Origin of the sequence: Paenibacillus sp. SN-8-1, from assembly GCF_050995535.1 — a bacterium.
GTDB lineage: Bacteria > Bacillota > Bacilli > Paenibacillales > Paenibacillaceae > Fontibacillus.
Window position 1 is genome coordinate 345,396 of sequence record NZ_CP194782.1, and the last position, 115,343, is coordinate 460,738.

Consider the following 115,343-nt stretch of genomic DNA (forward strand, 5'->3'; position numbering starts at 1 on the left):
AGGCCGAGAGCAGAAAGCGGGAGACGGCCGCTTTCTTGCCGCGGTACCTTGCGGGGGAGCTGATGATCAGCTCCTCCTTGGCGCGGGTGATCGCGACGTAGGCAAGCCGCCGCTCCTCTTCCAGGGCGGCGGTGCCTTTGGAAGCACCGCCCGCTTCGGGATAAGCGGTGTCCTTCATGCGGTCGGCCTCGATCGCCGAGCTGTGCGGCAGACTGCCTTCAATGGCGCCGATCAGCATGACGACCGGGAACTCCAGACCCTTGGACCGGTGAATGGTCATCAGAGCAACACGGTCCCCTTGTTCCCGGGATTTGTCGCTGCTCTGCTCCCGGCTCTTCTGGATCACATCACTGATGAATCCAAGGAAGCCTGCCACCGTATCAAAGCGTTCAGCCGAGGCCTCCAGCTCGTCCAGCATTTCCTTAATCATTTCCTTGTGCTGGGTCAGCAGCTTCCGCTCATCCGCCTCGACATAAGCATTGTAGAATTTCTCCCTCATTAGGGAGATGGCCGCCGCAGGCCTCATGGACGATAGGCTGCGGATCAGCTCCAGCCTGTCCTGGATCTTGGCTAACTGGAAGTCCTTCAGCCCGGACAAGGTCAGCAGATGAACTAGCGGGCCTTTCTTGGCACGAATCGATTCCTGCTGGACAATATGGGACATTCCCCGTTCCCGGTTAATATAGAGGGTCGGCAGCACACTCTCCATGGCGGTGAAGTCGCGCCGGTTGAGGCCAAGTCTTAAGTGGTCCACCATCGGAAGAACAAGGGCATTCTCATAGAGAAGTTGTCCATCTCCATACTCAATATAAGGGATTTCACGGATCATAAGCTGTTCCAGAATGGCCCGGTTGTTGCTGGTTGCCCGGTAGAGAACGGCGTAGTCCCCGTAAGTTCGCTTACCGGCCCGGACCTCATGCTCGATACGGTCCAAGGCTAGCCGCGCTTCCTCGTCACTGGAGAGCGGGCGCGTGTACATCGGCCCTGACGCACCTGATCTTACAGCCTCCAGTGTCTTACTTCTGCGGTGCTTATTGTGCCGGATCACTTCATTGCCCAGACCGACAATCCGTGTGCCGGAGCGATAATTGATATTAAGCGTGATGACTTTGGCCTTAGGGTAAGTCTTCTCGAATTCCAAAATATACTCGCTGCGGGCCCCATTAAATGAATAGATCGTCTGATCATCATCGCCAACCACCATGAGGTGATCCTGCGGGGCTGCAATCATTTTGACCAGCTCATACTGGAGATGATTCGTATCCTGAAATTCATCCACCATAATATAACGGAAGCGGTCCTGAATGGTGCGCAGCAGGGCAGGACTTCCCTTCAGCAATCGGTAGGCCAGGATCAGAACATCGTCGAAATCCATCTTCTCGTGATCGAGCTTCCACTGTTCATACTGCATAAGAATCCGCTTGGTCTCCCGCTCGGTCACACTATCTTCGGGTATGTAGGAGATATCAATCAGATTGGTCTTATACGATGAGAGCATAGACAGCAGGGTCTCTGGCTGATAAGCATCCTGGAGGCCCATCTCCCGCATCATCTGCTTGAGCAGGATGTGCTGTCTGCGGGTCTCGCTCCAGATCTCCAGTTCATTGCCCTGCCTGCGTATCAGCTGCAGGAAGTAGGAGTGGAACGTCCGTGCCTGCAGGAGGCGGATATCCTGTGGATGAATGCCGGGCAGAACGGCAATCCGGTCCCGCATCTCCTGAGCGGCTTTGCTGGAGAAGGTGAGCAGCAGGATTTCCCGCGGGTCTACACGTCTTACCGAAAGCAGGTAGCCAGTGCGGCAGATCAAGACTGAAGTTTTGCCGGACCCGGCTCCGGCCAGGGTAAGCAGCGGCCCCTTGAAATGACGTACCGCTGCAATCTGCGAGGTGTTCAGCAGAATACCGCTGGCTTCCAGCGTACGGAAATAACCCGCATCCGGATCGCTTGTGCCGACAATTTCGCGGCTGGTCCTGGCAGCGGCCATTCTGGCTTCGGGAACGCGCTGCTGAGCCGCGCCCGAGGGTATTTTATTGAAAATGGATTCTCCCATCAAATTCACCTTCATTATTCGTTAACGTAATCGAATACATATTTTAATTCAGCTTAATAGCATACCTCTATTCTTCCAAACATACAATAAGTAGAGCACTGGGAAGTGTGGCAAAAACGGAGGTTAGCCGACCAGGGTTCTGGAAAATTCAGCATTTTCGGTATATGATTGTAAATCTAGCATGGTTAAGTTAAGATGGTATATAAGTTGAATTAAGAATTACTTATAGGCAAGAGTGTGAAATGATTCTGGAGAAGCATAGCGTTCGCCTTTGCTCTCGGACTTCTACCTTTATAACCTCTATTAAGAAGTCTGAGAGCAACAGCGATCGTAAGAACATTTCACACGGCTGACTAACATGTAAATCAATAGTTCAACTTCTATACCGACAACTGCATATCAAGCGGGAGCTCAAGGTTTTGGGCTGAGAGGGTAGGAATTCCACTATCGACCGTTATACCTGATCTGGGTAATGCCAGCGGAGGAATTGAAATGGACGAAGTCTGTCTAATTCAAGAGACCTTTTATGTTAATAAAGAGGTCTTGTTATGTCCATTTACACGCTCGGCCTTTCTCGGATAAATCACAGAGGAGGCTTTTTTTGTTATGACCAAAGAGACAATTCAGCTTCAAACTTCTGCCCTGCCGGGCAGCCGCAAGGTGTATGTGGAAGGCTCGCGCCCGGATATCCGCGTGCCTATGCGCGAGATTGCACTCAGCCCCACTTCAGACAGCTATGGCAGTCATGAGAATGCGCCGGTCCGCGTGTATGATACGAGCGGCCTGTATTCCGATGCCGAGGCACAGACGGATATTAAGAAGGGGCTTCCTGAGAACCGCCGGGCCTGGATTAGGGAGCGCGGGGATGTGGAGGAGTATGAAGGAAGACAGATCAAGCCGGAGGATAACGGCTATCTAACCGACGATCCAAGGGCGAATACACAGCAGTTCCCGGATTCAGGCAGACGTCCGCTTCGGGCGAAGCCGGGCCATAATGTAACTCAGATGCACTATGCACGTAAGGGGATCATCACACCGGAGATGGAGTACATTGCGATCCGCGAGAATGTGTCAGCCGAGTTCGTGCGTGACGAAGTAGCGCGCGGCAGGGCTATCATTCCTAACAATATCAATCACCCGGAGAGCGAGCCGATGATTATCGGCCGGAATTTCCTTGTTAAGATTAATGCCAATATCGGGAACTCGGCTGTGGGCTCTTCTATTGAAGAGGAAGTGGAGAAGATGACCTGGGCGACCCGCTGGGGCGCGGACACGATTATGGACCTATCTACGGGCAAGAACATTCATACCACCCGGGAGTGGATTGTCCGCAACTCTCCTGTACCGATTGGAACCGTACCGATTTATCAAGCCTTGGAGAAGGTGAATGGCAAAGCCGAGGACCTGAGCTGGGAAGTATACCGCGATACGCTTATCGAGCAGGCCGAGCAGGGGGTAGATTACTTCACGATTCATGCTGGTGTGCTGCTGCGCTATGTCCCGCTTACGGCGAAGCGCCTGACCGGAATTGTCTCCCGCGGCGGCTCGATTATGGCGGCCTGGTGTCTGGCGCACCATCAGGAGAACTTCCTGTATACGCATTTTGAGGAAATCTGCGAGATTATGAAGGCCTATGATATCGCCTTCTCGCTTGGCGACGGCCTTCGCCCGGGCAGCATTGCGGATGCGAATGATGAAGCGCAATTTGCGGAGCTTGAGACGCTTGGGGAACTCACGAAGATTGCCTGGAAGCATGATGTGCAGGTGATGATTGAAGGACCGGGCCATGTGCCGATGCACCTGATCAAGGAGAACATGGATAAGCAGCTGGAAATTTGTGATGAGGCTCCCTTCTACACGCTCGGCCCGCTGACGACTGATATTGCGCCGGGGTATGATCACATTACTTCAGCCATCGGCGCCGCCATGATCGGGTGGTTCGGAACTGCCATGCTGTGCTATGTAACCCCGAAAGAACACCTCGGTCTGCCGAATAAAGAGGATGTAAGAGAAGGCGTTGTCACTTACAAAATAGCTGCTCACGCCGCTGATCTGGCTAAAGGCCACCCTGGCGCGCAGGACCGGGATAATGCGCTCTCCAAAGCGCGCTTTGAGTTCCGCTGGAGAGATCAGTTCCACCTCTCGCTCGATCCGGAGCGGGCGATGGAATATCATGACGAGACCCTTCCTGCAGAGGGAGCCAAGACGGCTCACTTCTGCTCCATGTGCGGCCCGAAATTCTGCAGTATGCGGATTACGCAGGATATTCGCCAGTATGCGAAGGAGAATGGACTAGATAGCGAAGCGGCAATCCAGGAGGGAATGGAAGCCAAGTCGAAGGAGTTCAAGGAGACAGGCAGCGTAATCTATAAATAAATTCAATTCATAGAAGAGCCCGAGGGGATAGTGATCCCGAGGGCTCTTTTGCTTTTTATCGTGTCGAAATATTTGATAACATCGAAGAATCCTATAAAAAGTGGCTGCAAATTCGATATAATAGATAAATAGGTTAAGAGAATAGGATTTCTGGTTCATTTCGTGACGACGGGATTGAAATAGAGTAAGGAGAGCTTCTAATGCATCCGTCTAGTCGTCTATATAAAACGCAGTTAAGATCTTTACATTTTGGGGTACGCCGTAACTACAGGAAATGCTTGGACTTTCGGCCGCTGTTGTCTCCAGATTTTTTGATTTATACCGCTTTGCGGATAAAATCCGGAGACAAAGGCGATCGCATTCGCTCCTACAGTTCCAAGCTTTCCCTCCATTACGTCTCTCCTGCATGTCACTTTTCTAACTGCGTTTTATATAGATCAATAGTCTACTAAAATATAGCAGGGAACGAGGAGGTAGCGCGGCCTTGAAGAGCAACAAATTCACTAGGATGATCATGGTGATGCTATCCGTAGTCTGCATCTCGAATGGAGCTTGGGGGATAGGCACTGCTCAGGCATCTGCCGGGGATGAGCAGATTGTCTTGCAGAAGAGTACGAATGAAGGGCAGCAGGCTGAGGACAAATCCCGTTTTTACAAAGATATAACATCGCCAAGTCTGTCAAGCGACAGCTCGGTAATGAACTTTTTGAAGGAGAATAAGGAGCTTACGGGATTAACGGATCCGCAGATGAATCTGAAGCTTATTGATAAGAGACAGGATGATGGTACCGACCAGACCCATCTTCTGTATCAGCAGCAGTATCAAGGGATTCCGGTATACGGCAAGTATATGCGGGTTCACCTTGACGAGAACAAGCAGGTCGAGGAGGTTGCGAGCCGTACTGAGCCAGAAGCGGCGGTTATGCCGGACCATCTCACAGCATCCATCAGCGCAAGTCAAGCTGTAGCGATCCTCAAGCAGTGGATTGAAGATCAGGAGGGGACGAAGATTAGCTGGAGTCCTGTGAATCTTGGTCAGAAGGCGCTTAATACCTCGGCACCCACGGCCAAGCTAATTATCTATCCAGCCGAACAAGGATACCGTCTCGCTTACGAGGTAGACGTGAACTACCTTATGCCCCATCCCGGTAAATGGACAGCCTATGTCGATGCCGAGAACGGCACTATTCTTAATGAATACAGCACTTCCTATCAGGCAAGAAGCATGAATCCGTCCAATATGACGACGGGTGTCAGTACAGGATTCAACGGGGATACGAAATCGCTAAATATTTATAAAGAGCCTTCCACGAGCAGATATCAGCTGCTGGATATCACCAAGCCAATGTGGCAGATGTACACGGATACCGATCGTGGTGTATTCACCTTTGCTTATAACGGAACGGATAGCTCTGGCAGCATTTACTATAAGAATGTTGAAAGTTCTACTACGACTTTTACGGATCGTCAGGCTGTAGACGCTCACTTTAACGCGGGCAAGGTCTATGACTATTATTACAACAAGTTTGGGAGAAACAGCATAAGTGCTCAAGGCAATTCTATTATCTCGATTGTCCATATTCCTGATCTATGGAGCACTACCAATCAAGGCGGAGCCTGGGATAATGCCGCGTGGTTCGGGGGGTACATGCTGTACGGGGATGGAAGCGGGTCCTCTAGAGGAGGATTTGACTGCTTGTCCTGCGGACTGGATGTTGTTGCCCATGAAATGACGCATGGCGTGACTGAGAAGACGGCGAATCTGGAATATCAGAATCAATCCGGCGCGCTCAATGAGTCCTTTTCCGATCTGCTGGGCGCATTAATTGAATCAAATTATGATCCCGGCGATACCAAGTGGTGGTTAATCGGCGAAGACTTAAGGCTGGATCACCGGGCACTGCGGAATATGAAGACTCCGGGGGATCCGGCCGTTCTCTCACCCCAGCCGGATCAAATGAGCAAGTATGTGTACCTCCCCAATGACAGTACCCATGATAATGGGGGCGTGCATACGAACAGCGGGATCCCCAATCGTGCCGGTTACCTCATGGTGGCCAATCTGGAGCCGCTTCTGGGTACAGCTGGCGCCAAGGATGCAGTTGCTTCCATGGCTTATGACGTATTAACGAATTATCTTGTGCCTAACTCGAATTTCGTGGATGCGGCGAACGGGTATGAAAGTGCCGCACAGAATTATGTGAAGGCTCATCCTGAATATCAGTATACTAGACAACAGATTATCCAGGCGGTGACAAGCGCCTGGAATTCGGTAGGCATTCAGGCTGCGGATACCGCGGCCCCTGCCTTTGCCCAGGGATATCCGCGTATAGGAACGGTGACCGATGTGTCGGCTGAAGTGGTTCTGAATGTGGATGAAGCGTCCAAGGTATATGCCAAGGTTCAGCCGGCTTCTGATCCCGCACCAACCCTAGTGGATCTCAAGAAGTCCGCTTCCCAGTACATTGCCGCCTACCAGGATCTTACGCTGACCTTCGGCAATCTGAATCCCCAGACGTCCTATGCTGTCTATCTGGCAGCCTACGATACGACGGGGAACGTAAGCAGCGTTCCGGTGAAGGTGTCGTTTGTGACTAAGCAGCAGGTTAAGCCTGTAGATACGACAGCGCCAGTATTTGCGAGTGGTTATCCAAAAGCAGGCGTCGTAACGGACAACTCTCTTCATATGTTGGTGAAGACGGATGAGAACGCGTCTGTATATGCCCTGCCTGTTCCGGCAGGTCAGTCCAAGCCGACCCTTGAAGCACTGCAGCAGCTTGCGCCTTCGAATGTATCAGCGGGTCAGGAGGCGGATCTGTATTTCGATAAGCTCAGTCCGGATCAGGATTACATGATTTATTTCCTGGCCAAGGATACGGCTGGTAATGTTCAGGCAAGTGTTACTGGAGTACCTGTTCATACGGCGGCTCAGTATGCGGGACAGCCCGTCCTCACTGTGCTGAATCCTGTCATTCAGGAGGATTTGAGCAATGACGGTACCGTATCCACAGCACAGTCCCTGTATGTAGACCACGGAACATTTGTTCAGGATATGACAGGAGGGATCGTGCTCCAGGGACTTCCAGCAGGTCTCGGTTATGAAGTTATGAGAAGCAGTGATCAGCTGGTGCTGATTCGCTTCACGGGCAAGGCCCTTCGCCATACGAATGCAGACGATGCTGTAGTTACAGTGAAGGTCAAGCCTGGATACATTACGGGTGTGGCTGCGGAGATGACAGCAGGCGTCTTCACCCTCGACTTCATTGATCCGGTATCTGTTCCAACAGACCCCGCAGGTGGATCTGGCGGGTCAGGCTCTGGTGACGCTGGGAGTGGAGGTTCCGGTGGAGGCAGTACCTCCGGCGGAAGCTCTGGTGGTGGAAGCTCTGGAGGCGGAGATAGCGGCTCAGGCGGAGGATCCTCAGGCAGCAGCGGCGGAAGCTCGGGAGGCAGTTCCGGCGGAGGCGGCGGTGCGCCCGAAGCTCCAGAGCAGCCGGGGACTTCAGCAGGAAACGGTTCTTTCAAGGATACAGCATCAGGTTTTGAATATGTACCTGCTTCGGATGAAGTGAAGAGCACGCAGCAGGGAGGACAGCGGGAAGCGGTGCTGAACGTGACTGCTGATACAGTCAATAGTGCAATGGGGCGGATGTCTTCAGCAGATAAAGTCTGGTTGATTAGGCTTGATAACGAAGCTGACTCATGGAAAGTGACCTATCCTCTTAATGAGCTGAAAAATGCCCCAGCTATACCAGGTGCAGGTATTGAGCTAAGATCAAGTGCGGGAAGCTTTACGCTGCCGTTATCAGTACTTAAGCAGGGCGTGGTAACTGCTCGGACGGGAAGCTCGGCCGAAGGCTGGAGAGTTGAGGTTACAGTCAAGCGGGCCGATTCAGCCGGGAACGCCCAGTGGAGCCAGGCAATCTCCAAATCAGCAGCAGGTAACCTGATTCAGCCGGCCCAATTCGAGGTAGCCCTGACAAACAATGTCCAGAAAGTGATGCTGCAAGATTTTGGCCGGGAGTATGCCGCTCGAACGCTAAGGCTTCCTGCAGGTATTACGCAGAACTGGACCGCGGTTACCCTCGGCGCGGATGGGGAGCTTCTCTTTGTCCCAGCTGTAAAGGTAAAGGAAGACGGCTATGACGCCGTTCAAATTCTAACTACGCATACCAGCCTGTATGGTATTGTTGCAGCCAGCAAAAGCTTCAGTGATCTTACAGGCCACTGGGCAAGAGCGGATGTTGAGCTGCTCGCTTCCAAGCTTCTGGTAAAAGGCGTATCTGCAAGCAAGTTCGAGCCGAACCGTCAGATTACACGGGCAGAATTTGCAACGTTAATGGTACGTGCACTCGGACTGAGCTTGACACAGAATCAGTCGAGCTTCGTGGATGTTAAACCTGGGGCTTGGTACGCAGCTCCAATTGAATCGGCTTATCAAGCTGATCTGATCAAAGGAACAGGTGCTAATCGGTTCAATCCCAATGCCCCGGTTACCCGGCAGGAAATGGCCGCGATGCTCGGATCTGCAATGAATTTGCTGGGCAGGCAGGCGGCAGATGGCGGAAAGGGAATTGAAATCTTTAAGGACCGGGGTACTGTAGCTGCCTGGGCAGTGTCGTCGGTGGATACGGCTGTCCGCGCGGGATTACTTCAGGGAAGCGGTGGTCTGTTCAGACCGGGAGCGGCGTCTACCCGGGCAGAAGCAACGGTGGTTCTGAAGCGCCTGCTGGTGTTTGGACAGCTCATGGAGTGATTTAGAGTAGTCCTTTAATATAAAATAGATACTAAATTTATAAAACGGCAGGTCCCCGGATTATCGGTGGCCTGCCGTTTTGGCGTACTTAGAGGTGGTACTTCAATTTTCGTACGTAAAAGGATGACTTCCTTGAACTACACAAGTAAGATGTCTGTTCATGCTGCATCCCAGCGGAGTGAACGGAACGATTGCGGAAAAGCGCCAGCGGTCGCCTTTGTTTCCAGATTTACACCACCAAATAACTTCCAATAAATCTGGAAACAACAGCGATGAGAGCAACGATCCGTTCGCGGAGCGCCGCGCATAACTCCATAGTGTCATATAAATGAGTCTTAGTTGGAATGAGTTGACATTAATCAAACATAATTATAAAATGTCTATAAATAAGCAAACGATGGGAAGTGATTAAACCGTGGTTGATTCAGAATTGATTTGGAACTCGTCTTTATTGGAGCTTGAACGCGGCTATATGGAGAAGGATGACTTTTATATATGTATTTGCTGCGGCAAAAGCTTTGAGAAGGGGATCATCTACCCCGAAGATGATGTGCTGTATGAGACCGAGAAATATGTTCGTCTGCATATTGAGAAGAAGCATGGCTCCGCCTTTGAATATCTCATTAGTCTGGACAAAAGCTTTAGCGGGTTATCCGAAATTCAAAGCAATTTGCTGAAGCTATTCTACCAAGGCAAGAGTGACAAGGAAGTGCAGCAGGAGCTGGGGGTTGGAAGCACCTCGACCATACGTAACCACAGGTTCGTGCTTAAGGAGAAGGAGCGGCAGGCTAGGGTATTCCTCGCCATTATGGAGCTTCTAAGAACGAAGGATAAGCACGCGCCTGCTGTGCTGAGGGTTCAGGCAGGCGGCAGTAAGGATGATCGCTACCGGATTACAGAGACTGAGAAGGAGAAGGTCCTCGCCAAGTATTTCCCGTCGGGAACGAATGGCCCGCTGAAGAGCTTCGCCATGCGGGAGAAGCAGAAGCTGATCATCCTGAATGAATTGTCCAAGCGGTTTGAACCGGAGCGGATCTATACGGAGAAGGAAGTTAACGAGATTCTGAGTGAAGCTTTTGAGGATTATGCATTACTGCGTCGTTATTTGATTGAGTATGGATTCATGAACAGACAGCCGGACGGAAGTGAGTATTGGCTTGGCGGGCCGGCGACAGAGCAGGAGGAGAATGCGGTGGACCGAAGACAAGAACTGAAGCTGATGGCGAAGGAAATCAAGACTCAAGCAGGCGTGTTCCAGATTAAGAATAAGAAGAACGGTAAGATTTTTGTGGAAAGTACGCCGAATCTCAAATCCATTAATGGCCAGGAGTTCTCACTCAATATGGGTTCTCATATGTGCAAGAAGCTCCAGCAGGAATGGAGCGAGATGGGCAAGGAGAATTTTGTGATCGAGGTGCTTGAGACGGTGAAGGAGAAGGAAGGCGTGCGCCTGGATATGAAGGATACGCTGAAGAAGATGAAGGAGAAGTGGATTAATGAGCTCCAGCCTTTTGGAGACAGAGGTTATCATAATTAAGGAGGGGACCTGAATGAATCAACAACAGAGTGCGCTGCTTATCGTGGATGTGCAGGTAGCTCCTTTCATATGGGCTCAGTATGGGGGAAAAGAGCTGTACCAGGGTGAGGAGCTGCTTCACAAGATTCAGTCACTTATTCAGAAAGCTCGCTTAGCCGCAGCGCCGATTATATATATGCAGCATACTGAAGAGGGAGAGTCTCCCCACGCATTGGGACAACCCTTGTGGCAAATCCATCCCGAGATTGCTCCGAAGGAAGGGGATCTGACTATGGTTAAGTACCATGCGGATCCCTTTATGGGAACTGAGCTTCATGTGAAGTTACAAGAGCTTGGTATCACACGTCTGATCATTACGGGAGTACAAACGGAGTACTGTGTGGAATCCGCGTGCCGATCTGCTTACGGTCTTGGTTACGCTAACGTTCTAGTCTCGGACGGACACAGCACCTTTGATTCCGAGAATCTAACAGCACAGCAGATCATTGAACATCATAATATAGTTCTTGGCAGCCAGTTCGCTGAGCTCAGTTGTGCGAAAGAGGTTGTGTTCTAAATCGTCTTTAACAGTTACACTATAGATACAGAAATTGTCCGGGAGACAGGAGGACAGGCGATGTATCAATATATCGATCAACAGTTTAACGAAGTAGACTTCAGCCGGACGGATCAAAGAGACGGGGAACTGACCCGCTGTACGTTCGTGCGCTGCCGGTTCATCGGAACCTCGCTGGAGGAGATTACCACGGCGGGATGCCGTTTCATAGAATGTGACTTCACTGCCGCGCATCTGAATGCGTCGACCCATACGGAGTCGGCCTTTGAGAACTGCATCTTCCATGATGCCAATCTGTTCGTATCGAAATTCACCGAGTGTAAAATGACGGGCTCCGACTTCACCAAAGCCCAGCTGGATGGAATCACGATCAATAAAGGAGACTGGTCCTATACCAATCTCCGATTCGCGGGTCTGGCCAAGCAGGACCTGCGGGGCATTCGTCTGATCGAAGCCGACCTCACAGGTGCCAATTTGGAGAAAGCGGATCTTAGGAATGCGGAGCTGACACGGACGCAATTCGCCAAGGCGAAGCTGAAGGGAGCCGATCTGCGCGGGGCGGAGATGGATGGGGTCGATTTCCGGTCGTTCTCTGTTGAGGGGACCCGAATGGATGGGAATCAGGCCGTATCCTTCATGCGGGCTTTCGGGGCGAAGGTGGATTAGCGTGATGAATGTCGACTAGAGTAAAGCCGCTGAACTAGACTATGCTTGCTAGAAAGAAGCTTGACAGGGTGAATTCCTCAGTACAACAACGCCTAACACGCACTAGCTATATTCCTGAGAAGTCAGGGCGTCTGGAACGGATCCGGTCTCCTTACCCCGTTAACTTCCAAGGAAATAATGAGTTATGAGTTTTGCTCGTCACAAATAAAGCACCACCTCTCGGGAGTGAAATGACTCCTTAGATGGTGGTGCTTTTGTTTAATTTATCACACATTGCGGCCCGAAATCCGGAGAACAAAACCGGCTTAGATTACAGCTCTATATTTAGAATCTCGCGAATATCCTGCTCGGAGAGGGAAGATAACGATTCCTGTCCCGGCTGAATGACTTCCTCAATCAGATTCTTCTTCCTCTGCTGAAGCTCGTACATCTTATCCTCTACCGTACCTTCGGAGACAAGGCGGATGACCTGCACGACATTCTTCTGTCCGATCCGGTGTGCCCGATCGGCAGCCTGCTGCTCGACCGCGGGATTCCACCAGAGGTCGTACAGAATGACCGTGTCCGCACCGGTCAGGTTCAGACCGGTTCCACCGGCCTTGAGGGAGATCAGGAACAGGTCGCCTTCTCCTTCGTTGAACCGGCTGCATAGCTCAACCCGCTCCGCGCCAGGGGTCTGACCGTCCAGGTAAAAATGCGGTACACCCTGGTATCCGAGTTCCCTCCGGATGAGGCCGAGCATCTGGGTGAACTGCGAGAAGATCAGCATTCGCTTGCCTGCACTGCGGCAGTCATCGATGATCTCCAGCAGCTGTTCGAACTTGGCGGAGCTCCCGTTATACCCTTCGACGAACAGGGCGGGGTGGCAGCAGAGCTGGCGAAGCCGGGTTAACCCGGCCAGGATCTTGATCCGGTGCTTCTGCAGATCATCCTCCTTGAGGTGCTTGAGGGTCTCCGCCTGCAGCTCGGCGAGGTAAGCCGCATACAGCTTCTTCTGTTCAGGCAGCAGTTCAGAGGCCTGTACGGTCTCGATTTTCTCAGGCAGCTCCTTCAGGACATCCGACTTCAGACGTCTCAGCAGAAAAGGGCGAACCCGTCTGGCTATGGTCTCCCGAGGGAAGTCGTTAAATGCCTGACGATTCGGGAACAAGGCCGGGAACACGGCGCTGAAGATGGACCATAGCTCTTCAAGCCCATTCTCGACTGGGGTCCCGGTAAGGGCGAAGCGGTACTTGGCCTCGATCGATTTAACAGACTGCGCGGTCAGCGTACCGTGATTCTTGAATGCTTGGGCCTCGTCCATAATCAAGGTATGGAAAGGCTCAGCCGCATACAGGTCCTTATCCTTCCGAAGAAGCGGATAGGAGGTAATGATGACCTCCGCCCCAGAGCTTCGGCGGAGCAATCGGCTTCGCTCGCTTGGGCTTCCATCGGCAATGACCGCCCGCACCTCGGGTGCGAATCTTCTCAGCTCATTCCGCCAGTTATAGACAAGCGAGGCCGGAGCAACGACCAGGATCGGCAGCTCTTGGCTTCTGGCCTCGGGCAGCACCGAGACGATAAAGGCAATCGCCTGCAGCGTCTTGCCGAGTCCCATATCATCGGCAAGAATTCCGCCGAAATGATAATGGGCGAGCGTCTTCATCCACTGGTAACCATATTTCTGGTAATCCCTAAGAACCTTATCCAGCGTGGCTGGAACAGGGAACTCCAGATTGTCGGGACTACGCATATTCTCTAGTAGGCGCCGGAAGGATTTGCCCAGGATTAGCGAGCTGCGCTGCTCCTGAGCATCCAGCAGATGGAGGCCCCGGACAACAGGCACACGAACCTGGGACCCCTCGACATCGCTAAGACGAATGCCAACTTCATTGATCAGCCTTACAATTTGTTGGAACTCCTCACTTTCGAGCGGCATCAGGGAGCCGTTAGACATCCGGTAATATTTGCGTTTCTCGCCCAGCGTCTTCAGCAGATTCCGTATTTCAGACTCCGGAATTCCTTCCATATCGAAGCGGAACTCCAGCCAATCGGTACGCTCATCGATATCGGCACGAATTTTGGGCGGGGTGGAAGGTGCCATGATTCTGACTTTGACTGCAGAAGTGGCGAATACCTCCACGAGCTTCTCCAGCTGCGGCACAATATGATACAGGAATTCATACTCCCCGTCCTCGTCCTCCATGAAGTAGCCGCTCTCGCTCATCGCGAAGGCACTCTGCTCCATGAGATCAAGAATCTGCCGTTCCTTCTCGCCATCGCGCATAAGAATTCGGCCTTCCCCGCGCTGTGAGCCCCCAGTCTCCAGTGGATTAATGACAATGTCGCCATACTGGAATTCAAGACCTGCGAGCAACTTGTCTCTAATCCGGTCAAGATAGAGCCTCGCTTTGAGTGCGGTCTTCATGATCCGATCCGACACTGCTTCGGCGATATGAACCTCACCGAGCTTCATCAGTCCAGGAACGACCCTCTCCATGAAAGGTTCCATTTGCTGCGCGGAGATCAGAATTCGGGAGTCGCGCGAGGTATCCAGCATCATCTTCAGTTCAAGGAGCCGCTTGCAGCGTCCGGCAGGCAGCTTGAGCAGTCTGCCTTCAGAGAGGACAATGCCATAGGATTCAAGCACAGTAAGCTCTTCCAGACCCTGAATGTCCAATTGATAGCCTTCGCGGACAGCTTGATCGAATTCGAACCGCAGTGGCAGCCCCTCTTCCGACAGATGAATCCCTTCGTATATTCGTTCCTCCTGAATCAGCTTCACTGAAGGAGCTGCCGTAAGCAGGGGATACAAGGCCTCCCAGAAGGAAGGTGGAACGGGCAGCATGCGGTCGCCGCTGGACTTGTTCGTATAGGCCGAGTAGGTGCTTAGAGTCTCTCGGTACATTTTCTCATGCTGGTATATGTTAATGAGCTGCTGGATCACGGCATCATTCTCGGGACCGAAGCTGTGCAGCTCGGGGACGTAGCTGAAATGCTTGGAGAACATCATCGAGTCTCGCCGCTCGATTCGGTCCAGGAAATCCCGGATTTTCTGAACAATATAGAGCCTCTTCGAGCCGACCTTCATCTCGACCCCGAACATAAATTTATTATGGCCATAGGCAAAAGGCCTGCAGATGAACTCCACATCCAGCTGCTCTCTTGGATCGAACAGACGGGTGGCGCTTGGACGCGCAGGCTTATCCCGGAATAATCCAAGCAGCTCCCCGGCAAGTCGGGAATCACCGTTGGAACCCTTGGGCGGTTCAAGATGCTCCGAGCCCTCGAAATGGTACACGCGCAGGGGCTTTCTCTTCCCGGATTCCTCTGCCATGCTGGGATTCATACTTCCGCCGGACAGAATGGGGCGAACCGGGGAGTAACCACCATGCTCGGTCTGATGGATGCTGAGCAGGACAGCCGCAATATGCTTGCAGTACTGGAAGCTGGAATAATAAGCAGGGCAGGTGCATTTAGCATCCACATCACTGTTACTGTCGATTTCGACCTGAACGTTATAGCTGTGTTTACCGCGGACAGCCGCCTCGAAGATTCCGGAACCGGGATCATAATTTTCGAATTTGACCCGTCCCTCCTCGTAATAGGCCTCTCCCCGCTCAAAGGATTTCGGCCCGCATAGCAATTTAATTATTCGCTGTGTCAGCTGAAAATTCATTGTGCTGGTCCTTTCTATTAGGTAAGGAAATGATGCTGCAAAAGCTTATATAGATGATCCACGGACTGCATCGCGTACTCGAACCTGACAGGCTCACCATCTCCAAGCAGAACCAGACAAGGCACACTGGAAATTCTCCATTGTTCGCGCAGCACCGGGGCGTAATTAATGTTGATTTTACTAATCTGGATAGACGGATCAGCAGCCTGCACAATCTCCAGCATCCGTTCGCCTAGCTGGCAGGTGCCGCATAGAGCGGTATAGAAGAAGACAGCTTCCCTGCCGTTTGTAGTATGGGTCCCGCGGACAAGCTCCTGTTCCTTTACTTCTAGAAGTGGCATCGCCGCACTCCCTTTCCTGGCGTTATATAGGCTTAATTACAATACTACCAGTATAGGCCTGAACGGGAGTAATTACGAGTCTTGACTCAGAGGGGGCGCAGAGGCTTGCGGATGTGATGAACGTAGGGGATTAGGCGGATGGTAGATGGTGAACCGGGCCAATCGGGGGTTTATTTGCGATACTTGTTAATCCAGCTCGGTGATTGGTTTTTAGGCTCTGTTGCACAGAACGCAAAGGATCCTAAAAACCAGTCACTCTCGCTAACTTGATTTCAATCTTATATAACACAAGATTGGCTTAAGCCCGTTAACTTGAATTTCTCCACATATACACATCAGTCAGCTTTGTTAAGTAGTTTTCAAGTCTATGAACTCTTTGTTCATATCACTAAGCTCCCTTCGCTTTGCAGGAATTGCAGCCGCATCCTGTTGTTTTGCAAGACGATCCGTTTGTTTTTCGTCTTTGATAAATAACGATCCCTACTATCACGAATATAAGCGCGATACCCGCCAAAATAAGCGGATTCAAGAAGAAAGAGGATACCCCCAAAACTGTCAGTCCCCCAAGCAGCGGCAATGCGCAGCATAAAGCACAAGCTCCTAATAATCCTAGACCAGCCAGCCAACTCCCTTTTTTCATTTACATCACCTTTCAATTGAAGTTATGATATGAATCATTATGAATCCATTGGGCTGCTTCCTGCCCCAGAGCGTGCGAATGGCCAGCGCCGATATGACGAGCGGCTTCTGGATCGCATCCATTTTATTAAAGTTGCACAACAAACAGGGTTTAGTATTCAGGAAATTGCTGTTTTGCTAGAAGGCTTTGAACCAGGCGATGCGCTTTCAGATCGATGGGAGCAGATGGCACGGCAGAAACGCTCTGAGCTAGAAGAACGAAAGAAACAGCTGAATTCGATGATTCAGATTTTAGATAGCGGGTTAAGCTGCAAATGCCTTACTTGGTCGGAATGCAAGGATAAAATAGAAAATGAAGGCTCGTGTTAGAGGCAAGAGTTGAAGGAGAAGGTAACGGAATGACAGCTCGGGAAAAGCTTGAACAAAAGCAGATTTGGCTTTATGTCGCTGTATTGGTGCTGGCAGCCGGGCTTGGCTTATTAGCGCCTACACGAATGACGATATTAGATAATCACATCCTTATTTCTATCGTCATCGCTGGTTTAATGTTTGGAATGTTTACACAGATTCCATTTACATCTATTAAGGAATCACTTGGAAATCGACGGTTTATCCTGGCCATTCTAACCGCCAATTATATTGCGGTACCGATTGTCGTCTGGTTTTTATCTCGGTTTTTGCCGGATCAATCTCCTGTATTATTGGGTGTGTATCTTGTTCTACTTGCACCCTGCATAGACTATGTCATCGTATTTACCCATTTAGGCCGTGGAAATGAAAAGGCAATGCTCTTATCAACACCGATACTTTTTGTGACGCAAATGTTGTTATTACCCTTGTATCTATGGGTTTTCATGGGCAAAAAGACATCTGAAGTTGTGAAGCCAGGCCCCTTTATCGAAGCGTTTCTTATTATCATCGTGTTACCGCTTCTGCTGGCAATAATCATGCAACTGTTCTCTAAAAAAACTCGAAGCGGTGGTCAACTCCTGATAGATGTGTCCGCATGGCTTCCTGTCCCACTGATGGCTCTTACACTGTTTATGGTTGTATCCACGCAAATTAGTAAGCTGTCCATCTACTGGGATCTGATTATCAAGGTGATTCCGATCTATATTGCATTCATGTTCATAATGCCGATCATTACCCGGTTTATCGTAAAATGGTTTCGCCTGGACATCAGATCAGGGCGGGCTGTTATTTTTAGTGCGGGAACCCGTAATTCTCTTGTAGTTCTTCCACTTGCTCTGGCCTTACCTGAAAAATGGAGCACGCTAGTAGCAGCAATTATTGTAACACAGACTATTGTCGAGCTTGCAGGCGAGCTTATCTATGTTCGTGTTGTTCCTAATTTGGTGCTCCGTGATAATGTTGATTGGAATGAAAATGATACCGAGTAACGTGTGTGCTCCAGTTGCATCTTTTACCACCAGAGATTCGTTCTTTCAAATGGCTTAAGGATTACAAAATTAGCAAGGTGGTGAATGGCTTGCCAATATCTGAATATTATTTAAATTTGCGTAAGAAGATAGGATCCGAATTAATCTTTAATCCAAGTGTAGCAGCTATTATTCGCAATCGAAGAGGGGAGATACTGTTTCAACGACCATCGCTTAATAGTGACATTTGGAGTTTGCCGGCAGGTGCTATTGAAATTGGAGAAACACCTGCTGAGGCTGTCGTTCGAGAAGTTTGGGAAGAAACAGGGTTGAAGGTTAGCCCTACGAAAGTGATTGGTATTTTTGGCGGGAAAGACTTTAGATTTACTTATCCTGACGGCAATCAGGTAGAATACATCATTGTCATGTTTGAATGCACTATTAATAGTGGGAATTTAGAAGCAGTTGATGGGGAATCCGCGGAGCTACAATTTTTTAATGTTGACTCAATACCCAAGCTAGCTATCCCTTATCCAAGAGAGGTCTTTTACCCGAGCAGCTCCGAGAGGACACTTTTTTAGGAACGACTTCGAGTACGACAGTTCGTAGACCGAGCAAGACCAGCTATTTGTTGGTTGAGTCTGCTCGGATTTTTAAAATTCAGATAGCAACATTACTTTAGTAAATAGCCTGAAAAATTAAGCCGCCGATCATATCGGCGGCAGAGAGAGCCCGTTCCAATCCTCCAGTCAAAGCAGCGCAGCTGCTCCGGCTGGTATGAATGCTGCCTAATAAGCCTCTAGCAGCGTGCAATCGGCTGCCTTGAATGTAGTCCAGGCTCGTTACGCCTATCACTTACACCAGGAACATGGCCACCACCGTTGTGACAGCCAGGCCGATCAGCACCGGCTTCAAGTTACGCCGGGCCAGCTCGAACGGGCTCACGCCGCAGATCGCCGCGGCTGGAATCAGCGCCCAGGGAATCAGCGTACCGCCGCCGACCCAAATGGCGGCTACCTGCCCGAGGGCGGTCAGGGTTGCAGCACCGGAGCCGATGGCTGTAGCGAACAGGTGGGCGATGGACCCGGCCAGTGAGATCCCGGAGAAGCCGGAGCCATCGAGACCCGTAATGGCTCCCGTGATGGTAAGTGTGACGGAGCCGACCACACCGTTCAGCGGCACCGATGCGGCCAAGGCTACGCCCAGGTCGTTCACAATACCGTGTGAGGCCTCGGGCAGAACTTTGCCGAACAGCTCGGTAAATGCCGCATCTCCCAGATAGAAGAAGGCCGCAATCGGAATGACAGGGCCGAATACTTTGAATCCGAAGACGAAGCCGTCGATAAGATATGACGTGACTTGTTCAAGGCCTTGACTCTTATGGGCAAGCAGAGTAACCGCGATCAGAATGAACACTGCTGTGCCACCCACCAGCGCCGTGGCATCTCCGCCCTGCAGCTTGAGCAGGAACATCACCGTAACGTCCAAGATAAATAATAGCGGGATGAGGATGGCTAGAGTTTTTCTGAGTGTGGGGGAGAGCTTAAGAGATTCCTTATCAATTCCATGTACGGTCTGAGCCCGCTGCTCCTCATTCTCAGCGGTTAGACCCGCAGGGGTGCCTGCTCCGGATACAAGTCCGTCCCTCCAGGTTCCTTTTCTCAGATCCCTACGCATCATCCAGAAAGCGGCCACCGTTGTCACAACACCCATGACAATAACCAGCGGAACGCTGGCCTCCATTACACTTGACACTGGAAGGCCCGCAGCATCTGCGGTCAGCTTGGGCGCTCCTTGAATGATATAATCTCCTGACAAGGCAATTCCGTGACCGAACAAATTCATCGCCATGGCCGCGCCAAGGGCCGGCAATCCGACGCGGAGCGCTACCGGCAGAAGGACTGCTCCGATCAGAGCCACGGCAGGCGAGGGCCAGAAGAAGAACGAGGTTACCAGCATAATGAGGCCGATTCCCCAGTAAGCCATGGCCGGAGTCCGCAGAAAACGGGTCAGAGGGGCCACCATGGTCTCATTGATACCCGTACGAATGAGTACCCGGCTCATCGCCACAATAATGGAGATGATCATGATGGTTCCCATGAGCTCTTTGGTCGCATAAATGAAGGAGCTGAATATCCCCGATACCGAACCATGAAGCGTCTCGGTAGCAAGCAACCCCAGCGCGAAGATTCCCACCACACAAATCATCGTCGTATCGCGCCGCCGGATCAGCAGTCCCATAATAAACACAATAAAAGCCAGATACACCCAGTGAATTGCGGTTAACTGAATGCCCATACCAGCCACGCACCCTTTCTTCGCCTCTAATAACAGGTGCTATACAGTATGCAGGGGCCTGGGCAAATGTTCACCCGACCGGATCGTGCGTGAAATATCGGGTAGCACCGAATTAGACCTGATATTCTGATGCTGAAAGGAGCAAATAGGATGCTTGAACGACTGAATAGCGCACTTGCTTATATTGAGGAACACCTTGCAGGCGAGATCGATATGAAAGAAGCAGCGAGGCGGGCTTGTTGTTCGGAGTACCATTTTACCCGGATGTTCTCATTCCTGGCCGGGATTCCGCTATCCGAGTACATTCGCCGCAGGCGCCTGACTCTGTCCGCATTTGATCTCATTCATAGCAGCATGAAGGTTATCGATGTGGCTGTCAAATATGGATACAGCTCGCCGGACTCTTTTGCCAGAGCTTTTCAGAGCTTACATGGGGTGAGGCCTTCAGAAGCCAGACAGCAAAGCCACTTTCTTAAGTCGTATCCTCCTATGACCTTTCAAATCGTGATCCAAGGAGGCAGCGAAATGAACTACCGTATTGTTGAGAAAGAGGCATTTCGTATTGTAGGAATTAAGAGAAGGGTGCCTATGCAATTTGAGGGAGTGAATCCGGAGATCGCCTCCATGTATGAGAGCCTGGATATGGAGACGATTACCGCCATCAAGGAGCTATCCAATGTGGAGCCTACAGGGATAATTAGCTCATCCACGAACTTTTCCGAGGGACGGATGGAGGAAAGAGGAGAGCTCGATCATTATATTGGTGCCGCAACGACAAAAGATTGCCCAGCCCATCTGGCACAGCTTGAAGTTCGTTCAGGTACGTGGGCCGTATTTGAATCGGTTGGTCCCTTCCCGGCAACTCTGCAAAATATATGGGGGCGTATCTATGCCGAATGGTTCCCGTCCTCAAGCTATGAACTTGCGGAAGGTCCGGAGATCCTGTGGAATGAGCACAAGGATACCAGTTCTCCCACGTACAGAAGCGAAATATGGATTCCTGTCATCGCAAGGGACAGAGGTACCGAATGATCTGTATTTAAATAGGGGAATATAGATCGTACAGGTTGGTATAATCTAGAGTAAGTAACTGTGCCTGTTGATTCTAAAAAAGACGCCACAACACAAAGACACCCCATCGGGTGTCTTTGGTTCGTTGCAATGTATTCCCTCTCTAACGTTTATAGTCTCGAACGAGACTTCGCATCAGAACCTCCGGCTCGCGCCCCCGCCTCCGGAGGAACCGCCTCCGCCGCCGCGGAAGCCGCCGCCTCCACTACCACCACGACCTCCGCCGCCCCATCCACCGCCGCCGCGTCCCATCATGGAGAGCAGAGTCAGGGTGATGGCGCCGCGGAAAAAGATAAAATCCACGGCGAGCAGACCGATAATCACGATGATCCAAACGATGGATATCCCACCACCGGTGTCCTGGCCGGCGGCCGTGCCGGATTCCGGCAGAACGACGGACTCGGGATTCAGCTTGTCCTGGACTCCATATTCCGCGGCCACTTCGTTGTACAGAGCTTTGTAGGTTTGGACGATCGCCTGGTCCGGCTTATTCTCCTTCAGATATGGAATGGCGGTCGTATCGAGGATCCGTCCGGCCTTGCCGTCAGGGATGGCTCCTTCCAGACCGTAGCCGACCTCAATCCTTGCCTGGCGCTCGCCCATGGAGAGCAGCAGCATCACTCCGTTGTTCAGCTCCTTGTTCCCGAGCGCATACTTGCGAAAAGCCTGGTTCCCGTACTGCTCAATATCGGCTCCGCCGAGAGTGGGTACGGTAAGCACAGCCACCTGGGCCTTCGTCGCATCCTCGAGCGCGCGGCCAAGCTTGGTCAGCTCCGCCTTCTGATCGGCGGAGAGCAGCCCCTCAAAGTCCTGGACATAGATATCGCCTACCGGCGCAGGAATGTCCAGAGCTGCAGAGACGGAAGCCGCGCTTCCAAGCAGCAGGAGCAGCAGGAGCAGCAGGAGCAGAGCGGCGGTCAGCGCGGTCGGCAAGCGGAAGCGGCCCCGGGGACCGGGGGCCGCCTGGCGGTTAGCCTGCCGAGCGGCCTGGGGATCAGCCCCCAGCCCATCCCGGCTCCCGGACAATTGCTGGCAGACGGGCCGCTTCACCGGCCCATTCATGCCCGCGTACCTGCAGCCGTCACGCTATACTGGCTGCCCCCAAAGAGGAATGAGGTTGATCCATTAGTACTGAAATCTACCTGCGGGTTCTGTCTGGATTCGGTTGTTGTCTTGAAGTATTCCTTCGCATCAAAGCCCATCACTCCGGCGATTAGACGGCCGGGGAATCGCTTGATCATCGTATTATACTGGGCGACAGAATCGTTGTAGTCTGCCCGTGCCACAGCAATCCGGTTCTCGGTTCCGGCAAGCTCGTCCATCAGCTGAGTGAAATGAGCATCGGATTTGAGGGTTGGATAGTTCTCCACCACAACAAGCAGGCGGCCCAAAGCACCCTGAAGCTGATCATTCGCAGCAGCCTTTTCCTCCGTTGTACGTGCACTGCCGAGCGCGGCCCGGGCATCGGTGACCTGCTTGATCACATCCTTCTCATGCTGGGCAAACCCTTTTACTGTATTCACCAGGTTCGGAATGAGATCATATCTGCGCTGAAGTGCTGATTCGATCCGGCTCCATTTCTGGTCGACATTCTCTTCGGCAGTCACATATTTATTGTAATTGCTGATCATAAAGATCACGATAATCACTAGAACCGCAGCGACCACGATGATCGGTATCAGACACCCTTTTCCTTTGAAATTCATCCTGTAACCTCCTTGATCGTATTCACATATTCATAAGGTAAGCTCTTATGCATTCTTATACCCCGTGGGCTTCGCCGAGAATCTTGTACCTGGTGAGTGTACAAGCGCAGCAAGCTTTGAGATAATATTGTATTAATAACCAAACTCCCTGGGTATTCACAGAATGACCGGGTGATATAGAGGGAATCTATGGACAATTTAATGAAATGGGTCACGCCTGACGGATGGTTGGATGAACGTAACCATCATATCTTTGCACGTGAAGCTTTATATAAAGGAAGGAACGGCAGATTCGTAGAACGGTTCTATGTCTCCCAGCAGCAAAGTTATATCTTCAAGCCGGTAACCCATGCGGGTCAGGCAGGGCGCGAGGGCTGGGTGTATGAGCATATTCTGCCATTAATTCCGGACATTTATCCGAAGATGCTGGCAAGGTCCGATGCAAGCGATGAGACAAGCTGGGCGATCTTCGAAGATTTGGGCAAGCTAAAGCATGCATTTGAATGGGATACGCTCCTCGAGGTTACAAAAGCCATGGCACGATGGCACGCTCTTCCCGGGGATCAGTTACCTGTAGAGACACCGGTTAACGGACACAAACCGCGGATAGAGCTCGCTGCTGCCGAGATTACTCTGCAAGCAGAAGCAGCGGCATCCCTGCTTGCGGAGCTGCATATTTCCGCCAGTGCCGCAGCCCGGCTGCTTGCGGCAATCCGGGATCTGGCGGCCATGGGAGATCGCTCACCTTATGCCGCTTCCCAGGTGCTCACGCACGGGGACCTGCACTTGGGGAACTATGCTATGGCCGGGGAGAAGCTGTATATTTTGGATTGGGAGCATGCCCATCTAAATACGATGCACTGGGACCTGTATCACTTATTAGACATGTCCCATCCGCTGTTTCCGAAGCAGATCACCTCTTCCACTCGGGAGCGTGTTCTTAACGTGTATGCAGCCGAATCGGCTGCCAACGGCAGAATTCTGGACAGAGACCAGTTGGGAGAAGAATATGCCTTCTTCGCGGCAGTATACTCTGTTTGGATGCTGCTGTTGATCCGCAAGGACCTTGAGCAGAAGGAGGCCGTATGGCCAGCCAGCCAATTGCAGGCACAGTGGAGAGAGACAGCGGATAGTCTGATGCAGTGTATGAGCCTGCTTGGGTTCATAGATGGCAGGAGCGATAAGGACATCGGCAATCATATAGAGAAGGCGGTGGGAGAATGAAGAAGGTAGGACTTGTTATGCGCAAAATCCAATTCTCCGAAGCCCAGGGGCCGCGCGTATTTGCGGAACGGCTTCAGAGAATTGGCAGGGAGATCGGTGTGGATATCGTCTTTATCTCTCCAGAGCGTCATGTCAGCGGTCATGATTGGCTGCCGGGTTATGAGCATGAGAAGGGCGATCTGGTTAACTATGATATTGTTCTGGACAAGCTCTATGAACATAACATTGACCATGTGATCTACACGGTGTCGGGATTCACCTTCCTGAAGATGTTCCTCAAGAACAGCGTCCTGTTCCCGCACAGCTTCCCGGACCCGGCCCTAACCGGATATGAAATGATGAAGCCGTTCTACTCCATTGTGGACAAGGCCATCGTTCAGACGGAATTTCTGAAGCGTGAGATGGGACGGAATTTCGGGATTACGGACGTCACGGTGATTCCGATCGGCTTCAACGAAGCCTTGGCCGAGAAGCACTATGACCCTTCCCAGATTGTAAATAACCGAATCATGTGGATCGGAAGGGACGAAGAGAACAGGCGGCCTGATCTTGTAGTTGAATACGCTCGGCGCAATCCGGATAAGGAAGTATTCATGGTGTTCGGCGGGGAGCGGTACCGGGAGAGTATGAAGAAATATGACCTTCCCTCCAACATCAAGCTGCAGTTCGCATTGTCCCAGGACGAGGTTTTCGCCCTGATGAACTCCTCCAAGGTGTATTGGAGCAGTTCCAAATTCGATACGTTCGCAATGCCGCTGACGGAAGCTATGGCCATGGGCAAAATTGTCGTCAAACCGGAGCATCCCTGCTACGGTCACATTAGCTCCCGTCATGCTTTTGCCGGAAATGAGGAGAATTGGTTCGAGCTCGTCAACATGGCGGCGGCCGCGCCTTATCAAGTCTCTGAGGAGAATCGGAGCTACGCTTTCGAGAAGTTCTCGAGCCGGGTAATGAAGCAGGGATATCAGGACTTCTTCGACAAGTGGCTTAGAAGCTAATCTGCCAGAATTACTGGTTAGGCCAAATTAACAGCCGGGAGCACCTTCTAGATGAAGATGCTCCCGGCTGTTGCTGTCTGTGGACATGTTGCACTTTTCCGATCTTGAGTAAGTACGGAGCCTGCGTGCGCAAGCCCGTATTTGCACAGCTCCGCTGCTGTGCATCGTTAGAGAGGCGGCCAATAGCGGCAGCAGCAACCAGTACACCTGAGCAGCACACAGCAGCACAGACAGCATGAAAAAAAACCGCCTCCGGGTAAAATACCGGACAGCGGTGTGCAGGCCAATTCTGTATCGTCTGATGAGTGCTTATCTATTGTTCTCTCTTGGATTCGTATATATATGAAAGCTTGCGGATAATTTCTTTCTGCCATTTCTGATCCCCCAGGCTGGTCGCCAAATTAAGAAGATCCAGGTATTCATCAATCCGCTGGGTGTTCTGTGCTGCCGCTGTTCTCATGGACTTTACCCCTTTGTATGAAAATAGATCAGTAGATAATAATGAGAATCATTATCATGTATTCTTATACTTATATTATGCACGACGGATATGAAAATGCAAGATGAAAAATGCTATTTTTCAAGAAAATCTAACGGGTTTCAAAATCAACAACTTGTGTTATAGTACGGGAAACGGGTGATCTGGAATATTCATCCTTTAGTATGGGAGGTAATCAATCTTGGAAACGGAATCCTTATTGAAAGTGGAAGAGCTGGCGCTCAAAAAGTACAAGATTTTCAAGCAAAGCTGGATTCGTTATATCGCTAGAGCGATGCTGGCCAGCATGTTCATTGGCTTTGGGGTTATAGTGGCCTTTAAGACAGGCAACTTCTTCTACATGGAGAAATCCCCGCTGACTTATCCGATGGCGGCCATTACGTTTCCAGCTGCGATCATCTTAATCGCTTATGGCGGCGGTGATCTGTTCACGGGCAACACGTTCTATTATACATATGGAGCGCTGCGCAAGAAGCTGAGATGGACTCAGGTGCTCAAGCTTTGGGGGTCCAGCTACCTTGGCAATATACTCGGAGCCTGCGCCTTTGCCCTGTTGATCCATCTTACCGGTCTATTCGATAGTTCTTCGGTGAACGGATTTCTATTAAGTGTAGTTGAGCATAAAATGCAGGCTCCGACGATGGAGCTCTTCTTTCGGGCTATTCTGTGTAACTGGCTGGTCTGTCTGGCATTCTTCATTCCGATGTCGCTCAGCAGTGACGGAGCCAAAATGTTCGCCATGGTCCTGTTTGTATTCTGTTTCTTCATCTCAGGGTATGAGCACAGCATTGCCAATATGTGTACGTTCGCAATCGCTCTTGTGCTGAATCACCCTGGAACGATTTCATTTGCGGGAGTGGTCAGCAACCTGATTCCGGTTACGCTGGGTAATCTGGTCGGCGGCGTTCTGCTCATGGGCTTTATGTATTATTTTGTGAACAAGCCGTTTATGGAAGATGGCAGTGGTACTCATTAAAAGCGAATCAAAAAGACATGCCTAAGGAAACTTGAGCATGTCTTCATTGTTTGTGAGGGTTATTTCAGAGCCTTCTCTTTGAGGGCCGCATGTTTAGCGGCATAGAAACCTGTCAAACCGGCTACCAAGCTTGGGGGCAGGCTGAACAGAAGAAATCCCCAGCGATCGGTAATCAGACTAATTATTGCGAAAAAAGCAGGTATACCGAACATGATCCCCAGGGCCAGCTTTTGATACTTGCTCACATTCATCGCTCCAATCGTGGACTGTATTAAATAAATTTTACCAGTTCATGAAACGATTATAAACCGTAGATTGAGGAGAAGGGAAATGACAAACCAAGAACTTGCACCGGAATTGTACGAGCTGCTGAATGGGCAGGACTTAAGCAGCAAGCAGCAGGAGGCCCTTGTGCTGATGACAGTAAGTGAAGACGGCTGGCCTCATACCGCCATGATCAGTGTGGGTGAAATTGTTGCAGTCTCGCGAGGCTTGCTGAGGCTTGGATTATGGCCGGGGACGGTCACAACCGGCAATATTCTGCGCACAGGCAAGGCTACTTTAGTTGCATTTTATGAAGGCAAGGCCTTCTACACCCGGCTGCAGCTCCGCCCGCTGTCTGAGCTGACCGGGGCGAAGCATCCCCGACAGCGCTTTGAGGCGGAGGTTATCTCCTGTAAGGCGGACATTGCGAAATACGCCGATATTGTAAGCGGCGTTCAGATTGTCCTCCATGACCCGGAAGCGGTGGTCACCCGCTGGGAGGAGACGGTGGAGGAGCTGCTGAGGTAGCCGGTGGAGCAGCCGCGGCGTTACACGCACAGAGACACCCGCCTGGCGACAACAGACCGGGGACCATCGCACAGAGGAAACTGACCAGAGATAGTGGACCGGGGACCACGGCAGAGTTAAAGTCGCATAGGGATAACGGCACAGAGACCGCGATACAGTGAAAGCAGCACAGGGCCAGCCGCCCGGGAAAAGTCTCCGGGAAAGGGGCGGCATGAGATGTGATATGCCACTGCTTTAGTTGATGATGTATGTATAATATGCTTGGTATACAAGGCAATGTATAGCGTGCTAGTTATAAACCCGGCATGAACAAATTTATAGGCATAAGGTAATCGCTAGGGCTGGCTCAGACATTGAGCCAGTCTTTTCTGCTTTCCTTTCCCACCCAAACAACCCCGTCCGGATATGTTCTGGATGGGCTTGTTTAGGATGGCAGGGGCTTACTGGTGATTCGAACCAGGCTAGTAGGAGATAGTTGTCCAAAAGGAATTGGACCAAAGCGTGCAGGGAAAGGGTTGCCTAATCGCAAAGAAAGCTACATCGAAAGCATATTCTTTGTCTCCGAATTTCCACTGCATACTGCGGTTAAAATCCAAAAATTTGGAAGCGGGCAGCGACCGAAAGTCCAAGCATTCCCCGGAGTTATGACTTGTACCCATAATGTGTGCTTTCTAACTGGTCTTTATAGTCTAGTCCTCTAGTCCAGCCATAGGAGGGCAAGAAGCGGCCACATATGGACAATCGTTGCCCCTCACTGTTTTGGTGTGCATTCCTGCCCCCTCCCAAGCTGCCCCCTCACACCCATTTCCGGCGGTTTTGTTTCTTCTATATCCTTATAGAAAAACCCTATTATCCGAAGCATTGACGATCTCTATTTACGAGTGTAAAGTAATCCTCAACATAAATCACACTAACTTAATAGGAATTGTGTGAATAGAGAAAAAAACAACATATTCGGAGGGTGAACGATGAAGAAGAAATTAGCTTTTTTGACGGCGTTAGGATTATTGGTTGCTGTGATTGCGGGCTGCGGCACCGCCAAGGAGGACACTACAAGCGGAACAGCTAAAGCCGCGAACGGGACAGCAGTGAAGAAGATTATTGTCGGAACAGGAACACAATTCCCTAACGTGTGCTTCATTGATGAGAACGGGAAGCTGACTGGATATGATGTGGAGCTGGTGAAAGAGCTGGATAAGCGTCTACCGGATTATGAATTTGAGTTCCAGACCATGGATTTCTCCAGTCTGCTGCTGAGTCTTGAGACGAAGAAGATTGACTTTGTTGCCCATCAAATGGAGAAGAATCCAGAGCGTGAGGCGAAATATCTGTTCAACAAGGAGCCTTACAGCATCTTCCTCAATAAAGTCGTTGTTCCGAAGACCAATACAGATATCAATTCCATTGATGACCTGAAAGGCAAAAAAGTCATTACGTCAGCGACAAGCAATGAAGCCTATATTTTGCAGGAATACAACAAGAAGAACAAGGATGCCATCAACATCGTCTACTCCAACTCACCTTCCAATGACAGAACGAATCAGATTCTGACAGGCCGGGTGGACGCCACGATCAGCACGGATTTCGCTCTTAGGTCTTTGCCGAACGGTGACAAGTTGAAGACCGTAGGTGATGCGTTAACTCAATCAGATGTACTCTTCGTGCTTCGTAAGGATGAGCAGGATCTGGCGGATAAGCTGGATGAGGCGATCAAAGAGGTGAAGGCGGACGGAACGTTAGCCAAACTGAGTATTAAATGGCTGGGACAAGATTTTACGAAGGATAAATAGCTAGGAAAAAGTGATATGCAGGAGGGCATAACGGAGGGGAAGCTTGGAACTGTAGGAGCTAAAAGCTTTCTGAAAGAAAGCTGCTTCGAAAGCATACGCTCAAGCTTTCTGAAAGAAAGCTGCATCGAAAGCATACGCTTAAGCTTTCTGAAAGAAAGCTGCATCGAAAGCATATTCTTTGTCTCCGGATTTCTACCGCGCAGGTGCGGTAATTAATCGAGAAATCTGGTAACAACAGCGACCGAAAGTCCAAGCATTTCCCGAGAGTTATGACCGCTCCCAAATATGAACATTTAAATTGCGCCAAATATACTTGAAAAATGAATAGATAAGTTGAACTTAAGAATTGCTCATGGGCAAGAGTGTGAAATGATTCTGGAGAAGCGAAGCGTTCGCCTTTGTGACCGGATTTCTACCTAATAAATCAAACAAGAAATCTGGAAGCAACAGCGATCGGAGGAACATTTCACACGGCTGCCTGGCAGTAAATCAATAGTTCAACTTATATAGAAAGGGGCGGTCGTACACTTGGAGACCACGTTCGATATTTCATATGTCTTTGATTTTCTTCCCAAGCTTGCGGCGTACATTCAGATTACCTTGTTCATCGTGATCTGTTCTGTAGTTCTGGGGCTTGCCGTAGGTCTCCTATGGGCCCTGCCCCGCATGTACAACGTACCGGTATTGAAGAATCTGTCGGCGATACTGGTTTCTTTTTTTCGCGGGACCCCGGTACTTATTCTGTTATTCCTGATTTACTACGGCGTGCCTGAGGTACTCAAGCTGGTATCCATTGATGTGACGAGGACTTCCGTTCTCGTCTTCGTCATTCTGACGTATACGCTGAACAGTGGAGCCTATATGTGTGAGATCATCCGGGCTGCCGTAGCCGCGGTAGACCGGGGTCAGGTAGAGGCCGCCTACTCGATAGGCATGACGAAATACCAGGCTTTCACCCGGATCATGCTGCCTCAGGCGCTCGCCGTATCCATGCCGAACTTCGCGAACAAGGTGCTTGCCAATCTGAAAGAGACTTCCCTGGCTTACACACTGGGGACGATGGATATCAGCGGCAAAGCACAGACACTTGGCAGCTCGACCATGCATTTCTTTGAGACATATATAGCTTTATCGCTGATCTATTTCGTCATTTCCATGATCCTGGAGCAGCTGTTCCTCCTCGCAGAGAGAAGGCTCCATAGACATGAAAGACATTATAAGGTCCGAACAGGCTCCAAGCGGAGCCTTCGTTCCAGACAGACAGGTAAGGAGGATGAGGGCTTATTCAGCTCGACCCGCAGTTTATCCTGACAGCATTCTTGGACCTGTTCAAGGCCCTGCCCATGACCCTGCTCATCACCGTAGTGTCTCTGATAGGGGGATTCATTATCGCTGTTCCTGCAGCCCTCGTCCGGATCAACCGGGTGCCGGTACTGAGTCAGATCGCTTCGGTCTATGTCACTGTCATCCGTGGGACACCCATGCTGATGCATCTGTTCCTGATCTATTACGGTCTGCCGATCCTGATTGACAGTGTGTCCCACAAGCTGAATCTTGGCTTCACCTCCGTGTCCATTCCCATTGTGTATTTCGTCTTTATTGCCTTCTCGCTTACGGCAGGGGCTTACATGACAGAAGTGATCCGGGCGGGCATTCAGGCGGTTGACCGGGGCCAGGTTGAAGCGGCTTATTCGGTGGGCATGACGCCTGTACAGACGTTCAAACGTATCGTTCTGCCGCAGGCGCTTGCGGTGAGCCTGCTCAACCTCTCCAGTGAGGTGATCGGCATGCTGCACGGAACGACACTGGCCTTCACCGTATCGATTACGGAGATTAATGGCAGAGCCAATATTGTGGCGTCGACCAACTGGAAGTTTTTTGAGGCGTATATTGCAGCTGCCCTGATGTTCTGGGGCTTAACGGTATTGATCGAACGGGTTACGGCCCGCATTGAGAAGAAGATAAATACGTTCAACCGAGGCGGTGTCGCATGATTGAGATCCGAAACATTACGAAGACATTTGGCAGACAGGAAGTGCTAAAGGGAATCGACCTGACTGTGCATAAAGGCGAAGTTGTGGTCATTCTGGGGCCCAGCGGCTCCGGCAAAACAACACTGCTGCGCTGCCTCAATTTTCTGGAGAAGCCAGATAGCGGCACCGTGGCCATCTCCGGGGATCAGGTCAACTGCAAGCGTCCCACTAAGCAAGAGGTCCATTCCCTGCGCAAAAAAACGGCGATGGTGTTCCAGCACTACAACCTGTTCAAGCATAAGACGGTTCTGGAGAACGTGATGGAGGGACTTGTCATCGTACGCAAGCTGGACAGAGTGGAAGCCAGGGTGAAAAGTATTGAGGTTCTGGAGAAAGTCGGTCTCAGAGACAAGCTGGATATGTATCCGAGCCAGCTCTCAGGGGGACAGCAGCAGCGGGTGGGCATCGCCAGGGCTCTTGCCCTTGAACCTGAAGTTATTCTGTTCGACGAGCCGACCTCCGCGCTGGATCCCGAACTGGTTGGGGAAGTGCTGTCGGTGATTCGCAAAATCGCGGCTGAGGGCATCACCATGATCGTGGTGACCCATGAAATGGGGTTCGCTAGGGATGTATCGAATCATGTAGTCTTCATGGATGACGGGGTAATCGTTGAAGAGGGAAAGCCAAACGAGATCTTCCGATCACCGAAGGAGGAGCGCACGAAACAGTTCCTGAAGCGGATCACGCCGGAACTCACTTATGATATCTAGGACAAAGGGGGAGATTCCTCATGGGAATCCAATTAAGCATTCTGGATCAAAGTCCTATCTTCGGAGATGAGACTCCGGAAGAGGCATTCCAGCATACGGTGGAACTGGCTCAGATCGCTGAGCGGCTGGGGTATTCGAGGTTCTGGGTGTCTGAGCATCATGACGGAGATCGGGTTGCGGGATCATCACCCGAGGTGCTGATCGCTTATTTGCTGGCCAAGACGAACCGGATTCGAATCGGTTCCGGCGGGGTGATGCTGCAGCATTACAGTCCGTATAAAGTCGCGGAGAACTTCAATGTGCTGTCCTCTCTGGCACCCGGCAGAGTGGACCTTGGAATCGGGCGGGCTCCTGGCGGACTGCCAAGGTCAACCCGTGCGCTTCAGCAGGGAGCGGCGGATGGAGGGGACCTAACCGGCAAGCTCAAGGAGCTTAGCGAGTATGTGCACAACCGCCTCAATGAGGATCACCCGCTTGCCGGCCTGCGGGCTACGCCTCTGCCGGGGCAGCCGGCTGAGATCTATCTGCTTGGCGCAAGTTTATCCAGTGCGGAGCTAGCCGCCGAGCTTGGCCTGCCTTATGTGTTTGCCCTGTTCATCAACAGCGATCCTGTGGTGGCTGAGGACGCTTTTGCCGCGTATCATCAGTCCTTCAACTATGCGAACGGCACCAAGCCGCAGCCTATTCTCGCCCTCTCTGTCCTTGTGGCCGAGACAGATGCTGAGGCAGATGAACTGGCCAGCCAGCAGAAGCTGTACCGGGTGTATCTGGACAGCGGCAAGAAGGTTACCGTGGGAAGCCTGGAGCAGGCGGAGGAATTCGGCAGGCAGGCGAATGAGAATTACAGAATAGAAGAACAGCAGGCCGAGATCACCAAGGGCTCGAAAGAGACTGTCCGCCGGAAACTACTAGAGGTAGGAGAACGGTACGGTGTGGTAGAATACATCGTAATTACGGCATTGCAGGATTTCGGCAAGCGGGTGCGCTCATATGAGCTGCTGAAAGAAGCTTTTACCGAGGCTGCGGTCGTACATACGGAGGGTTCTTTCAAGGAGGAGTAAGCATGTCACTAACAGATCAGCTTGTTGCGATACGCCGTGAGCTTCATCAATACCCGGAAGTCGCTCATGAGGAATTCAAGACTACAGAGTCGATCCGCAGATGGCTGACGGAAGCGGGTATCCGAATTCTGGATTTTGGCCTGAAGACCGGGGTGGTTGCCGAGGTAGGTGAAGCTGAAGGGGGGCCGATTATTGCGCTGCGGGCGGATATCGATGCTCTTCCGATCGAGGAGGAGACCGGGCTTGAGTTCGCCTCCAAGATCCCTGGCCGGATGCATGCCTGCGGACATGATTTCCATACAGCTTCGGTACTCGGCGCCGCATACCTGCTCAAGCAGCAGGAGGCTGAGCTTACCGGCCGGGTCCGCTTCATCTTCCAGCCCGCGGAGGAGAAGGCCGAAGGGGCTGAAATTGTGCTGCAGAGCGGTGCGCTTGATGGGGTCAGCGCGATCTTTGGCATGCATAACAAGCCGGATCTGCCGGTGGGCACAGTAGGGATACGTCCAGGGCCGCTGATGGCTGGCGCAGATGGATTCATCATCGAAGTGGAGGGGCTCGGAACACATGCCGCGGTGCCGGAGAACGGGAACGATCCGATTCTGGCCGCTTCCCATATCGTTACAGCACTCCAGTCCATCGTCAGCCGTAATGTAAGCTCCCTGCAAAGTGCGGTAGTTAGCGTAACTCGCTTCCACAGCGGCACGGCTTGGAATGTCGTTCCGGACAAAGCTGTGCTGGACGGCACGATCCGTACGTTTGAACAGGGTGTTCGGACTCGGGTTTTGGCCCGCTTTGAGGAAGTGGTTCACGGTGTGGCGGCCGCCTTTGGCGCCAAGGCAGAGCTGACGTGGGTAAAAGGACCGCCAGCGGTTCACAATGATCCTGCGCTTGAGGAGCTTACCGTGCAGGCTGCGAAGAACGCAGGGCTTCAGGTTGTTCTGACCGATCCGTCTTCAGCTGGAGAGGATTTCGCCTATTATCAGAAGCAGATTCCGGGCTTCTTCGTATTTATGGGGACTTCCGGCAGCCGGGAGTGGCATCATCCGGCCTTTGACCTCGATGAAGCGGCACTGCCGCTGAGCGCCAAGCTTTTCGCGGAGTGGGCGAAGCTCGCTGTCAGCCGCTTCAGCCATACCGCCGTAGGGGAGGGCTAGGCGATTCGCACTTCATACGATGTCATTGTCGTAGGGGCGGGATCCATGGGGATGAGCGCAGGGGCCCATTTGGCCAAACGAGGCGTGAATACTCTCCTTATTGATGCCTTCGATCCTCCTCATCAGGAGGGAAGTCATCACGGGGATACCCGCCTGATCCGGCATGCTTACCATGGAGGCCCTGCTTATATTAACATGGCGATCCGGGCCCATCAGCTGTGGAATGAGCTGGAGGAGGAGACGGATGAGACGCTGCTCGTCCAATCGGGCGTGCTGAACATGTCCTCCCCGGCTGTCTATTCTTATAAGACACGGCTGGAAGAGTCCATAAGTTTAGGGCTGCCGGTTGAGTATCTGGATGCGGATGAAATTCGTAAGCGGTGGCCAGGGATCGTTGTTCCCGAGGACTACATGGCTCTGTATGAACCTCAGGCAGGCTATTTGTATAGTGAGCGCTGTATATCCGCTTATCGCAGATCAGCGGCGGAGGCTGGAGCAGAGCTGCTTGCGAATACCCGGGTAGAGCGATTGGAGGCGAGCCCGCAAGGTGTAACGGTGTATACGTCCAAGGGAATCTTCCATGCGGGTCAGGTCATCCTCAGCGCGGGGGCGTGGTTCAAGACGCTGGAGCCATTTTTGTCCTTGAAAATAAAGCCAGTGCGCAAGGTGGTCGGCTGGTTTCAGCCTTCTAATGCCCAGTTTGATGCGGGCAGATTCCCGGGATTCACGTTGAATACACCGGAAGGGGGATTCTACGGCTTCCCTAGCCTGGATGGAGCTGGTCTCAAGATTGGCCGGCATGACGGAGGATTACCGTGGAATCCGGGTGAGCCGATTGCCCCGTTCGGCAGCTGTGAAGAGGACGAGAGGGATCTGCGCAGAGCACTGGAGAATTATATGCCTGAGGCGGCAGGCGCGCTGAACCGCGGCTTGGTCTGTAAATATGAATTAACTCCGGATGAGGATTTTATTATCGATCGTCATCCTGTTCATTCCAATGTGCTGATCGCCGGAGGCTTCTCGGGGCATGGCTTCAAATTCGCAAGTGTAGTCGGCGAAATTCTCGCTGATCTTGTGACTAGGGGAGCTGCGTCGTTGGATATCGGGCTATTCTCTATTAGCAGATTCGAATAGGAACCGTTTAGCGGATTTATTAGAAGCATGTAGCGGATTCAATAGAAAATACAAAAGACGTGAAGCAGCGAGCCGTGAGGCTCGTTTTTTTGTTGTGCTAAGGCTTGGTGGCGCGAAACAGAGGACTTTTGATCCGATTATCTGGATATGTGCTAAAAATTAGCATTTTTGAGCCGATATTAAATAATAGACTGTGCTTTGTGTCAGACCTTCTTATGACAATAAGCTCGTAGGAAAACAGACTTAGAATGCCATGGAAGAAGGAACAGGAATGGACAGGATCAATCTCATTGTATTATTTAATATTGTATTTGTGCTGGTTACAGCATCAGGTTTTCTAGTACTGAGATATCATATTAAGCGGCTTCGTATGAGTGAAGAACGTTTTCAGGTCTCTACGAAGGGCTCTGGTGCCGTGATCTGGGATACGGTTTTTCCAGGCGGAGTGTATTATGTCTCCGAGAGATGGTACGAGATTATGGGGTATGGCTTCGGAGAAGTGGACGGGAGACTGGAGGTCTGGGAGCAGCTTGTTCATCCGGACGATATAGCTGTGGTTCGGCGTGCCAGGCAGGAGCATCTGGAAGGCAAGACCCCTGTCTATAATACGGAATACCGGATGCGGAAGAAGGATGGGGGCTACCTGTGGTTCTCTGTGCGCGGTCAAGCGACATGGAGGGCCAATGGACGTCAGATCCGGTTCGCAGGCTCAATGATTGATGTTACGGAGAAAAAGCTCTATGAACTGCGTCTCCAGCAAAGCTATAACGAGCTCAAAACCAGTGAGGAGAATTATCGCCTTCTTGTCGACGCGGTGAACGACGGGATCTGGGAGATGGACTATGAGAAGAAGGAGCTGCACTTGTCTCCCCGGCTTATAGACATGCTTGGATGTGCGGATCAGCCGAATTTCAACATGCGCCGTCTGTTCCAGCGGATTCATCCAGATGACCGGGGAAGGCTTAAATTGGCTGCGTTAAGACACATCAAGCAGAAGACGGATTACTTCCAGGCTGAATACCGTTTAAGACAGGACAGCGGCAGATACAACTGGTACATGGGACGGGGGAAGGCGCTGTTCAATGAACGAGGTGAGGTATATAGGCTTGCCGGCTCTAATACGGATATTCACAAAATGAAGCAGGTGCAGGAGGAGCTGCACAAGCTGGCGTATTATGATTCGCTCAGTGGACTGCCGAACCGGCTGTATATGCTTGAGGACCTGGACCTTTTCTTCAGAGAACCGGAAGGTCTGGCCGCTATATTCTTCATTGATATGGATAACTTTAAGTTCATCAATGATACACTGGGGCACAAGTCCGGAGACATGCTGATTCGCCAGGTGAGTCAGAAGCTGGCTACGCTGCTGCCCCTTGAAGGAATGCTGTACCGCCTGGCCGGGGACGAATTCGTCTACTTTATCAAGAATATGGAGAACAAGGAAGCTGTACTGTCGATTGCAGATAAGCTGATCGACAAATTCAAGCAGCCTATCCGGATTAACTCAAGCAATATATACGCCACCATAAGTATCGGGGTCGCCTGTTACCCTGAAGACGGCGAAGACACGGAAGAGCTGCTTAAGAATGCCGATGTGGCTATGTACAGATCGAAGAAGGCAGGGAAAGGCGTCTTCACAATGTATAACAAGACGATGCACTCGGCCCTCGCCGAGCGGATGATTATAGACAAGCATCTCAGGAACGCGCTTGCCCAGGACGAATTCCAGCTGCAATATCAGCCGCAGATGAATGTACAGACAGGCCGGATTGTTGGCTTTGAAGCTCTGCTGCGCTGGCATAATCCAGAGCTTGGAATGGTCTCCCCTATGCTGTTCATCCCGGTGGCAGAGGATAGCCGTACCATCATTTCCATTGGACAATGGGTGATGATGACAGCGTGTACATTCATGCGCCGAATCCATGAGATGGGACACCCGGATTGCAGGATTTCCGTCAATATTTCCGTGATTCAGATGGTTCAAGAGGATTTCGTAACGATGGTGCTTGATATTCTGGAAGATACGGGACTTACTCCGCAGTATCTGGAGCTGGAGATTACCGAATCCATCTTCATGGAATCCTATGAGCCGATTATTCATAAGCTGGAAATTCTGCGCTCACTTGGAGTTCGCATTGCACTGGATGATTTCGGGACCGGATACTCTTCCCTAAGCTATCTGAAGCAGCTGCCGATCTCCACACTCAAGATTGATAAGGGATTTATAGACAACCTGCCCGAAGAGGACAAGAATCGTTCCCTGACTGAGGCAATGATTGAGATTGGACACAAGATGGGTCTGGAAGTCGTTGCCGAAGGCGTAGAGAGTCACGAGCAGCTCGCTTACCTGAAGGAGCACGGATGTGATCTCATTCAGGGGTATTTCCTAAGTAAGCCTGTTGATGAGGATAAGGTTGAGGGACTGCTTGTGCGGTATTAGCGGTAATGTAGTAAACGTTACAGCAGTATTATTAAAAGGTAGTTCTAGAAGACTACTATTCTTCGAAGAGCGACTTTGTTCGTTAAGGATATACAGTATAAGCTCAGAGAAAGAGACTGCTCCAGTTGGTAAGCTTCCCATATAGCCAGGTGAATAATAGAAGCCTGTTGCTGTGTGGCGAACATATCAAACTACTGGGGTCAGTCTCTTTTGCTTGGTCTTATTGTCACGAGATCAGAAGAAAGAGATATAATAAAGTGGCAGTTGACTCTACTCCGCCTGAGGCAAAGGAGGGGACACTTCATGCAACAACGCAATGAAGCGGCCATGGAATACTTGAAGACAGCTGCTGTCTCTGAAAGAAATGTACAGTTCAGAGAAGCAATAAACGCTCTGGATTATCGCTATATAAAAGCCGGGGATGTTCATGTTCTGGCAGACATCTACTTTAAGCTAAAAGACATGGCTCTACGAAATAAACTACTTGGCTGTTTCATGCATTTATCGTATCCTGAGCTGGGGCTTAAGCCATTTTTCCAGGATGCCTATAAAAAAGAACGATATCTCGACATGAAGCCCAAAGCTGTTCGTGGTCTCGCGAATTATGCCACAGAGCCTGAAATTGAGCGGACTATGAAGCACTTCATGAAGCTGTTGATGAAAAGACCGGAACATACCCCCTACAACTATCAGGAATATGAATTTTTGCATTCTGCCAGCGGACTTCCGTATCTGATCAAGAAGTACGGTTATGCATGCTTTGAGCAGGCTCTTAGGCAGGAGGAGCAGCAGTATAATGAAATGCCCGACGCATTCAAGGGACATCATACCTATGATGAAGATGGCAATTTCATAGTTCTGAGAAGTGCAGATGAAGTTCAGACAATGCTGAATAAGTTCTCTTCATCAAATACGATCTGATGGATTAGTTCTTTACATATGAGATTGTGTGCATGTAATAAGGGTCATCCTCTTCGTCTGAGTTCAGATTCGTCAAGTTGATTGAAACTGAGAATGAGGTGGACTTATACGTGGCCTCGAGGTTGAGGTCGCCATTAGTAAGCGAGGTTGCCAGTAAATCATAGTCGTACTTGGAGAACTCCTCAGCATGTTGCGTTTGAACATCCTCTTCAGAATACCAGACAACGTCATTGGCCTCGGAGCCTTTATTGTATACCTTATCGAGGTAGACTTTATCCTGCTTATAAGCAGCCAAAGCTGCATCGAAATCAGAGGAGTAGTTATCGAACATGAACATAACATCGTTCAGCTTCCCGTTCTTGAAGCCATAGCTGATGCTGCCTCTCGTACCGTTCGGGAGTGTGACGTCATAATAGGTCAGATTGTCATTGCCGTCCCCGTCTTTGCCTGCTTCTGACAGCTTATTCTTCTCAAGCTTTTTCACTTGATCGGGTGTCAATCCAAAGTTCAGCTGGAAAAAGTGATCCACTACAGCAGCTTTACCTATTTGAACAATATTGTTCACCTTGTCGTCAACCGTGGGCATCTTAATCGTTTCGGTCATAAATATCAACGGTATGTACACTGTGCTGCCGATCAATTTTGGAGAAAGGGTCAAGACCTTTTTCTGCCCGTTCACGATGGCGCTTTTACCGCCGACTGTGAATTTGATCGTGGTACTTGCTCTCTTGAGAATATGCATCTTTGCCTTAGCGTCGTAAGAGGCCGTGTATCCCAGGGCTCCGAATACTGCTTTGTAAGGCACATAAACGCCGGTTTTGTCCACGGCAGGGGTAATGTCTGCCATCATACGCTGACCGTTGACAAACAAAACAGGCTTTGCATTTCCAGTTCCAGTGGCGGCTGCCGGAAGTACGAAGGTGACCAATAGAATTAGGGATAGCATGTAGGATACAACTTTCTTCATTAACTAAACGACCTCCCAAAGAGAAAAACGGATCTTTTAAAAGATGATAACGAGCAGGTACTATTATCGTCACTCATCATACTATGTAAATCTAAGGTGAGTCATCAGCTTTATGGGCTGATAACATCATTCATCGATTAAGAGGAATATTTTTTGTATCATCCACAATAACATTTACATACTCGCCAAATTTCTGTTTGATGTCAGCAGCTTGCTTGTCTGACAACTGACCCCTGACCATGATCTGCTCTCTTGACATGTCTAAAGATATGGTATATGAAGAGTTCTTGTTTGAAATAGAGCTAACATAGTTAGCCACTTTTGGATACTAGGTTTGGTTTATTAGCATATTCCTGCTTAATTGCTGACTCTACTATGGGATGACTTCCTTTTGGAAATTAACTATCTTCTGAGCCTCATTTATTACGTGATTTTTAACGGCTCTATCGTTTTGGGCGAAGCGTCAACCAGGCAATACCGAGTAGTAGGGCAATGAAGGTGGATTTAGCAGCGTTGTTATAATTCTTATACTTCATTGATGAGGGTTCGGTATCCCTTGTAGGATAGTCCGCATAGAGTTATTCATCGTTTCATCGCATGATGGATACATCCTCATCATCGGAGATGGTTTTCTCCTGAGGTGGACAAGCGGTACACGTTGCTTCGGTTAATGCTGAGCAGATCCGTCTGCCGGGTCATTCTGAAAATTAGATCTTGCAAGCCAACTTGGCATGTTCTTCTTCCGAGTCCAAGGATATTTGTAGATTTTGGTTCATTTTTTACTATTTGTGGTAATTGTGGTAAGTTATATAAATTAAAATTCTTTTTCTGGATATGAATTGAGAGGTGATTGACTAGAGACTTGTGTACTATCTCTTTATAGTTGAAATGATCTTAATACTCTAATTATCTAAATTTGAGGAGGAAGACAACAAATGAAACGAATCCTTACTTTGCTAACAACTTCAGTTCTAGTACTATCTTTTAATACGGCTACTATATTTGCTGCTGAAAACTTATCAAGTAAACCAAGCGACAACATTACTCAAGAAAGCATGCAACTTACTTCAGATACTGAAGTAAGCCAACTGTTTTTGAACTACATCAATAGTGCACTTGAGAATCAAAGTGAATTAGTCGTAACAGATCCAAGCGGATTAGATATAACAAGAGGGTTTATTGAAATTGCTAATGAAGACATTAAAAATAATGATTATAAGCATATTAGAAAAGTCATTCAAGAACAAAATTTGTCTATTGCATATAGTGAAACTAGTAAGAATGAGCAACTTAATATTCAAAATAAGAGTTCCCTGGCTAGCGTGAGTGGTGAGAGCGTGTCAAAGAAATTTTATCATATAGCAACAGATACCTCAGGGAAGTGGAGAAAAGAATGGGTCACCACAGTTTCAGGGACTTTTTCATATGGGAGTACATTTAAGATTAACTCTACAAGTAATGCAGCTATTAATCTAACTACTGCAAACTTTGGTGCTGGATTTTCTGCATCTCTTAACAATGTTAGTACTTCAAGTTCTTATTCTGGATACGTAGCAACATTTAAAGCTAGTTATAAAATGAAAGCAAGCTTGAGCATACCTATTGGAAATGTCAATGGAATCGTAACTTATGATTTTGGGGACTATATAGATGCCTTTAACGCTTCTCCTTCAGCAATGCAAAATTGAACCTCTGTATGCTAAAATATAGTAGAAAGTATATTTTAGCTATAAGGAGTGAATTACTTATTTTCAAGCCAACGATTAATAGAACGTTTAAAACGGTAAAACTCGCATATATTAATTTAATGCTCTTATTGTATTACAGTTATGTACTTTTGGACCATCAAAGAATAAACAAGTCTCAATATTGGTCTTCAAAAAGTAATATAACTGAAGAAGATATTTATAACATTAGCCAAATGGGTGAATGGGTGTCTAATTTTGAAATGGTATTTTTAGCTTTGTTTATCATCTCCTTTATTGCTGTCTATATTTTCACGCGAAAAAACAAAAAAGCAATAACCAACTTTGCAATACTAAACACTGTACTATTTATTGGGATTGCAATTATAAATATTGTTGTTTATTTTATGGATTTATTACCAATTGGTAACCTCATGCAACCATTAATAATCCCATCTATAATACTTTCACTTCTGTTTGTGTACATTTTTTGGATTAGTTTCCAAGGATGGAGAAAACATGGATAAGCGGAAACCGGCCGATCCCATTCATTTTAAAATGACAGGGTCGGCCTCTTTCCTTGGTCTTCTTTTAGCCAGTAAATCACCCGGCCTATCGCTCGAAATGGATCTATTAAGATTTCAATTTACATCAAACCTCGTTCCAGATCCGCGTCACATTTTCAAAAGCAATCCGGGTTCCTGTCCGGCAATCCTCCATGCCTTCGTATTCTATCGAAATGTAGCCGTCGTAGCCGGAGCTCTTAACGATCCGAAGTATCTCGTACAGATCCAGATCCCCTTGACCGGCAATCGCCCCGCGCAGGTAAGCTCCCCCGGCGCTTTGGAACCAGCCTTCGCCCGGGTTCCGGGAACCGGGGCGAATATAGAAGTCCTTCACGTGAACCATAGAGGCGTAAGGGATGTTGCTGCGAACCGCTGTAACCGGATTCTCGTCCACACACACGAAATTGCCCACATCCAGCGTAGTCTTGAAGTTCAAACGATCCACGGCGTGAATGAGCGCCTGTATACGGTCACTGGCCTGCACGTAATATCCATGGTTCTCGGCACTGGTGGTAATGTCATACTGCTTCGCGTAATCCGCAATCCGCTGGCAGGCACGGGAGATCCGCTCCAGGTCTTCATTAAATCTAGCAATTGACGTGTCCGTCCTTGAAGCCACATCGTGGCGCATTAACTTGGCACCCAGTCGATGGGCACGGTCCACTTCGGAGATAACCCGCTGAATCTCTGCCTCATACTCTTCCTCGGTAGCTGTGATGAAGTTGGCTCCAATGGCATAGTTGGAAATGTCCAGCTTCAGAGCCGAAGCCTTCTCACGGATCTGATCTTCCAGCTCAGGATTCTCGTTAAAGTCATACCCAATCGGAACAATCTCGAAGTGCTCCGCGCCAATACCACGGGTCCACTCCATAACTTCAAGGATGTCCATCTCCCCCGCGGCAAGTGCCTGATACAAGCTGTACGAACTAATCCCCAGTTTCATGACAGTTGCTCCTTATATGACTTGATAAAAGCTACCGCCTGACGGATATCTTCCTCAGGATTCGCTCCAACTTCCCGTTCAATCGTCAGATATCCGGTATAGCCAATCTCCTGTAGTGCCGCGAAATAAGCGGGAAAGTCCACTTGGCCCTGACCAAGCGGAACCTCTTCAAAGGCCGCACCGGAGGCCGCCATTTCGGCGATTCGCTCATGATCCATCGCTCCGTAGCCCAGATAGCCGTACACATCTCTGGGGTCCACCGGACGCAGACGCTTCCCGTCCTTCACATGGGTGTGAACGAGATAATCTCCAAGCAGCTTCACGCCTGCTACTGGATCGTCTCCGGTAACCATGACCATGTTCGCCGGGTCGAAATTCACGGACACGCCGTTGGTGCTGAGCGTATCCAGGAAGCTTTTCAGGTGGGCCGCCCGCTCAGGTCCGGTCTCGATTGCAAAATAAGCGTTCATGCTCTTGGCATACACCCCAAGCTCCTCACAAGCCCGCTGCATCGAGTCATAGATACGGCTGCTTGTATCGTCAGGGACGATGCCGATGTGTGTCGTCACTACATTGGTTCCCAGCTCAGCGGCAAGATCCAGAATCCGCTTGGACTTCTCGATCTTCGCGGGGTTCGCCTCGGCATCCTGGAAGCCGTGACCCGCCAGGTCCCCGCATAGAGCGGAGACTTCAAGTCCGAGGCCCTCAATATAGCTGCGCAGCTCTCTGCGCTGCGCTCCGGTTAAGCGGGCAGGGTCCATCTCGCCGGATACGGCATAGATCTGGACGCCGTCAGCGCCCACTTCCTTGGCTTTTACCAAGCCTTCTCTAACCCCTACGCCAAAGCTGTCAACAATCACGCCGATTTTATTGGTAAGCTTCATCTCTACAGAGCCTCCTTGTTATTCGAAATGAATCTCCCGGCCTTCCTCTGCCGATTGATAGATTGCGTTCAGGATTTTGATCATCTGAACCCCATCTTCCACAGGGCTGTTCGTCTGGATGAGGCCAAGGCAGGCATCGACAAAATGATTGATCTCGTTATCGAAGGCCTCCTGGAAGTTAAAGCCGGGCTCGCTGATCTGCGGCTCAATATTGATGATGGTGTTATGCTTCTCCGTCACAATGGACAGCGCAGGTTCTATTTCCGCCCCGCCTTTATCTCCGTAAATATTCACTTGGGCTGAGTTCTGCTTGGCATGCAGCGAGAAGCTGACATCCACGAGCAGGGAGGCGCCGTTCTCGAACCTGACAAGGGCGTTCGCCATATCCTCAACCGTGTTCAAGGAAGCGTCGTAGTCCGCCGCCTGATAGAAGTTGTAGTTCTCAATGTGGGAGCGGTTGCCCAGCTTGCTGTACGTATTTCCACTGACGGACTTTACTTTGGGTCTACCCATAAGGTACCAGCATAGATCAATGACATGGACGCCGATATCGATCAGAGGCCCGCCGCCAGAGCGGTCCTTGTCCGCGAACCATCCGCCTGGATTACCAAGCCGCCGGATGATGCTCGCTTTGGCAAAGTAAATCTCACCGAGATCGCCGGCATCCATGAACTTCTTGAGTACCCCGATGTTGGAAGCATGACGGCGGACATAGCCGACCTGGAGCAGTCTTCCAGTACGCTGAACCGCTTCTTCGATCTTGAGAGCTTCGTCCACTGTCTTGCACAGCGGCTTCTCGCAGAGCACATCCTTGCCGGCTTCCAGAGCGGCGATGCTGATCTCTGCATGGGTGTTGTTCCAGGTGCAGATGCTGACGGCATTAATCTCCGTGTTCGCAAGCAGGTCATTGTAATTCGTATATACATGAGGGATGCCGTACTTCTTCGCTGTCTCCTGGGCTCTGGCTTGATTCAGATCGCTGATTGCCCACAGCTTGACTTTCGGATTGGCCTGATAAGCTGACAGATGACTCTCGGAAATGGACCCGTTACCGATAAGACCGATCTTGAGTTCGCTCATTGTGTGCGCTTCCATCCTTTCATGATCCGTGGGATGTTTGATACAATACGGTTATAATCAGCTGCACGGATATGTTATATATGTTCATTAATTTAAATTTATCATAGCCGTCATACAGGGGTGAATGTGCAGGGTGACAAAATACCTGGATTATATGATCAGTTCTGATCCGATACGGATCTTCAATCCGGCTGTTGAAGCAAGCAAACGGAAGCTGAAGTCCATTGCTGTAGTCAATGCCGGACATCTTCCCGGCAGAACGCTCCAGCGGAGGGAGGCGGGGTTCAATTATTGGGCCTTCGCCATGATTACGAAAGGTCGTGGATTTTATCAGGTGGATGGCGGCCCAATACAGCAGGTTGAGGCTGGAAGCTGGTTCTGTCTGTACCCGGGAGTCGTGTTTAATTATGGTCCTGATCAGGATGGGTTCTGGGATGAGTATTATTTTACGGTGGAGGGCAGCCGGGTTGCGGAGTGGCTTGAAAGTTGGCTTCCTGATCCATCCCTGGTGAAGAAAGCGGTCATGGATGAGAAGTTCATTCACAAGATGGAAATGACGTTCATGCTCATTGACAGCGGAGTTCCGAGCAATCTCGACCGCGCCGCGATGATGATCGAGGCGTTCATGTATGAGCTCGTCACCCAGCCGGATCGTATTCAGGAGAGCGGCCGGGGAGGGCTGGTGCTCAAGGTGATTGAGGACCTGACGGGGATGCTGCACACTACACCAGAGCCGGCGGAACTGGCTGCCCGGCACCACATTTCCGTTTCGACCCTGCGTAGAATCATCCATGAATACACAGGCTTTCCCTTTAATGAATACATACACCAGCTCAAGGTTGGGGAAGCAAAGAATATCCTGCTCAATACAGACCTCTCAGTCAAGGAGATTGGCGAAGCACTCGGTTACAAAGATACGTTCTACTTCTCCCGAGTATTCAAAAGAATTACCGGCATCTCGCCGAGAAGTTACCGCAGCAGGGGTGGGCAGTGACCCGCTGGAAGATTTATTCAAATTAGGCGTTCAACCAGACTTGCTGCCACGCATAACCTAGAGTGTAAGCATTTTCTTCTGACATTCAAAGGAGCGTGTTAACGATCATGGCGGAACGGGAAAAGCACTATTTTGCGCGCGGCAATACGGCTGCTGGATTATATACGTTGTTCGACTCGGTACTGGCCGGGCTTGATACGGTATTCGTGCTGGGTGGACGTGCGGGGGCTGGGAATGCAAGGGTGCTGCAGGAGCTGGCGGCTGCCTGGAGCAACAGGGGCTGGAGCGTGCATTATATCCATCAGCCCCTGGACAGCCGGCTGCTGGAGGCCGTTATTCTGGAAGATGCGCGAATCGGAGTCGTGGACGGAAATGCATGGGGAGCCGATCCGGTGCTGGAGGGGACGGAGATTCGGTATGTCGATATGGAGAAGGCGCTGGATAAGGAAATCCTGGAGGCTTCCGCTGACGAGCTTGAACAGTTGGATCATCAGATCAGTGCTATCTATAACGAGGCCTACGCTACTTTCCATAAGACCCTGCTGATTCACGATGAATGGGAGAAGTTCTATATCGACAATTTGGACCGGGCAGCTGCGGATCAGATCGCAGCTCAGCTCACCGAAGAATATCTTATTCCAAGTGTGCGGAGTGATGGCGATACGCATCAGGTACAGGTGGTTCATCGATTCCTGGGCGCGGCGACCTGGCAGGGAGCTATCGATTATGTCCCGAACCTGACGAAGGACTTGAATACCCGTATCTTTGTAAAAGGACGCCCGGGCTCCGGCAAATCCACTCTGTTCAAAAAGCTTGCCGCAGAGGCCCAAAGCTGCGGTATCCGGGTTGAAATTTATCACTGCGGCTTCGATCCGAACAGCCTGGATATGCTGATCTTCCCGGACCTCAGCTTAGGCTTATTCGACAGTACCGCGCCCCATGAGCATTTCCCTACCCGCAAGGGGGATTCTATCCTCGATGTCTACAAGCTTGCCATAGCAGACGGAACGGATGAGAAGTACGCGGACGAAATTGCCGGGATCAAGAACCGGTACACAAGCTCGATGAAAGAGGGCATCGCTCTCCTGGAGAGCGCTAAGGACACCCGGGACCTGATTACCGCGATCTATAATGACGCGCTGGATATTCATGCCCTTCATGAATTATCCGCGGAGCTGCTGCGGGAAGTGGATCAGCTGCTCGATCCGTCAGTTCTTCATTGAGATATAACAAGCGGCCTCCTATATGGGGGTCGCTTTTAAGTTTGGTGAAATTACCAATTTGTTCTATAGTAGATTTAGATATGTATGGGGAGGAGTTCTTCTAAATGATGCCCAAGCTTTTTAGGAATAATATGAGTTATTTTATTGGTGTTAGCTTATTTATCATCCTTTTTGACCTCGTTGTTGTTAAGTCTCTATTAGCTAAAAAAGATGACCAACTGCTGTCTATCGCGGTTACGTTAGATTTTGTAGTTGTAATTCCCTTATTACTTTACTTCCTTGTCTATCGAAAACGAAATAAAAAATTCATAGCGGTTCTTCCCTACGCTCTTATAGGTTATATCGCTTTGGCGCTGACGCTGCCGGGCACAAGTCAAGGAACACTTGAGATTGTAAAGTATACCCTCATACCCATAGAGCTTATGTTTCTTTGTTATGAGATATATAAAGTCTACCAAATCGCAGTTAATTTCAGACGAAATTTTACCGCGGGTTCCCATCCGATAGAAACGTTGCGGAGAAGTCTTGAAGCCACATTCAAGGGCCCCAAAATAACATCCTTGCTGGTTCATGATGCCTCTGTCTTTTACTACGCTCTTTTGTCTTGGAGAAAAAAGCCGTATTTACGAAATGGTTCATCTTCATTCAGTTACCATACAAAGTCAAGCTGGCTTATAACTATATTGATGTTATCCAAGGTCTTGATAATTGAAGGCGTTTGTGTTCATCTACTCCTTATGCAGTGGTCACATATCGCCGCATGGGTGCTTTCACTAGGAAATATATATATCATTGTCTTATTCATTGCGGATTACCGGGCTATGCGTTTAAATCCGATTTTAGTTTCACAACAAGACATAAGAATTCAGTACGGCATTCAAATGTCATCGTATATGGATATAGATAATATTGAATCTGTCTCCGTGATTAAATCTGGGGAATTGGCGCAAAAAGACCTGAAAGCATCCATCATGCCCCTTATCATAGAACCCAATGTACTTATACGTTTGAAAAGCAAGATTACGGTTATCCATTTATTTGGAAAAAGGCAAATTGTTGATCAGGTATATCTATTCTTGGATAACCCCCATGAATTCCAAGTGGAATGCCAGAAATTAATGGATCAATCACATCATATTTAATTGCAATGCCAAAAGGACAGCCAACTAAAGGCTGTCCTTTTGGTTAAGTTGTCTACTTTCCTGCAAGGACCCAAGGTCTTACTTCAAGACATAAGGAAGTTCAAAGGTCCATAAGTCCGTCCCGTTCTCCTTGGAATCCGGACGGTCAACACCGAAGTCATTGTCGTTGACGATCACCAGGGTATGACCATTTACCAAGGTGATGCCTTCGATCTTCTCGTTCGGATACTTCAGCTCCACCACGTCCAAAATGGTCCTTTTGCTTGGAGGGACAATACCTGCCTTATCGAGCTCCGCAATGCTGAGCTGCTCCAGCGTTTTCCCGGCCTTGGCGGTATCGTCATACTGCCCGAGGATATTCGTTGCCTTGGACAGGTCGATCTGGTAAATACGCTTAAGCTGGGCTTTGTCGCCCGCGTTCTTGTCACGCTCGTCAATCAGCAGCGTGTTCTCATTAATCACGTTCAGGTCGGAGATGACAATGTCCGACTGCTTCAAATCCTTGAACTGCTTGGCGTCTTCAGCCATGTAAGCATATTCGGCAACTGGCTGCAGCGTAGCCAGGTCGAGCTTGAGAATTCGAAGCGCGCGTGAATTATCAACATTCTTGTCTGGATTCCGAAGCGGGCTCTGCATCGCCATGAACAGCCATTTTCCGTCAGGGGTGATGCCTACGGCTTCCGCTCCCCGGTTTTGGCGGCGGGTGAGGTAAGCGGCTGGAAGCACATCCTTCAGCGGGAGTTCAGGCGTATTCAGCTCGGAGCTGATGCCTTTGGGAGCCAGGCGCTGCAGCAGGGTGCCATCCCTTTTGACCTGTACGAGATAAGGGCCGTACTCATCGGAGATCCAGAATGTATCATCCTTCGGATTGTAGGCGAGACCTTCCACATCAAGTCCATAAGGATCGTAAGAAATGACATTTGCTGCGGCTTTGTCGTAAGGAACTTCATCCCGTGACTTGAGGTTTGGCAGCCCTGTAATGAGGTTCGATCCGGTCACCGGATCTTTGCCGTTAATCTTCAGCGGGATGGTCTCCAGAACCTTGATCTGGCCTTGAACGAGCTGGATTTTGTAAATGGTAGGCGTGTAGTTCGGCAGCGGGAAAGTGCGGCGTGTCGTGCCGTTCACATCAACTTCCCCATTAGGGCCGCGGTCTGCCGTTGTGTAGAAAATATCGTCCGGATCACCCGGAATATGGGCAAGAGAGGAGCCGATCCCGAATTTGATTCCTGGAGCAAGGTCTGGCTGGTTCAGCGTGTATTTGCCAGTAAGCTTGGGCTTAATGGTCAAGGTAACGCTCGTGTGAGCGGTATTCCAGTCTTCATATGTACTGATTGTTGTGTTCTGTCCATTCAGCATATACGAAAGCTCCGCAGCCTGAGCTGTGGAGGACAGAACGGAGGCGCCTCCGACCGAGAGGGCGGCTATTGCGGCGATGATCCATTTTTTTGACGAAGACATAAGTGAAGAAACCCCTTCCAGAATAAAGTAATCGGCATCAGCCGACTGATCAGGTCTATTCTAGTTTTGATTTATTAGTGGAATGTATGTAGATCGTCTAAGTTATGTAAAAACGTAAAAAGAGTATGAAGAGACACGTCTCTTCGTGCTCTCCGAATCTAGAAGTTAAGCGGGCTCTTGGCTGACTCCGCATGCTTCCAGGATGTATTTACTTGCAATGTGCAAATAAATAAGCTATAACTATATCCAAGAGGTGACATACTTTGGAGAACGCGCGCGAACTGTTTCAAATTATGACTCGTCGCTTCGGATTGCTCAATAAGAATTGCTGCAGTGTAGGGGGTTGTGATATCTCCCCTGTTCAAAGCCATATTTTGTATGAGGTTGATCGCCAGCATCATCCTTCTATGCAGCAAGTCGCTGACATTCTTGGGGCGGATATTACAACATTTAGCCGCCAGGTTCAGTCTTTAGTTCGAATGAACTTGATTAAGAAAACAATGGAACCATCCGATCGTCGTGTATATACCTTATCCCTAACAACTGAAGGGAAATATGTAGCAACCACCATTGATCAGCAAATGCAAGCTTACTTGGATGAAGTCTTCTCTTATATGAGTGAAGAGGAACATCAAATGGTCCTTAAGTCCATTAGGCTGATGAATGAAGCGATGGCGAAGTCAGGTAACTGCTGCCGCCCCATCAAGGGGTGATAGCTTTTGTCCAATACTTGCAAAATGCAACTAAATCTAAAATTTGGAGGGGATCAAATATGAACAGACAATTACCTGTAGCCATTGTTGGTGGTGGACCTTTAGCCCTTGCTGCTGCAGCACAGCTTGTAAGAAGAAAGTTGCCTTTTGTTTTATTTGAAAAGGGATCGGACGTTGGAGCCTCTGTCTTAAGCTGGAAGCATGTTCGCATGTTCTCCGCCTGGGAGTTTAATATAGATTCAGCTGCCAGGGAACTGCTTCTACAAAGCGGCTGGCTGGAACCTAATCCAACCGATTTACCGAAGGGATATGATTTGGTGGAGCTCTATTTGAAGCCCCTATCTCAATTAGACTCCATTAAGCCTAATCTATATTTGAACGCTGAAGTCACGGCCGTGTACCGGAAAGACATGGATAGAATGAAGACACTCGGCAGAGAAAAGGCTCCTTTTATTCTGGAATATAATCAAGATGGCCTCACTGGAAAAGTTGAAGCTTCAGCGGTCATTGACGCCACCGGCACCTGGTTATCTCCAAATCCCATGACAGCGAGCGGGAGGATTTCCGTCGGGGAACTTAAATATTCGGAACATATTCGCTATGGCATACCGGATATCTTGGATACGGATTCTAGGAAATATGCCGGCAAAAATGTGGCTGTCATCGGCAGTGGTCATTCCGCAATCCAATCCCTTACTCTTCTTCACCAGTTGCAGCAGCGTGAGGAACAAACCCAAATCCATTGGGTCTTAAGAAAGCAGCAAGTGAGTGAAGCCTTTGGAGGAGGCGAAAATGACGGTCTGCTGGCACGCGGAGAACTCGGATTGAAGGCCAATAGGTTTGTTCAAGAGGGAAAGGTGAAAGTGCATACCCCTTTTCTTGTTCAGGAAGTTAGAGAAGATCATGGCACCCGGAAGCTCACTCTTATAGGACGACAAAGCGGAGAGCAATCTGAGATTCCTCACCTGGACGAAATTATTGTGGCTACCGGCTCGCGGCCAGACTTCTCCTTCCTAAGTGAGCTTAGATATACCACGGATTCAGCGATTGAATGTGTTGCACAGTTAGCGAATCTCATTGACCCTAACATTCATAGCTGTGGGACGGTTCGGCCACATGGTGAAGCAGAATTGCGGCAACCTGAGAAGAATCTGTACATTGTAGGCGCTAAAAGTTATGGGCGTGCTCCAACCTTTCTGCTTGCCACGGGTTATGAACAGGTTAGAAGCGTTGTAGCTGCTCTTGCTGGAGACTTCGTGGCTGCCCGCAAGGTCAAGCTGAAGCTTCCTCAGACTGGGGTTTGTTCGGTCTCCAAGCGAAATATTTCAGTTCAAGCAGAAACAGGGTGCTGTGGTTCAATAGTACCGGATTCTGAATGTGGGCCGAAGAGCTGCTAGTTATTTCCCGAATTCAACAAACTGGGCAATCCGGTTCTTAATGGCATCACGAACTTGATTAAATTGAGCCGTAATTTCTTCATCGGTTCCCGTGGCTTTGGCCGGATCATCAAAACCCCAATGCCATTTGGTGACGTTAGGATTGGAAATCACAGGGCAATGTTCATCCGCGTGGCCGCAAAGCGTAATCACATAATCCGCACGATTCAGAATTTCCGGATCGATAACATCCGAGGTATGGCTGCTGATATCAATGCCCGCCTCTTTCATAGCTTGCACGGCCCGTGGATTTAATCCGTGGGCTTCCAGACCAGCACTTTTCACCTCATATTTATCTCCACCAAGTGCTTTCAGGAAGCCGTCTGCGATCTGACTCCGGCAAGAATTACCCGTGCACAAGAAATATACAAGTTGTTTTTCTTTCATGATTTAAATCTCCTTTAATTGTTTTTGGATGGGTGGGTATAGGATTTGCTGGTACCCCGTTGGCTTTTTCTATCCAGAAGCTTCTTTATCCCCCACCAGACGGCTAAGAGACAAACAAAAATTCCCGCGATGGCAATCCATAGATTGACCGAAGTGGCTTGGATAAAAGACAGCCATAAGTAAAGACCGGTCAAAGTGATGACAAGTGTTGGAACGGTTAAAATGAAGCCAATTTTGAAATAGGTTCCCCAACCAATTTTAACGCCTTTCTGTGCCAAAACATGCAGCCACAGCAATGTAGCTAATGAACCAATCGGGGTGATTTTAGGTCCTAAATCTGATCCGATCACATTAGCATAGATAAGTGATTCGCGAATAAGGCCCTCCGCTGAGGTTGCTTTGATCGCAAGCGCGTCAATCATAACCGTAGGCATGTTGTTCATAATGGACGACAAAATGGCTGCAATAAATCCTGAGCCCACCGTGGAGATAAATAACCCCTGGTGGCTAACCGCTTCAAATAGTCTGCCTAATTCATCTGTCAGGCCCACATTTCGCAATCCATACACGACAATATACATGCCGATGGAGAAGACTACGACAGCCCAAGGAGCTCCTTTAATAAGTGTCCAAGTGTGGATCCGAGGACTCCTCTTAGCACAAAGGATAAAGACGATAGCGGCAATTCCAGCGATTGCGGAAACAGGAATATTTATAAACTGACTGCACATGTATGCGGCCAGCAAAACACCAAGAATTATCCAAGCTAAGCGAAACAAACGCCGATCCTTGATTGCTTTTGAAGGAATCTTTAGCTGCTGGACTTCATAGTGGACGGGTATACTTCTTCTGAACATTAGCAACAGCATGATCAGGCTTCCTGCGATCGAGAACAAGGTGGGTATAATCATCCTGCTGGCGTATTCCATAAAGGAAATGCCGAAAAAGTCGGACGAAACAATGTTCACCAAATTACTGATTACGAGCGGCAAGGAGGCTGTGTCTGAGATGAAACCGCTTGCCATGATAAAAGGCAGGATCATCCGCTCATTAAAATTAAGTCCTCGCACCATTGCCAGTACAATAGGAGTCAGAATCAAGGCAGCCCCATCGTTGGCAAATAGCGCGGATACGGCAGCTCCGAGCAAGATGACATAGACAAACATTAGCCGCCCATTTCCCCTGGCGAATCTGGCCACATGTAAAGCTGCCCATTCAAAGAAACCAATTTCATCTAGAATGAGAGAAATCAAAATAATAGCCACGAAGGTTAGAGTTGCGTTCCACACAATAAGGGTTACATCCCAAGCGTCAGAAAACTGAACAACTCCGCAGCATAGAGCCAGAACGGCTCCCCCTGCGGCGGACCACCCAATGCTTAAGCCTTTTGGCTGCCAAATAACGAAGGTTAATGTAACAAGAAAAATAGCAACAGCGATGATTAACATAAGACCTCCGTAGATTAGTTACATGATAAGCCGGTATGGCCCTCGAGCTTAGATTTCATACAGGGCAGCTGGTTAATCACACTTTCCAGATATGGTTTATCCTCTACATTCAAGGAATAATAAACCCACTGGCTTCGTTTAGTCTCATTAACCAAACCACCTAATTTTAATTTTTTTAAATGCTGACTTACGTTAGGCTGGCTTGTCTCCAATATATCCACGATGTCACAGACGCACATCTCTCGTTCCTTTAATAGAGCCATAATGGTCAGTCTTGTTTTATCAGCGAGCAATTTCATATGATCTGACATTTCATCAATGGTGCTCACTACCATTAACATCTCTCCTTAATGGGAATCTTAATCTAGTCCATATATACGGACTGAATTATATAATCATTAAAGAATATAATCAACCAGTTATATTGTTTATATTAAGATTAGCTTCTGATGCCAGAAGTAGAGTATAGTAGGAGTATCTGAGAATATATTCCAGGGGGGGCTATAGCTATGTCACAGGAGATCTGGATTAACCTGCCGGTCAAAGATGTTGAGCGGTCAACCGCTTTTTTCAATGAGATTGGATTCCAAGCGGAGAGTGTGGGTAACGAGAGAGCCAAGCTTGCCATAGGCGGGACAACGATTCTGCTGTTCCCGGATGCGGCGTTTGAGAAATTCACAGGTTCAAAAATCGCGGATACTTCCCACAGCGCTGAGGTGATATTCTCCATTGGCGCTGACAGCAGAGAAGATGTAGATGCCTTTATTCAAAAAGTAGAGTTAGCCGGAGGGCACATCTTTGGCAAGCCGAGTGAAATTGACGGCTGGATGTACGGCACGGGATTTGCCGACCTGGACGGTCACCGCTGGAACCTGCTGTACATGGATGAGAGCAAAATGCCGAAACGCTAAAATGGAAACACCGGTCACCTGCTTAAGGTGACCGGTGTTTTTTACACCCCTATAATCTCATATTTATAAGTCGGCGATTCGGATAAAATGGCGCAGCAGATCCGTTGTGTCGATCAGGGAGAGGAGGCTACCGATTGATCGCCGCGGCAGCCTCATGGTTGTTTTGCTGAGCATTTGTATCCGCTCAAAAATTAAAATATTGTCGGTACCATTCCTCCATCCATGCGGATCGGGGAGCCTTTGAAGGCGGAGGCCATCGGACTGCAGATGAAAGCAGTCAATCGGCCGATCTCCGCAGGTCTGATAAACCTTTGGATTTCTGATTGAGGCAGGTTCTTCGTCATAAAGTCCTTCTCTTTAGCCTCGAAGGTCATCTCTTCGTCCGAATAAATGCTCTCGATGATCTGCTGCACGTTCTCGGAGAGGGTCGGTCCAGGCAGGATTGTATTCACAGTAACCTCGGTGCAGCGGGTCAGCTTGGACAAGCTCTTGGACAATGACAACAGCATGGATTTGGTCACGCCATATTGAGGCATCTGTCCCGAAGGCATGACGGCTTCCTCGCTCGCGATGAAGAGGATGCGGCCGTATTCGCGGCTCAGCATGGAGGGTAAATAAAACTTGGTTAAGTCGTTGGCTGCGAGAAAGTTCGTACGGAAGTATTTCTCCCATACGTCATCGTCTACATCGTCATAGGACATGATCTCATAGATGCCCATGCTGTTGACGAGAATATCAACGTGGGGGAAATTTGCGAGTAAAGCATCTCTTTGCCTTGAATCGACGAGGTCGGCCGCTGCATTTCGAGGTTCCGTCTCCGGAACGCCGCTTGGATCTCCGCGACCGTGCGCTCTACGTCATCGTTGTTCCGACCATTTATGAGAACATGAACGCCTTCCCTGGCAAGTTCGAGGGCAATCGCTTTTCCTATGCCTCTGGTTGATCCCGTTACTAAAGCCGTCTTATTCTTCAATCCCATATCCATCTGCCTGCACTCCCTATGTCTAGTATAGGGATAATGGTACTTCATTTCGCCTACTCGGTAACTAGCGCCGAACGCCATTGCTCTTGCGCAATGCGCCAATTGGCGGGAGTCTCCCCTTCCCATGACCGGAATGCGCGATAGAACGAATTCTGGTCCTCGTAGCCGACGAGAAAAGCGACCTCTTTGATGTCCAGCGACGGGTCTGCCAAGTAAGCGACAGCTTTCTCGCGCCTGGTTTGCGACAGCAGCTGCTTGAAGCTTGTGCCTTCGTCCGTCAGCCTGCGCTGCAAGGTGCGATCGCTCATCCCCAGTTCGAAGGCTACGGTCTGAATGTCGATCCGCCCTCGAGTTAGGGATCGCGACAAGATCCACTTCACTTTAGCGCTCACAGTGAGCTGGCTCTGTCGTTCGTCCAGCGAACGATCCAAGGCGGGGGTCAGAATCTCGAGAAGCTCTTCGTTGTACGACGCGAAGGGACGGTCCAGATCATCGCGATTCAGCATTAGCCGATTGCGGTCCATCCCTATCTGAACGCGGCAGCCGAAATAACCTTCAAGGGCTTGAACGTCGCCCATAGGGTGTATGAATTCGACGGAACGAGCCGTCAGATGACGGCCGGTTCCCCGGCGCCCGAGCTCAAGCAGATAGGCTAGCGTGATGCCGACAAGCACCGGCGGTCCGGGTTGCTCGGCATCCTGCCACTCCAATTCAATCGAGCATTGCTCGCCTTCTTCCTGGATGCGCAAATTTTCCGGAGGGCACATTTGCTTATAGCGCGCCATTCGGTTCAACGCGTCCCTGTAGTCTTGAGCGTGGAAGGTCGCCAAAGCGGCTGGCGGATACTGAGCCGTCTCGTAGGCGGTCGCAAGCTTAACGATTCCCATAGCGGTGTCTCCGACTAGTTCGGAATAGGCTTGCCAAATTGAATAATATTGTGCTGTCGTGACTAACGGCTCGTTGATAATGGTTAGCGGTAGACGGGCTTGACGCGCTACGTCAATAGGTTCTACCCCTATTCCTCTCAGGTTAGTCCAGAAGCCTGGCGTGATCTTGATACGGTCTGCGGAAGAAGAGTTCATGGCTGTCGGCCTCCAAGGTTAAAATCCAATTGCAAATGGTCCACGGAGCCCGTGGACCATTGATTTATTTGATTATAGCCTATCCGGACGAGGTAAGGCCACCGGTTAATTAGTTCGCGGTGCCCTCTGGAGTTTTCTAGCCTAGCGTTGCCGTTTTAATCGAATTAAACTCATCACAAAGAATATGACGACTAAGAGTAAGATGAATATTCTATCTAGATTCGGAAGAACCCGCTCATATGCGATTATTCTTTGCTCATTAAAAAAAGTGAATTTCTCATAAAAAAGATGATATCGAACATAGTGATCTCTGCCGGAAGCATCTAGAATAGCGATATCCTTTACTTCGTTTGTAATCCAGCAAGAAAAAAGGTACAGGAGTAGAAGAACAAATATTGTTGTGAATTTTCTCATGCTAACCTACCTTGGCTTGTCATATATTGTGTGAGGGTTCTTTTCATGGGTGTTCCTCCTTTGGTTCGGGATCTACTAATTTAAACAGCTAGAAATCAATATAGTTTTTTGCAAATCAGTAAAAGCAGGCGGAACGGGTTATCATAACATGAATCGCATTCATTTTTTTGCTACAATAGAGTTCGAGTGATTAATATCACACTGCAGGCTAAGACATAACAAGATAAAGATGATTACATATCAGAAATGGGAGGATTTAAGCATGAACGTATCAGAAGCGATTCGGAATAGAAGAAGTATCGGGAAAGTGAAGCAGAATGAAATCCCTGCCCAGTCCATAGAACGCATTCTGGAAGCAGGGACATGGGCGCCGAACCACCGCCTGACTGAGCCATGGCGTTTCTTCGTACTTAGAGGTGAGGGCCGCGGATTGCTTGGAAACGCCCTGGCGGAAATTGCGCTGGAGAAGTTCGAAGACTCGAATTCACCAGAAGCCCTGAAGGCCGTAGAATCAGCCAAGAACCAGCCGCTTCGCGCGCCAGTCATCATAACCGTGGCTGTAGCACCGGTGGATAAGGCAGGAGTCATTGAGCTTGAGGAATATGGCGCCGTCTTCGCCGCCATTCAGAACATGCTGCTTGAGATTCACAGTCTAGGTCTAGGAGCCGTGTGGAGAACCGGGGCTCCATGCTTTAGTCCGAAGATGAACGAGCACTTCGGTCTTCGTCCGCAGGATAAAATGCTTGGGTTCATCTACCTTGGAGAGCCCGATGTGACGGACCTGCAGGGTAAGCGCACTCCATTCCAGGAGAAGACGGTGTGGGTCGATACTCCAGAGAAGCTTGAGGCTCAGGAGTAGACAAGAATACATCCAGAGGATCACCTGATAATGAGAAGGGGGTATCCCATAAGCCATGCACATGGCTACGGGATGCCCCCTTCAATCATTAACATGCACTTACTCGTCCCTGCATCTGGGCCTGATCAGCATTCATTGCTGTATGCCCGATATATTCTGAATGGATCGCCGTTCTGGCGATCTATTACCATGACTTAAGTTCTGTTCTTTTCCAAGTGTCCTTGGCGACACAAATGTAAATATAATTGTCATCCCATACAATATCTCCAACATTCCCTGAGGCGTGTGCGGATTCTGGTGTGCTGGATTTCCGAATACGAATGCGATCACCGTTGACATCAAGCTTACTTTCCGGCTGGGTAGTTCCAATTCCAACATCGCCTTTTTGTCTGCTTATGGTCACAGCACTATCCATGGCTTTGCCTTGATCATCATAGCGGATAATGTTGAAGTCCGCTCCGGCATTCCCGCCCTTTTCTCCGCTGCTTGCCCGAAGTGTCCAGAGCGGAGTCGTTACGTTGTTCGTATCATTTTTGGCGAATTGGATATCTTTATCTTCTTTTGAAGCTACCCGGAGAATGCCGTCCATCACGTTAAAATTGGAGGAATGGGTTCGAATATCCGCCACGTCGGTGTCATAAGGAATCTCGAATCGGGTGAACAACTCATCCTTATGCTGGCCTGTAGGCGACATCGTTGTCTCAATTGAAATGTGCTTGTGATCGTGCTGCTCAGGATTATTCGCTTTATCGTGAGATATGATGGCCGTCTTGTCAACGCCCTTCTCGTCAGCCCAGGAAATTGCGGGTTTAGCTTGAGCTGCGGTCCATTGCAACCGGATCAAATCCGACAAATGCCCATCAGCAGCGATCCATTGTTTATTTGTAGACAGGTGAATCCGTTCATTCTCTGGCAAAGCTAATCCTCCCCCAGGCAAGGAGGACTCCGTAAAAGAGGAACTTGCTGAGGAGCTCTGAGCCGCGCCAAATAATTGGCAGCCTCCCAGGATACTAAGGCTTGCCGCTAGAAGGGTCAGGGAAATCCATTTTACTAGCTTCATTTCATAATTCTCCTTTTTCTAACATTTTTGGGCTTTACAATAGAAATGATTCTATTATTCTACATAAAAGGCAATAGGGAATAGGGATCAGTTATGTATTTATCCATATTATGTAAGCGTTAGCAGCAAGAATATTTTTAGGGAATAAGCCTTATAAGAAATCATTAAATTGATAGCTGGCGGGCGGCTACTCGCTCACAATCAATGGAAGCCGGGTGCATGGATTGTAAAAGACAAACAGCAAGTCTCGGGGGTAACCGGGAGACTTGCTGTTTGTCTTGGTTTCTATTGTTGGATCAGGGATTACAGGCTGTCTCCATTTCAGAGAAAGACGCTTGTGGAACAGCTCCGTTAGGCTTCGTTCCGGTCCGTTACCCTGCCCTCAAGCAGCAGAAATCCTACTCCTCCACCAACGTTACTTCAAATACTGGCAGAGATAGGGCCGTCTGACCTACAACAACTTCTTCATTTTGGCTGGCAAGAGTACCGGATACCGTTACTTGGCCTACCGACAGCAGGCTGCCTGACTTAAGCAGAACGTAGCTGTCGCCCAGCTGGGCAAGCGGCCCGCTATCCGTGATGCTCACGATGCTGCAGGTGAACCTCACCTTCTCACCCTGATGCTGGAGCAGATCATCTATAGCAATATCAGCATATTCGGGTGCAGTCTTAATCTCCTGATATTCATATCCGCTGCCCGTCCATACATATCTGGCACTTTGACCAGCTCCGGCCCCTTCGGGGTTCTGGACGAGAAGATTCCCCTCCTTATCCACCTGATAGCCATCCGCTTCCAGCTCAAACAGCTTGTTCAGGCTTCCCGCCTCGACCGCATAAGCCGCATATGTCGCTGATCGGGTCTGAGAATCACCCTCCACCAGCACAACAGGTCTGCTGCTTGTACTAAGCTTGTTCTCCATGGAGATGTGAAGAATCTTCCGGCCCTGCGGGAAATCAGCAGTAGATACCAGCTTGATCTGGCCCGTGGCATCCATCGCCGCGTAGTAGATGTGATTGGTGTCGTCTGAAGCGGCCGCATAAATCTTGGCCCCGTACAGGTTGCCTCCGCCAACTACATTGGTATAGTTCTTGCTGCTGTCCGCGGCCTGAAGCAGGCGGATCGGATCAGCCTTGGTCCAGGCCAGCTTGGCAGCGGCAACTTCTTTGGACGTGTCCCGGTACACGGCGACTGCTTCATACAGGGCAATCGCCTGCTGAAATTCCCCGCGTGCGACCATCCGCTTCGCTTTCTTGATCAGTCTGCTGTATTGCGTAGAAATATAGCCTGTTAGCGGCGATCTCATCTTGGCGGACTGTACGAAGTTAACAAAGTCGCGGGCATGGGAGGCGAAGGCCGTATAATTCTCTGTCTTTAGGTCTGAACGCAGCATTTGATCGGCCAGGGACTCGGCTGTCTTTTTGATCCAGGGTGCCTCGATGCCTGCTTCCTTATAGATATTCTTCATGGACAACGCCTCGTTCAGCATGCTCGTGAACATGCCGCTAGCAGATAGTTGCGTAAGCTTTCTGTTATCGTACTTCTTGAATGCTGCTGACAGGCTGGTCAGACGCTTATCCTTGCTCCCGTAGTAAGCCACAGGAATCTGCAGGAGCTGTCCCCTGAAAGACTCGTCCTGGTAGGTACGCTTCTCCAGATTATCGTTCATCTGGGTGAAGAAGCGCTGCTCATATTGCTTGAATTTATCCAGAAAATGATCCGTAACCTTGTAGGCTGAGGAGATTTGCTTGTAATAACTGCTATATTGCCCGCCTGTCTTCATATACTTATCACGTAGGGCAGACAGGTCCGCATAGGACTGAACCAGCATCGCAAAGTCATGATCGGAGCTCGGATTGGCGGACTGGGCGGCTTCATCGAGTCCGGCAAGCCGGCTTTTAATGTCGGTGATTGGCGCGAGTATGCCTAAGCGTGCGTGGATCTCATCCTCTTTGTACTCGATCCAGCGGTTGTTCCGGGCTTTCTGGTACCACGTCTCCGCCTGGATAAGGTCTTTCTTCGTGTAGGCACGCTCTGCTTCGGTGATCCAGGTCATCTTCTGCTGGATGTAATAACACTTGATAGCAATAAGTACGAGTAGGGCGGAGCATAGCACTATGAAAAGATTACGCAGGGTTAACCAATTTTTGATCGTCATTAAATATAGCCTCATAGCTGTTGACCATTTGTTTGGGTAGATTTGTGAAATTCAGGGTCCCACTGATACTTCGCATTATAAATCTCAGCCACTTCCGTGGCGAGATTACTGAACTGCAGATGTGGAACCCCCGTAACAATTCGGAACAGACGCAGGAACCGGTCTCTTGGCAAAAAGCGGGCGTATCTGCGAATGAACTCGGGATAAAGAGTTACGTATCTCTTCATCCGTACGATGGCGCCTACCGTTGCCGCAAGAATATCTCGTCCGTTCTCCATACTGAGGAACTCAGGCTCGTGGTCGAGGACATACAGCAGGGTTCGCTCCTTGATGAGCTCGGGCTTAATCCTCGCAATCTCGCCGATATATTCAGCCAGTCCCTCATCGAAGTCGAAGAGCAGAAGAGACTCGAGCTGCAGATCCATATCTCTGCGGAGAACAAAAGAACGAAGCAGCGAAATTTGCTGCAGGCGGTTACGGTCACTGTTCACAAGGGTTCCAATTTCACGCAGCATCTCGTATGCAAGCCGCTCATCCTGCTGCCGTATGCCGATTGCGGCTTCGATGTTCAGGCGCAGGCCGTCAATCAGCCGCTGCTGCTCCTGCCCGAACCACTTATGCAGCCTGCGCGGAGCTTCGGTGAGCGTCATCTGTCTCTGTACGAGCCACAGCAGCAGGGTTAACACGATTCCAGAACCGAGGCAGATCGCAATCTCCTCAAAAGTTGAGCTGAATAAAACCCCTGCCAGCGTCAGGAAAAGCGCGATTAACCGCTCGGTCTGCATAGAGCGTTTGGCCAGCCGAAGGGCCATTTTATCCACAGGCATGAAGGACGACTTCCCGCAATGCAGACACTCCTTCTCCCATAGAACTGTAAAGTTGTGACAGCTGCGGCACACCCTAAGCCGCTGATAGGCATAACGCGTTCGCCTTAAGGGAGTTATTTGTACAGGGATCTTCTTCATGAACGTTCCCGCCTGTCATTGATGATAGACAGCACCTGCCGGTCAATTTCCTCCTGAGGAAAGGGATGCTTGCGGTGATAATAATAGAGAATCGTGCGAATGAGTACAAAAAGAAACAAAATTCCAATACATCCGTATGCAATCATAATAAGGATCCTTTCTATCCTGGATGAGAGCTGTTTCTCGTCATTATAAAAGGGTTGGAGCGCGACTTCAAATAAGTAGCATCATAAGCTTTAGCGCCGCGTAACCGTGACATCCCGGTTTGAACTTTGCGGTGGTTAATTATATCATAATGTCATAGAGATGGTAGAATTAGTAAGAGATGTGTCGTATTATAGTAGGTTTCCGTCATTTTAACGCTATCTTAATATCTTCTTAATAAAAACTTAAGACCTGTTCCATAGAGTAGTATTATTCCGATTTTAAGTGAAGGGGTATCCTTATGCTTCCAAGAAAAAAAATAACGCTAACGCTGCTGCTCGCGCTCTCCCTGCTGCTTCCTTTCACAGGCAATCTTCAGGTCGCTGAAGCCGCACAGCAGTCTTCACAGATCGATGCCGTTCTGGTCGTGGACGACAGCAACTCGATGAATAAGAGTGACCGGAACAAAATCAGTAATGAAGCAATGAAGATGTTCATCGATATGCTCTCTGCCAAGGGAGATAAAGTAGGGGTTGTCGCCTATACGGACCGGATTCAGCGGGAGAAGGCGCTGCTGGAAATCCAGTCCGCTTCGGATAAAGAGGATTTGAAGCAATTCATTGATGGGCTTGACCGGGGCTCCTATACGGACATTGCTGTTGGTGTCAAAGAGGCCGTCAAGGTGCTGCAAAATGGCGCCGATCCGTCCCACGAACCGATGATTGTTCTGCTGGCCGACGGAAATAACGATTTCAACAAGGCTTCTGGAAGAACCCAGCAGCAATCTGATCAGGAGCTGAATCAGGCCCTTACTGAAGCGAAGAAAGACGGAGTTCCCGTCTATACCATCGGTCTTAACGCGGACGGCAAGCTGAACAAGGCTGCGCTTGGGGAGATTGCCCAGAAGACCGGCGGGAAATCTTTTGTTACCGATACAGCGGATGATCTGCCTCAGATTCTGAGTGAAATCTTCGCCAGCCACCTAAAGCTGAAGATCGTTCCGATCCAGTCGATTACGGCGAATGGGAGCTACCAGGATGTAACGGTGAACGTGCCAAACGCGAGTGTGCTGGAAGCCAATATTTCGATTATGTCTAGTAAGCCAGTCGAGGCGAAGCTGTATGATCCATCAGGGAAGGAAGTAGCTATTCCATCGAGTGATGTGCTGGTATCGAAGTCAAAGACCTATTCCCTGATCAAGCTGCTGAAGCCGGCTCAAGGGGACTGGAAGCTGAAGGTCAAAGGCGTAGCGAAGGACAAGATCGATATCAACCTGGTCTTCAACTATGATATGGAGCTGGCCATGGATCAAATCCCGGCCAAGACCTACAGCAAGGGCGATAAGATCGACATTAACTCGTACCTGATCAGCAATGGGAAGAAAATTCAGAATACAAGTCTGTATCAAGATATGAACGCGGTGCTGGTTGCGAAGGACCTGGACACTGGCAAGACCACAGAGACGAAGCTGGGGAATACCGGGGACCATTTCAAGGGCACTTTCGAAATCCCGGATAAACACGCTTATGAGATTAAAGTAAGAGCGGAGGAGAAGAGCTTCTACCGTGAGACTCCTCCCGTGAAGATCAGCGCCAAGCCGGGCGGGGCGGGCACAGGTGCCGCAGCAAGTGCGAATGATGCGGACAAGAAACCTTTTCCTACCCTAGCCGTTATTCTAGGTGTAATCGGTCTTGCTGCGGTCCTGGCTGCGCTCTACTTCCTGCTTCGGATGTGGAAGAAAGCGAACCAAGGCTTTGTCGGCCAGATCGTCATCGAGATTCGGGACGAGAACACGGGCGAGAAGACTTATCCGCAGTATAAGAAGCTTGCAGCCTTCAAAGGCAAGTTCAATCTCCACCAGCTGCTGCAGCTGGCTCCGGAGCTTCGGGAGACGGAGAAGATCATCTTCACGCCCGGTGCGAACGACCGGATCGTGCTGAAGAATACCAGCCCGAGCACCCTCGAGAAATCGGGCCGTGCGATCGACGCCACCAAAGGCCTCGAACTCAAAGGCGGCGACCGCCTGACCATCCCGTTGATCGGGGTGGATAAGACGATCTTCCTCGAGTATTTGGTGTGAAGGGTTAAGTTGGGCTGTTGAAGGATTCCTGCATTGGAGCCCGCTGCGCGGCCGGATCGTTCTTCCGATCGTTGTTGTCTCCCGATTTCCTGATTTTATTATCCCGCAAGGGGTAGAAATCGGGAGACAAAGACGAACGCTGTCGCTTCTACAGAACGATTCCGGCCACTCCGCTGGTTGCGTGGTGGCAGCTCCTTCAAAGGCTCGATTTAACATATGGAGAATGTGAAATTAGATCTGTTGAAGGTGCTGTAATGGAGCCCGCTGCGCGGCCGGATCGTTCTTCCGATCGTTGTTGTCTCCCGATTTCTTGATTTTATTATCCCGCAAGGGGTAGAAATCGGGAGACAAAGACGAACGCTGGCGCTTCTACAGAACGATTCCGGCCACTCCGCTGGGTGCGTGGTAGTAGCTCCTTCAAAGGCTCGATTTAACATATGGGGAATGTGAAATTAGATCTGTTGAAGGTGCTGCAATGGAGCCCGCTGCGCGGCCGGATCGTTCTTCCGATCGTTGTTGTCTCCCGATTTCTTGATTTTATTATCCCGCAAGGGGTAGAAATCGGGAGACAAAGACGAACGCTGGCGCTTCTATAGAACGATTCCGGCCACTCCGCTGGGTGCGTGGTAGTAGCTCCTTCAAAGGCTCAATTTAACAATTTTGTTGTTGGGCAGGGGGTGGTGCTGTAGGGAACGAGCCCTACAGCACGTAGTAGAAGGGCGAAGCATACATTAAAGACTTTATTGGTCTATGGTGATGCTCAGCTGGAGCAATTACTTCCCTCCGTACCTATAGTGCAATTTCGGTCTATGATTAAGATTTTGAGAGGAACGCAGGTGGCTTCTACAATTTCGGGTCACTTTGAAGAGTCAATGGGAGAAGGACGACGATCAGCTTCCTTTCAGGTTCGTTTGGTAGTCTTAGGGATAACCAAGCCCCATGTGAAAGGAGAGCTGGGTTATCAGTTGAGATCTCATAACTCGATTTAAATAAGTCTGTCGCTATATAAATTGGATTTAGAAGTGTAATTACGATTTTAGTACAGTTCCTTGTCAAATAAGCACTTCCGATATACAGTCTTAAGTTCGTTTTAATTTAGTTGCTATGCAATGTATCCTGCTCCAGCATGAACATAAATCGCACAAGCCCAGCGGAGCGGATGGAATCGTTCTGAAGAAGCGAAGCGGTCGCCTTTGTCTCTTGATTTCTACCCTATGGTTAGTCAAATCAGGAAATCGGGGGACAACAGCGATCGTAAGAATGATCCATCCGCGCAGCGGTCTTAGCACGAAATGGCTAGTTATATCAGAAAATCGCTGAAAACAGATCGTAAGAATGATCCATCCGCGGAGCGGTCTTTACCACACGAAGAAAGATTTTTACCAAACTAGATGCTTAAACAGCACATTTCAATATCGCTACTTAACGAACTCAATTTCGGAGCAAGCAGAAGAACAGATGAGCCTGCTCCGACCACTTAGGGGGTCAACATATGAAACCGGTAGTAAGAGAACATATTCAGCAGCTCGACGTATCACTGGGCGGAGGTATCGTCAGTGAGAAGATTCGCGTAGATACCATCGACAATCCGATCCTCATCATCGGCCTTGGCGGAACGGGGATTGATGCCCTGCTGCGTCTGAAATATCAGATTAACCGCAGATTCAAGCTGCCGGAGGACCCGATCTCAAAGAAAAGACAGGAGAAGCCGAACAATGTCGAGTTCCTTGCTTTTGAGACGAACGAGCAAGACCGCGGCAAGCGGTACAAAGGCATCGGCCTCGATCCGATTAACGAGTTCGTCCTTCTGTCCAATGCCGAGATCGGCGGGTTGCTGCAGAACCGCAGCATTCTTGAGCCTTACATTACAGACTGGCTGTCGCCAGAGCTGAGCATCACCGACGGCATGAACGGTGCCGCAGGGGTGCGTCAGGCGGGGAGACTGCTGCTTTTTACGAAGATTAATCAGGTGGTTCAGGCGATTGACAAGAAGATCAAGACGCTGTCCGTCGGCACCAACAAGAAGCTGATGGTGTTCCTGCTCACGGGATTGTCCGGGGGTACAGGCAGCGGGACGTTCCTGGACATTGCCTACATCGTCCGCGGCATTATCGAGAGGGATCACGGCTCGGCGGGGATTGACCGCGTCAATACGCTCGGTTACTTGTTCACGCCCGATATTAATCTGGCGAGCAAGTCCTTAAGTGAGCATACACGTGAATATATTAAAAAGAACGGTTATGCCGCGCTCAAAGAACTTGATTACTGGATGAACGTGGACAGCCGCGGCGAGCGGTTCCGTCAGCAGTACGGGAATATTCTGAACGTGAATTCCCCGCTGCCGCCGTTCAATCTGTGCCATCTGATCTCGGCCACGAATACCGAAGGCAAGCTGCTGGAGAACGCCTATGACTACTGCATGAACGTAACGGCTGAGAATATTACGAACTTTATGGCCAGCGAGGAGAAGCAGTCCGGCGAGGAATTCGCCATCCATGACTACATCAGCAACATCCGCACGAATATTGCGCAGATGAACAAGCTGTATCCGGCCAACTATGAATACAACATCATCGGGGCCTCTTCCGCAGTCCTGCCGATTGAGGAGATGACCACTTACCTGGCTTTCCGCCTGTTCGGCAAAATGGAGAAAATGTTCGAGAAGGCACCGACCCAAGACGACGTGGAAAAGTTCGCGCGCAAGCTTGGCATCGACCTGGATACGATGGTTAAGACGTTTGAGTCCCGCGTACCTGAGCCGCTTCCCGGCTACCAGAACAGCGAACGCCTGAGCTATAACAACGTGGTCAAGCAGCAGGTTGTCAACATGGATACCGAGCTGGAGCAGAATTTCCTTACCCGGGCCCGCGAGGAATACATTAAGGCGAAGAAACAGCTGCCGGGTGAAATTGTCGGACAGTTTACAGATCAGATACGCAGATTGTTCCTGCATCCGGAACAGGGTCCGTTCTATGTCTCCCGTCTGATTTATACGGAAAAGGGCTTCAGCCTGCTCAAGATGCTGCTGTCCTACATCGAGACGCTTCGTGAGAACCTTACTCGGATTCCGCGCGACATTGAAGCGGCCAGAGACCAGTCGGACGAGAAGCTTGGCGATGCCAAGAGCGCCTTCGTGTCCAAGGATAAGAAGAAGAACGCTTATATTGAAGCGAAGATCAATGAATATTGGCTGCATGCCGATGTGGAACGCACGGAGCAGATGATTGAATTTTACGAAGACCTGTACGACCTGCTGAACAAGGAAAATACCCGGATTTACAATGTGTTCACGGAAATTCTGAACGCGCTGAATTCGATTTTTGCCAAGAATGGGGACATTCTTCTGAACGGGGAAGAGCAGGAGGACCACAAAGGGAACAAGACGTATTACTGGAATATCGTCAGTGTTCCTGACATCTCTCAAGTGGTAGGCAGCCTCATGGAATCCAAGGACGTGGATGATCTGATCCGCGACTTCTCGCAGGAGCTGTTGGATCACTCCAATCAGTGGATCAAGGAGCAGGAGATTGACATTGTCAGCTCGATCAGCGAGTTCCTGACGGATAAATTCGGTGATCTGATCACGAAGTCGATGGAGGATTTCCTGCTGATGAAATACGGCCAGGATGAATCGATTGAGAAGTTCGTAGAGCGCAATATCGCCAGTAAGCTGGATGACGAGGCGGTTCCAGTCTTCCATTTGAGCAATAGCGCGGGCAATTTGTACTTCCCATCCTGGGGCTTCGTGTCGGTGCCGGTTCAGGCGCCAAGCATCCTCAAGGGGATTAAGAATTACCAGAACAATGCAGTGGGCAAGTCCCATTTCACCGTAAAAGAAAGCGAAGTCAAGAACCGCATCTTCTGGCTGAATACGAAGAACGGGGTACCGCTCTTCGTCTACACGCCGCTGAAGGTATATGAAGAGAGTTATGAACGCACGATTCTTGACAAGGAAGGCATCGGTCGTCACCTGGTGCAGACCGACAAGACGAACTGGACGTACCTGCCATCTCCGATTCCGGAGAAATCCTGGGGCGATGTGTATGCCAATCCGCGGGTTCAGGCCTACAACGCCCGGGTACGCCACGAATTTGATGAGGCGCTTGAGCTGAAGGTCATTGCGGAGAAAGGGATTGACCAGAACACCAGCAACCGGTATGAGGTTGTTCTAACCAAGCCGTTCAACCTGTCTGATGTGCTGCGGGCGTATGACATGCAGGTCTCTTCCAACAAGCCGAATCTCGGTGAGGTGAAGCGGGCGCTGAGTGAACTGAAGCGGCTGCTGTCACAGGGGCTGGAGCGCGAGGGCAACAGAGATATTTTTGGCAGCATTAATGAGGAAATGGCCAAGGAGAACCTGATCCGCTCACCGGAGCTCATCACCCGCGTCCGCGAGGAGCTTGCGAAGTACAAGGCTATTCAGGAGCAGGCGGCTGCTCTGGAAGCCTTGCTCGGACAGCATCAGGATGAAGAAAAGTGGCTGGATCAATTCATTGAAGCCTTATATACAAGCACGATTACGAAGAAGGGCGCGTTATACGTGTATGATCGTGACGAGGAGGAAGAAGCCTGGGAGCCGTTCGCGAATCTGATGAAAAGCCGGAATTTTGCCGAGTTCGAAGTGTATGGCAGCTTCCGCGCTCTGGATGAGAAAAGCCGCAGTACCCTGCTGCGCAAGGCGTCCCGCAGAGATGCGGAGCTGACAGCTTCCGAGGATATTACTCCGCTCTTGTCCAAGCTGGATGAGCTGTATGAAGCGTTCCTGGATGCAAGAGACCGGCTGGAATATGAGCGGGTGGAGCTGGCGAACGGAGAGGAAGCTTACCAGTTTTACAAGCAGATGACCACCAAGCTCAGCGATATTCGCAGAAGGTTGAAATAGCCTATGAGACAGCTACTGGAGCAGTATGCGGCGGATTACGCGGCGGCTGAGGAAGGTCTGACCGGCAAGCAGGATGACCAGAGCAGCATTCATTATCCTGCAGTCTATCTGTTCATTGGCGATAAGGTGGCGGAAGCCATTGAACCGATCATTCGGATTCACGATAAAAAATGGGATAACAGTGCAGGAGTCATGTATTTCCATCTGACTTCACAGGAGGGAGCGGCGGCAGGGGTTACGGCCGCCTTTTCCCCTTCTTATGGGGAGCAGAGGCCAGCGAGCGGGGAACGCGATAGAGATGGCGAACGAGATGGAGTAAGAGAGCGAGATAGAGTAAGAGAACTAGGTGGATTAAGAGGAGTAGATGGTGTAAGAGGGCTAGATGATGTAAGAGGGCTAGATGATGTAAGGGAACGAGAAGGAGCGCGGAAGCGGGAACGGGAGCATCCCCGGGTTGTCCGTTACTGCGTACCTCGGATCAAGACCGGGGATCCAGAGATGAAGGTGAAGACCCTTCGGCCGGATACGTACCGGGCATTTTATCAGGAGCCGGGCTCCGTGCTGGAACTGAACAGGGCGCTGCGCCGGGTCAGTCAGCGGATTGCTGACTATGGGCGCTTGTACTCTTCATTCGATCGTATTCATCTGTCTGTCATTACGCAGGCGGGAGATCCACTGAACGTGTTCGTGCCAGAGGTTACAGTGCTGGCGAATACGATCTTCGGCCAGTCCTTCAAGTCGGTGCAGACCGACTTGTTCACTCTGATTAGCGAACGCGAGGATGCGGAGGCATTCGGATACAGCGGAGCTGCGGGGATTGCTTTTCTGCGGGAGCTGGATATGATGCAGCAGTCCGATTATACCTTCTCGGCGCCGCTGCTCATGACGGAGGATGGACTTTCCATCCCGGTTACACATCCGGCTTCTCCGCTATTTGATCTGGTCTACGTGCTGTCTGACAAGAATGAGCGCGGGGTCAGCTCGCCCGGCGGGCTGCGGGATAATGACGAGATCATCTCCCAGATCAGCCTGCTGAAGAACCGTCAGAAGAAAGACTCGCTGTATGACTCGGTCTCGGGCGCATCCTACAATAACATGAGCTTCAAAAATAACATCATGACCGAATCCGGCCGCCAAGGCTACGTCTCCGCCGGCTTCTCCAAGGTGAAGCGTCCGAATGAGTCCATTGCCCTGACTGTGCTATACCACTTCTACCGGCAGCTTATCCAACGGATGAACGGCCCGCTGGAGTGGAAGAACAGTGACAAGCTGAGCTTCTTCGGTCTGGACCCGGATTCGCTCGCCGAGCAGGCGCGGCGGATCGTCCCGGACGAGACGCGGCTGGCCGATATGAATGGCATGATGACCCATGGGGTCAGCTATTCTTCGTTGAAGTCGATGACGCTGCGGGAAGCGGAAGCTGCGCTGTTCGGGGATGGCGGCGAGCTGTATTTCCAGGGCAACTATGTTCGTGAATCGGATAGAGCGCTCGCCGCGCTCCGGCTGGATGAGGAACTGGAAGTCACGGTCCGCAGGCGCCGTGCTCTTCACCCGCAGGTGGGTCTGTTCCACCTGGCGGAGTGGACAGATGAAGCAGGCGGTTCAGGCAGTCTGCGCGAGGCTTACCGCTCACGGATTCGTGAGCTGGCGGGGCAAGTGGAATCCGCGAAGGCGGAGCTGAGCCAGACCTATCAGGGTCTGGTGCAGGATCAGCCCTTTCAGCGGCTGCCGATGATGGATAAGCACAATGTGCGCAGCTTCATCAGGTATTTTATCGACCATGTCTATGCGCTTAAACTGTATATACTTCGCCTTGAAATAGAGCTCAAGCTAGCCCGTCAATATGAAGCCGTGCTCGATCTTCTTCATGAACGCTTGAGGAAGATGACACAGCAGCTTGAGGAACTCGAAGATACACTGCGCAGCAGCGCGCTTCAGAGCATTCGGCTGGCTGACGACTACATTGGCCAGAACATCATGGAGTATTACGAGCGAGTCACCGCAGAAGTCCTGGCTGAGCTGGAGGCGCGCCGGGGAGCGGACATTCTGTTCCAGGACCGTTATATGGGCAGTCCCGCCGAGATGCTGAGCGGGGGTATTCAGGGCTTAACGGAGCGGATGATCGCGGTATGCCGTAGAGATATCCTTACCAGTGAGCCGTTCTCGCAGACGTTCGAAGAGGAGCTGCTGCGGCGGGCCAATGTGACGATAGAGTACAACAATAAGCAGGTGCTCTCCAAGGATGAACTGTTCAAAAAGCTGTATCGTACCCTTGAAGAGCATGCCGTGATTCATGTGCGGCTGTTCGATTACACGCATGAGCACCGCTATGAGGAGAAATATTTCTTCGGGGATGCGGGCAGTGAATTCATGCGGTACGCACTGGGCGCGGATGAGACTTCCCGGATCTACAAGCTCGGCATGGTGCACGAGAACCGGAGCAGCGGGGTCGAGAAGCTGTGCCTGATGGGCGGCTTTCACCTAGAGGATCTGATGTTCTACAGGAACGGAAAAGTCTACTACGAGACCTATCTCCAGAACGGATATGAGTTCCATAGCACCGATCCAGAGCTGCTGCCGGAGCTGCGGTGAAACTACTAGTTATCCAAGGATGAAAAACAGCGGAGATAACGCTTGGTTATTCATCCAGGGATGGATACGCATCGGGAGACAACGTTGATTATTCATCTAGGATGAACAAGAGGTGAAGGTAGTTACTATGTTTTCATCCAGGAATGAAAAACAGCAGAAGGGGATCGCTAGACTTTCAGGGATGGAAAATAGCGGAGGGCAGTGCTATATAATTTGGGCTTAAGAATTGCTCCTGGGCAAGAGTGTGAAATGATTCTGGAGAAGCGGAGCGCTCGCCTACAAGCTTTCTGAAAGAAAGCTGCATCGGAAGCGTATTCTGTGTGCCCGGATTCTTACCTTTTATAAATTTAATAAAGGAATCTGGGCGCAACAGCGATCGGAAGAACATTTTACACGGCTCCCTGACGGCTGCCTGACAAGTGCATTCACGGGTTTTTCCCGATTAGCCGCTAAGTTTTTCACGAACCGGATGTTATATAGAAAGGGTGCATGCCTACAATGCAGCGTAAATTCAATCTGCTCTTAACGTTGTTCAGTCTGATCGGAGGGGTAATCGGCTTCGCCATCGGGGAGTGGCTGCTCGCTGAATTGGGCGGGAAGTGGCCTAATCTGCTGATCATAGGTCTATATTTCGGGGTCCTTGCCCTGTCGGTGGGGCTTTCTTGCCTGATTGCTGAGATGATCCTGCCGCGGCTGAACGGAACCTCATGGCGCCAGCGCTATGTAGATGCCTCATGGAAGCTGCTGGCGCCTGCCACACTGGTGATGCTGTTCGTGGTCTCCCTTGCGCTGGAGTTCGTCTATGAACTGAACGGGGGAGGCGTAAAACAGGTCAAGGACATCGCGATAGTGATCGACAGCTCCGGAAGCATGAACCAGAACGATCCGAAGAATGACCGTTATGAGGCAGCCAAGAAGCTCGTGGACAAGATGGACGGGGACAAAAGAGTCGCTATCATCACGTTCAACGATGGAGCTAATATCATACAGCCTTTCGTTCGCCTGAGTGATCTGGCTGCGAGAACAGGGGTCAAGTCCGCCATTGATTCCATCCCTTCAACGAACGGGGGAACCAACATCGGGCTGGCCTTGACTGAGACGATGAAGCATATCACAGATCAGAGCCAGGGCGGTCAAGGCACGATGGTTATTTTGCTGTCTGACGGTGTAAGCAACGTGGATCTGGACAGTACCTTGGCTGAATATAAGAGCCGTCATATTGCGGTGAATACGGTAGGGCTGAATCTGGTGGATTCCAGCGGCTCCAATCTGCTCCAGGCGATTGCTTCACAGACAGGGGGAAGCTACAGCAATGTGTCCAATGCGGGGAATCTCTCCTTCGTATTCCAGCAGATTTACGATACCCTTGGCGATCGCACTTTGGTCACCGAGCGTACAGGTCCTGCCGCGGATAGTGCCTATTATTCCATTGTGCGAATTGCAGCCCTGCTGATTATAGGCGTGGCGCTGGGGATTGCGCTGGGCCTCATGTTCGACAACCGGTATCTGGCGCGCAGCTTTGGAATTGGCGGCGCAGTCTCCGGACTGCTGGCCGGGCTTATCCTTGAGCTGGGCCTCAGCGGCCACGAGCATGCCGATGTACTCTGCCGTCTGACAGCGGATGTGGTGCTTGCCGCTGTCATCACGCTGTTCGCCTGGATCGTGCCGATCAAGGAGCATTACCGCTCTTCCGGAGGGAGTGCGCATGCCGGACGGAACCGGGGCGCAGGAAGCTTCGCCGGGAGGCCGAACGATACGCGCAGCAAGGGATTTTAATCAACCTGAGTAAGAACATTGTACGGCATAATTATTTATCTTGAGTTCACTCCAATATGAAAAAACAAGACAGAAGGCAAGAGCCACAGGAGGCGAAGAGCATGCGGTTTATCGATGGGGATGAACCATCCGCCCCGGTAATCACCGAACTGACCCACCGGGTTGATGAAGACAGGTGCACCCTGCGCTGGCGCTGGCCTGAAGGTCTTCAGTCCGTCTATATTCACAAGACACCCGTGGGGTCTGACGCAGGACTTTCCGAAGAGCTTCCGCCGCTAAGCGCACTACGGCTGTACACTCGCGACGAGTACAAGGCCAACAATGGTTACCATGACCGGATCCAGGAGATCGGTCAGCTTGAATATACGGTTTTTGCCGGATGGTCCGAGCAGGGAGAAGCTGTCTTGGTCAGACAGCGTGAAGGCAATAACCGGACTATAGCCAGCACGGGCAAGGCAAGAATCTACTATTCGGTCCGCGAGAAGAGCGGGCTGTTCAGCAAATACAAGACGGTACAAATTACGGTGACTTCCGAGGTCCCGATTGCTAAGGATGTGCTCTGTTATGTGAAGAAGCAGGGCGGCTACCCGGCCAGCAAGGAGGATGGAACGGTCTACCCGTTCGTCACTGCGTTTGCCGCAGGCAGAAATGTACTGCCTGTTATTGAAGTCGGCAAGCAGGATCATGTCCGGCTGTTCTTCACGGATGGACCCAGATACGGCCATACGTATGTACTGATTCCGGAATAACAGGCATGGAAGGAGGAACGAAGCTATGAGTTTTTTCAATATGTTCAAAAAGAAACCCCAGCCGGCTCCGCGCCCGCTCTACTACGATATCGTCTGCCCTTACTGCTTTAGTAAATTTTCGCCGGAGGAAGTGGTGTTCCGGGCGGCCCATCACCGGGAGGATGATGAGGATTACGCCCTTGGCGAGGATTACGAGCTGAACAAATACCGCGAGCGATTCGGGCTGGATACGGTCTATGATATTGAAGCGATTCTGCACCCCCGGGATATCCACGAGGAGCACCACATGTATTCGGACAATGTGCTGATTGGCCTCAGCGACCGGTACGGCGTGGTCACCCGCCGCAGGCTCTGCCCGAGGTGCCATAACGAGCTGCCGGTGACGGCAGGGAAGGTGCCAAGCAATATTATCTCGATTATCGGAGCCTCGCAGGCAGGTAAATCCGTGTATATGACCTCGCTCATTCATACGCTCCAGCATGAGACCGCCGATCACTTTGGCGCGGCTTGTATGCCGCTGAATGCCGAGATCAGCCGGAAGTTCCGCTCCTCCTATGAGGAGCCGCTGTTCGAGCGGGGAGACCTGCTCGCTTCCACGCAGAAGGAGAAGATGCAGGAGCCGTTTATTTTCCAATTCGTATTTAAGGATGAGTCCAAGCCGCCGCTGACGCTGGTGTTCTTCGATGTGGCGGGCGAGGGCATGGTGGATCAGGATTACCTCGGTCTGCACGGCCAGCATATCAAGAATTCCGCTGGCATTCTGTTCATGGTCGACCCCCTCCAGATCCGCTCAATCCGCGAGAAGATTCGCATCAAGCATGGCGACAAGCCGGGCGAGTGGGTGTCACAGTATGACGAACCGCGCGATGTGGTGCTGACTTTATTCGGGGATTTTATCGCCTATGAGGATAAAGGGAAGACCGACATTCCAACAGCAGTCGTGCTGACAAAAAGTGATATGCTGCATGCCCTGGCGGATGAGGAAGGCGAGTATATCAAGAAGAACAGCAATATCTTCAACAATGCCGTCCACCGCCGGACGCTGAATTTGACGGAGTTCGAGAACATTGACGGTGAGGTTCGCCACTTGATCGAGAAGGTCGATCGTCCATTCAAAGGGACGATGGATGTGTATTTCAAAGACACCGCCTATTTCGCGGTATCCGCACTGGGCAGCAACCCTGTCGACCAGAAGCTGCAGGGGGTCGTCAGCCCGATCCGGGTCGATGAGCCGTTCATCTGGCTCCTGTACAAGCTGAATTACATCGAGGGGAGTGAAGCGTAGTGAATCCCTTCGCTCCGATCCAGCAGCAGATCTATACACGCGCACGGCGCGGGATCTTTCGTCAGACCGAAGGATTCGACACGGTCGCAAGGTCTGCGGGTCTTGAGACGTCTTTTATCAAAAAGGTGCTGCATCCATTCTGTGTCTACGATGCACCCGCAGAGCTTACCTCACGCGGTGAGAAGGATAGCTCGGCTTATCCCGGCGCTATTCACCTGTTCCACGCGGAGAATGGGGACACGGTACTGGGCCGCAGCATCTATCAATCTGCCGATTTTACGGGTCTGCGCAGCGCCTTCTTCAGTCATAATTATGTCATTCCTTTTTCCAGATCAGAGGAGCTTGTCCAGAACTATTCATCCTATCTCCATGCCGATTTCTTAGAACGTTATGATATTGAGCAGGGCGAGCAGGTTCCTGCCTTGGACCAGATCCCTGTCGACCAAGCAGCCTTAAAAGCTGGCAGGGTGAACCCTGTACAGCTGCTGGAGGAGCTGCGCATCCCGGAGGCTATGTTCAAACAGCTGTTATCCGCGGTCATGTCCTCGGCAGTCAGTGGGCGCAAAGTCTATGTAGCGCTGGACGTTCCGGCTTCCTATGTATCGGATGCGGCAGTCCCCCTGCTTGAGCTGCTGTATGCGGTCCTCCCGCATACGTATCGCAGGAAGCTCGGCTTCCTTACGTATGCCAAAGAGCCGCAGAGCCGGAAGGGTATCCATATTTCTTTTGTTGAACGCGGCAGTCTGCGTCATGGGGACCGTAGTATCGAGAAGGACTATACCTTTGATCTCGCCTCTGGGCGGGTGACAAATATGGAGCTGGACTGGGCGAAGCAGCCGTATCTGGATCTGGTCTGGTCCCGGATTGGAAGGCTGGATCAGCTGGAGGATTTCCACCGGTTCGCGGATATTATGCTGAAGGATATGGGTTCTGAGAAGGCGCTGTCGATCTCCGCCTATCATGAGCTCAGTGTGCTGTACCAGATTGAAGGGGGCGATGAAGCCCTCTATGAAAAACATAAAATTGCCGCCCTCAGCGGGATGCTGGAGTATCTGCGCCCAGCCGGTGCGCTCCCGGCCAAGGAGCGTCTGAATGATCTGTTCCTGGCACGGTTTGATCGGGAATTTGATCATGTCAAATCCGGTAAGATTCCTGATCCCGCGGTGGCAGAATGCATCAAGGATTATTACCGGATCGATCCGAGGAGCAATGAACGTAAGATTGTGGAGTATTTCATTCGGGCGGCGGTCAACGCTATCAAGGATAAGACCGCATTTGCGAGAATCTATGCCCTAATCGAGAATCACCCTTCTCTGCGCAAAGCCTACTTCGACCAAGTGCTGAAGGATGATCAGCTGTCAGCGCTTCTTCTCGAGCCCTACCTTCAGGGCAGGCTCCAAGCTGCCGAAAGGGCCCGCGAAGTGGTGAGTTTTGTACAGGAATGGGACCGGCTTTATCCGGGGATATGGGATAGGCCTGCTCTGAAGGAACTCGCCCGGTCGGAGATGACTGGGAAGCTTAAGGCAGAACAGGATCTTGTTGCGGCCGTAAATGAGGTGCTTCTCATGCTCGGCGCGCACCGGGAGCTGTCCGAAGAGAGAGGCCAGTACGATGAATGGCAGGAGCAGAAGAGACAGTTGAAGATGAGGCAGCAAGGGGGAGAGCATGCGGCCTCGGGAAGACAGGATAGTGACCCCTGGAGTATGCTGTCCAAGCCTGCGAGGGGGCTGGCCCAAGAAGGCTTGGGATCCAGGGAGTCCCGCAAGTCGCAGGAAGCCAAAGGCCTGTTCGGCCTTGGAGGAACGGGGATCTATGCCGTCCTTGCTGAGACGGCCCGGCGTGTGCTGCTGATCGAGCTGGATCTGGATAAACTCACCAAAGAGAAGCTCTTGAGCCTGAACTGGGTGGTGGATACAGGCAGGGATTATGGCTCGCAGCGCCTCGATGGGCGTCTAAGATCCAAGCTGGCTAAGCTGCAATCCTTATATGCCTGGTTCAGTGAGGTTGAACCGGATGTGCCTGTGTTCGACGGATTAAAGCCAGCCGAGATGGATGAGGTCCAGCAGGTTGGCCGTAGATGGCTGAGGGATGAAGTGAAGGCTGAACGGTTCGACCGGCTTACCTTGGCGTACTACCGGGGAGGAGCTGACGACTCCCTGGATTATGCCCCGCTGGTAGATGCACTGCGGAATTATGCTGGGAGCCCGGGTACGGTGTACCGGTTCTTCCACTGGTCGGCAGGGCAGCCGTTGTATTTGCGGGGAAGCAAGCTTGCTCCGGCTTATGAGGCCGCCATCCTGGCGTATTTCCGGAGGCATGACCGGGATGCGTTCAAGAAGCGGGCCAACTGGAAAGAGCACTTCGATAAGGCAGGTAGGGCGCTGAAGCCGGTATATGAGAAAGCAAGGCAGGAGCTGGCCTCTCCTTTGGCGAGAATGTTCGGCAGAGGCAGGAAGCCGATCCTGTTCAGTGTAATAATCCTGCTGCTTCTCGCTGCAGGAACCTTAGGTATACTCCAGCTGTCAGGTGCCTTCGATAAGAAGGAGCCTGTGGCTGTAGTTCCTCCGGCCGCGGACAAGCCGGATGTAACAGAGCCGGAGCCTACTGTCCCAATCCCAGACCGGGCCGTTTATACCGAACAGGTTAAGGACAAAAGCGGCAAGGATGTTACAAGACTGGTGTTTCTATTTAAGACGAGCTCGGAGTGCAAGGCTTTCAATCCCAAGTTGGTTACTGTAACCACGCCAGGGACCGAGGCGAAGAGTCAGGACTTGAAGATCTCCAATCTGACTCACGATTGCGCCAGCGGAAATGCTGATACGTCAGCCGGGGGGAGTGGCGGTTCATCCTCGCGGGATGGAACCTCAAGCGCCGGGACCCAAGCGGGTGGATCATCTGCGAAGACAGATACACAGAGCGCGGGTGCTTCGTCGGAGGGGAATGCATCTGTTAATCCGGACGCTTACCCTAACAGGGTGACGGCAACGCTTGGCAAAGCGTACAGCATTCCGGAAGGCAGCGAGATTAACGCTGCCAGTCTGGCTTTTGTACGAATCAGCAAGTCTGCAACTGATCGGGAGCAGTAATCGCAGCGCGTTAAAGGTCTAAATCCATACAGGGTTTGTCATTGCTCCTTGTAATCCGTTCAAATAATAAATTACACGAAGGAGACCGTTCATTGTGAACGGTCTCCTTCGTTAATTTATATTAAAAGAATAATGGGAATGTAAGAATGAGTAATAAGCTTAAAATTAAAGAAATAATCGCCCAAATATTTTTAGTTTGCATATTCCTGCTTCTTACAAACAAAAATGATGATATCAAAAACGCTACTATCCAATAATACATAAGAATAACTCCGAATCCGGGAAAGTCGATAACATTATAATGTACTGAAATCCCAACTATAACAGAAACTAGTGACAGAATAATTAGAACCTTTTCAATAATAAAAGATTTATTTCTCAAAAAATCACCCTCATTTTTAATCCATTTTTAAATTCACCAACCTACTATCTAATTAATTTTAAAAAGGTATATTTTTACACATACCCATATTTCTGGGATTCAAGCATGCATTTACTTTTGTTTCACCATATTCACTTTGTTAATAAAATAATCTGCTCTTGCTGCCTTGGTTTGTAGCTTATGAAATTAGTTTCTTTTCAGTACATAGCTTATTTTACGTACTGAAAAAACCGTCTCCTGAATTAAGACGGGAATTAAGGTTTAAGCAATTTAATCTTAATAAATCTAAACAAAAAATTGATAAGTATCGGAAGAGAAAGAAAAACCAAAGCAAATATTTTAACATCCCACTCCTTAATTGTACCCGAAAAAATTACATAGCCTATCGCTCCATAAATTGAAACCCTAACGATCAGCCCTAACAAATTTCTCATTGAATATAAAAAGCTGGTAACGACCACAACAATTAAAAAGTCCTGTAAATTATTATTCAATAAAAATCCTCCCTTCAGAACGATCCTACAACATAATTTATCCCTAATTATAACAGTAATTACTAAATAACCCCATATAATACAAAAAAAAGTTGTTGCTCCTCAGGTGCGGTACAGCAAGTTACAGATAGGTCTTCTTGATGAAACGAGTCTTTTTATAATCACCAATCAATCGTTCGTGTTTATCGGATTAACAATCAAACTTGGCCTCTGCTGAATAAAGTAAATGCAATAAATACGAACATTATCTAAATATATTGTTGACACATTCGTATTTGTTCGTTATGATTCTACATGTCATCTGACTTTGGTGGCACTTACAACATTAAATTAGACCATTCGTATATCCTCAATAATATGGGTTGAGGGTTTCTACAAGGGACCATAAATTCCTGGCTACGAATAGGGTGCCGCTGCATACCTATTCACATATATGGATTGAACTACAGAGCGTGGTGCTCATTAGTCCATGACATATCGCCAGGAATTTTTTTGCGTCTTGATCAGGAGACTCATAACACTAAACCGTATACTTCAGGAGGAACTATGAGTAAATATGATGTAATTGTCGTTGGTGCCGGTCCGGCAGGGATATTCGCATGTTATGAACTGAGCCTCAAGGCACCGCATTGGAAGGTGCTGCTGGTAGACAAGGGTCATGATATCTATAAGCGGCGCTGTCCGATCCTCGAAGAGAAGATCAAGCTGTGTCCACCAGCTGCCGGCAAGAAGGAATTCGCAGGCTGTCTGCCTGCCTGCTCTATAACTGCAGGCTTCGGGGGAGCAGGCGCATATAGTGATGGAAAGTTCAACATTACCACTGAGTTTGGCGGATGGATGACCGATTATATTGCTCCATCCAAGGTACTTGAACTAATTAAATATGTAGACAGCATCAATCTGGGGCACGGTGCTACAACGAACGTGACCGATCCGATGACGGATGTGATTAAGGGGATTGAGCAGCGCGGCTATGCCGCCGGACTCAAGCTGCTGCGGGCACAGGTAAGGCATCTGGGTACGGAGCAGAATCTGGAGATTCTGAAGTCCATTTATGAGTATTTGAGAACACGTATTGATATGTCTTTCAAGACCGAAGTTGAAGATATTATTACGACCAAAAATGAAGCAGGCGAGCTGCGTATTGGTGGAATTACTCTAAGGGGCGGCGAGACTCATGAAGCCGACCTGGTTATGATTGCTCCGGGCCGCGATGGATCAGCCTGGCTCACCGAGATTTTGAAGAAACGCCGCCTCAAAATGTATAACAATCAGGTCGATGTAGGGGTTCGTGTAGAGACGTCTGACGTGGTCATGAGAGAGATTAACGAACACTTGTATGAAGGCAAGTTCATCTATAACACGTCGGTGGGTACGCAGGTCCGGACGTTCTGCAGCAATCCTTCAGGTCACGTGGTGGTCGAGAACCATAGCGGCGTAATGGCCGCCAACGGCCATTCCTACAAAGACCCGGCATTGGGTTCTTCCAATACCAACTTTGCACTGCTTGTATCACATAAATTCACGGAGCCCTTCGACAAGCCAAATGAATATGCACGGGAAATCTGTCAGCGGGCGAACGACTTGTCGAACGGAGGCGTTATTGTACAAAAGTACGGTGACATTATTCGCGGACGCCGCTCCACCGAGAGTCGAATCTCGGAAGGATTTCTTGAGCCGACCTTGAAAGAAGCGGTACCGGGCGATCTTGGCCTTGTGCTTCCGTATAATACAATGAAGAGTCTGATTGAAATGGTCGAAGCGCTGGATAAAGTAACACCTGGTATCGCCTCGGAGCACACCCTGTTCTATGGGGTAGAAGCCAAATTCTACTCTGCCCGTCCGAAGCTGGACGCTGCGCTTGAGACCGAGATCAAAGGTCTGTACTGCGGCGGAGACGGCGCGGGAATTACTCGCGGGCTGGCCCAGGCTGGGGCGGCAGGAGTCTGGATTGCACGAGGTATGATGGAGAAGGTCGGAATATAGAATATATCTAGAATAGTATATAGAGTATAAGAGAGCACTGCCTTACAGCTGCGTGATGCAGCGGGGCTGTGCTTTTTTCTTATGGATTACATGCTGGGTGCAAGGTCTGAATGTACTTCGGGCGCGAAGACTACAGAGTCTGCCCGTCATTTTACCCCAGGGGATACAAAAAGGAACCTTCAATACTGTGTAAAGTGAACACAGTATCGAAGGTTCCTATTCCAGTTGTGTCAAACAGAGCTGCCGAGACAGTACTGCTGAATTGGATGAGCCTTATCTAATTCTCACTAATCGAGAATTTATTCGTTCAGAATGTACTCGAATCTGTACAGACCCAAACAGATTAAGTCAGATCAAACGCAGATTTTAATTCAAATTAACTTAGTTGATCTGATTAGAACATTATAAACTCGCCCAATTCTTTTCTTTCATTAGGCCTGCTGAAGGGTAAATACCGGCTCGATTCGGCCAACAGCTTCCCCAAGATGATTTTTAATGACCGGAGTTCGGTAGGCTTCGAGCTGGCCCAGCTCTTCCGAAGACAGAACTCCAAGCTGGCGCAGCACTTCAAGTGCCGCGGGATAAGCCGCGCGGCTGTTGCCGTCATCAATCTTCAGTGCAATGCCGATGCCTTTGCCAAGGAGCGCTGTACAGTGTACCCCCTCAGCTCCAACCTTGGTGATCACCTTGCCGCCAAGGACCCGGATAACCTCGGTGTCATACTCATCGGTCCCGCTAATCATCTCCGGGTGCGATATCATAGCACCAGTAATCCGGCGGATCGCTGAGGCTGTTCCCGAAGGAAGCCCCGAGAGGTCTGCAAGCTTGGCATAGGCGGCGGCCAGCTTGTCCAGCGGAAGCATAACCGTGGGTATCCCGCATCCATCAACAGCCCACTTGAGCTCATGATCATCTGTTCCGGCCAGCTGCTTCAGCATGTCCTTCACCTGAGCCTGAACAGGATGGTCTGGTTCACGATAGTGATGCGGGTCACTGCCCAGATGCTTCGCCAGGGCCAGCAGGCCGGCATGATTGCCCGAGCAGTTGTTGTGAACAGGGGAGTAATGTCCCCCGCTCCGAAGCAGCTCCTCATAAGCGGGCTTGTAATATGGAGGATGGGCTCCGCAGGTGAGAGCCTCCTCGGTGAAGCCCAGCTTATTCAGCACACTGAGGACGGCTTCGGTATGCATGCTCTCTCCATTATGCGAGCCACAGCAGACAGCGAGTTCCTTGTCATTCAGTCCATAACGGTCAGCAGCCCCGGATTCCACGAGCGGAATCGCCTGTATCGGCTTGAACGCGGAACGGGAGAATGCAGGTCTGAAGGGCTCACCTATGTGATACATCCGCTTTCCATCCGGGCCTACTACGACTATGGAGCCGCTGTGCATGCTTTCAATCTGATCTCCACGTGTAACTTTAACCAGTATCTCTCCCATGATTAGACCCCCCGCTTGGTTGGAGAGTAGGTACTCTCCCCATGAACGGGACGGAACCGCTGATTCTTATTCCGGAATCTGGGGGATGTTCTAACCTTTCCGCCTGAGGGCTGCCGGCTAATCCCCGACAGGAATTGCTCCACATGATCGAAATTATCATGTAGGAGAAGCAGAAGATCGCCGGGCTGGGTTAACTGCCAAGCCGCATGATAGGCTTCCTTCTCATCCAGGACGATATGGACATCCGCCGGGTCAAGTCCGCTCTTCAGTGCCGAATCCTTCAGCAGCTGCGCGGCCTCCATCGGTTCTCTGCCTCGAAGGTTCTCATCCTCCTTAACTACAAAGAGATCGGAATGCGAGGCGATAATCGAGCCCATCTCACGGATAGCCTCATCTGGACGGTCACCTGCTGCGGAAGCGGCGGTAATCAGACGGTTCATGCGCATCTGTGACAAAGTATCGTAAATGGCACGAACTCCCGCCGGATTATGGGCATAATCCGCAATGATGCAGCGATCTGCGATACGGGTAAGATTGAAGCGGCCGCGGTTCTGCTTCATATCCGGGAAGAAGGTGATAATGCTGCTGCGCAGCTCCGTGATGGACTTCCCAAGCGAATGAGCTGCCGCCAAGGCAGCCAGAGCATTGGCAATATTATGGCGGGCGAATCCGTTAATGGTTATTGGGATATCCCGGATCGGAAGGAATCTCCATGTATGTCCCTCTGAGGCGCATACGATCCAATCATGATCGGCGTACCATGCGGTTCCGCCCCGCTTGACCGCCTGCTGAACAACAGGATTGTTGGCTTGCAAAGAGAAGTAGACAATTTGCCCATCGGTATATTCCGCCATAGCAACACAGCCCTCATCATCTGCATTAAGTATGCAGGTTCCCTCAGGCAGTACGACTTCAGGAATAAGCCGCTTCACCTTGCGCAGATCGTCCAGCGTCTCAATGCCATCAAGTCCGAGATGGTCCTCTGTAACATTCGTTACGATCCCGACATCACAGTACCGGAAGGCCAGGCCTTCACGCAGAATTCCGCCGCGGGCGGTCTCAAGGACGGCCAGATCCACCTCAGGATCAGATAGCCCTTTCGGGCGCTTCCGGGGCCACTGCAATCTCCGGTATCAATGCAGGTATCGTCAATCCAGACACCATCTGAATGGGTGAGACCGATTCGGCGGTTCTCCTGCTTAAGCAGGTGGGCTGTTAGGCGTGCCGTTGTCGTCTTCCCGTTGGTGCCGGTCACCGCCACAATAGGAATGGCCGATTCCTCCCGTGTAGGAAAGAGGTAGTCGACGATAGCACCGCCGGCATCCCGGCTGACTCCTTCGGATGGATACAGGTGCATACGGATGCCCGGAGCGGCATTTACCTCCAAGATAACCGCTGCTCCTTCCTGATAGGGAACGGAGACATCCGGACTGATGATGTCGATCCCGGCAATATCCAGTCCAATAGTCTGAGCGGCAAGCACTGCCAGATGAGTGTATGACGGATGAACCTGATCGGTCACATCGATAGCCGATCCTCCTGTGGATAGATTAGCATTGCCTATAACCCGAATGACTTCGCCATTAGCGGGGATTTCATCCAGGCTGCGTTCCCGCTTCGCAAGGCAGCATTCAGCAAGCTCCATAGGAATTTTGCTCATCGGTTTCTCGTGATCTTCCCCGCGGAGCGGGTTCTCGTTCTCGGCTTCAATCAGCTGGCGGATGGTCAGCACTCCGTCCCCGATAACGCTGGGCGGCAGGCGCAGACTGGCGGCAACGAGCTTTCCATCCACGATAAGCATCCGGTAATCTTCTCCGGCATAATAACGTTCGATAATAAACTCTGAGTACCCGCTATGCTCCTGGGTCACATAATCATAGGCCGCCTCCAGATGCTCGAGGTTCTGCAGGTTGGTGACAACCCCTTTACCTTGTCTACCGTCTACGGGCTTGATCACAACCGGGTAGCCGATCTGTTCTCCGGCCATCTTAAGCTCTTCACGCTTCTCAATCACGATACCGCTTGGAACGGGCAGCCTTGCGCCTTCAAGGAGACTCTTCGTCATTTCTTTATCACACGCATTCTCCACAGCTAAATAAGAAGTCTGACTGGATACGGTTGCTTGAACCGACTTCTGTTTTCTTCCCGTGCCAAGGCGCAGGAAGCTGTCTTTGCCCACGCGTTCTACAGGAATCTTGCGGGCGAGAGCTGCTTGATAGATCGATTCTGTGCTCGGGCCCAGCTTATTGTCGTAATACAGCTCTGCGGTTCGAGCGATGAGCGGTTCAGCATCTATATGCTTATTGCCGCTTAGAATCCCTTCAACAATTTGCATTGCAGAGTGAAAGGCATGTATACCGGATTCCTTCTCTCTATAATCATAGGTGACATAGTAGATGCCCGGACGAGTCTCGCTGGTAATGGTCTTGCCCCGCTTCACCTGGATACCCGCCAGGTACTGAATCTCAAGAGCAATATGCTCCAGAATATGCCCCATCCAAGTACCTTCCTCCAGACGTTCCACAAATCCGCCGGCATAGCCCTTGGAGCATGTATGCGTTTTCAAACTTGGGATAATAGATAGCAGCTGTTCTGTGAAGCCCGGAATCAGATTGGAAGGCTTATGTTCAAGATCCTCAAGATCAAGTTCAATCCAGATTGTCGGTTTGAAGCTGTGGAGGTTGGGACCTGAGAGAAATTTGATTTTATTGATCTTCATGATGTTCTCCTCCTGGAGCTTTGATAAGCTCACGTGTAATCAAGTCAAAGGTATAACCTCTAGCCAGAGAGTGAAGTCTTACACCCGATATGGTGATATCGTGATTGTCGCCATGTGAGGTGGTATCCACAAAGGTCAGCTTCTTGCCATCAAATAGAGTGACGGAGTGTTCACCCAGTACCTCGAATAGCCTGCCTTCTTCCTTGACCCAAATCGCGGTATTCTCGTCAATGCCGATCCCCATGATTTGCGGGTTGTGGGCAATCGCATTCATCAGCCTTCCGAATCTGGCACGCTGGGAGAAATGCTGGTCAATAATGGCGTCATCCATAAAGTCGAATCCCGCACCCATCTCCACAATGGTCTCATCCTCGATGTCTACCGAAGACATAATCATATGGCGGCTCATGACCGAGGCCCCCGCACTGGTTCCGGCAATAATGAAATCCTCATTCAGCCATAGCTCCTTCAGTGCCGTATAGAACATGGTTCCTCCAAGAATACTTGTCAGTCTAACCTGGTCTCCACCTGTGATGAATAAGGCATTACAACTTTGGAGCTGCTTGATTTTCTTGGGGTCCTCAGCCTTCTCGCGGGTATCTATATGAAAAAGTATCGTTTCAGATGAACCCAATTTTTCAAAAATGGAACGATACGTCTCCCCGAGTTCTTCCGGATATTCAGTAGCTGTTGTAAGGATGCCGATGTGGCCATTCTTTTCCCGGGAAATATCGACAAACTTCCTCAGAATTTCACGGTCATTCTCCTTATCCTCATTACCGCCAATGATCAATAGATCTCCCTTGGACATCCAGTACACCAACCTTTATATGATAGTAATAATCGCTCAGCATAATCTTCATTACCCCCGGTCAATTTTAAATGAACCAAATCTGTCATTTCATGTCTAGTTTACAAAGATAGCCCCTTCACATCTTAGTTATCTATTACAATAGAGTAGTTTCGTATTTTCCATATTAAGGGAGGAATTAATAACGTATGAGCACGACATGGAGACAGAGGCTGCTGGGGACGATCTTGGCCGGGACACTTGCTTTGGGTGGCTTGACTGGTCTGCTGCCGCAGACCGTAAGCGCAGAGCAGATAGCTGGCAGTAGTGTTCAACAGGCGCAGCAGTTGCAAGAGGCCGGGCAGAGCCAGCAAGCAGAGGAGGCATTACTGCCCCAACTGAACCAACAGGCACAGCAGGCCCAACCGGTTCAACGATCCAATCAAAAGCAGCTTATACAGCAGGAACAACAGACCTCACGGACTCAGCAGACCGCACAGACCCAGCAGACTCAAGAGGTACAAACCCCGCAGCAGGCATTGGCATCCTCCGCTGCGCTCCCGAATGGCCAAGGCAAGAAGGTGCTGTTCGATAACGCACATGCCCAGACAGCCGGGGCGGCAGATTGGGTGATTGACGGGGCATTCTCCGATTTCGCGAATGGGCTTAAGAATGACGGATTCACCGTAGACTCTCTGGAACGGCAAATTCCTTATACTTTTGGGGAACAGGCAGTGACCTATGATAAATTGAAGAATTATGATGTTTTCGTAATTGGGGAGGCGAATATTCCTTACAAAAAGTCTGAGCAGGATGCCTTGATCCAGTTCGTGCGCGGGGGCGGGGGTGTATTCTTCATCGCCGATCATTATAACGCGGACCGGAATAAGAACCGCTGGGATTCCTCCGAGGTGTTCAACGGCTACCGCCGCGGCGCGTGGGATAATCCGGCCAAAGGCATGAGTGCCGAAGAAGCAGCTTCACCTGCGATGCAGGGGCTTGCCAGCTCCGACTGGCTGGCAGATAATTTCGGGCTCCGCTTCCGCTACAATGCGCTGGGTGATGTTAATGCCAACGATATTGTAAGTTCCGAGCAGTCGTTCGGGATTACAGCCGGAGTCAGCAGTGTCGCGGTCCATGCAGGTTCCACGCTTGCGATCCTTGATCCGCAGAGGGCAAAGGGCCTGGTCTATGTGCCAACCGGCGTTCCCGCTTGGGGGAATGCGGTAGACAGCGGCGTATATAACGGGGGCGGACGTGCTGAGGGACCTTTTGCGGCAATCTCGAAGTTGGGTCTTGGCAAGGCCGCATTCATCGGGGACTCCTCGCCGGTAGAGGATGCCACGCCGAAGTACGTACGCGAAGAGAATGGCAAATCCAAGACTACTTATGATGGATTCAAAGAAGTGAATGACGCGGCTTTCCTTATTCAAACCGTGGAATGGCTGGCGAATAAGGAAAGTTACACCCGCCTGAGCGAGGTGCCGGGCCTTACGCTCGATTCACCGACAGCATTGCTGCCATCCGAGCAGCCGGCGAACTCGGTAGAACCGCAGGCTGAACCGTGGGCGGCTCCGGAAGCAGGCTACAAATGGTATGATCCGACAACCTTTAAGCCGGGCTCGTATGGATCAAGCAAGCTTCCCGATGCCAAGCCGGTCTACGGATTCGTCAAGCAGCAGCAGCTGCCAAGTGAGCAGGAGTTCCAGATTCGTCTCACTGCGGATGGTTTGACTCCAGGACAGACGCTGTCTGATCTGAAGGTAGGGATCTATCTTGCCGGAGGCACGCAGATTGCCAGATTCAAGAGTGGGGATGGAACCTGGTCCGATTATGGATACAGCCCAGCGTTCAGCGTGACGGCGAATGCGGCCGGACATGCCGCTGCGGACCTTACCGTACAGCTGAAGCCAGGCTCCTCCGGTGCAGCGAGTCTTAGACTTAAGCAGGGCAGCAGCAATGTAATTACAGAGAGTGTTACGATTGCGAATGTTCCGGCCGAGCCGCTACCTACGGATGGACCGGCCGTGCCGGCGGTGACATCGATTGCGGCCGCAAGACAGGCGGCTGACGGTACCGCGGTTACCGTTCAGGGCACAATTACGACAGAGCCCGGCCTATTCGGCGGCCAGGGGTTCTATCTGCAGGACAACAGCGCCGGTATTTACGTATTTCAAAATGCGGCCGGATACCATGCCGGTGATCAGATCATGATCAGCGCGGCCAAGATGACCTATAATGGCGAGATCGAACTGGAAAGTCCGGTCAAAATCGAGAAGAAGGGGACTGCCGATTTGCCGGCTCCGGTCATCCAGTCCTCCCTGACGGACAGCAGCCAAGGACAGCGGGTGACTCTACAGAACGTAAGCATTCAGAATTATAAGACGGCCGCCCCGGCCGGATCATTCGAGTTCGATGCAGTTCCAGCGTCCGGTGATGCGGCCGCCACACACGTGCGTGTGGACGGCAGAACCGGGGTGGACGCTGCGGTATTTCAGCAGCGTTATCCAGCGGGAACCACGGTGAATATTACAGGCATTGCTTCTATATTCAAGGGTACTTATCAGCTGAAAGCCATCTCCGAAGCTGATGTTCAGCTGGCAGATACGGCTGCGCCTGTGACTCAAGTTGAGGTGGACGGCAAGATTGGTGAAGCCGAGTACAATGTAAAGGCTGTAACGCTGACGTTCTCGGCAACCGATGAAGGTACTGGAGTCGCACGCAGTGAATACCGCGTTAACAACGGAGATTGGATGGCTGCTTCCTCGCCTGTAACCCTATCGGATGAGGGGAGATTTGTAGTGGAATACCGCTCTGTCGACAAGGCGGGGAATATGGAGGCGCCCCAGACAATTGTGGTCCGTATCGATACGCAGGGCCCAGTCATTGCCCTCCCGGCTGGGGCCAAGTTCTATCAGACCGATGCAGCCCTTCCTGCGGTAAAGGTAGAAGACATCGGTAGTTCAGTGAAGAAGACGGTGTATACCCTGGATGGCAGAGCGATTGAAAGCACTGGCGCCGTTGCTATCTGGACCCTAAGCCTTGGCAAGCATACGCTGAAGGTGACGGCAACCGATGCGGCAGGCAACAGCACATCAGCTCTTTTTACCCTAGAAGAGACGATGGACATCGAGCATTTGGATGAGCTGGTGAGTCTGGGTGAAGCCAAGCAGTGGATCACGAAGCCAGCCGAAGTGAAGAAGCTTCAGAGCACGGTCTCGGCCATTCAATCGGCAAAAAGCAAGCAGGAGCAGCTTGTTCGGCTTACGGCACTCGGTACACAGGTGGCCGCTCAGACAGGCAAGTCCATTACGATCCCTTACTCAGCCATGTTCCTGGCCGATTTGATCTATATTGGCAAGCAGGCTATTTAGATAAGAGATACTCCAGGAGGCGGCTCCCGAATTAAGTAGATTAGAGCATAGAGGGAGATTTTTCTCCAAGAACTAAGTAAAAGTGGCAGGTAAGGGGATCCCCGGCCTGCCACTTTTGCTGTTCGGCAACTATGGCTGAGTGGCAGGCTTGGTGGGAAGCTAGTAGAACTGAACCATGAGTGAAGGGCTATCTTCAAATGGGGCAATCCAATCCTCTTCTGTAATTGATCAACTGAAAGTCCTGCTCTGCTGGAATAGAGCTGCTTCATTCTTCTGCGCGAACGCTATTCCTTAATTGTAATGCCGGACGGCGTGGGATAAGGCCTGTAAACGGTTTGGGATGCTTTTTAATTTACACAGCAAGCAAAACGAATGTTTCTGGTACTTACGTACCAAAATTTACCATATTTAGCGAGCAAGCAGATGCTGGCGAATGAATTAAGGGCAATCCCGCGCGGGGCGCGGGTGTGTCTAGATTTATGTGCAATATGTAAATTAGGACATAAGCTGCAAGATAGGGTTTTTAAAAATGGAATTTAAATGGAAACTGGGACGATGTAAGCATTTACATAGATTTATTCTATAAGCTAGTATGGCCTTAAGATACGAATTAGAAAAATTTGTATCTAAAAAACAATGAAAGCAGGGATTATTTATGAAAATGGCCATGCTTAAAAACCCGGTTCTGAGAAACAAAGTTGGGTATGAAGGTGAGAATCCTTCAGGTAACGTACTGGAAGAAATCAAGGATCATGACGTTGTAGGTGCGATTAGCTGGGGAACTGTTCTGACTTCCTTGGCATGTCTGGGCGCGAGCTATGCTCTGGGTGACAAAGGTCAAGTATGTACGGCTACTGTGGAGTGCATCAATAACTGCCGGAAATAATCATTAATCTTACTTACGTATAAGTCGTTGGCATAGGGCAGTGAACTGCTGAACTGCCTTATGCCAGCGGCACAATATAGGGGTGAAAAGGGAGGCGTTAGCATGGAACTCGCAGCTGAATCCGTACAGATTACCGGTAAAGACATTGTGGATTATTGGCTTCACCTGTTTCCCGAAATCGAGAATGAAGAGAAGTTATATGAGTTATTACATACGATTCAGGCTCTCACTCCGGAAGGCCTGATTGAACGAAGCTTGGATAGAATGTACCGGTCAGAGATGACCGTAAGCGCGGAGAATGCCGAGCTTGCTGAGCTTTTACACCTGGAACTTAGCCCCTATCTGAGAGAAAATACAGCCTTAACGCATTACGTCCCTTTTGCCCACTTTGTGCTTCCGGTTGTGAATGCGGGTCTGGACTCTTTTATCGCTGAACTTGGCAAGATGGATGTGACCCAGGATCAGAATTCTTTCATAGAGAATACAGTGAAGCACATGTTGGACAGTCTGTTCGAGCTGTCGTACAGGGTGATTGTCCTTGAAGTGAACGCCGCCCGCATGAACGGGCAGCTTAAGGGAGGGAGCTCGCAGGAGCGTCTATCTTATTTCTCGGAACAGCTGTTAACAGATAAGGAGTATCTATTAAGTCTATATAAGGAATACCCGGCACTCATTGAGGTCTTAAATATAACCAAGAACAACTATTACAATTTCACACTAGAAATTATACGGAATACGGCAGAACATCTGCCTGATCTCGCGGACAGGCTGAATCATGGGGAGCCGCTGGGAAGCTTGACGAAGATGGAGACCGGAGCCGGTGACGGCCATAAAGGCGGTAAGGCTGTATCCATCCTGGAATTTTCGTGCGGCCGGAAGCTGGTATACAAGCCGCGGAGCTTGGAACTTGAGCGCGGGTTCAACGAACTGCTGGATTGGCTGAACGAGCAGGACATCGATCAGGTACTGGATTTTCGGACAAGCAAGGTATTCACGGTGGACGATTATGGCTGGATGGAATTCATCGAGAATGAGGAATGCGAAGACCGACTCGCTCTGGAGAGATTCTATCACAGATCAGGGCAAATCTTGTGTCTGCTGTACGTCCTGAATTCGGTGGACTTCCATTTCGAGAACCTGATTGCTTCTGGAGAATACCCGATGCTGATTGATATGGAGTCAATCTTCCATGCTGTGGTCAAGGGTGAGAAGAAGGAAGTGAACAGCGGTTATATCAAGGCAAGGGAAGTGATTAATGCTTCCGTGAATATGATCAGCCTGCTGCCTACCCAGCTCAGCAAGCGCAGCGGTGCGGATGAAATCAGCTTTGATCTGGGTGGACTCAGTGTCAAAGAAGAGCAGATCATACCGATTAAGTCCTTGTTCATTGATGGAATTGAGACAGATTCAGTCAAGGTGCTGCGCAAGGACAGTGTCATTACCCCGAAATCGAACAATCCGGTATTCGAAGGACAGATCGCCAGCTCTGAAGATTACGTCCCGTATTTGAAGTACGGTTTTGAACAGCTGTACCGATGGATAATGAGTCGTAAGGCTATGGTCTCCGGCACAGTGGAGAGGATCTTCTCCTCCATGCGAAGCCGCTTGATCGTGAAGGCTACCGCCTCTTATGGCCAGCTGCTGAAGATCGCGTCACATCCGGACTTCATGCGAAGCCAGGATGACCGGAAGATGATTCTGCACCGCGTTGCCATTAAGGCTCCTGAAGTGCAGCGCTGGATTGTGCAGTCTGAATATGAGGATTTGTATCAGAATGACATTCCCTATTTCACCGTATGGATTAACGATACCAAGATTATCAATTCCCGCAACGAGGAATGCAGCGATCTGCTGGAGACAAGCTCCATGACCGCAGTTCAGAAGAAGCTAGCCGGGCTCTCCGAGGATGATCTGAACAGGCAGCTGGAATTTATCGAGATGTCCTACTTCAATAAACGCACGGATGAAGCGGATCTGACCGGCGTGGAGATTGGGGTACAAGTGAACAAGCTCACCCCGGAGCGGTGGCTGAAGACAGCCGAAGAGATCGGGGAGCACATCCTGAAGAGCAGCCTCAGCGGGATTAACGATGCCGGGAACCGGGATAAGTTCTGGATCAGCACGAGTCTGCAGGGCTTTGAGGAGAATATTTGGAAGCCGGACGTGCTGGGCTTCGATATGTATAACGGCAACGCAGGGATTGCCCTGTTCCTCGGCTATCTCGGGAAGATCACAGGCCGGGAGGATTTCAAGGAAGCTTCCTTCGAGGCTATGGAGATGCCGCGCAGTATTATGCAGAATCTGGAGAAGGACCAGCCTTATTCGATGGGGGCTTTTACCGGGCTGCCCGGCATTATGTACACCCTGCACAAGCTTGCCGAGCTGTACAAGGATGAAGACAGCATTGATTTCATCAATGCTCATATGGATACACTTCTCGCCATGCTCGCTACAGACGAGATTCATGATGTGATTGGAGGCGCAGCCGGAGCCTTGGGAGTAGCGCTATCCCTTTCGCAATCCTCAAATACGAGACTCAGGGAATCTTCCCTGCGTCTGGCCAAGGCCAGCTATGAGCAGCTCATGAAATCCCGCAGGGAAGAGGAAGGTATGATCTACTGGCCGTCGGTTGGAGATAAATCCTACTCTGGCTTCTCCCATGGCAATGCCGGAATTATCGCCTATATGCATAAGCTGTACACCCTTACTGGTGACCAGGATATCCTGTCCAATATAAGCAAGGCTCTCAGGTTTGAGCGCAATCTCTACTCCGCCAAAGACCATAACTGGTTCGTCTCGGACCGGCGGGACAAGGTGAGCAACGGCTGGTGTCACGGTGCCCCCGGGATGCTGCTCAGCAAACTGATGCTGAAGGAGCAAGGATATATAGATGCGCTTCTGGAGCTGGAGATGGATACAGCGATCCGAACTACCGCACAGCATGGAATTGGCAATAATCCAACTTATTGCCACGGGGATCTTGGCAATCTGGCTGTTCTCCGCTATGCCGCTCAGATGAGAGGCGATAACCAGCTGCTGGACAGGGCGGTCAGCGCTTATCAGTATCTTTTTGACGAGGTGCTGTCCAGAGAGTGGAACCAGAAGAACATGAAGAGTGGATGGTCCCTCAGCCTGATGATCGGCATTACGGGGTTCGGCTACTCGATGCTGAAGAATTATGCGCCTGACGAGGTTCCCGAGTTTCTCTGGCTCCAGTGAAGAAGGATATATCGGCGGTTCACCCCGCCTTTATATAAAATTAAAAGAACTGAGAGGAGAATGAATGATGAAAGCAGAACTGAATCAAATTTCCGGTATGATCGAGGAGAACGAGCTTGAACTGTTGGCAGGCAATGAGGATGTAAAAGGCGGCTGGACGCCTGTAGCTACCGTCGTTATTTCCGTTATCGGTATCACTTTGAATGCAACTCCTTGCCCTACATCAGCTTGCACTAAATCATGTTAATTCCGTAAACATACATTAGGCAGGGGATGCGCGCTTCCCCTGCCTAATACCCTATTCAAGCACCTATCCATTACCCCTGAGGAGGATCTGTATGTCTATTGAGATGAAGGACAATGAGTGGATTAGAGAGATGAGGGACTTCGAAGATCTTGAATATTATCTTTCAGATCAGAATAAGGACACACATGCCTTCCATTTATTTTTCGTCAGATTTCTGGATGGTTTCAGAGCGGAGCTTGAGCGGCTGCTGAGCGGCTTTGAGCAGGAAAGTCAGCTGAAGGTACATAAGGAGCACATCATAGCCGATATTGCGGAAGCCATGCTTAATGAGCTGTCTTCATTCAGTATCCGGACTTTAATCTATGAGATTAATGAGAAGCGGATTCTAGGTCTGCTGCAGGGACAGACACCCGAAGAGCGGTACACCTATTATAATGAACAGTTCAAGAAGAGAGAGCCTTTCTATGAACTGCTGAACAAATATCCGGTCCTGTATACCCTGATGCAGCACATGATCCAAGCCAGACTTGGATTAATTAAGGAAGCGCTCGAACATCTATCCCGCGATGCCGCGCAGATTGCAAGTGAATTTGATCAGCCTTTTAGGGAAATAACCGAGATCCGGGTTACCTCCGGAGATACGCATAACAATGGCAAAAAAGTCCTCGGGATCACCACAGATACGGGGAAATTTATATATAAACCGCACAGTCTCTCTACAGACAGTCTGTATAACCATCTGGTCGATTTCATGAATCAGCAGGGGACGCTAAAGATGAAGATCGAATACGTCCCAAGTATCGATAAAGCGGATTACGGCTGGCAGAAATATGTGGAGCCGGGAACATGCACCTCGGAAGAGGAAGTCTGCAGCTATTATTACCGGTTAGGGGCCAATCTGTCCCTGCTTCATATGATTGGAGCGACAGATATTCACTTCGAGAATCTGATTAGTGCGGGAGAGCATCCATATATTATCGATCTTGAGACTCTGGTCGAGAACAAGACGATGGAGATGGAGCGCAGCGGGGGGCTGGTGGAAGAATTCAACCGCAGCATTAATGATTCCGTGCTCGGCACGGCGGTGCTGCCGCTTAATTTCAAGAACAGCATCTTCGACTTCGATATGAGCGCGATGTCCAATTTCGAGGAACAGAAATCTGATTTCTGGAAAATGTTCGTCGTGCTTAATAATTACACCGATGAAATCAAGCTCGAACGCATGCCGGGCAGCATAGGGAAGGCTTCCAACTTTGTCATTCTGAATGGCGAGAAGATCGAGCCGTATCTGTATATCGAGGACCTGCTCGAAGGCTTCGAACAGGGTTACCGCCTGATCTGTGAACATAAGCAGCAGTTCATGGACACGCTGTCCAGCTACTGCGATCGTTTTGAGGTTGTCGTCAGACAAGTGCTGAAGCCTACCAGCATCTATGCCAAGTTTCTGGAAGCTTCTACGCATCCGAATTATCTAAAATCCCAGGCTGACCGGCTGACGCTGCTGTCCAAGCTCAAGACGAAGAAGGATCTGGCGAGTGACAAGATTATGGCCCAAAGGGATTTTGAAATCGCGGCTCTGTTCCAGTGTGATATTCCGTACTTTACCACCACGATGAATTCGAAGGATATTATCTGCAACAACAATGGGGTCATCCCAGATTACTTTCAGTTAACGCTGATGGATATCATCCTGAAGCGGGTAAGCCGCATTACGCTTGAACAGCTGGAGCACCAGCTGTATCTGATCCGGCTGTCCATCTCGACCTCAGTGAACAACAACTGGCTTAAGGAAGCGGGTCGAAGCTTTCCGAGGCTGAACGGGCAGATTCCGTATTTCAAGAGCAGCCAGGACTATGTCGGCGGCGCGCGAGAGATCGGGGATTTCATGGACCGGACAGCCGTCTGGAATGAGGAGCATACCGCCTGCACCTGGCTGACACAGCTCATTGATGGGGAACGGCTGAAGCTGGGCGCCCTGAATTATATGCTTTATGAGGGCGGAGGCGCCATTCTATTCTTGTATACCCTCGCGAAAGAGACGGGTGAGGACAAGTATTACCGTCTGGCCGAGGCGGGGCTAAGAGGAATTGAGGAGCAGATGAGCGGAGCGGACATGAAGCCGGCGCTGTCTTCTTTTAATGGAGTAGGGTCCCTGATCTATATCTATTACACCTTGTATAAAATGTACGGGGATGACTCCGCATACGCCAAATATGAGAGCTATCTCGGTCAGCTCCGCGAAGCCGAAGTAGAAGGAGATCACGAGATTGACTACGTGTCCGGGATCGCAGGATTGATCACGCTGCTATTAAATATTTATGAAGCGGAACAGGACCCAAGGCTGCTCGAAATCAGTAGTAAACTTGGAGAATACGTATATAGCGGGATTAACGGCAACCCAGAGACGGTCCTTACAGGGATGTCGCACGGCTTCTCGGGCATAGCCCTTGCGCTGGTGAAGCTCGGAGCACACCTGAAGGAAGACCGTTATCTCTCACTGTCCCGTCATCTGCTGGAGCAGGAAAATAAAAACTACAGCAGTGAGAGGATGAATTGGCTTGATCTTAGGGACGGGGAGCAGCAGGCCGATCCGGTGTATTGGTGTCATGGGGCTCCCGGCATTACGCTTGCCAGAACTCAGCTCCTTCCATACATTCATGAGCTTAATTCGTTCCCGCTGGAATCGGATATTTATCGGGGCGTTGGCAAGCTGATGCAGGATGGCTTCTCGGAGAAGCTTGATCACAGTCTGTGCCACGGCGTATTCGGCAATATCGATATCCTGCTTACGGCGGGGAGCGTGATGAACGAGGGCGGATGGCTGGATCAGGCACATGCCGAGGCGCGGCAGGTCCTTCAGCGAATCCGGGATACCCGGGTGATCTGCGGCTTGAACAATGCCTTTGACCTGATGTCCTTCATGGTGGGATTAACCGGTATGGGTTACGCTCTCCTGCGATTGAACAATCCTGATCTTCCTTCTGTGTTAGCTATGGAGATCTATCACTAACTCTATCAGATTGGTAAGAAAGGAAGATACTATGCGAATCGCTAGGAGAAGGCATGTCCCTTATATTAGCCAAATGGTTCAAACGGAGTGCGGGCTCTGCTGCTGCGCGATGATCCTGAGATATTACAAGAGCAATGAAAGTCTGCTGGATCTCAGGGAATACATCGAGGTTGGCCGCGATGGGCTGTCCATGAAGCAGCTTCAGAGCCTGCTCGTGGAGCGCGGCTTCGACTCCAAGATGTACCGGGCGAGCGTGGAGCAGCTGAAGAAATTCAAGATGCCGGTGATCGTGCACTGGAATAACGAGCATTTTCTCATTGTTGAGAAATTCACGAGCTCAGGCGTCCTGATTGTCGATCCTGCGACGGGCAGCCGGAAGATTACCGAAGCGGAGTTCGCGGAGAAATTCAGCAATTATGTGCTGACCGCGATTCCGACTGAGCAGTATACACCGCGCAAGAAGACGAGAAGAAGCCCGTGGTTCCACGTCATGAAGATGATTTGGGAGAAAAAACGGCTGATGTTCCTCGCCCTGGTCGTCTCGGTAGTCAGTTATCTCATCATGCTGCAGATTCCGAATCTGGTGGAGTCGGTTATCGATCAAGCGGCCAAGTCATCGGATGTAGGATGGCTGAACAAGTATTTGATCGGCATCGCCGCGATCACCCTGCTGTATTTGTTCGTCCTGCTGGCCAGGGGACTGAGCTATATTGTCCTGAATGTAGCGGTAAGCCGGGAGCTGGTCTCGAAGACGTTCCTGCATCTACTTAAGCTGCCTTTCAAATTCTTCGATGTCCGCACTTCAGGAGACCTGATCTACAGGCTGGGCAGCATTAATGGGCTCAGGGAACTCTTGACTACACAGTTGATCGGCGGGTTCGTTGACCTCGGCGCCATGGCCTTCATTCTGTATTACATGCTCAGCAAGTCGGTGCTGCTGACTCTTACTGCGATTGGAATTTGTGCACTCAACGTGCTGTTCATGGCACTCACAAGAAAGTCTATTGCCGATTCGATTAATAATGAAATTGTGATGCAGACGAAGTCCCAGTCTATCCAGGTGGAATCGCTGTTCTCCATCTCCTCGATCAAGATGTCGGGAATGGAGGATCAGGTCTATAACAACTGGGATGACAGCTTTGAGCAGGTGCTGGATAAGTACAAGAAGAGATCGGTGATCCAGAATATCTATAACTCGGTCAACGGCACGTTCCAGACGATTGGGCCCATTATCATTCTGATCATCGGGATGTACCTGACGTTCAGCAAGCAGCTGACGATTGGGGAAGTGATCGCTTTTCAGGCCTTGTCCGTGACCTTTTTTGGCCTAAGCACCTCCCTCTTCGGGGTATATACACAGTATTTGCTCGCTACGACCTATCTGGACCGGGCTCACGATATTTGGGAGCAGACACCGGAAGAAACTCCCGAGAATCCGATCTCGCATGATTTGAAGGGACAAGTGGAACTGAAGAATGTCAGCTTCTCCTATACGGCTCATTCCGATAAAGTGCTGAAGGACATCAATCTGCGCATCGAAGCTGGTCAGAAAGTCGCGATTGTGGGCTCCTCCGGTTCAGGCAAAAGCACCCTGGGGAAAGTATTGGTAGGGCTCTATTCACCGACAAGCGGTGAGGTCTTCTATGATGACATTCCGATGAAATCGCTTGACCGCAAAGAGCTGTGCAGACAGATGGGGATTGTTCCCCAGGATATTACGTTATTCAACAAGACGATCTATGAGAACATTGTCATGAACAAGCCGGTTGAGCTTGAAGAGGTGATGGAAGCGGCCAAGATTGCCCAGATTCACGATGAAATTATGGCGATGCCGATGGGCTACAGAACCGTGATTTCGGAAATGGGGATGAACCTGTCCGGGGGACAGCGGCAAAGAGTCGCCTTGGCGAAAGCCCTGCTTAACCAGCCCAAGCTGATCATTCTTGACGAAGCTACAAGCTCCCTGGATGTAATAAACGAATCCCGCATTTCATATTATCTGAAATCGGCGGGCTGTACACGAATTGTCATTGCCCACCGTCTTTCAACGATCAAGGATTCGGATGTCATCATCGTGATGAAGCATGGCGAGATTGTCGAGCAGGGGACTCATGAAGAGTTGATTGAACTAGGAAAAGTCTACAGTGAGCTGTATAGTGCTCAGGTCGGTTCGGAGGATCAAGCCTTGATGCTAACTTAGATGGAGTGACCGAAGTCCGGTTCATTCCATACAGAACTGGAGGAATTGTGATGAGAACCAAAAAAGGCATGTATATGGCGGTATGTGTTGCGCTTGGACTCGTAATAGGGATTATGATGAACCAGCTGTTATGGGGTCTGCTTGGAGGACTTGTGATTGGTGTGATTCTAGAATTCGGAACGAATAAGAAAGCATAACATTATTTCAAAGCTGAATAGGGGTGTGATAACGAATGCCCGAGTATATTTTGAGAACCCGGCAGCTCAGCAAATTTTACAAACAAGACAAGGTTCTGGATAACGTCAATATGGGTATCCGCAAGGGAGATATATACGGCCTCATCGGAATGAACGGGGCAGGCAAAACCACCTTAATCCGCATTCTAGCCGGCCTCACCCCGAGCTCGGGGGGATCAATCGAGCTGTTTGGCAGTACGGAGGAAAGTCAGATTGAGCAGCTTCGCAGGAAGGTGGGCTGGTTGATCGAGACGCCAGCGCTGTATCTGAATCATACGGCCTATGAGAACCTGGAGCTGGAGAGAATCCACAAGGGTATTGAGGATAAGCAGGCCATTGAGAGAGTACTTCAGATTGTGGGGCTTGAAGATGCCGGAGACAAGAAGACCGCGAATTTCTCTCTGGGGATGAAGCAGCGTCTCGGCATCGCGATGGCTTTACTCGGAGAGCCTGAGTTATTGGTACTGGATGAGCCGATTAACGGACTTGATCCGGTGGGGATTGTCGATATGAGAGAGCTCCTGATGGAGCTTAACCAGAAGTACGGAATCACCATTCTGATCTCCAGCCATATTCTCACGGAGCTGGCACAGATCGCAACCCGTTACGGCATCATCAATCATCATACCTTGGTTCGGGAGATCTCGGCCGATGAGTTAAGCCAGAGAAGTAAGCCTTACATTTCCATTAAGTCGAAGCCTGTGGAAAATACGATTCAAGTCCTTGCCTCCAAGCTGAACACGGATCGGTTCGAGGTGGTGGGAAATACCGTCCGGTTGTACGATTACTATACAGAATCCGGCCGCGTAGCCTCGCTTCTCCATGAGAATGGAGTTGCCGTCGAGGAGATCTCTTGTAAAGGACAAGATCTGGAGCAATATTATATGACGCTGCTCGAAAGGAACTAACGCAATGGGAAACCTAATTAGAGCCGAAGTATATAAGCTGAAGTCTTCCAAAGTCATTTACATCCTGGCCGTCCTGCTTATCATGTTATCCTTGTTCATCTCTTTCTGGTTCAGAACTTATTCCGGTCAGCGGATCATGCTGCTGGTGTTTGAAATCCAGCTGATGTTCCCGTTAATTATCGTCATTGGCCTGCTCGGAGCCAGCTTTATCTCGAATGAATACAAGTCGGGCGGGTTCAAAAAGTACATTTATTACGGGCATAACCGGCGCCGAATTCTGTTATCCAAAGGCATTGTGTTCACAATCGTCATCTCGCTCCTAAGCTTAATTATGCCTACTGTAACGACACTTGTTAATTCGGTGATGAACGGGTTCGGCGAGAGCGGCGGGGGGAGTCCGGGGGCGTTAGTCTTTAGAGCCTTTGCCCTGAATCTGCTTGTGTATGTGGGGATCGCCTCAGCGGCTTTCTTCATCTCCATGCTGTTCAAGAACAGCCTGGCTACACTAGGCATCTTCTTTGGGCTGTACAACCTGTACGTCATTCTTCAGGCCCTGGCCATGAATAATGAGACGTTCCGGTTCATATATCAGAAGACGATTCTGGGACAGATTGCAATTGCCTCCGCTCTGCATATTACAGCGCCGCAAATCTGGCAGCTAATTACTGTGGCATTGGTGACAACAGGGATATTCATGTATTTAAGTGTGTTTTCATTCCGGCGTATGGAGATCAAATGAAATTAATTGCGCTTTGGGAACTGAGTTAGGCAGCTGGGTACGGATCACACACGAATCTGGCATGTACAGTAGATAAACTATAAAATAGACCTCCAATCCTTCCTGTTGCTATGGAGAGGTTGGGGGTCTACTCTATTTGATAGAGAACAGGGACAATATGCAGGCTATGACAAAAAACATTATAGAGCAGTATTGTTAGGGGAATTGGCGTGAATAGAACTGGTAAAACGACAATGATTAAGGGACCCGAATTACTGGAAATAACCAACTCGAATACCGATCTTTTGGTTATTGAAATACGTTGAGCATGTGTCATATCTTCGGAATCTCAAATCTTCAATGTATAGGAAGATTGAGATTTTTTTTGTTCTTTCGTTTAGTTCGGAGGGGGGCTCATCATACCATGTAGTCTGTAAAATGAATTTTGTTATTATAGTACTTATAACTTTGTTAGTTTTTTAGTTGCGATAGGAGGCTAATTTTGTGATAATAGGAAAAGTAATTTGGGTGTGAAGCGAAAACACAAGAATAGGTGATCGGATGAAGGGCAAAGTTACTGTTCAAGAGATTGCGGACTTTGTAGGTGTATCCAAATTCGCGGTCTCCCGTGCGCTTGCCGGGAAGTCGGGAGTCAGTGAGAAGACAAGAGAGAAGATACTAAAGGCAGCCAGCGACCTTGGATATTTAAAAAATGGATCTAAGCGTGTCCTGCCTGAGCCCGCGTTAGAAGCCGCAAATAAGTGGAAGGGGAACATTGTGGTTCTGTTCCCGAATATTAGATACCAGAATCGGGACTCCTTGTATTGGGGGCCAATCTTTGATGGTGTCTCTGCGAGGCTGAATGAGAAAGGAATCGATATTATTACGCTGACTGAGCCTTCGACCGAAGATATTTTCTCGCTGATCAATCCAGATGCGGTAAGTGGAATTATTACAGTTGGAACCGTCTCCTCTTCCATTCTGGCCGAGATCGACCGCTTGAGAATTCCAGCGGTTATGATCGACCACATGGACCCGGCTCTGACTTGTGATACGGTCTTCACGGATAACTTTATGTCCATCAACGAGATTATGAACTTTCTTCTAAATAGAGGATACAAGAGCTTTCAGTTCGTGGGATACCCTGGTTACGCGCCGAGCTTTCGGGAGAGATGGACAGCCTACCGGGCATTCCTTGAAGAGAAGGGAATTGAGGGCAATCAGGCCCAAGGCTTGATATCTCCAGCAAGAGAGGATCTTGCGAAGACCATTATGGAGATGAATGCCCGGGATCTTCCTGAGGTGTTCCTGTGTGCGAATGACAAAATGGCTTCATTTACCGTTGAGGCTCTTACGGCTAAAGGAATTAAAATTCCTGGGCGCTGCGCCGTAACCGGCTTTGACAATCTCAATGTGGAGCTTCCGCTACTCGCCACAGCCGAGGTGAACAAGGAGCAGCTGGGAATGCGTGCCGTTGACCAGATTCTGTGGCGGATTCAGAATCCTGACTATGCGTATGAGCGCAAAATGGTCTCAACAGATATTATCATTCGTGAAGAGAATGGTATGAAGCATTAGGGGTATCAAAATAGGACAAAGACAGCAGATCCTAACGGAAAAGCTGTCTTTTTTTGTTATTGTTATGTAATTTGTTAGCTAAATGCATAACAAAATAGATAACAACTTTTAAAGCATGTGATGAGCAGCAATGGCTTCCAGCAGTAGTGCCTGGATGTGTGCATACAGATTTATTACGCAACGGATTAATTCCTGATCCATTCTATGGAACGAATGAGCATAATCTGCAGTGGATTGATAAGAAGGACTGGGAGTACCGGTCAGAATTTGAAGTTGGGCCTGAGATGGCGCAGTTATCCCGTATTGACCTGGTATTTGAAGGTCTTGATACTTATGCGGATGTCTATCTGAACGAGCAGCCTATTCTGGCGGCAGATAATATGTTCAGGATCTGGAAGGTCGACGTTAAGGAGCAGCTTAAGCCAGGAATCAATACGCTACGGATTCGCTTCCGTTCGCCGATTCATGAGGATCTTCCGAAGCTTGAGAAGCTGGGGTATGCCTTGCCAGCTCCAAATGATCAGTCTGAGCTTGGCGGGCTTGAGGACAAGAGGGTGAGTGTTTTTGCGAGAAAGGCGCCTTACCATTATGGATGGGACTGGGGACCTCGCTTTGTAACTAGTGGAATCTGGCGTGAGGCTCGGCTTGAAGGGTGGTCACAGCTTCAAATTAGCGATTTGTATATCCGTCAGGACGAAGTTACTCCGAATGCGGCCAAGCTGACGGTCGTGGCGGAAGTGAACTCCGAGGCCAACTGGGCCGGGACGCTTCGCATTGCAGCTGACGGTAAGCAGTGGGAACAACAGGTTCAAGTGACAGCGGGGCAATCTACGGTGTCTATAAATGTAGAGATTGCGAACCCGGACCTGTGGCGGTGCCAAGGCCTGGGCGAAGCGAATCTGTATACGTTCCAGGCGGAGCTGCTGTTCGAAGAGGAGTCTATTGCGAAGAGGTCCGTTCGGACAGGTCTGAGAGACCTGAAGCTTATTCGTGAGAAGGATGAGGCGGGCGTGTCCTTCCACTTTCAGCTGAATGGGGTACCTGTCTATATGAAGGGTGCGAACCATATACCAAATGACAGCTTTATAACAGAGGTCACTCGTGAGCGATATCTGCATGAAATTGTGACTGCGGTGGAGTCGAACATGAATATGCTTCGTGTATGGGGCGGCGGATTCTATGAAGAGGATGTCTTCTATGAATTATGTGATGAGCACGGCATTTTGGTATGGCAGGACTTCATGTTCGCCTGCAGCATGTATCCAGGAGATGAAGCATTCTTAAGCAGTGTTCGCGCAGAGGCTGTAGACAATGTAAAACGACTTCGTAACCATCCTTCCATTGCGCTGTGGTGCGGAAATAATGAGATTGACTCGGCTTGGGCGCACTTTGTTGAGGATGCGGGCTGGGGCTGGAAGAAGGACTACAGTCCGGAGATTCGGGAGAAGCTGTGGGCGGATTATGAAGCGATCTTCCACAAGCTGCTGCCTGAGGTCATCTCTGAGCTGTCCCAGAACATCGCATACTGGCCTTCTTCTCCACTTCGTAATCTGACCGGAGATCAGGAGCAGCACGCATATAAGACAACGGGGGATGGAGACATTCACTATTGGGGCGTGTGGCATGCGATCGAACCCTTTGAAAACTACAATAAGAATGTAGGGCGCTTCATGAGCGAGTATGGATTCCAGTCCTTCCCTGAGCTGAAGTCGGTTCTTGAATATGCGCCGGAGGAAGCTCTAGAGCTCGAGTCCGAGATTATGCTGGCCCACCAGAAGAACGGCCGGGGGAACCAGCTGATCAAGGAATACATGGATATGTACCTTCCTGAGCCCAAAGACTTTAAGTCATTTCTCTACATGAGCCAGGTTCTGCAGGCCGAGGCGATTACCATGGCTATTGAGGCGCACCGACGCAGCAAGCCTTACTGTATGGGGACTCTGTACTGGCAGATGAATGACTGCTGGCCGGTAGCTTCATGGGCGGGAATGGATTATCAAGGGCGCTGGAAGGCGCTGCAGTATGCGGTGAAGAGAAGCTTCGCCCCTGCGGTGCTCATTATACAATCAACCGAGGATAACATTACCTTCCATGCCGTATCGGATCTGGAAACGGCAATTCAGGCCGAGTTTGTTACTGAGCTTCGCATGATTTCCGGAGAATTGGTTGCACAGAAGTCACATTCAGTGACTCTGAGTGCGAACGAGTCGGCAGAAGTGTTCCAAATTTCCAGAGATGAGCTCCTTGGGGACCATGATCCACATGGCGTGATTCTGATGGCAGCTCTGAAGCAGGGAAGGGACGTAATTGCGGCAAGAGAGCATTACCTGGCACCGGAGAAGGAGCTCAAGCTCGTTAAGCCAAATATCAAGGTGACCGAAGCTCAAGGTAAAAACGGCGCTACAGTCTATACGCTGAAGACGGATACCTTGGCCAGACAGGTCTGGCTGTCCACGCCGGAGGAAGGGATTTTCACTGACAACTTCTTCGATTTGATTCCGGGTCAGCCAAGAACCGTGGAGTTCAAGCTTCGATCCGGAGCAGGCTCATTTGTACCGGCTGCGGCATCAGCGCTGGAAGTTAGATCAATGGCGGACTTTGTAGGCGTTGAATCACTGATCCAGCTAAAGTGAAGTGGATTCTCCAGGCAGCTGCCCGACAAGGTATTCGCTGATAGATTTATTAACTCATTCCCCGGATATTCGGGGGATGAGTTTTTGCTTTGGCGCCTCTTTTTCGCGGCTAACTCCTGAACAAGATATGAGTCATCATGTATTATCCCAGTTTCCAAACATATACATAAATAAATACTTAAATTAATCCTATAAATTTAGTAGACATTGTGTTACAATAGTCGAGCACATCATCTTTCCGGTACGCTACGGGTTCTTCCTGTACCAGATCAGGGTAATAATTCATACTTAGTGCGATTAGAGGGGGATATTTATTATGACTACATTTTGGGTAGTACTCAACGTAGTTGTTATGCTGGTTCTTGTGGGCTTCTTGCTGTGGCTGCAGAAGAAGCATATATCATTTACCAAGCGTGTATTTGCCGGACTCGGCCTGGGAATCGTGTTCGGGGTTATTCTGCAGCTTGTATCCAAGCCGGATTCGGATGTGGTCACCAAATCAACAGACTGGTTCAACCTGATCGGTTACGGTTATGTGGGGCTTCTTCAGATGATTGTTGTGCCGCTGATTATGGTGTCGATCATTTCGGCTATTATGAACTTGAAGGGTAGGCAGAACCTCGGTAAGATCAGTGCTTCGATCATTGCCGTGCTGCTGATTACCACCGCAATTGCGGCATCTGTGAGTATTGTAACCAGCCTTAGCTTTAACTTGAAGGCTATTGAGATTCAGAGCGGGGATAAAGAGCAGCAGCAAGGAGCGAAGCTGGAAGAACGCCTTGGTGATGTGAAGGATCAGACGATCCCGCAGCAAATCCTTGAATTTATTCCTACCAATCCGTTCGCGGATATGACCGGAGCCCGTCGTTCTTCTACGCTGGCTGTCGTTATTTTCTCCGCATTTATCGGGATTGCTGTATTGGGTCTGGATAAGAAGAAGCCGGAACAAGCAGATACTTTCCGCAAAATGATAGATGCCGTATACGCGGTAGTTATGCGTATCGTAACACTGGTGCTCAGGCTGACCCCTTACGGGATTCTCGCCCTGATGGCCAAGACGATTGCCACGACGAATGCGGATTCAATCGTGAAGCTGATCAAGTTCGTAGGTGCTTCTTATGTAGCACTTATCGTAATGTTTATTATCCACCTGATTCTGCTGGCATTGTTCGGCTACAATCCAGCCAAATATGTACGCAAAGTGCTGCCTACGCTCGTGTTCGCATTCACTTCACGTTCAAGTGCGGCAACCATTCCGCTCAATGTGGAGACACAGACGAAAAAGCTTGGCGTTCCAACAGGTATCGCCAACCTGGCAGCGACCTTTGGCGCTACGATTGGTCAGAACGGGTGTGCAGGGATCTATCCTGCGATGCTGGCTGTCATGATCGCGCCAACTGTCGGAATAGATCCTTTTAGCTGGGATTTCATTCTGACCTTGATTCTTGTTGTAACCATCAGCTCATTCGGTGTGGCCGGAGTCGGCGGCGGAGCTACCTTCGCTTCCCTGATCGTACTCTCCACCATGAACTTGCCGGTTGCGCTGGCGGGTCTGCTGATCTCGGTTGAGCCGTTGATTGATATGGGTCGTACTGCCCTGAACGTTAACGATTCGATTACGGCTGGTGTGATTACAGGTAAGATCCTTGGTGAGAATGACAAAGAAGTGTTCAACAAGGATGTAGATCTTGACGTGGCTACGGCTTAAGATGAAGTCGTGCTGAGTTTGACTGAGTAATATGGAAATCCCGGACTGCTGAGGCGGTCCGGGATTTTTGTGTTATATCATAGGAACGCTGGGGCACTGGGAGACTGCGCCTGCAGCTCGGCAGGCCGCTCCAAGGCATCAAGCGCAGGCAGCTCTACACGGCGCAGCGACATTTGTCTTGCCAGCAGAGCCCGGTTCAGGGCGCGGGGACTGAGGATGGAGTTTTTCATTTGGCTAGAGATGCCCGGCGGGGCTGTATAATCAGAACTCATTTTCCAGTACCTCCTGTTAATTTATTTGCTGGAGGCCAGCCAATGTTCGGGATGAACGAGTAAGGAGGGCAGCTTTGTGGCTGCATCGCCTTTGGCTGCGTTAACTTGGGCTTGCGTAAGGAAAATACTGTCCATTAGATTAGCTCCCCTGAGATCGGTATCCCGGAGGTCAGCCCCGATCAGATCCGCTCCTCTCAGGTCGGCCCCTCTCAGATCCGCGGCAATAAGGTAGGCACCCCTCAGGTTGGCTCCCCTCAGATCGGCTCCTTTGAGCTTGGCTGCGATGAGGTCCGCTCCTCGGTCAAAGCTCTTTGTCTTACGTCCTTGAGGAGTCTGAATCTTGCGCCGGGCATCTTCTCGTACGAGCTCACTTGTCCTGAGCAGCAGAATATTAACCTTGGCCCGGTGTGCTGCCACATCCAGCTGAATAATAGAATCCGGGGTGAGCTGAGTTAGGTGTTCCGTCTCGGCGAGGGCGGATTCGAGATCACCCCATATTTCGCGGGCAGGCTCCAGGGTTAACGCTTCGTTCAGATACCAGAGCAGCTCATGAATCTGCCACATTACAGGGAATACCTCGTACATCATCTTGGCCGATTCTGGATATGCACGCCAGTCACGTCCTTCAAAGGTAATCTGGGATACCTGTTGTCCTGCTCCAAAGCAGTCATATACTGTGCACCCCCGAAAGCCTAACGGTCTGAGCTTATTATGAACGCCGCACCGGAAATCCGGCTGCAGATGCTGACAGGGCTGCCCGGCATTCTTGTCCACGGCGAAGTCCACGGATGCCGCGAAGGGCAGGGACACACAGCAGAGGCCGAAGCAGTTCTCGCAGTCTGCTTGCAGATGGCGGCGGCTTCTGACTGGTGAAGAATCTGAGTGATGATGACTCTCTAACATGAAATACTTAATCTCCTTTTTACGGCATTGTATTCGAACTTATGAATATTTTAATTTTAAGGCAAGAATTGGGAAGATCATAGAGGGATTTTTAAATATAATGGAAATTTACAGATTATGGGTTATCATTAGGTTATGTATTCTGTGTGTTCCCACTGGATATGGAATTACAATAGAAGAACCGCCCTAGTATAAGGGCGATTCTCCAAGCTTATAGCCTTAAAAAACGATAAATCTTCCTGGCAGATGTCCAGTACGCCGAATTCGTCTTATCTCTTCTAACGTTAACCGGGTGCTTGACATGATAATGGAGTTAACCTCGAAGCCTATTGTTTTCTCTAAATCAGCAATATTTCTGCTTATCCGTATGACGCGAAATCTGCCTTTGAAATTGCTGCGTGAGAACAGTACCAAGGTAGCGCCTCTGCTGTTGGACCGAAATCTTAAACTTTCAGGCTCGCCAAAGATTCTCTCAATATTACGAACAGCTATGTTGCCTCTAAAGACTAATCTTCTTCCGAAAAAATTTTCTTCACTGAAAAGTTCTAACCTTGGCAGCACACACCGCCCTTGACTTATTATACCCATAAATACACTCCCTTTCATTTCGAAGCTTCTACAATATATGCTAGAAATGAAAGGTTGCTTGTGTATTGTGGAATATACTATGAATCAGGAGGAATTTTGGATGAGTAGCCCTATCTTGCTTTCATTTCCCGAAGAGTTCGAGACAGAGCGCCTGACTATACGGGCACCCCGGTTTGGGGAGGGCGCATTAATCAATGAAGCTATATGCGAGAGTGTAAATGAGCTGAAGCCGTGGCTGCCTTTTGCCAGAGTTCTTCCTACTGTGGATGAATCTGAGGCTTATGTACGCCGGGCGAGGCTTAACTTTCTGGAACGGACGGATTTGGTTCTTCATCTGTTTGATAAGCATACGAACCAGTTCGTTGGCAGCAGCGGACTGCATCGGTTCGATTGGGATATTCGCAATTTCGAGATTGGATATTGGCTCAGAACCTCGCGTACAGGCCAGGGTCTGGCGTTGGAAGCCGTACATGGAATAACTGCCTTTGCGGTTAATTACTTGGATGCGAAGCGGCTGGAGATCCGATGCAGTCCGGCCAATCAGCCGAGCCGCCGGGTTGCCGAGCGGGCGGGATTCACACAGGAAGGCATACTGCGGAATGCCAATCTGGATGAACGTGGCGCGCAAGCAGACATCATGATTTTTGCAAAAGCCAAAGGATATGAGTACTAATTGGGATTTCTTGCTGTATACCACATTACGGTTGAAATCCAGAGATAAAGAATATGCGGCATTGTTATCTAGCAGCATGTATACACTCGCTTATGACCCTCTTCACAAGCTCCGGCTCGGAGAACTGGGGGAAATGTCCGCTGCTAGCCGCGAGAATATGTCTCCCTTGATGGCTTAACCTTACTAAATCCAGCTGGTTCTTTTGGCGAATTTCAAAGACGCTCGCGGGCATCATCGGCGGCTTTTTGCCCCCGGAGACCACGAATAATGGAATCTTAGGAAAAGGACCCGCCTCCGCGATCTGCCGCGCTGTCTCCTCTACATAATTGACCTCATTCCATTTACGGTGTGCCGAGAAAGAGTCGAAGATTCCGAGCAGCCGGTTTAGGCCTCTAATGAACGGCCCCTGGGTCTGGTTGATGGCCAGATCCAGCTCGTGGCTGGATTCAAGCAGTACGACCCCGGCAACCTCCTCCGCATACTGCCGGGCGAACAGATTGGCATACAATCCTCCCAGAGAATGCCCAACCAGAATGTAGGGAGGGCACACCCCGATCTCTTGAAGCAGCTGTCTGAGTGAGGCCACAATAGCTTGCCCGTGCTGGGGAGTGGACGGCTTGTCGCTGCCGCCTATCCCGAACCGGTTATAGGCCACCACACGGGTCTGATCGGCAAGGTCATGGAACACTTTCAGCCATCCCTCGATAGGTCCACCTCCTCCATTAATGAGAATGACAGAAGGTGTTCCTTCGCCAGATTGGGCATATTCCATAGTTCCATAGGAGGTTTGAAGCTTGTCTTTGGAAATAGATTTCATAAGTCCACCTCGTTATTTATTTGGGCTCGTTCCAGTCACAACATCAGCGCGAATCGGCTTCCTGCCATCCTTGAAGGAGATCGGTATCGTGGTCATGGCCTTATTCATTTGTGCAGATACTTGAAAATGGATATGCGGCTCTGAAGAGTTCCCCGAGTTGCCACATTTGCCCAGGAGCTGGCCTGCAGTTACCACGTCGCCTTTCTTCACTTGAATCGAGCCCTTCTTGAAATGAGCGAGGGTACTGTATTCCCCATTGTTATGCTGAATGGTAACCACATTGCCTGCGGGCTGTTCTTCATTCATTTTCCCTACAGGCTCATTATCCGGAATGCCATCAGTAGCTGCAACCACAACCCCGTCTGCCGGAGCCAGAACAGGCTGATCGAAGGCGAAATAGCTCTGGTTAAGCTTTGGATCGCCCTCATAGGAGTAACCGTCCTTCACTTTCAGGAAATCGTAGGCATAGCGCTCTTGTTCATATTCGTAGTGATAGTTGAGAAATCGATTGTTGCCTCCCCAATATACCAGCCAATCCCCCTGAAAAGGATAGTTGAATGTCGTTTTGGAATAGGCATGATCGGTCGCGGGATATGAGGGATGATCCAGAATCTGAATTCCAGTTATCGTTCCTTTCCCATCCGTAGATGCGGTCAGGCCCTTGCTGCCAGAAGGCTCGTTCCATACCAGAGATTCGTAGCCGTTTAACCGCAGGCTGGACAACAACTTGAATGAGGGAATACCTGAGGTAAAAGATTGACCCATTGCACGGAAATCCTTGAGGGTAACAATGGACTTCATAGAGTCGCTAAACTGGGCGTATAGACGCTCGTATTTACCAGCAAGCAATTGATCCGCAATTTCTTTTCCTCCGATTCTGCCCGTAGTATGGTTGTCTGCCTCATTGTGCTGGTTCACAGTCTGTACCTCCTTATCTCCTCCCTTATCCGTACCGCAGCCGCCCAGAGCCAGAACAGCTATAAGCAGGGGAGCAGCAAGGATTCTTGTACGCATGAACTTCTCTGCAAGGTTCCTCTTCATGGACTGATCCTCCTAATCTTCTTAATTAGGCTCAGTATAGCGCACCAGACTTACAGCAGCTCGAACGGGGCATAAATTGTTCCTTAACAATTGTCCTAACTAAGCTTGATAATTAAGGTTCCGTTAAGATTCCCGTACCCAGCAAGTAAGATGAGCATGATACAATGAAGACATCTTCCGGATAAGGTGATGAAGAATGAATGATGCCAAGATTCTGATCGTGGATGATGAACGGTCAATTGCAGAAATGATGGCTACCGTGCTTCGCAAGGAAGGCTTCTCTTATATTGATCTAGTATTTGATGGGGAAGCCGCACTAGCCGCTTGCGAGCAGCAGCGGTATGAGATGATCCTGCTCGATGTCATGATGCCGGGCCTGAGCGGGCTTGAAGTCTGCCCTTTTATTCGCCGAACAACAGACGCGCCGATCCTGTTCCTGACGGCGAGAACCTCTGACTTCGATAAACTATCAGGATTTGCCGTCGGCGGAGATGATTACATAACCAAGCCTTTCAACCCGCTTGAAGTCGTGGCCCGAATCCGGGCACAGCTGCGGAGATACTTACAGACGAAGCCGCAGAGTAGTCCGCCGGCTTGCATCTATGATTTTGGCCGCTTTCAGGTAGATGAATCGGAAGCGACGCTGACCGTGGAGGGGAATATCTCGCCATGTCCGGCTCTTGTGTTCCAGCTTCTGCTGTTCTTTTGTAAGAACCCCAATCGGTTATTCAGTAAAAGCGAACTGTACCGGCGTGTATGGGGAGAGGAGGTATATCATGATGACAACACCGTTATGGTCCATATTCACCGTATTCGCGAGAAGATTGAGAAGGATCCATCGAAGCCTGAATACTTGGTGAATATCAGAGGCATGGGATATAAGCTGATTCTTCCAAAAGGAGTAACCTAGCATGATACGCAGACGATTGACCATTCGGTTCGCTGTTCAGCTTGTTGTGGCTGGCTCTCTGTTGGCGATTCTGGCGATCCTTATCGTAATCTGGATGCTGGCCCGATTCCAAGACATTGAATTCAATCGGAACTTCGCGCCCATGGGGATATCTAAGCTAATTGAGGAATCCAGGGTAGATTCGAAGGGGCTCATCGCAGATCCTGCTTTATTGCAGAGACTGCGAAAAGATGGGGGGTGGCTGCAGAGTCTGGATGCAGCGGGAAATGTAATACAGTCCTTTAATGCTCCCGATGATCTGCCCGCGCGCTATGTTCCCGGACAGCTGATAGACTACTGGATCGGGGGCGAGCCGTTTCCTTATAAGCTGGGATTATGGATTCAAGAAAAGGATGGGCACTTATATACTCTGTTATATGGCGCGCGATCCCCAACTGAGGATTTGCTAGTGCGTCTAATCGATGATGGGGAACTCAAGGATCATAGTCTATCTTTCTCCGAAAGCAGCAGCTCGCTGTTAACTCAAAGAAAGGCCTGGGTTCAGGTGCTGAGCCGCGAAGGTGAAGAGATAGCAGCCTGGAGAAAGCCGAAAGATACACCAGCTTCTTATACCGTACAGGAATTGGCTATGAGATCAGTTAATCAAGCCTTGTACGGTACAGTCATGGATTCAAGATATGATAAGAGGACTGGCCTTACCTGGGTGATCCAATATCCGATGGAGAGCTCTGAAGTACAATCCCTTCCAATTCTGAACATACAGCCGGAAGCGCAGGTTATGCTTATCGGGATTGCGGCATTTCTGGTATCTTCCCTACTTGTCTTTTTTCTTCTGTCCGTGTGGTATGCCAGGTGGTTCGGAGCACCGATACTTCATATTCTAGGGTCGATTGAGCGGCTAGGTACGGGTGACTATACTGATCCCGCTCGATTGAAAGAGGGTGAAGGCAGACGTAAAGGCAAGCGGCTCCGGAGCCGCGGATACCGTGTCTTTAGTGAAGTGATGGAATCGATCGGTCAACTTACCGCCGCACTCCGTACTGGGCGGGATGCAGCAGAACAGACCCAGCTGCACAGAGAAGAGTGGATCGCCGGGGTTACACATGATCTGAAGACGCCGCTGTCCTCCGTTCAAGGCTACGCTCATATGCTGGCCGCCGAGCAGTACAGCTGGTCTGAGGAAGAAATGCGGAAGTTCGCAGCCATCATTCTGGAGAAGACGTCCTATATGGACAAGCTCATCAATGACCTTGGTTTGACCTATCGGCTTAGGAACGGGGATATACCTGTAGCATTCGAGGAGAAGGATATAGGTATTCTGTTAACGAACTGTGTATCTCGCGCTTCGGAGCATCCGGTCTATGACCACAGCCGGGTTCGCTGCACCGTACCTGCCGAGCCGATTGTGAGGGCTGTCCACCCGCCGTGGCTGGAGCGCATAATCGAGAATATTGTAGCGAACTCGCTTAATCATAATCCTCTTGATACAACCATGCATATTGAGCTGTCCGGTAATAGTGCGCAAGAAGGTGTACGCATTGATTTTACGGACAATGGACAAGGAATGGATCAGCAGACCATGGAGCGTTTGTTTGAACGTTATTACCGGGGATTGAATACGGATAGCGAGACGGAAGGCAGCGGACTGGGTATGGCTGTGACGAAGGAATTGGTTCAAGCTATGGGCGGGCGGATCGAGGTGCATTCAAGACCAGGGCAGGGCACGAAGGTAAGTCTGATTTGGGATAGATGAATTCCCAGTATGAACAATAAGAAGCGGTCAACCTAAAGGTTGACCGCTTTATTTAAGTAGGGGAACCCGCCACGATTGTCCGGTTCTTGCCGGACTTCTTCGCTTCGTACAGGGCCATATCTGCCTGGTGGAAAAGGTTCTCCTTATCCATACCTGGCAGAAGCTGCTGAACTCCAATACTTATCGTGACGGATAATCCGTCCATCTTATCAAAATGCTTCTTAGAGATGGCCAGGCGGATGGCCTCCAGCTGCTCTACGAACTGGGCCGTGTCCTTATCGACACTCAGGATAGCGAATTACTCGCCTCCGTATCTTGAGGCAAAATCATTCTGATCCAGAATTTCGTTCAATTGAGTGGCCACATAGCTAATGACAGAGTCACCCACGGCGTGGCCGAAGGTATCATTCACCTTCTTGAAATTATCGATGTCCAGAATGGCCAGATGAACATGAAGTGAATAAGCCTCCGACACATCTATAACATTAACCAAATGCTCATGAAAAGAACGGTGGTTATACAGACCTGTAGCCGAGTCAACCCGATTGAGTCTTTCCATAAGGGTGTTTCGAGTCTGCAGATCCTGCTTCTCCTGGGTCACCTTTACCAGCTCCTGGGTCAGAGCAAAGGCGTGCTTTCGGAGGCTGTTAATAATTAAGGCAGTCGCGGTGAACATCGAGAACAGCAAAATGAGCTCTGAAGCTCCCAACGAATTCCTGATCGCAGGCGAAAATGTACAGATGATGATGACGGTTAGAATGGCTTGAACTAAGGCGAATACAATCAAGCGCTTGTTATAGATTAACCCCGGCTATTAGCAAGTATTCGGTCCAGCGGGTTACTTTTCGAAATATAACTCCCATGATCAGGTTCATTAGGGACATTTCAAGTGTAGGAACAAATACGGTATGCCAGAAAAAGTCGTTATGATTATGAATGGTGAAGAAGAGCTGCACCAGGGTGCCAACTGCGTATATACAAATAATCAGCCAACAGCTATGTAGAATATCTTTATATAAGTTTCTTGTATTCACACGGAGGTCATTCAAATTCATCGGTTCAGCCTGCTTTCTATGTCTCTTCATGCTATAAGGCCGCTTCTCTATAGATTTTATCATAATATTTGTGGGCCCACACTTAAT

The 115,343-nt window shown here is 50.1% G+C and carries 88 protein-coding genes, 2 pseudogenes and 2 riboswitches (1 of these 92 only partly in view); of the genes and pseudogenes, 54 read left to right on the forward strand and 36 right to left on the reverse strand.

Going from position 1 to position 115,343, the window contains the following annotated elements:
* Positions 1–2,050: the 5' portion of a UvrD-helicase domain-containing protein gene (locus ACRRNK_RS01795; RefSeq protein ID WP_433945121.1), read on the reverse strand. Its footprint begins 299 nt before the window's first position; the window shows 2,050 of its 2,349 coding nt (coding positions 1–2,050); it begins with the start codon at positions 2,048–2,050; the stop codon falls past the left edge of the window.
* A 393-nt stretch (positions 2,051–2,443) separates the two neighbouring features.
* A riboswitch (TPP riboswitch) is annotated at positions 2,444–2,554 on the forward strand.
* Positions 2,555–2,656: 102 nt separating this feature from the next.
* Between ACRRNK_RS01795 and thiC the strand changes: the two genes are divergently transcribed.
* Entirely contained in the window at positions 2,657–4,426 is a 1,770-nt protein-coding gene (gene thiC, locus ACRRNK_RS01800) for a phosphomethylpyrimidine synthase ThiC (protein WP_433945122.1), read from the forward strand.
* 242 nt (positions 4,427–4,668) lie between these two features.
* On the opposite strand, the gene ACRRNK_RS01805 is transcribed toward thiC, so the two are convergent.
* Positions 4,669–4,818: a hypothetical protein gene (locus tag ACRRNK_RS01805; protein WP_433945123.1), complete on the reverse strand. Its 150-nt coding sequence runs from the start codon at positions 4,816–4,818 to the stop codon at positions 4,669–4,671.
* 92 nt (positions 4,819–4,910) lie between these two features.
* Between ACRRNK_RS01805 and ACRRNK_RS01810 the strand changes: the two genes are divergently transcribed.
* From ACRRNK_RS01810 to ACRRNK_RS01825, 4 genes are all read left to right on the forward strand, one after another.
* Positions 4,911–9,182: a M4 family metallopeptidase gene (locus ACRRNK_RS01810; RefSeq protein WP_433945124.1), complete on the forward strand. Its 4,272-nt coding sequence runs from the start codon at positions 4,911–4,913 to the stop codon at positions 9,180–9,182.
* Positions 9,183–9,597: 415 nt separating this feature from the next.
* Complete coding sequence (locus ACRRNK_RS01815; RefSeq protein ID WP_433945125.1) at positions 9,598–10,719, forward strand: DUF2087 domain-containing protein; 1,122 nt, start codon at positions 9,598–9,600, stop codon at positions 10,717–10,719.
* 13 nt (positions 10,720–10,732) lie between these two features.
* Positions 10,733–11,275 carry a cysteine hydrolase family protein gene (locus ACRRNK_RS01820; protein ID WP_433945126.1) on the forward strand — a complete coding sequence of 181 codons (543 nt, stop codon included), beginning with the start codon at positions 10,733–10,735 and terminating at the stop codon, positions 11,273–11,275.
* A 60-nt stretch (positions 11,276–11,335) separates the two neighbouring features.
* Positions 11,336–11,941 (forward strand): pentapeptide repeat-containing protein, encoded by a 606-nt coding sequence (locus ACRRNK_RS01825; protein ID WP_433945127.1) that lies wholly within the window; start codon positions 11,336–11,338, stop codon positions 11,939–11,941.
* A 310-nt stretch (positions 11,942–12,251) separates the two neighbouring features.
* On the opposite strand, the gene ACRRNK_RS01830 is transcribed toward ACRRNK_RS01825, so the two are convergent.
* The 3 genes from ACRRNK_RS01830 to ACRRNK_RS01840 all read right to left on the reverse strand — a co-directional run bounded on the left by ACRRNK_RS01830 (position 12,252) and on the right by ACRRNK_RS01840 (position 16,527).
* On the reverse strand, positions 12,252–15,599 hold the full coding sequence (locus ACRRNK_RS01830) for an SNF2 helicase associated domain-containing protein (protein WP_433945128.1): 3,348 nt from the start codon (positions 15,597–15,599) through the stop codon (positions 12,252–12,254).
* 17 nt (positions 15,600–15,616) lie between these two features.
* Positions 15,617–15,940 carry a thioredoxin family protein gene (locus ACRRNK_RS01835; RefSeq protein WP_433945129.1) on the reverse strand — a complete coding sequence of 108 codons (324 nt, stop codon included), beginning with the start codon at positions 15,938–15,940 and terminating at the stop codon, positions 15,617–15,619.
* Between the two features lie 380 nt (positions 15,941–16,320).
* Positions 16,321–16,527 (reverse strand): hypothetical protein, encoded by a 207-nt coding sequence (locus ACRRNK_RS01840; protein WP_433945130.1) that lies wholly within the window; start codon positions 16,525–16,527, stop codon positions 16,321–16,323.
* 82 nt (positions 16,528–16,609) lie between these two features.
* On the opposite strand from ACRRNK_RS01840, the gene ACRRNK_RS01845 reads away from it, so the two are divergent.
* From ACRRNK_RS01845 to ACRRNK_RS01855, 3 genes are all read left to right on the forward strand, one after another.
* Positions 16,610–16,948 carry a MerR family DNA-binding protein gene (locus ACRRNK_RS01845; RefSeq protein WP_433945131.1) on the forward strand — a complete coding sequence of 113 codons (339 nt, stop codon included), beginning with the start codon at positions 16,610–16,612 and terminating at the stop codon, positions 16,946–16,948.
* Between the two features lie 29 nt (positions 16,949–16,977).
* Entirely contained in the window at positions 16,978–17,979 is a 1,002-nt protein-coding gene (locus tag ACRRNK_RS01850) for an arsenic resistance protein (protein WP_433946773.1), read from the forward strand.
* A gap of 89 nt (positions 17,980–18,068) precedes the next feature.
* A complete protein-coding gene (locus tag ACRRNK_RS01855; RefSeq protein WP_433945132.1) occupies positions 18,069–18,539 on the forward strand; it encodes an NUDIX domain-containing protein in 471 nt (156 codons plus the stop codon).
* Positions 18,540–18,636: 97 nt separating this feature from the next.
* Here ACRRNK_RS01855 and ACRRNK_RS01860 read toward each other — a convergent pair whose 3' ends face one another.
* Positions 18,637–18,813: a hypothetical protein gene (locus tag ACRRNK_RS01860; protein ID WP_433945133.1), complete on the reverse strand. Its 177-nt coding sequence runs from the start codon at positions 18,811–18,813 to the stop codon at positions 18,637–18,639.
* Entirely contained in the window at positions 18,814–20,256 is a 1,443-nt protein-coding gene (locus ACRRNK_RS01865; RefSeq protein WP_433945134.1) for a hypothetical protein, read from the reverse strand.
* A gap of 150 nt (positions 20,257–20,406) precedes the next feature.
* Here ACRRNK_RS01865 and ACRRNK_RS01870 point away from each other — a divergent pair, with 150 nt between their 5' ends.
* On the forward strand, positions 20,407–21,288 hold the full coding sequence (locus ACRRNK_RS01870; protein ID WP_433945135.1) for an AraC family transcriptional regulator: 882 nt from the start codon (positions 20,407–20,409) through the stop codon (positions 21,286–21,288).
* A 174-nt stretch (positions 21,289–21,462) separates the two neighbouring features.
* On the opposite strand, the gene ACRRNK_RS01875 is transcribed toward ACRRNK_RS01870, so the two are convergent.
* The gene (locus tag ACRRNK_RS01875) at positions 21,463–22,260 is read right to left on the reverse strand and encodes a TPM domain-containing protein (RefSeq protein ID WP_433945136.1); all 798 of its coding nucleotides are present in this window, start codon (positions 22,258–22,260) and stop codon (positions 21,463–21,465) included.
* 125 nt (positions 22,261–22,385) lie between these two features.
* A complete protein-coding gene (locus tag ACRRNK_RS01880) occupies positions 22,386–23,033 on the reverse strand; it encodes a LemA family protein (RefSeq protein ID WP_433945137.1) in 648 nt (215 codons plus the stop codon).
* A 189-nt stretch (positions 23,034–23,222) separates the two neighbouring features.
* On the opposite strand from ACRRNK_RS01880, the gene ACRRNK_RS01885 reads away from it, so the two are divergent.
* On the forward strand, positions 23,223–24,257 hold the full coding sequence (locus ACRRNK_RS01885) for a phosphotransferase (protein WP_433945138.1): 1,035 nt from the start codon (positions 23,223–23,225) through the stop codon (positions 24,255–24,257).
* Positions 24,254–25,255 carry a glycosyltransferase gene (locus ACRRNK_RS01890; RefSeq protein WP_433945139.1) on the forward strand — a complete coding sequence of 334 codons (1,002 nt, stop codon included), beginning with the start codon at positions 24,254–24,256 and terminating at the stop codon, positions 25,253–25,255. Before ACRRNK_RS01885 ends, ACRRNK_RS01890 begins: the two co-directional genes overlap by 4 nt.
* A gap of 27 nt (positions 25,256–25,282) precedes the next feature.
* Here ACRRNK_RS01890 and ACRRNK_RS01895 read toward each other — a convergent pair whose 3' ends face one another.
* Positions 25,283–25,492 (reverse strand): hypothetical protein, encoded by a 210-nt coding sequence (locus ACRRNK_RS01895; RefSeq protein WP_433945140.1) that lies wholly within the window; start codon positions 25,490–25,492, stop codon positions 25,283–25,285.
* A gap of 76 nt (positions 25,493–25,568) precedes the next feature.
* The gene (locus tag ACRRNK_RS01900; protein WP_433945141.1) at positions 25,569–25,715 is read right to left on the reverse strand and encodes a hypothetical protein; all 147 of its coding nucleotides are present in this window, start codon (positions 25,713–25,715) and stop codon (positions 25,569–25,571) included.
* Between the two features lie 220 nt (positions 25,716–25,935).
* Between ACRRNK_RS01900 and ACRRNK_RS01905 the strand changes: the two genes are divergently transcribed.
* On the forward strand, positions 25,936–26,730 hold the full coding sequence (locus tag ACRRNK_RS01905) for a formate/nitrite transporter family protein (protein ID WP_433945142.1): 795 nt from the start codon (positions 25,936–25,938) through the stop codon (positions 26,728–26,730).
* A gap of 59 nt (positions 26,731–26,789) precedes the next feature.
* On the opposite strand, the gene ACRRNK_RS01910 is transcribed toward ACRRNK_RS01905, so the two are convergent.
* A complete protein-coding gene (locus ACRRNK_RS01910) occupies positions 26,790–26,975 on the reverse strand; it encodes a hypothetical protein (RefSeq protein ID WP_433945143.1) in 186 nt (61 codons plus the stop codon).
* Between the two features lie 85 nt (positions 26,976–27,060).
* On the opposite strand from ACRRNK_RS01910, the gene ACRRNK_RS01915 reads away from it, so the two are divergent.
* The 10 genes from ACRRNK_RS01915 to ACRRNK_RS01960 all read left to right on the forward strand — a co-directional run bounded on the left by ACRRNK_RS01915 (position 27,061) and on the right by ACRRNK_RS01960 (position 38,765).
* Positions 27,061–27,522, forward strand: a complete 462-nt coding sequence (locus ACRRNK_RS01915) for a pyridoxamine 5'-phosphate oxidase family protein (protein ID WP_433945144.1) — start codon at positions 27,061–27,063, stop codon at positions 27,520–27,522.
* A 968-nt stretch (positions 27,523–28,490) separates the two neighbouring features.
* On the forward strand, positions 28,491–29,312 hold the full coding sequence (locus ACRRNK_RS01920; protein ID WP_433945145.1) for a transporter substrate-binding domain-containing protein: 822 nt from the start codon (positions 28,491–28,493) through the stop codon (positions 29,310–29,312).
* A gap of 528 nt (positions 29,313–29,840) precedes the next feature.
* Positions 29,841–30,623, forward strand: a complete 783-nt coding sequence (locus tag ACRRNK_RS01925; RefSeq protein ID WP_433945146.1) for an amino acid ABC transporter permease — start codon at positions 29,841–29,843, stop codon at positions 30,621–30,623.
* Positions 30,596–31,306: an amino acid ABC transporter permease gene (locus ACRRNK_RS01930; protein ID WP_433946774.1), complete on the forward strand. Its 711-nt coding sequence runs from the start codon at positions 30,596–30,598 to the stop codon at positions 31,304–31,306. The genes ACRRNK_RS01925 and ACRRNK_RS01930 overlap by 28 nt, the downstream gene beginning before the upstream one ends.
* A complete protein-coding gene (locus ACRRNK_RS01935) occupies positions 31,303–32,055 on the forward strand; it encodes an amino acid ABC transporter ATP-binding protein (RefSeq protein WP_433945147.1) in 753 nt (250 codons plus the stop codon). Before ACRRNK_RS01930 ends, ACRRNK_RS01935 begins: the two co-directional genes overlap by 4 nt.
* 20 nt (positions 32,056–32,075) lie before the next feature.
* On the forward strand, positions 32,076–33,116 hold the full coding sequence (locus ACRRNK_RS01940; RefSeq protein ID WP_433945148.1) for an LLM class flavin-dependent oxidoreductase: 1,041 nt from the start codon (positions 32,076–32,078) through the stop codon (positions 33,114–33,116).
* Positions 33,117–33,118: 2 nt separating this feature from the next.
* On the forward strand, positions 33,119–34,270 hold the full coding sequence (locus tag ACRRNK_RS01945) for an amidohydrolase (protein WP_433945149.1): 1,152 nt from the start codon (positions 33,119–33,121) through the stop codon (positions 34,268–34,270).
* Between the two features lie 3 nt (positions 34,271–34,273).
* Positions 34,274–35,404, forward strand: a complete 1,131-nt coding sequence (gene solA, locus ACRRNK_RS01950; protein WP_433946775.1) for an N-methyl-L-tryptophan oxidase — start codon at positions 34,274–34,276, stop codon at positions 35,402–35,404.
* A 271-nt stretch (positions 35,405–35,675) separates the two neighbouring features.
* Positions 35,676–37,844 carry a putative bifunctional diguanylate cyclase/phosphodiesterase gene (locus tag ACRRNK_RS01955; RefSeq protein ID WP_433945150.1) on the forward strand — a complete coding sequence of 723 codons (2,169 nt, stop codon included), beginning with the start codon at positions 35,676–35,678 and terminating at the stop codon, positions 37,842–37,844.
* Positions 37,845–38,147: 303 nt separating this feature from the next.
* Positions 38,148–38,765 carry a hypothetical protein gene (locus ACRRNK_RS01960; RefSeq protein WP_433945151.1) on the forward strand — a complete coding sequence of 206 codons (618 nt, stop codon included), beginning with the start codon at positions 38,148–38,150 and terminating at the stop codon, positions 38,763–38,765.
* 4 nt (positions 38,766–38,769) lie between these two features.
* On the opposite strand, the gene ACRRNK_RS01965 is transcribed toward ACRRNK_RS01960, so the two are convergent.
* The gene (locus ACRRNK_RS01965; RefSeq protein ID WP_433945152.1) at positions 38,770–39,732 is read right to left on the reverse strand and encodes a copper amine oxidase N-terminal domain-containing protein; all 963 of its coding nucleotides are present in this window, start codon (positions 39,730–39,732) and stop codon (positions 38,770–38,772) included.
* 935 nt (positions 39,733–40,667) lie between these two features.
* Between ACRRNK_RS01965 and ACRRNK_RS01970 the strand changes: the two genes are divergently transcribed.
* Entirely contained in the window at positions 40,668–41,420 is a 753-nt protein-coding gene (locus tag ACRRNK_RS01970; protein ID WP_433945153.1) for a hypothetical protein, read from the forward strand.
* A 648-nt stretch (positions 41,421–42,068) separates the two neighbouring features.
* Here ACRRNK_RS01970 and ACRRNK_RS01975 read toward each other — a convergent pair.
* From ACRRNK_RS01975 to ACRRNK_RS01985, 3 genes are read right to left on the reverse strand one after another with little or no spacing between them, the layout of a single operon-like run.
* The gene (locus ACRRNK_RS01975; protein ID WP_433945154.1) at positions 42,069–42,926 is read right to left on the reverse strand and encodes a sugar phosphate isomerase/epimerase family protein; all 858 of its coding nucleotides are present in this window, start codon (positions 42,924–42,926) and stop codon (positions 42,069–42,071) included.
* Positions 42,923–43,810, reverse strand: coding sequence for a sugar phosphate isomerase/epimerase family protein (locus tag ACRRNK_RS01980; protein WP_433945155.1), 888 nt, complete (start codon positions 43,808–43,810; stop codon positions 42,923–42,925). Before ACRRNK_RS01980 ends, ACRRNK_RS01975 begins: the two co-directional genes overlap by 4 nt.
* Before the next feature lie 18 nt (positions 43,811–43,828).
* Positions 43,829–44,890: a Gfo/Idh/MocA family protein gene (locus tag ACRRNK_RS01985; protein WP_433945156.1), complete on the reverse strand. Its 1,062-nt coding sequence runs from the start codon at positions 44,888–44,890 to the stop codon at positions 43,829–43,831.
* A 124-nt stretch (positions 44,891–45,014) separates the two neighbouring features.
* Here ACRRNK_RS01985 and ACRRNK_RS01990 point away from each other — a divergent pair, with 124 nt between their 5' ends.
* From ACRRNK_RS01990 to ACRRNK_RS02000, 3 genes are all read left to right on the forward strand, one after another.
* Entirely contained in the window at positions 45,015–45,884 is an 870-nt protein-coding gene (locus tag ACRRNK_RS01990; RefSeq protein ID WP_433945157.1) for an AraC family transcriptional regulator, read from the forward strand.
* A 107-nt stretch (positions 45,885–45,991) separates the two neighbouring features.
* On the forward strand, positions 45,992–47,107 hold the full coding sequence (locus tag ACRRNK_RS01995; RefSeq protein ID WP_433945158.1) for a hypothetical protein: 1,116 nt from the start codon (positions 45,992–45,994) through the stop codon (positions 47,105–47,107).
* A 104-nt stretch (positions 47,108–47,211) separates the two neighbouring features.
* Positions 47,212–48,249 (forward strand): hypothetical protein, encoded by a 1,038-nt coding sequence (locus ACRRNK_RS02000; protein ID WP_433945159.1) that lies wholly within the window; start codon positions 47,212–47,214, stop codon positions 48,247–48,249.
* Between the two features lie 78 nt (positions 48,250–48,327).
* Here the strand turns inward: ACRRNK_RS02000 and ACRRNK_RS02005 are convergent, their stop codons facing one another.
* On the reverse strand, positions 48,328–49,710 hold the full coding sequence (locus tag ACRRNK_RS02005) for an esterase-like activity of phytase family protein (RefSeq protein WP_433945160.1): 1,383 nt from the start codon (positions 49,708–49,710) through the stop codon (positions 48,328–48,330).
* A gap of 263 nt (positions 49,711–49,973) precedes the next feature.
* On the opposite strand from ACRRNK_RS02005, the gene ACRRNK_RS02010 reads away from it, so the two are divergent.
* Both ACRRNK_RS02010 and ACRRNK_RS02015 read left to right on the forward strand, forming a co-directional pair.
* Positions 49,974–50,423 carry a MarR family winged helix-turn-helix transcriptional regulator gene (locus ACRRNK_RS02010; protein ID WP_433945161.1) on the forward strand — a complete coding sequence of 150 codons (450 nt, stop codon included), beginning with the start codon at positions 49,974–49,976 and terminating at the stop codon, positions 50,421–50,423.
* Between the two features lie 59 nt (positions 50,424–50,482).
* On the forward strand, positions 50,483–51,820 hold the full coding sequence (locus tag ACRRNK_RS02015) for an NAD(P)-binding domain-containing protein (protein WP_433945162.1): 1,338 nt from the start codon (positions 50,483–50,485) through the stop codon (positions 51,818–51,820).
* Here the strand turns inward: ACRRNK_RS02015 and arsC are convergent, their stop codons facing one another.
* The 3 genes from arsC to ACRRNK_RS02030 are packed head-to-tail and all read right to left on the reverse strand — an operon-like array spanning position 51,821 to position 54,035.
* Complete coding sequence (arsC, locus tag ACRRNK_RS02020) at positions 51,821–52,246, reverse strand: arsenate reductase (thioredoxin) (protein ID WP_433945163.1); 426 nt, start codon at positions 52,244–52,246, stop codon at positions 51,821–51,823.
* Positions 52,247–52,260: 14 nt separating this feature from the next.
* A complete protein-coding gene (locus tag ACRRNK_RS02025; protein WP_433945164.1) occupies positions 52,261–53,694 on the reverse strand; it encodes an arsenic transporter in 1,434 nt (477 codons plus the stop codon).
* Between the two features lie 14 nt (positions 53,695–53,708).
* Positions 53,709–54,035, reverse strand: a complete 327-nt coding sequence (locus ACRRNK_RS02030) for an ArsR/SmtB family transcription factor (RefSeq protein ID WP_433945165.1) — start codon at positions 54,033–54,035, stop codon at positions 53,709–53,711.
* A gap of 168 nt (positions 54,036–54,203) precedes the next feature.
* On the opposite strand from ACRRNK_RS02030, the gene ACRRNK_RS02035 reads away from it, so the two are divergent.
* Complete coding sequence (locus tag ACRRNK_RS02035) at positions 54,204–54,605, forward strand: VOC family protein (RefSeq protein WP_433945166.1); 402 nt, start codon at positions 54,204–54,206, stop codon at positions 54,603–54,605.
* Positions 54,606–54,796: 191 nt separating this feature from the next.
* Here ACRRNK_RS02035 and ACRRNK_RS02040 read toward each other — a convergent pair.
* Positions 54,797–55,590 (reverse strand): annotated as a pseudogene (locus ACRRNK_RS02040) (SDR family NAD(P)-dependent oxidoreductase).
* A 50-nt stretch (positions 55,591–55,640) separates the two neighbouring features.
* The gene (locus ACRRNK_RS02045) at positions 55,641–56,669 is read right to left on the reverse strand and encodes an AraC family transcriptional regulator ligand-binding domain-containing protein (RefSeq protein ID WP_433945167.1); all 1,029 of its coding nucleotides are present in this window, start codon (positions 56,667–56,669) and stop codon (positions 55,641–55,643) included.
* Positions 56,670–57,345: 676 nt separating this feature from the next.
* Here ACRRNK_RS02045 and ACRRNK_RS02050 point away from each other — a divergent pair.
* Positions 57,346–57,942: a nitroreductase family protein gene (locus tag ACRRNK_RS02050; RefSeq protein ID WP_433945168.1), complete on the forward strand. Its 597-nt coding sequence runs from the start codon at positions 57,346–57,348 to the stop codon at positions 57,940–57,942.
* 184 nt (positions 57,943–58,126) lie between these two features.
* Here the strand turns inward: ACRRNK_RS02050 and ACRRNK_RS02055 are convergent, their stop codons facing one another.
* From ACRRNK_RS02055 to ACRRNK_RS02070, 4 genes are all read right to left on the reverse strand, one after another.
* A complete protein-coding gene (locus ACRRNK_RS02055) occupies positions 58,127–59,002 on the reverse strand; it encodes a hypothetical protein (RefSeq protein WP_433945169.1) in 876 nt (291 codons plus the stop codon).
* A 398-nt stretch (positions 59,003–59,400) separates the two neighbouring features.
* Positions 59,401–61,158, reverse strand: a complete 1,758-nt coding sequence (locus ACRRNK_RS02060; protein ID WP_433945170.1) for a hypothetical protein — start codon at positions 61,156–61,158, stop codon at positions 59,401–59,403.
* A gap of 11 nt (positions 61,159–61,169) precedes the next feature.
* Entirely contained in the window at positions 61,170–62,123 is a 954-nt protein-coding gene (locus tag ACRRNK_RS02065) for a hypothetical protein (protein WP_433945171.1), read from the reverse strand.
* Entirely contained in the window at positions 62,120–62,269 is a 150-nt protein-coding gene (locus ACRRNK_RS02070) for a hypothetical protein (RefSeq protein ID WP_433945172.1), read from the reverse strand. Before ACRRNK_RS02070 ends, ACRRNK_RS02065 begins: the two co-directional genes overlap by 4 nt.
* 299 nt (positions 62,270–62,568) lie before the next feature.
* Between ACRRNK_RS02070 and ACRRNK_RS02075 the strand changes: the two genes are divergently transcribed.
* The 9 genes from ACRRNK_RS02075 (at position 62,569) to ACRRNK_RS02115 (ending at position 81,579) form a co-directional block, all read left to right on the forward strand.
* Positions 62,569–64,347, forward strand: coding sequence for a vWA domain-containing protein (locus ACRRNK_RS02075; protein ID WP_433945173.1), 1,779 nt, complete (start codon positions 62,569–62,571; stop codon positions 64,345–64,347).
* A gap of 446 nt (positions 64,348–64,793) precedes the next feature.
* Complete coding sequence (locus tag ACRRNK_RS02080; RefSeq protein WP_433945174.1) at positions 64,794–64,943, forward strand: hypothetical protein; 150 nt, start codon at positions 64,794–64,796, stop codon at positions 64,941–64,943.
* An 896-nt stretch (positions 64,944–65,839) separates the two neighbouring features.
* The gene (locus ACRRNK_RS02085) at positions 65,840–69,229 is read left to right on the forward strand and encodes a tubulin-like doman-containing protein (RefSeq protein WP_433945175.1); all 3,390 of its coding nucleotides are present in this window, start codon (positions 65,840–65,842) and stop codon (positions 69,227–69,229) included.
* Positions 69,230–69,232: 3 nt separating this feature from the next.
* Entirely contained in the window at positions 69,233–71,821 is a 2,589-nt protein-coding gene (locus tag ACRRNK_RS02090) for a transcription initiation factor TFIID (protein ID WP_433945176.1), read from the forward strand.
* A 498-nt stretch (positions 71,822–72,319) separates the two neighbouring features.
* Positions 72,320–73,597 (forward strand): vWA domain-containing protein, encoded by a 1,278-nt coding sequence (locus ACRRNK_RS02095; protein ID WP_433945177.1) that lies wholly within the window; start codon positions 72,320–72,322, stop codon positions 73,595–73,597.
* 101 nt (positions 73,598–73,698) lie between these two features.
* A complete protein-coding gene (locus tag ACRRNK_RS02100; protein ID WP_433945178.1) occupies positions 73,699–74,346 on the forward strand; it encodes a beta-mannanase in 648 nt (215 codons plus the stop codon).
* 25 nt (positions 74,347–74,371) lie between these two features.
* The gene (locus ACRRNK_RS02105; protein WP_433945179.1) at positions 74,372–75,631 is read left to right on the forward strand and encodes a TRAFAC clade GTPase domain-containing protein; all 1,260 of its coding nucleotides are present in this window, start codon (positions 74,372–74,374) and stop codon (positions 75,629–75,631) included.
* A complete protein-coding gene (locus ACRRNK_RS02110) occupies positions 75,631–78,717 on the forward strand; it encodes a glycosyltransferase (protein ID WP_433945180.1) in 3,087 nt (1,028 codons plus the stop codon). The genes ACRRNK_RS02105 and ACRRNK_RS02110 overlap by 1 nt, the downstream gene beginning before the upstream one ends.
* A 1,195-nt stretch (positions 78,718–79,912) precedes the next feature.
* Positions 79,913–80,012, forward strand: a riboswitch (purine riboswitch).
* Between the two features lie 127 nt (positions 80,013–80,139).
* A complete protein-coding gene (locus ACRRNK_RS02115) occupies positions 80,140–81,579 on the forward strand; it encodes an NAD(P)/FAD-dependent oxidoreductase (protein ID WP_433945181.1) in 1,440 nt (479 codons plus the stop codon).
* Positions 81,580–82,010: 431 nt separating this feature from the next.
* On the opposite strand, the gene ACRRNK_RS02120 is transcribed toward ACRRNK_RS02115, so the two are convergent.
* From ACRRNK_RS02120 to ACRRNK_RS02135, 4 genes are read right to left on the reverse strand one after another with little or no spacing between them, the layout of a single operon-like run.
* Positions 82,011–83,018 (reverse strand): asparaginase, encoded by a 1,008-nt coding sequence (locus ACRRNK_RS02120; RefSeq protein ID WP_433945182.1) that lies wholly within the window; start codon positions 83,016–83,018, stop codon positions 82,011–82,013.
* A gap of 2 nt (positions 83,019–83,020) precedes the next feature.
* Positions 83,021–84,097, reverse strand: a complete 1,077-nt coding sequence (locus ACRRNK_RS02125) for a glutamate ligase domain-containing protein (RefSeq protein ID WP_433945183.1) — start codon at positions 84,095–84,097, stop codon at positions 83,021–83,023.
* Positions 84,013–85,737: a cyanophycin synthetase family protein gene (locus ACRRNK_RS02130; RefSeq protein ID WP_433945184.1), complete on the reverse strand. Its 1,725-nt coding sequence runs from the start codon at positions 85,735–85,737 to the stop codon at positions 84,013–84,015. Before ACRRNK_RS02130 ends, ACRRNK_RS02125 begins: the two co-directional genes overlap by 85 nt.
* Positions 85,724–86,548, reverse strand: coding sequence for a cyanophycinase (locus ACRRNK_RS02135; protein ID WP_433945185.1), 825 nt, complete (start codon positions 86,546–86,548; stop codon positions 85,724–85,726). Before ACRRNK_RS02135 ends, ACRRNK_RS02130 begins: the two co-directional genes overlap by 14 nt.
* A gap of 188 nt (positions 86,549–86,736) precedes the next feature.
* Here ACRRNK_RS02135 and ACRRNK_RS02140 point away from each other — a divergent pair, with 188 nt between their 5' ends.
* The 12 genes from ACRRNK_RS02140 (at position 86,737) to ACRRNK_RS02195 (ending at position 107,244) form a co-directional block, all read left to right on the forward strand.
* Positions 86,737–89,901, forward strand: coding sequence for an OmpL47-type beta-barrel domain-containing protein (locus tag ACRRNK_RS02140; RefSeq protein ID WP_433945186.1), 3,165 nt, complete (start codon positions 86,737–86,739; stop codon positions 89,899–89,901).
* Positions 89,902–90,562: 661 nt separating this feature from the next.
* Complete coding sequence (locus ACRRNK_RS02145) at positions 90,563–90,787, forward strand: plantaricin C family lantibiotic (RefSeq protein ID WP_433945187.1); 225 nt, start codon at positions 90,563–90,565, stop codon at positions 90,785–90,787.
* Positions 90,788–90,889: 102 nt separating this feature from the next.
* Positions 90,890–94,006, forward strand: a complete 3,117-nt coding sequence (locus ACRRNK_RS02150; protein ID WP_433945188.1) for a type 2 lanthipeptide synthetase LanM family protein — start codon at positions 90,890–90,892, stop codon at positions 94,004–94,006.
* Between the two features lie 64 nt (positions 94,007–94,070).
* Positions 94,071–94,253, forward strand: a complete 183-nt coding sequence (locus tag ACRRNK_RS02155; RefSeq protein WP_127199127.1) for a class II lanthipeptide, LchA2/BrtA2 family — start codon at positions 94,071–94,073, stop codon at positions 94,251–94,253.
* A gap of 91 nt (positions 94,254–94,344) precedes the next feature.
* A complete protein-coding gene (locus tag ACRRNK_RS02160) occupies positions 94,345–97,263 on the forward strand; it encodes a type 2 lanthipeptide synthetase LanM family protein (RefSeq protein WP_433945189.1) in 2,919 nt (972 codons plus the stop codon).
* Positions 97,264–97,294: 31 nt separating this feature from the next.
* A complete protein-coding gene (locus ACRRNK_RS02165) occupies positions 97,295–99,463 on the forward strand; it encodes a peptidase domain-containing ABC transporter (protein WP_433945190.1) in 2,169 nt (722 codons plus the stop codon).
* A 50-nt stretch (positions 99,464–99,513) separates the two neighbouring features.
* Positions 99,514–99,660 carry a hypothetical protein gene (locus ACRRNK_RS02170; protein ID WP_433945191.1) on the forward strand — a complete coding sequence of 49 codons (147 nt, stop codon included), beginning with the start codon at positions 99,514–99,516 and terminating at the stop codon, positions 99,658–99,660.
* 35 nt (positions 99,661–99,695) lie between these two features.
* Positions 99,696–100,607: an ATP-binding cassette domain-containing protein gene (locus ACRRNK_RS02175; RefSeq protein ID WP_433945192.1), complete on the forward strand. Its 912-nt coding sequence runs from the start codon at positions 99,696–99,698 to the stop codon at positions 100,605–100,607.
* Between the two features lie 4 nt (positions 100,608–100,611).
* Positions 100,612–101,346 carry an ABC transporter permease gene (locus ACRRNK_RS02180; RefSeq protein ID WP_433945193.1) on the forward strand — a complete coding sequence of 245 codons (735 nt, stop codon included), beginning with the start codon at positions 100,612–100,614 and terminating at the stop codon, positions 101,344–101,346.
* Positions 101,347–101,886: 540 nt separating this feature from the next.
* Positions 101,887–102,903, forward strand: coding sequence for a LacI family DNA-binding transcriptional regulator (locus ACRRNK_RS02185; RefSeq protein WP_433945194.1), 1,017 nt, complete (start codon positions 101,887–101,889; stop codon positions 102,901–102,903).
* 98 nt (positions 102,904–103,001) lie between these two features.
* Entirely contained in the window at positions 103,002–105,536 is a 2,535-nt protein-coding gene (locus tag ACRRNK_RS02190) for a beta-mannosidase (protein WP_433946776.1), read from the forward strand.
* Positions 105,537–105,852: 316 nt separating this feature from the next.
* Positions 105,853–107,244, forward strand: coding sequence for an L-cystine transporter (locus ACRRNK_RS02195; RefSeq protein WP_433945195.1), 1,392 nt, complete (start codon positions 105,853–105,855; stop codon positions 107,242–107,244).
* Positions 107,245–107,321: 77 nt separating this feature from the next.
* Here ACRRNK_RS02195 and ACRRNK_RS02200 read toward each other — a convergent pair whose 3' ends face one another.
* Together ACRRNK_RS02200 and ACRRNK_RS02205 are read right to left on the reverse strand one after the other, a co-directional pair.
* Positions 107,322–107,516 carry a hypothetical protein gene (locus tag ACRRNK_RS02200; protein WP_433945196.1) on the reverse strand — a complete coding sequence of 65 codons (195 nt, stop codon included), beginning with the start codon at positions 107,514–107,516 and terminating at the stop codon, positions 107,322–107,324.
* A 21-nt stretch (positions 107,517–107,537) separates the two neighbouring features.
* The gene (locus ACRRNK_RS02205) at positions 107,538–108,419 is read right to left on the reverse strand and encodes a pentapeptide repeat-containing protein (protein WP_433945197.1); all 882 of its coding nucleotides are present in this window, start codon (positions 108,417–108,419) and stop codon (positions 107,538–107,540) included.
* 688 nt (positions 108,420–109,107) lie between these two features.
* On the opposite strand from ACRRNK_RS02205, the gene ACRRNK_RS02210 reads away from it, so the two are divergent.
* Positions 109,108–109,680, forward strand: coding sequence for a GNAT family N-acetyltransferase (locus ACRRNK_RS02210; RefSeq protein WP_433945198.1), 573 nt, complete (start codon positions 109,108–109,110; stop codon positions 109,678–109,680).
* Between the two features lie 64 nt (positions 109,681–109,744).
* On the opposite strand, the gene ACRRNK_RS02215 is transcribed toward ACRRNK_RS02210, so the two are convergent.
* Both ACRRNK_RS02215 and ACRRNK_RS02220 read right to left on the reverse strand, forming a co-directional pair.
* On the reverse strand, positions 109,745–110,497 hold the full coding sequence (locus tag ACRRNK_RS02215; protein ID WP_433945199.1) for an alpha/beta fold hydrolase: 753 nt from the start codon (positions 110,495–110,497) through the stop codon (positions 109,745–109,747).
* A 12-nt stretch (positions 110,498–110,509) separates the two neighbouring features.
* Positions 110,510–111,538 (reverse strand): peptidoglycan DD-metalloendopeptidase family protein, encoded by a 1,029-nt coding sequence (locus ACRRNK_RS02220; RefSeq protein WP_433945200.1) that lies wholly within the window; start codon positions 111,536–111,538, stop codon positions 110,510–110,512.
* 196 nt (positions 111,539–111,734) lie between these two features.
* Here ACRRNK_RS02220 and ACRRNK_RS02225 point away from each other — a divergent pair, with 196 nt between their 5' ends.
* Both ACRRNK_RS02225 and ACRRNK_RS02230 read left to right on the forward strand, forming a co-directional pair.
* Positions 111,735–112,448: a response regulator transcription factor gene (locus ACRRNK_RS02225; protein WP_433945201.1), complete on the forward strand. Its 714-nt coding sequence runs from the start codon at positions 111,735–111,737 to the stop codon at positions 112,446–112,448.
* A 1-nt stretch (position 112,449) separates the two neighbouring features.
* Positions 112,450–114,201, forward strand: a complete 1,752-nt coding sequence (locus tag ACRRNK_RS02230) for a sensor histidine kinase (RefSeq protein WP_433945202.1) — start codon at positions 112,450–112,452, stop codon at positions 114,199–114,201.
* A 52-nt stretch (positions 114,202–114,253) separates the two neighbouring features.
* On the opposite strand, the pseudogene ACRRNK_RS02235 reads toward ACRRNK_RS02230, so the two are convergent.
* Both ACRRNK_RS02235 and ACRRNK_RS02240 read right to left on the reverse strand, forming a co-directional pair.
* A pseudogene (locus ACRRNK_RS02235) lies at positions 114,254–114,877 on the reverse strand (GGDEF domain-containing protein).
* Positions 114,878–114,995: 118 nt separating this feature from the next.
* The gene (locus tag ACRRNK_RS02240; protein ID WP_433945203.1) at positions 114,996–115,286 is read right to left on the reverse strand and encodes a hypothetical protein; all 291 of its coding nucleotides are present in this window, start codon (positions 115,284–115,286) and stop codon (positions 114,996–114,998) included.
* Between the last annotated feature and the right edge of the window lie 57 nt (positions 115,287–115,343).

Bases quoted from the DNA above. Each gene is read 5' to 3' on its own strand.
- thiC (WP_433945122.1), top strand. From the start codon at position 2,657: ATGACCAAAGAGACAATTCAGCTTCAAACTTCTGCCCTGCCGGGCAGC.
- ACRRNK_RS01805 (WP_433945123.1), bottom strand. From the start codon at position 4,818: ATGGAGGGAAAGCTTGGAACTGTAGGAGCGAATGCGATCGCCTTTGTC.
- ACRRNK_RS01820 (WP_433945126.1), top strand. From the start codon at position 10,733: ATGAATCAACAACAGAGTGCGCTGCTTATCGTGGATGTGCAGGTAGCT.
- ACRRNK_RS01825 (WP_433945127.1), top strand. From the start codon at position 11,336: ATGTATCAATATATCGATCAACAGTTTAACGAAGTAGACTTCAGCCGG.
- ACRRNK_RS01830 (WP_433945128.1), bottom strand. From the start codon at position 15,599: ATGAATTTTCAGCTGACACAGCGAATAATTAAATTGCTATGCGGGCCG.
- ACRRNK_RS01835 (WP_433945129.1), bottom strand. From the start codon at position 15,940: ATGCCACTTCTAGAAGTAAAGGAACAGGAGCTTGTCCGCGGGACCCAT.
- ACRRNK_RS01840 (WP_433945130.1), bottom strand. From the start codon at position 16,527: ATGCTGCGCATTGCCGCTGCTTGGGGGACTGACAGTTTTGGGGGTATC.
- ACRRNK_RS01845 (WP_433945131.1), top strand. From the start codon at position 16,610: ATGAATCATTATGAATCCATTGGGCTGCTTCCTGCCCCAGAGCGTGCG.
- ACRRNK_RS01850 (WP_433946773.1), top strand. From the start codon at position 16,978: ATGACAGCTCGGGAAAAGCTTGAACAAAAGCAGATTTGGCTTTATGTC.
- ACRRNK_RS01865 (WP_433945134.1), bottom strand. From the start codon at position 20,256: ATGGGCATTCAGTTAACCGCAATTCACTGGGTGTATCTGGCTTTTATT.
- ACRRNK_RS01870 (WP_433945135.1), top strand. From the start codon at position 20,407: ATGCTTGAACGACTGAATAGCGCACTTGCTTATATTGAGGAACACCTT.
- ACRRNK_RS01880 (WP_433945137.1), bottom strand. From the start codon at position 23,033: ATGAATTTCAAAGGAAAAGGGTGTCTGATACCGATCATCGTGGTCGCT.
- ACRRNK_RS01885 (WP_433945138.1), top strand. From the start codon at position 23,223: ATGGACAATTTAATGAAATGGGTCACGCCTGACGGATGGTTGGATGAA.
- ACRRNK_RS01890 (WP_433945139.1), top strand. From the start codon at position 24,254: ATGAAGAAGGTAGGACTTGTTATGCGCAAAATCCAATTCTCCGAAGCC.
- ACRRNK_RS01895 (WP_433945140.1), bottom strand. From the start codon at position 25,492: ATGCTGTCTGTGCTGCTGTGTGCTGCTCAGGTGTACTGGTTGCTGCTG.
- ACRRNK_RS01900 (WP_433945141.1), bottom strand. From the start codon at position 25,715: ATGAGAACAGCGGCAGCACAGAACACCCAGCGGATTGATGAATACCTG.
- ACRRNK_RS01915 (WP_433945144.1), top strand. From the start codon at position 27,061: ATGACAAACCAAGAACTTGCACCGGAATTGTACGAGCTGCTGAATGGG.
- ACRRNK_RS01920 (WP_433945145.1), top strand. From the start codon at position 28,491: ATGAAGAAGAAATTAGCTTTTTTGACGGCGTTAGGATTATTGGTTGCT.
- ACRRNK_RS01935 (WP_433945147.1), top strand. From the start codon at position 31,303: ATGATTGAGATCCGAAACATTACGAAGACATTTGGCAGACAGGAAGTG.
- ACRRNK_RS01940 (WP_433945148.1), top strand. From the start codon at position 32,076: ATGGGAATCCAATTAAGCATTCTGGATCAAAGTCCTATCTTCGGAGAT.
- ACRRNK_RS01945 (WP_433945149.1), top strand. From the start codon at position 33,119: ATGTCACTAACAGATCAGCTTGTTGCGATACGCCGTGAGCTTCATCAA.
- ACRRNK_RS01955 (WP_433945150.1), top strand. From the start codon at position 35,676: ATGGACAGGATCAATCTCATTGTATTATTTAATATTGTATTTGTGCTG.
- ACRRNK_RS01960 (WP_433945151.1), top strand. From the start codon at position 38,148: ATGCAACAACGCAATGAAGCGGCCATGGAATACTTGAAGACAGCTGCT.
- ACRRNK_RS01965 (WP_433945152.1), bottom strand. From the start codon at position 39,732: ATGAAGAAAGTTGTATCCTACATGCTATCCCTAATTCTATTGGTCACC.
- ACRRNK_RS01970 (WP_433945153.1), top strand. From the start codon at position 40,668: ATGAAACGAATCCTTACTTTGCTAACAACTTCAGTTCTAGTACTATCT.
- ACRRNK_RS01975 (WP_433945154.1), bottom strand. From the start codon at position 42,926: ATGAAACTGGGGATTAGTTCGTACAGCTTGTATCAGGCACTTGCCGCG.
- ACRRNK_RS01980 (WP_433945155.1), bottom strand. From the start codon at position 43,810: ATGAAGCTTACCAATAAAATCGGCGTGATTGTTGACAGCTTTGGCGTA.
- ACRRNK_RS01985 (WP_433945156.1), bottom strand. From the start codon at position 44,890: ATGAGCGAACTCAAGATCGGTCTTATCGGTAACGGGTCCATTTCCGAG.
- ACRRNK_RS01990 (WP_433945157.1), top strand. From the start codon at position 45,015: ATGTGCAGGGTGACAAAATACCTGGATTATATGATCAGTTCTGATCCG.
- ACRRNK_RS01995 (WP_433945158.1), top strand. From the start codon at position 45,992: ATGGCGGAACGGGAAAAGCACTATTTTGCGCGCGGCAATACGGCTGCT.
- ACRRNK_RS02000 (WP_433945159.1), top strand. From the start codon at position 47,212: ATGATGCCCAAGCTTTTTAGGAATAATATGAGTTATTTTATTGGTGTT.
- ACRRNK_RS02005 (WP_433945160.1), bottom strand. From the start codon at position 49,710: ATGTCTTCGTCAAAAAAATGGATCATCGCCGCAATAGCCGCCCTCTCG.
- ACRRNK_RS02015 (WP_433945162.1), top strand. From the start codon at position 50,483: ATGAACAGACAATTACCTGTAGCCATTGTTGGTGGTGGACCTTTAGCC.
- arsC (WP_433945163.1), bottom strand. From the start codon at position 52,246: ATGAAAGAAAAACAACTTGTATATTTCTTGTGCACGGGTAATTCTTGC.
- ACRRNK_RS02025 (WP_433945164.1), bottom strand. From the start codon at position 53,694: ATGTTAATCATCGCTGTTGCTATTTTTCTTGTTACATTAACCTTCGTT.
- ACRRNK_RS02030 (WP_433945165.1), bottom strand. From the start codon at position 54,035: ATGTTAATGGTAGTGAGCACCATTGATGAAATGTCAGATCATATGAAA.
- ACRRNK_RS02035 (WP_433945166.1), top strand. From the start codon at position 54,204: ATGTCACAGGAGATCTGGATTAACCTGCCGGTCAAAGATGTTGAGCGG.
- ACRRNK_RS02045 (WP_433945167.1), bottom strand. From the start codon at position 56,669: ATGAACTCTTCTTCCGCAGACCGTATCAAGATCACGCCAGGCTTCTGG.
- ACRRNK_RS02050 (WP_433945168.1), top strand. From the start codon at position 57,346: ATGAACGTATCAGAAGCGATTCGGAATAGAAGAAGTATCGGGAAAGTG.
- ACRRNK_RS02055 (WP_433945169.1), bottom strand. From the start codon at position 59,002: ATGAAGCTAGTAAAATGGATTTCCCTGACCCTTCTAGCGGCAAGCCTT.
- ACRRNK_RS02060 (WP_433945170.1), bottom strand. From the start codon at position 61,158: ATGACGATCAAAAATTGGTTAACCCTGCGTAATCTTTTCATAGTGCTA.
- ACRRNK_RS02065 (WP_433945171.1), bottom strand. From the start codon at position 62,123: ATGAAGAAGATCCCTGTACAAATAACTCCCTTAAGGCGAACGCGTTAT.
- ACRRNK_RS02070 (WP_433945172.1), bottom strand. From the start codon at position 62,269: ATGATTGCATACGGATGTATTGGAATTTTGTTTCTTTTTGTACTCATT.
- ACRRNK_RS02075 (WP_433945173.1), top strand. From the start codon at position 62,569: ATGCTTCCAAGAAAAAAAATAACGCTAACGCTGCTGCTCGCGCTCTCC.
- ACRRNK_RS02085 (WP_433945175.1), top strand. From the start codon at position 65,840: ATGAAACCGGTAGTAAGAGAACATATTCAGCAGCTCGACGTATCACTG.
- ACRRNK_RS02090 (WP_433945176.1), top strand. From the start codon at position 69,233: ATGAGACAGCTACTGGAGCAGTATGCGGCGGATTACGCGGCGGCTGAG.
- ACRRNK_RS02095 (WP_433945177.1), top strand. From the start codon at position 72,320: ATGCAGCGTAAATTCAATCTGCTCTTAACGTTGTTCAGTCTGATCGGA.
- ACRRNK_RS02100 (WP_433945178.1), top strand. From the start codon at position 73,699: ATGCGGTTTATCGATGGGGATGAACCATCCGCCCCGGTAATCACCGAA.
- ACRRNK_RS02105 (WP_433945179.1), top strand. From the start codon at position 74,372: ATGAGTTTTTTCAATATGTTCAAAAAGAAACCCCAGCCGGCTCCGCGC.
- ACRRNK_RS02115 (WP_433945181.1), top strand. From the start codon at position 80,140: ATGAGTAAATATGATGTAATTGTCGTTGGTGCCGGTCCGGCAGGGATA.
- ACRRNK_RS02120 (WP_433945182.1), bottom strand. From the start codon at position 83,018: ATGGGAGAGATACTGGTTAAAGTTACACGTGGAGATCAGATTGAAAGC.
- ACRRNK_RS02130 (WP_433945184.1), bottom strand. From the start codon at position 85,737: ATGAAGATCAATAAAATCAAATTTCTCTCAGGTCCCAACCTCCACAGC.
- ACRRNK_RS02135 (WP_433945185.1), bottom strand. From the start codon at position 86,548: ATGTCCAAGGGAGATCTATTGATCATTGGCGGTAATGAGGATAAGGAG.
- ACRRNK_RS02140 (WP_433945186.1), top strand. From the start codon at position 86,737: ATGAGCACGACATGGAGACAGAGGCTGCTGGGGACGATCTTGGCCGGG.
- ACRRNK_RS02145 (WP_433945187.1), top strand. From the start codon at position 90,563: ATGGCCATGCTTAAAAACCCGGTTCTGAGAAACAAAGTTGGGTATGAA.
- ACRRNK_RS02150 (WP_433945188.1), top strand. From the start codon at position 90,890: ATGGAACTCGCAGCTGAATCCGTACAGATTACCGGTAAAGACATTGTG.
- ACRRNK_RS02155 (WP_127199127.1), top strand. From the start codon at position 94,071: ATGATGAAAGCAGAACTGAATCAAATTTCCGGTATGATCGAGGAGAAC.
- ACRRNK_RS02160 (WP_433945189.1), top strand. From the start codon at position 94,345: ATGTCTATTGAGATGAAGGACAATGAGTGGATTAGAGAGATGAGGGAC.
- ACRRNK_RS02165 (WP_433945190.1), top strand. From the start codon at position 97,295: ATGCGAATCGCTAGGAGAAGGCATGTCCCTTATATTAGCCAAATGGTT.
- ACRRNK_RS02170 (WP_433945191.1), top strand. From the start codon at position 99,514: ATGAGAACCAAAAAAGGCATGTATATGGCGGTATGTGTTGCGCTTGGA.
- ACRRNK_RS02175 (WP_433945192.1), top strand. From the start codon at position 99,696: ATGCCCGAGTATATTTTGAGAACCCGGCAGCTCAGCAAATTTTACAAA.
- ACRRNK_RS02180 (WP_433945193.1), top strand. From the start codon at position 100,612: ATGGGAAACCTAATTAGAGCCGAAGTATATAAGCTGAAGTCTTCCAAA.
- ACRRNK_RS02185 (WP_433945194.1), top strand. From the start codon at position 101,887: ATGAAGGGCAAAGTTACTGTTCAAGAGATTGCGGACTTTGTAGGTGTA.
- ACRRNK_RS02195 (WP_433945195.1), top strand. From the start codon at position 105,853: ATGACTACATTTTGGGTAGTACTCAACGTAGTTGTTATGCTGGTTCTT.
- ACRRNK_RS02200 (WP_433945196.1), bottom strand. From the start codon at position 107,516: ATGAGTTCTGATTATACAGCCCCGCCGGGCATCTCTAGCCAAATGAAA.
- ACRRNK_RS02205 (WP_433945197.1), bottom strand. From the start codon at position 108,419: ATGTTAGAGAGTCATCATCACTCAGATTCTTCACCAGTCAGAAGCCGC.
- ACRRNK_RS02210 (WP_433945198.1), top strand. From the start codon at position 109,108: ATGAGTAGCCCTATCTTGCTTTCATTTCCCGAAGAGTTCGAGACAGAG.
- ACRRNK_RS02215 (WP_433945199.1), bottom strand. From the start codon at position 110,497: ATGAAATCTATTTCCAAAGACAAGCTTCAAACCTCCTATGGAACTATG.
- ACRRNK_RS02220 (WP_433945200.1), bottom strand. From the start codon at position 111,538: ATGAAGAGGAACCTTGCAGAGAAGTTCATGCGTACAAGAATCCTTGCT.
- ACRRNK_RS02225 (WP_433945201.1), top strand. From the start codon at position 111,735: ATGAATGATGCCAAGATTCTGATCGTGGATGATGAACGGTCAATTGCA.
- ACRRNK_RS02230 (WP_433945202.1), top strand. From the start codon at position 112,450: ATGATACGCAGACGATTGACCATTCGGTTCGCTGTTCAGCTTGTTGTG.
- ACRRNK_RS02240 (WP_433945203.1), bottom strand. From the start codon at position 115,286: ATGAAGAGACATAGAAAGCAGGCTGAACCGATGAATTTGAATGACCTC.